We start from the raw sequence: 107552 nt of genomic DNA on the forward strand, positions 1-107552 counted from the left end.
GTGCTTGAAATAGCCAAAGAACTTAATTATCTATTGGGTAAAGAAAAGGGTTATAAGCCAGTACTGGTTCGTACTGGTGATTATTATGTTGGCCTCCAGCAGCGTCGCAATATTGCCCGTAAATCGCAGGCTGATTTGATGGTTTCAATTCATGCCGATGCGTTTAGTGATCACCGCGCTTATGGCTCCTCTGTTTATGCTTTGTCTCGCAGGGGTGCCTCTAGCGCCATGGCGCAAGTGTTAGCCAATGATGCGAATAACTCGGATTTGGTTGGGGGGGTTAGCCTCAGCGATAAAGATGATGTGTTGGCCGGTGTACTGGCCGATTTATCGATGTCGGCCAGTTTGGATGTGAGTACTCAGGTGGGTTTCCAGGTTGTGGGACAAATGGGTAAGATTTCTCGCTTGCATAGTAAAAAAGTGGAGCTGGCTAATTTCTCGGTATTACGCTCCCCGGATGTGCCGTCAATTTTAGTTGAGACCGGTTTTATCTCTAATCCTAATGAAGCTAAAAAACTCAGTACGAAAACCTATCAGCGGCAAATGGCCAGAGCCATTTTTAATGGTATTACCAGTCATTTTTCCACCAGCCCTCCGCATGATACTTACTTGGCCAGTAAAAAGCGTGACAGTAATTTGCATGTTGAATATGTGATTAGCCGAGGTGATACTCTGTCGGGAATTGCACTGCGCTATCAAGTCAGTGTGTCGTCTATCCGTGAAAAAAATGCTCTGGCTTCCAACACGATTAAAGTGGGGCAAAGAATATTAATACCTGCTTCCTGAGTGGTCGTTTGCCTGCAAATAAGAGTCGAAGATGTCCCGAATAAAACTCCTTACTCCCAGACTGGCTAACCAGATTGCCGCCGGTGAGGTTGTCGAGCGCCCTGCATCGGTAATAAAAGAATTAGTAGAAAATTGTCTGGACGCTGGTTCTAGTCGTATAGATGTCGACGTAGATGCCGGTGGCGTAAAGCTCATGCGAGTGCGGGATAACGGTGGCGGTATTCAGCAGGATGATATGCCGCTGGCGCTAAGTCGCCATGCGACCAGTAAAATTGTTGAGCTGGAAGATTTAGAAAGAGTGGGGACGCTGGGGTTCAGGGGGGAAGCGCTTGCTAGTATTAGTTCGGTATCCCGGTTGACCATTTTATCCAATACCGCAACCAAGGGTGCGGGTTGGAAGGCTGAAACGGAAGGCCGGGATATGGCTGTTGCAGTTAGCCCTGCGCCACATCCACAAGGGACTACCGTTGAAGTGCGGGATTTATTTTTTAATACGCCGGCACGACGTAAATTTCTACGTACGGAAAAAACCGAATTTGGGCACTTGGAAGAAGTTATTAAACGGCAATCCTTAAGCCGCTTTGATGTGGGCTTTTATTTAAATCACAATGGCAAGGCAATACATGCCCTTAAGCCCTGTGTCAGTCAGTTAGAAAAAGAACGACGGGTAGCCGCGGTCTGTGGTCCGGCATTTATGCAAAATGCTTTGCATATTGATACCGAAGCAGCGGGCTTGCGTTTATGGGGGTGGGTCGCCTTGCCGACCTTTTCGCGTAGCCAAGCGGACTTGCAGCATTTTTATGTGAATGGTCGAGTGATCCGCGATAAGTTAGTTACCCATGCTGTTCGACAAGCTTACCGTGATGTGTTGTTTCACGGTCGTCATCCAGCCTTTGTGCTGTATCTGGAAGTTGACCCATCGATAGTAGATGTCAATGTCCATCCTACTAAGCACGAAGTGCGATTTCGTGATGGTCGTACAGTGCATGATTTTTTATTCCGCAGCTTACATCGATTGTTAGCGGCGGTGCGGCCAGAAGACCAAATGCCCTCAGCCAGTATCGAGTCTGCGCAGTCATCCTTAACCGGTACTGCTGCGGGTGAATTTCAGCAGCAGGAGGTGATGCCGCTGCGACAAGATCAAAATACCAGTTATGCAGGTGTCAGCTATCCGGCTGCAGGAGAGGTGAGGGAGCATCTAAACCATTATGGTTCTTTGTATAGTGGCTCGTCGAGGCCTGGTGATCGTGGGGTAGTGCCTGCTGGGGCTACGGAGTCGGCCGATCAGGGGCAAATACTACCACTGGGTTATGCTTTAGCCCAACTTAAAGGAATTTATATTCTGGCAGAAAATGCTGCAGGTTTGGTGTTGGTAGATATGCATGCAGCGCATGAGCGAATTACCTATGAGCGGATGAAAAGTGCCCGTGAAGGTGAAGGTATTCAGGCGCAGCCATTGCTGGTGCCTGAGTCGATTGCCATAAGTCAGCGCGAAGGAGATTGTGCCGATCAGCATCAAGCAGTTTTTGAAAGTTTAGGTATTAGTTTGGAACGGGCGGGACCTGAAACGTTGCTGGTCAGGCAGCTACCGATAATATTGCAAGGCAGTGATGTTGAACAGTTGGTGCGAGATGTGGTTGCCGACTTATTAGAGCATGGTAGCAGTGATCGTATTCAGTCGCATATCAATGAAATATTATCGACTATGGCTTGTCATGGTTCGGTACGAGCTAATCGTCGTTTAACGATTCCGGAGATGAATTCACTGTTGCGGGATATGGAAGCTACTGAGCGTAGTGGTCAGTGTAATCATGGTCGACCAACCTGGACCCAGATGTCGATTGATCAATTGGATAAATTATTTTTACGAGGTCAGTAGTTACTAATTTTTACTTGAGCTGCCCGTGGATTCAGTTTTTAATGCTGGCTTATTATTTAGGTGATGGATTTCTTGAATAAACCAAAGGTTGTGCAAAGCACCGGTCGATCGCTGATAGGAAAACCCTTGCGTTGCGTGCTATTGGCGGTGTGCTTGTTGTGGTCTTTTCTTGCCGTAGCTGCTGAAAAAGCTAGCGCACCCATTCAGTCGTTGATTCCTACCCGTTTGGAACCCATTCGTTTTCAGCTGCGCTGGCATCATCAGTTTCAGTTTGCAGGTTACTATGCGGCTAAGGAAAAAGGTTTTTATCAGCAAGCTGGTTTTGATGTTACGTTGGTAGCCGGCTCACCTGAACGTCAGCCGGTTACCGAAGTTTTGGCTGGCCGCGCGCAATACGGCGAGGCTAATAGTGAAGTGTTACTCGAACGCTTGCGCGGTACACCCATTGTCGCTTTGGCGGCTATTTTTCAGCATTCCCCTTCGGTTTTGGTTACTTTAAAAAGTTCAGGTATTAAACAACCTGCTGATTTAGTAGGTAAGCGGGTGATGAGTGTAGGGGATGATGCTGACGCTGGTTTTTTAGCAATGTTTCTGGCGCAGAAAATTGACCCCAAGCAGGTTGATATGATTCCCAGCTCTTATCAAATTCAGGATTTGGTTGATGGCAAGGCGGACGCATTTAATTCGTATTTGACTAATGAGCCATTTTATTTAGAAGAGCGCGGCATTGAATATAATCTTATAAATCCTCGTGATTACGGTATCGATTTTTACAGTGACATTTTATTTACTACTGAACAGGAAGTGCAGCGTAATCCAGAGCGTGCAGCTCGATTTAAGCAGGCCACAATTCAGGGTTGGAATTATGCGTTAGCGCACCCCGAAGAAATTATTCAGATAATTCGTAGTAAATATAACAGCAAAAAATCGTTAAACCATATGCGATTTGAGGCTTTGTCTGTACAAGAATTAATAATGCCGCAGTTTGTTGAAGTGGGTTACATGAATCCGCAGCGCTTTGAGCAGATGGCCAATGTTTTTTTGCAGCAGTCAATGGTTGACAATATAGATAAGTTGGCGGGGTTTGTTTTCACTGAAAATAAAAAAATGTCTGATGATGTCATGTCATTGCTGATAACAATATGTATTTTTTTGGTGGCGCTATTTTTGGTGGCGATGCTGCTGGCTTTATTTAATCACCGTTTACAGAATGAAGTGAAGGAAAGGAAGGGGGCTGAGGAAAAGTTAAAAAAATTAGCGGATACCGATCCTCTCACTCAGTTGTTAAATCGTCGGGCTTTTGCTCAGCGTTATAACGAAGAGCTGGCACGAGCGCAGCGTTACAATGACACGTTTAGTATTATTTTAATTGATTTGGACTTTTTCAAAAAAGTAAATGATCGCTATGGGCATGAGGCTGGCGATCGAGTGTTGGCATCGCTTGCGGAACTGTTGCGAAACGATAAACGTGAGACGGATAGTTGTGGGCGTTTTGGTGGTGAGGAGTTTATTTTATTGTTGCCAAAAACCCCTTTGGAAGAAGCGACAGTTTATGCATACCGGCTGTGTGAAAGTATTCGTAATAATTTCGTTAGTTTGCGCGAAGGTGAAGAAATTAATGTGACTGCTTCTGTTGGGGTGGTGGAGTGGCTTCCTGAAGAGCAGGATGAGGCGACAATTATTCGGGCAGACAATTTATTGTATCAAGCCAAGTCGCAAGGGCGTGATCAGGTTGTTGTTTGTACAGGCGATATTTAAGTTGTGAATAGTAAATCACTCCCACCGGCAATTTTTTTAATGGGGCCTACTGCTTCGGGTAAAACCGATTTAGCAATTCAGTTATGTCAACATTTACCCTGTGACATTATCAGTGTTGACTCGGCGTTGATTTATCGAGGTATGGATATTGGCTCAGCCAAACCGTCTGCAGCAGAATTGTTGCAAGCCCCTCATCGTTTGATTGATTTTGTTGACCCGGCCGAAAGTTATTCGGCGGCGGAGTTTCGTGAGGACGCGCTAGCAGCAATGGCAGATATTACTGCGGCGGGTAAAATCCCGCTGCTGGTGGGCGGCACCATGTTGTACTTTAAGGCTTTGTTGGAAGGTTTTGCCGATATGCCAGCAGCCAATGCTGAAATACGCTTGAAAATTGAAGCTGATGCCAAGCACCATGGCTGGCCCTATGTGCATGCCCAGTTAGCGGCAGTTGATCCTGATGCCGCCGCGCGCATCCACCCCAATCACTCACAACGTATCGAGCGGGCATTGGAAGTTTACCGCGCTTCGGGTAAAACTATGACCGCGCTGCATCAGCAGCAATCCAGGGTTGCCTTCCCTTATGACGTCATTCAATTAGCGATTGCCCCTCTTGATCGAACGGTGCTGCACCGCCGTATTGAAAAAAGATTTCGACTAATGATGGAACAGGGCTTGATCGACGAGGTCAGAGTTTTGCGCGCCCGCGGTGATTTGCATTTGGACTTACCGTCTATGCGAGCCGTAGGTTACCGACAGGTCTGGCAGTATTTAGACGGTGAGTTTGATGTTGAGACGATGGTGGAGCGAGGTATTATCGCCACGCGACAATTAGCCAAGCGTCAATTTACCTGGCTAAATGGATGGGCTGATGTGTGTTGGTTGCATACGGATGAACAAGGTTTATTGCTGGCCAGTGATGCTTCCAGGGCGGTGATATCCGATTTGGAAGGGCAGCCACCATTAGCCTTGGCGTTAAAATATGTTAATCGCTTTGTCGCAATCTAACTACCTAAGTTTTTGATATGCGTTATACTGGGGTGGCTTGAAGACTGTAATTGACATTTTCTGTGGTTGTGCTGCGAATCTGCGGGGGATCTAAGGAAGTAGCCGGAGAGGGTTGCGATGTTAATGGCGGTGTTAGCAAAGTTATAAAAAATTAGGTCTCACTATTATTTATTATTGGCTCTATTTGGAGCATTAAGGAGTTTACCATGTCAAAGGGGCATACCTTACAAGACCCTTACTTAAATGTATTACGTAAGGAGCGGGTTCCCGTTTCTATCTATCTCGTCAATGGTATTAAGCTGCAAGGTCAAATTGAGTCCTTCGATCAATTTGTAGTGCTGTTGAAAAATACTGTCAGCCAGATGGTGTATAAGCATGCTATTTCTACCGTGGTTCCATCACGAGTAGTACGGATGCCGATGCCTGATCAGGACGGTGAAGAGTAAGCTCTTTTATTCTTCCGTTATTGCGCTGAGTCTTTCAGGCCTGATGGTATTGGCTACTGGCTGTCGTCGCTTATTGAGGTTTTTCATTGTTTTTTGAGCGTCCCGATGCGGGTGAACGTGCTGTGCTCGTCCATCTTGATATCTATCGTGAAGATGAGCGTGAAAACTCTCGCGAGTTTGAGGAGCTGGCCTTGTCGGCGGGGGCTGATCCCGTGTCGTTTGTCGGCGGTACCCGCAATTCCCCTTCAGCGCGTTATTTTGTGGGCAGTGGTAAGCTGGATGAAATCCGTCAACAAGTACGGTTGTACGAAGCGGAATTAGTGTTATTCAATCACGCGCTGTCCCTAGTCAGGAACGTAACCTGGAAAAAGAGCTGGAGTGCCGGGTATTGGATCGTACCGGTCTAATATTGGATATTTTTGCCCAGCGCGCTCGTACCCATGAAGGAAAGTTACAAGTAGAGTTGGCGCAATTGCAGCATATGTCAACGCGTCTGGTTCGAGGTTGGACGCACTTGGAGCGGCAAAAGGGGTGGTATTGGTCTGCGCGGCCCGGGTGAAACCCAGCTAGAAACCGATCGCCGTTTATTGCGCTTGAGAATCAAAGCAATCACTCAGCGGTTGGATAAAGTCCGTAAACAGCGTGAGCAAAGTCGGCGAGCAAGAGACCGTGCAGATATACCTACGGTTTCCTTGGTGGGTTATACCAATGCCGGGAAATCAACGCTATTTAATGCCCTGACTAATGCTGAGGTCTATGCGGCTGATCAATTATTCGCTACTTTAGACCCGACCTTACGCAAGCTTTCAATTCCGGATTTTGGCCCCATTGTGTTAGTGGATACCGTCGGGTTTATTCGCCATCTACCCCATAAGCTAGTAGACGCCTTTCGAGCGACACTGGAGGAAGCTGCGCAGTCGGACTTGTTGGTGCATGTGATTGATTGTGCCAGTGATGAGCGTGCAGATAATATTGCGCAGGTGGAGGCCGTGCTTAAGGAAATTGGCGCTGAAGATATTCCGTGCCTAGAGGTCTACAACAAAATTGACCTGTTAGGTGCGCAGCCACGTATTGACTATGATCAGGCGGGCAAGCCATTGCGGGTTTGGTTGTCGGCACAAAAGGCTGAAGGTTTTGAGTTGTTATTGGAAAGCTTGGCTCAATGTCTGGGAGATGATTATATCCATGGCGAGCTGACACTTGATGCCGGTCAGGGCGCTTGCGCTCTGCGCTGTATCGGCAGTCGGTGGTAATCAGTGAGAATTACAATGAGCAAGGGTTGCCGGTACTGGAAATTCGTTTACCTAAAGTCGATTTTTACCGCTTGCTAAGCCCTGAAAAGCTGGATCCGGAACAGGTTTTAGCCGGGATGAAGTTGAGATAAGCCCTAACAAAAGTTAACGCGGCGTAGCGGCTAGAAATTTGTTAGACTGCGCGCAGATGTAAAGTGGTTGGCGGCACTACGGTCGCCAACTTATATTCAGTAACAGGAGAATACGATGGCCTGGAATGAACCGGGTGGAGGCAATAACGGCAAGGATCCTTGGGGTAGTGGCGATCAAGGCCCACCAGATCTGGACGAAGCCTTCAAAAAACTACAGCAAAAACTTAACAGCATGTTCGGTGGGGGTGGCTCTAAAGGTACTGGCGGTGGTTCTGCCGGCGCTGATATTAGTGGCAGCTTTATCGTACTGATTCTATTGGTGCTGGGATTAATTTGGGCGGCGATGGGCATTTATCAGATCGATGAAAAAGATCGTGCCGTGGTGCTCCGCTTTGGTAAGTATTTAGATACCTATGGCCCGGGGCTGCACTGGAATCCGCCTTTAGTTGATAACAAAACCATTGTTAGTGTAACTGAGGAGCGCCAGTATTCTTCTCGCGGTTTGATGCTGACTAAAGATGAGAATATTGTTGAGTCGCCATTAACTGTGCAATACAACGTTGCTGACCCGAAGGCTTTTGCCCTTAATGTGCGCACTCCCGAATTAAGTCTTGAACAGGCAACAGACAGCGCTTTGCGTCATGTGGTTGGCAGCAGCACTTTGGATGACGTTGTTTCTATCGGCCGAGAGCAAATCAGTGTCGATGTACAGGTCCGATTGCAAGAATACCTTGATAATTACGGTACCGGTATACAGATTGTTAAAGTCAATATTCAAGAAGCCAAGCCACCTGCTGAGGTCAAAGAAGCATACGATGACGTTATCAAGGCACGAGAAGATCAGGAGCGTGTGATCAATGAGGCGCAGGCCTACTCTAACGGTGTCATCCCCGAGGCCCGTGGTAGAGCGCAGCGCATCATTGAAGAAGCTAACGGTTATAAAGCCAAGGTGATTGTCGAGGCAAAGGGTGAAGCGAACCGTTTCGAAAATTTGTTGACCGAATATAGAAAGGCGCCAGAAGTCACTCGAGAGCGTTTATATCTTGATGCTGTGCAGGCGTCATGAGTAATAGCTCGAAAGTGTTAGTGGATATTGAAGGCGGTAATAATATGTTGTATTTGCCACTAGATAAAATCACTCAACAACGTGCTGCCAGCTCAGCAACCAACAATGCTATGTCTAGCGCCAATATCAGTGATATTGCTGACGAGGTGATTAAAAAAATACGTCGTGAACAAGCTGCTAACCGCGGCAGGGAGGCTCGCTAATGAATAAATTAATCCCTGTAGTGATTGCGTTGTTTTTATTGGTCATTATTGCTGACAGCACTTTGTATGTAGTGATGGAAACCGAGCGGGCAGTTAAGCTGCGGTTCGGTCGTTTAGTTGAAACCGACGTACAGCCTGGCCTGCATATTAAAATGCCGCTGGCGGATGATGTTCGTAAGTTTGATAGTCGGGTAATAACACTGGACGCGCAGCCGGAAAGTTTCCTTACAGCAGAGAAGAAGCGCTTGATCGTTGATTCCTATGTTAAGTGGAAAATTGCTGATGTGGATACTTACTACAAGGCCACGGGTGGTAATGAATCACAGGCGATGAACCGTTTAGCCAAGCGAGTTAATGATGGCCTGCGTAATCAGTTTGGTACTCGCACCTTGCACGAAGTGGTGTCAGGACAGCGCGATGAGTTAATGAAGGCCATCAAAGATGACCTGAATGCGCGTGTTGGTAGCAGCCTGGGTGTGGAAGTTGTTGATGTGCGGGTCAAGCGTATTGACCTACCTTCTGAAGTCAGTGGCGCGTATTTCGCCGGATGCAGGCTGAGCGGGAAAAAGAAGCTCGTGAATTACGTTCGCAGGGTTTGGAGCAGGCTGAGAAGATTCGTTCATCCGCCGAGCGTGAAAAAACCATCATTGAAGCTACCGCTTTTAGTGAGTCTGAGCAATTACGAGGTCAGGGCGATGCGGAGGCAGCGGCAACTTATGCGGCTGCCTATAACAAAGATCCTGAGTTTTATGCTTTTGTACGCAGTCTGAATGCCTATCGCACAGCCTTCAGTGACAAGAGCGATATTATGTTAGTGGACCCGCAGAGCGACTTCTTCAAGTACCTGAACGATAGCAAGGCGGGGCGTTAATATTTACGACTACTTTTTAGCCTTGCGGGGCGCCTCAGAGGTTACCCCGCAGTAAATTGTGGTATCATACGATAACCGGGCAGTTTCATGGATTCGATCGAGAAATCATGAGGTTGCGCGGTTTTTTTGTGTTTGGCCTACTTCTATTGCTACCAGCAGGTGCGCTCAATGTGGCACGACTTAATTACGGCTCTCAGTTTAGTGTTGGTAATTGAGGGGTAATGCCGTTTTTAAGCCCTGATACTGCGCGTAAAACGGCGTGGAATATTACCCGGCTCGATAATCGCACATTGCGAATTATAGGGTTGTTCAGCATGCTGGCCGGAGTCGGTATACTGCATTTTTTGAATGGATAAGCTCTGTTAACGGTGTGCCATGTGGCCCCACTACAATCTAGTTTGGATCTATTATGACCATAGCTGACCGCTGGTTATTACCTGATGGTGTTGAGGAATTGTTGCCTGCGCAAGCAGCGCAAGCTGAATCGTTGCGGCGTAAATTATTAGACCTGTATCGCAGCTGGGGATACGAGTTAGTGATTCCCCATTAATTGAATACACCGAATCGTTACTGGTTGGTTTGGGTCATGATGTGGATATTCAAACCTTTAAAGTTATTGATCAGCTCAGTGGCCGCACTATGGGGATTCGCGCTGATATTACCGCCCAGACAGCTCGGATCGATGCTCACAGCCTAAATCGTGAAGGCCCGGTACGCTTGTGCTATGCCGGTAGTGTGTTGCATACCAAGCCCAAAACCTTAATGGGCTCACGCTCACCGATACAATTAGGCGCAGAGCTGTATGGTGACGATAGTCTGAGTAGTGATATCGAAGTGATCTGTTTAATGTTGGAAACCCTGAAAGTCAGTGGTGTTACCAACATTACTTTGGACTTGGGCATGTCGGTATTTATCGTGCATTAATCGAGCAGGCGGGTTTGGAGGGTGAGGCGGCGCAGGACTTATTTGATGCCTTGCAACGTAAAGCCAGTGCTGAAATTGAGACGGCAATCAACAATAGTGTGAGTGATAGCACGGTAGCTAATCGGTTGCGCGCATTGAGCCAGCTCAATGGTGGCGCTGAAGTGTTGGCTGTTGCAAGTCAGCAGTTAGCGGGAGCGCCGGCAGCAGTTGCTCAGGCGATTGCTGCGCTGCAGCAGGCGGCTGAGCAAATCAGTGCACGTATGCCTGAAGTGAATTTATATTTCGATTTAAGTGAATTGCGCGGTTATCACTACCACACCGGTTTGGTTTTCGCAGCGCTTGCGCCCGGGCATGGTCAGGCAGTTGCCAATGGTGGGCGTTACGATGATATTGGCGAGGTGTTTGGACGAGCGCGTCCGGCCACAGGTTTTAATACGGATTTAAAAGCCTTGCTGAATTATATGCCCGCCGCTGCAAGTCAGGAGGAGGACGGTATTTTTGCGCCGGATGCTGGTGACTTGAGCGCGCAAGAAAGTTTGTCATTGTGGAAGGCGGTGCAGGCGTTGCGTGCAGATGGTGAGCGGGTAGTGGCGGGTTTGTCCGGTCAAGTCGCCACCGCTGACTGTCGTCGTCAATTAATCTTACAGCAGGGCCAATGGACTGTTGAATCCATCTAGTGTCCGCTAAAACGGGCGCTGAATATTAATATTCTTAGAATTATTCGAGTAATGTAATGAGTAAAAATGTAGTGATTTTAGGCACCCAGTGGGGTGATGAAGGCAAAGGCAAGATTGTTGATTTGCTAACTGATCAGGCGGATATTGTCGCTCGTTTTCAAGGTGGACATAACGCTGGCCACACCCTTGTAATCGACGGAGAAAAAACCGTATTGCATTTAATTCCCTCTGGAATTTTGCGTGCTGATGTGAGTTGTGTCATTGGCAACGGTGTGGTGTTGTCACCCGAAGCATTGTTAAAAGAAATTGCCGAGCTGGAAGAAAAAAATGTCCCTGTACGCGAACGCTTATTGTTAAGCCCTGCATGTCCGCTAATTTTGCCTTACCATATTGCCTTGGATCAGGCGCGTGAGCAGGCCAAAGGTGAAGCAAAAATTGGCACTACTGGTCGTGGCATTGGCCCGGCCTATGAAGATAAAGTAGCTCGACGTGGCGTGCGCTTGGGTGATTTATTACATCCCGAACGTTTCGCGAGCAAGTTAAAAGAAGTGATGGAGTTACATAACTTCCAGCTGACCCAATATTACAAAGTCGATGCAATAGACTACCAAACCGTTTTAGATGAAGCGCTAACCATGGCGGAGCAAATAAAACCGATGATCGCGGATGTGACCGGGATGCTGCACGATTATCGTGAAGCGGGTAAAAATATATTATTTGAGGGGGCCCAAGGTTCTCTGCTGGATATCGATCACGGTACTTACCCTTTTGTAACGTCTTCAAATACTACAGCTGGCGGTACTGCAACCGGTAGCGGTTTTGGTCCGCTGTATTTGGATTATGTATTAGGCATTACCAAAGCGTATACCACCCGAGTCGGATCAGGTCCTTTCCCCACCGAATTGTTTGATGATGTCGGTAAGCACTTGGCGTCCAAAGGACATGAGTTCGGTGCAACGACCGGCCGTCCGCGTCGCTGTGGTTGGTTTGATGCTGTGGCGCTGCGTCAGGCCGTGCGGATCAATAGTATTTCCGGAATCTGCCTGACTAAGCTGGATGTGTTAGATGGGCTGAATACGATTAAAGTCTGTGTGGCCTATCATGATAAAGAGGGTAATGTTGCGCCAACGCCGGTAGATGCCGATGACTATGAGCGTCTGGTGCCAGTTTACGAAGAGGTTTCAGGTTGGTCTGAGTCCACTATCGGTGCCAAAACTCTGGAGCAATTACCTGTTGCAGCACGTGCCTACATACAGCGTTTGGAAGAATTGGTTGGAGCGCCAATTGATATTGTTTCGACTGGCCCTGATCGCGTAGAAACTATTGTGTTGCGTCACCCTTTCGATTGAAGTCAGTTTTAGATCGGAATAAAAAAACCAGCCTTGAGCTGGTTTTTTTATTGTAAAAATCAGGGCTCTCCTATGACTCTGTCTTTACCCTGGTTTTTAGCCTGATACATATACTTATCCACCCGGTCAAAAAACGCATCGGCAGTTTCGTCAGTACGAAGACAAGAAACACCAATAGATACTGTTAGTCGGCCTATAATTTTTCCACTGGAGCCGGTGGTTAGTTGTCTGGCAGAAACGGCCTGTCGCAAGTTCTCAGCTACTTTTTGTGCGCCTTCAAAGGAAGTGTTAGGTAGTACTATTGCAAACTCTTCTCCGCCATAACGAGCGATAATATCGTTTCCACGAATTGATTTACTAAAAGTCGAGGCGGCGAACTTTAATATTTTATCACCGACCTGATGGCCAAAGTTATCGTTGACAAGTTTGAAGTCATCAAGATCTAAAACTATGAGTGCACAACTAATATTATCGGATTGCGCTTGTTGCATAGCTTCGTTAATCGCGACATCAAATCCGCGGCGGTTTAGTACCTGAGTGAGTGCATCGGTCGAGGCTTCACTGCCTAGACGATTTACGTCTTCTCGTAGCGATGAAACTTCATCCGTTAGATCATGCAATGTACTGGCAATGCTGGTACTGGTATCGCGCACTCGTTTAGCTTCTTCGGTGATCCGAGAGACGATTGCTTTAACTTCTTTGATATCAGGGTTGTGTTCTAGCCTATCCATACATTGAGCCAGTGTATCGCACATTTGCGTGGATGATTGATCCCATACTTTTAAATTGTCGACCATTACCGTTAACATTCGGCTGATGGCGATGCTGGTGTCATCGACACTGCGTTGGTCTTCGGTGGCGATATGCTGCAGAAATAATTTTTTACAAAGCGCTTCAGTAATGGTTTGCTGTTGGCAAATTAGGTTGTCTATATCTTGATTCAGATTAGCGATGGTGCCCGTTGCATACTCGAACCATAAGCGGTAGTTATCAGGGGTAGCCAGTAATTTATGATTATCGATATTCTCAAGTGCTGAGTTCTTAAGTAGCTTGGCTTGAATTTTGTTATGCATAGTCAGCGGTTGTTCCTTACTGATGCTAGATTACTGGCGGTGGCATGGTGTTGGTTGACAGTATAGTTGCTAGCACGAAGTAAATGATCATCAAGGCACCCGCTAAAGTGTAGTCCTCAGCGACTACCCGTCGACATTCTACCTAGGCTTTGCTGTGCTTGCACTAACGGATATGCAAAATTTGAATCAAGCTTGGGCAGCTACGGCTACGGTCTAATGTATTCATATGAAGTATTAATAACCGGTCTAATCGCCAAATCTAATAATAACTACCAGCTGCAGGCAATTATCCGGATATAGTGATCTTCGTTTATTGGTCAGGTATCCCGACCGCTGGCACGCTCATAAGTCATCTATTACTTCTATCCTGACTTTAGCTTAGGTCGCAGTTGCGGCATACATTGACAGCTATACTTGCTGGATTGCCCTTATTTTGAACCCTTTCGTTGCGTAATACGACAAAACCATAACAAAGCGATACAGCCAATTCTTAAAGAGATTGAGGCGCAGTGTTAGAGCGCGATCGCTGATTGCCCATAGAAAGAATAGTCATTTAGGATGTAACGAATGCAGATTAATTCACTAGAAAAAAGGGTTACCTATAACTCATGTTCAATCGTATTATGCATTTTATTGATGTGTAGCAGCGTGGTTTCGATCGCTGATAGCTTGATGATAAACACTGTGGCACTGGAATTTGATGATAACAATAATATAGTGATGGCAGGACTGAATGAGAACTTACAGGCAAAACTAACTGTAGTGTATAGCGGGGTGGGTTTACTTGAAGGACGCTGGTTAGTGGCAGAGCCAGGCAGTACCGAAGCTCAACCTATTTACCGGACATTAAAGCTGGTTCGTCAAAATTTAAATACTAAGCAGCGCAGTTTTATTGAAAGTCCGGAATTGCCCACAAATCGAGCAGGTAAGTATTTACTGCAGTTCTGTGTAACCAATCGTCTATTGGATGAAAGTCGCACCGAACAGCACAGATTGTGCCCTAACGAAAAATTGGTAGCGCAAGCGTATTATCAGGTGGGTGGGGTTGAGATTGACGCGCTGCCAGAAGTAGAAGCGAATAAAAATTAATATTATTTCGGAGTGAACCGATTTACCCATTTCAACGACTCATCATCGGAATCGAGGCCAAAGCCTAATAATAAGTGTTGCTGCGAGTAAAGACTGAGAATCGATTGCAGCTATATTGCAGCTATAATTGCTACGACGAGGAAGAGGAATGCCCCTAAGTACACTAAAAAAATACCTGACAGTTGGCTTGTTCAGTCTTGGGTCAAGCGTTGTGTTGGCACAAGGGGGGATGGCGGTCAGAGCTGATCAGCAAAATCTGGCCATCGAGTTATCGCAAGTTGTGCCCGCTGAGGGACAGCGAACAATTGCAGTTGAGCTGGATGGTTATGATATTTCAGCCTTCAGCCAAGTTGATGGTAATAGCCTCAATATCCAGTTACAGACACCTTTGGCACCGGGTGAACACTCTTTAGTAGTACTGATGTTTTTAGCCAATGGTGATATTGAGCAATTATTGGATCAGCGATTATCGGTTTCTTCCGCTGGGGGAGTCAGCAGTGAGTGGCAAGCTAACGCTAGCTTAAGTAGCAGTTACCGCATGGATCAAAAGGAAAATATAGATTATGCCGGCGTGAAGCACTTTTCCAGCAATGGTGGTTTGAGTGTAAGAGGCAGAGAGCAGCGCGGTAAATGGCAGTTGGAAACGGAAGTCGATGCGCTCTATGACTCGGTCAGCGAAAATAACCCGGATAGCGATGAGTGGGCCTTGCCGCATTATCGTTTAGCGGCAACGTATCAAGGTGATGCTACTTCCTCGCAGCTGAATTTGGGTAATATCGCGATTGCCAGAGAGGATTTATTATTCTCGGCATTTCAGCGGCGTGGCGCTACAGCCAGCATTGCCGGAGCTGAAGGTAATTATAAAATCGGTGTTTTTGGTATTCAGTCTGAAGTTACTACACGCTATGACGGTGATTTATTGCTGCCGGAAAATAGCAGTAGCGGAATTACTGGCATTACTACCACAGTTGCGGTGTTAGACGAATATTTGCAAGTGAGTGCAGCATACATTGATGGCGAAACCAGTTTGGGCGGCGCCGGCTATCTTAGCTTTGACGATCCCACCATCTATGGGGGCGATAGCTGGAATGTGGCAGTCGACTCCCGTTGGCTGAACCGCAGTGTGGCCTTGCATTTGGAATATGCTGAATCAGAATTTGATAGCGATGGTATCGATATAGGCCTTAAAGCAAAAGCTGATGATGCCACGCAAGCGATGTTACAGCTAAACTCTGATGGTGATTTAGGTGCGGGCTGGTTTGATTACTGGTCGGGATATTTACAATACCAATCAGTGGGCGCCGATTATTACAGTTTGGGTAATCTGTCTATTCCCGGCGACTTGGAAATGACGCGGATTTTTTTCCAGGGTGGTTTCTATGGTATCGCTATTGATATGGAGTGGTCGCAGGAAAAAAATAATTTAGATGATGAGGTGTTTCTAGCTACTCAAACGTTAGAACGCAAAGGTTTAGCGCTAACCTACTCCCCGATGAATATTAATCCGGATGGGTGGCTGTGGGGAGCCATTGGTAGTCCTTCGGTAATGGCCAGTTTTTATCGTGCAGACCATAGCCAGCCTGATCAGGAAGCGTCGATAGTGGGTTATGATTTAGATAATCGCAACGATGAAACGGGTATTACGTTAATGTTCGCTCGCCCGACCTGGAACTGGAGTGTGCAGCATCAATTAATTGAGCAGGAAGATTACTCGGTAGAAGTGATTCAGTTTGGTTACCTGATGTATCAGCCACCTTCTGATACGCGTAATGAATTAACGGCATTGCAATTAGGGTGGGTGCCAAATGAACGAGCCTCCATTAATTTGTTAATGCAGTGGAGTAAGCAGTCTGAAACAGATTTTAATAATGATTATCGTAACCGGAATTACGGTGTTGATGCTTTCTTGCAAATTATTCCCGAAAAATTGACCTTAATGCTTAATTATAATCAAGGTATAGACAGTAGCCGCTTAAGTCAGGTGGGCTTTATTGAGGATGATTTTAAATCGCAATTTGGAAATGCGCAGCTAAGTTGGCATGCGTTACAAGCTTATGGATCAAACCCGGGCATAGATTTCTATGTGAGGGGTAGTTACGGTAAGCAAGATAATCGGGCTTTCGAGCAAGTGAATGAACAGTGGTCAGCGCATTTTGGCGTGGAATTACAATGGGCCGCAGGAGGCCAATAATGAAAATAGTATCCTTCAGAATTTTATTATCGATGGCCTTGTTATTGGCCGTAGGCAATGCGTTTGCAGCCATGACTGGTGCCAGTGTGTCGCCCTCCCAAAGGACATTGTCGGATACAGGCAATAATATATTTTCGGTGAGTTGGACTGTCGCTACAGATGGACGGACTGCGGTTAATGTTATGTCACCAAATGCGAGTTTAACTCGTGGTGCAACCCCTTTGGGTACGACTGGCAGCCTGTTTTCTAATACCGGTGTCGGGCCTTTTGTGTTCAATGAAATATTTCAATCAGTGCTAGTCTAGTGAGTAGTTGGCAGGCTCAGGGTTTTAGTAGTGTGCAGTTAAGTCGAGTGTTTACTGACGCGGCAACGGGGGCACAAGTAACAGCAAGCATGAACTTATTGGTGCCAGCTGTTGTTACTCCACCACCCGTATCAGTGTCCGCAATTATTAGCGCTAGCCCAACACCTGCTCAGTTTTCATTGGTAGCAACCACTAATAATACTTTGCGTTTAACCTGGAGGGTTACTGCAGATCCTGCTCATCAAGGTGGCGTGTTTTTCTACTAGTGCGAGTTTGATTAATAGTAATGGCGGTGCGTTACTAGGTAATGCGGGTGTGTCGCTTAATGCCGGTGGTTCCGGACCATTCACCTTGAGTGAAACTATTAACATCAGTTCCAGCCAGATAAGTAGCTGGCAAAATCAGGGGGTTCAGCGGGTGCTGTTACGCAGAGTTTTTGATGCGCCTGGCGCCACCTCTACTGCTAGCGCCCAAGTACAGTTGGTAGTACCGGTGCGAGCCAATTTTCAGGGCGCGCGCGTTTCTCCCACGCAGCGCCAACTGTTTGCAACACAGGATAATTTCTTTAATGCCAACTGGCAGATCGTGGCAGGAAACGGCTATAACAACGTGTGGTTTCCAATTTTGCTCGGGTGATTAATCCTGCCAATGGTTCGGAGTTGACTAGAATTAGTCAAAATCTTTCTGCCACCGGTGGTGGGCCTTTCCTCTTTTCTGAGTCGATCAGTCTTGATGCCTCTGGTGCAAACATGGGTTAGCCAAAGGGCTTAGCCGGGTGGTATTGGAGCGTACTTTTAATGATCCGATTGGTGGAGCCAGTACTCAAACAACGATGGTATTAATGTTGAGTCGTAGTAACTTAAAAGCGGTACGTAATTCGGTCACAGGCGGTTTATCTATTCTGGGGTTGCGACTTGAGTTTGAATCCGGCAATAATCTTGCTGTTACCATGATCGATTCTCCCTTGAAGGCCAGGCTAACGGTTATCCATAGTGGCTCCGGTTTACTGGAAGGGCGCTGGCAGATTGCCGAGCCTGGCAGCTCGGAGGGCAACCCGATGTATCGCACGCTGTCCTTGGTGCGTCAAAATTTAGTGGCCAATCAGCGCAGTGTTGTGCAAAGTCCTGAGTTGCCTGCACTGAGGGCGGGGAAATATCTGATGCGTTTTTGTGTCAGTAATCGTGAGTTAATTGAAGACGACGCTGTAATCACCGATAGCCAGTGCCCAATGGAAAGTTTAATTGTCACCGCTGCGTATCAAGTACAGGAAGCCGCAGCAGGCTCGATGCCGGTAGGGGCAAGTATTCAAGGTTTGAGCCCTAACCAGCAAGCGGTTGATGCCACCACTCCTTTTAGCTGGCCGGCGGTAGCGGGAGCCAGCAGCTATCAGTTACAGTTATTCGCATTGGCGAGTACCGAAGCGGCACTACCCAGCTCAAAGCTGGAGAATAAAAAGGTCGAACCCAGGTTTGTTACCGGCATGGTGATCCCAGCCACCAGCACCAGTACTACTTTATCGAAGTTGGTAAAAATCAGGCTACAGGTTAATCAGCGCTACTTATGGCGTATCACTGCCCACGATACCAAGGGTAAAATGATTGCTATCAGTGCCGAGCCAACGTTTATCTATCGGCCAGAAAAAGAATAAAGAAATACTAAAGGGTTAAGTGTAATGACGGTACCGAGTGATGAAGATTTACTGGCTGATATGGCCAATGGTAAAGAACAGGCGATGGAGCAGTTTTATCAACGCTACTCCAGCGTAGTCTATCAGTTTGCCTTGAAGACCTTACACAATGGCGCTGATGCCGCCGAAGTTATGAATGAAGTGATGCTGGAGGTTTGGCGCAAGGCCGATAGTTTCTCAGGCAAATCCAAAGTAAAAACCTGGCTATTTAGTATTACGCATCACAAAGCAGTAGATGCGGTGCGACGCAAATCCCGCCATGATGGTCAGGAAGAGTTTCAGGAAGAAACCCATGACCTGCCGGTGTGCTCCTTACAGGATGCCAGCAGCGGTGTTGAGGATGCGAGCAAGGTCGAGAGTTGTATGAATCAGTTAAAAAATGCCCATCGACAGGTGGTGTATTTAACCTTTTTTGAAGGGCTGGCTTACCCCGAAATCGCTAATATTTTAGATATTCCCGCCGGTACCGTGAAAACCCGCATGATGCATGCTAAAAAGCTGCTGATGAACTGTTTGTCACGGTTGGCAGGCGGCGGCGATATGGAAATGGCTTGATATAAACCCAGTGCTCTGGATAGGGGTAATTACTTATCGATTAGCCTGAACCGAATCACCACTCGTTACGACTACGTTAGTAGAAGAGGTTAAAACCTCACCCAGCCATTAAAGAAGTATAGAGAGTTAAAATGCCTGATGAAGAGATTATAAACCTGCTGCCCTGGTACGTGAATGACACCTTGTCTGAGGATGAGCGGAAACAGGTAGAGCAGCTTTTAACTCGATCCGAGGAGGCCCGCGAAGAGGAGGCCTTTTTGCGGTCGCTGTCCCAGCATGTGCAGTCAGAGGCTGCGGCGCCAGTTTCGGAGCTGGGCTGGAAGCGTCTGCAGCGCGATATTAGAGCTGAGGAAAAGGCACCTGTTCGCGATTGGTGGAAGCCGGGTATCGCGGCAGCGGCAACGGTGATGCTGGCGTTGCAAGTGGGCTTGTGGGTACAGCAACCCGCGGTTGATAATAACAGCCGTTTATTGAGCCAGGCGTTGCAGGGTGTGCAGGAGAGGCATTGGTTGTTGCAGGTGGAGTTCAAAGATGAAAGTTCCTGGCAGGCTGTTGCTGAATTGATCAATAATATTGATGGCCGGGTGGTAGACGGCCCTTCCAGTATAGGTTTAGTGCGTATTGCGTTACCGATAGACAACAAGCGTTTTACTTCAGCACAGCAACTTTTGGATTGGCTACAACAGCAACCGCAGATACTACATGCCGCGGTGGAAGGTGAGTAATGTGTCGCTACCTGTGCTTGTTGGTTATGTGTTGCAGCCAGGCTGTATTTGCACAAACCGGGACCAGTATTGATCGGCAAGAAAGTACCCGGCCAATAGATGGATCAAGCTCGACGGCGACTAGACCTGCGGCGAGCACAGACACGCGAGATGCAACACGAACAGTACCTCTACGCACAGGCACTGCCCCGGGTTCAAGCAGTTCCACCTACCCGGGTGCAGCTGTGCCAGCGAGACCTATTCCAGCAACTGCCACTATGCCAGCGAAACCTGTTGTGACAGCACCGGTTCTTCCTGCGGAGCAAATCCCCCCGCTTCCTCTTCAAGTAGTGCTTCAAGGCCGACGCCGCCTGCCGCTGCAACGACCGGACAATTGAGTCAGCCTGGTTCTGTTTCGGTAGATCCTTCCTCGAGAGCAGCCCGGGTCCCCATTGATACCAAGCCCGCCGCTGTAGTCACGCCCCCGCAGCAATCATCAGCAGCAACAGCGAATGTCGAAAATGCGACGCCAACGCCGTCAATTATTATGCAAGAAGAACAGGCAGCGGATAGCGCGGTGATCGGCAGCCCCAGGTTGTCGGCTCCGATATTATCCGAGGGCAATAAACTTCAGCGTGGCGGCAGTTTATTGAATCAGTCGCCACCAATGGTCCCCGTATTAATCAACCGGAAGACAACCTTGGCGCCGTTGCGGCAAATTTTAATTACTGCGACAACGTCAAAAATGGCAGAACAGCAGCGGAAGCAGTTAGCACAATATCAGCTGCGGATAGCGTCTCGAAAAAGCCTCGATGGCTTGGGGTTGGTGTTAAGTGCTTATAGAGTACCGGACGATAGTGATATTGATGAATTGGTTGAGACCGTAAAAAAACTATTCCCGGATTCGATCATTGAAAAAAATAAGCGTTACAGGTTGCTGTCTAGCAAACAGTCATACGGCCAAAAGATGGTGGGTTTAGGCGTACCTTCAAGATGCCGAAAACCCTTGCAGATAGCGATGCTGGATAGTGCTATTAACACGGATCTCTCGCTTTTTTCCAGCGACAGGGTGAGGTTTTATGATGTAACCGGCACCAGTGATTTACCTCAGGATCATGGTAGTGCAGTAGCTAGTTTATTAATCTCTGACGTAGAAAAATTTCCAGGGTTGTTGCCCGCAGCACATTTACAGGCAATCAATGTATTTGCGTATGATAGTGAGCATGAGCCAGAAACTCGAACAGATTGGATTTTAAAAGGTTTGGACTTATTGTCAGGTTTATCGCCAACACCGCAAGCGGTTAACCTCAGTTTTGGGGGTGAGCACAGTCAGTTGGTTGAATATGCCACCAACAAATTATCTAACAATATGCTGTTTGTTGCAGCGGCTGGTAATGACGGCAGTGAGCAGCTGGTTTACCCTGCTGCTTATGCGCATGTGTATGCCGTTGGTGCAGTTAATGCGCGTGGTGAAAAAACCCGACAATCTAATTATGGGAAGCATATTAAACTCCTGGCGCCAGGGGAAGATATCTGGACGCGCAACGGCAAAGGGGCTGGTTCCTATATGAATGGCACCTCCTTTTCAGCGCCATTTGCAACGGCGGCGTTGGCGGTGGTCAAATCAGAACATCATTCAGTTGATGATTACGTAAAATCGCTGGGTGAAACCCCCCTGTTGGATTTTACCAGCCTTTGTAAGGCGCACTAGGGCCTTAATTTTTTTCAGCTAACTGTTCTTACTTAAAAGGTTTATACCCTTATTATGGCTGAATAAGCTGCGGTTATATCGGCTGTCGTAACACAGCTTTCGTTGCACTGTTACCCAGTTATACCTTACTGAATTTAAAAATAAAATAATCATCCCTCTCGCTTGTGATTTTGAAAAACGAATAGAAATGGGAGTGGTCTGGAGTAAGGGCTTGCTGGTTTTAAAAGTTATTTTTCATCGATATTCAGCAAATTTATATGCCTCTGCCCCAAAGAAAGAGGCAGGGTTAGGAAAATGAAAGCCAGTTGCTACTGGGTTGCAATAAGCGATTAGTGTCGATTCGGGGTGCATCTAACTAACAGACTAGATAAATAAGGTGGTGAATACTGGCTGCCTAGGCTGAAACTACCGCTGATATCGAGTGTGCAATTTGCGCTGTTTTTCTCATAAAAAGCAGGCAGCGTGATCAGTTGATCTTTCTGGTCTTTGGTACCGGTTAATGCGATTGAGCCAGAATACTGGGCATTAGGAAATGCATCTGACCAGTGAATAGTTTCCCCAAGGTAACTGTTCATGGTTTTAATAGCGTCTTTAATATTAGGCGTTAAAGTTGAGGTCGCAGCACAATCAAGGTCAAATCCTAGTTGGCTAAAAAGATGTTGAGCTTCAATGAGGGATGCGTAGCACCACCCTTGAAGTTCGCCGCCGGGTTGGCAGAGCTGGCGCACTTGAGCATAACTTTTACCTGCTGTTGCCCTGAGATTTAACCAATCTAAGCTATTTTTTTTATCTCGGATAATCGTGCTATTACCAGGTACATTATCTTCTAGAATCGATAGGTGATATACAGCTACATCAATACTTGATTGGTGAGAATAGCTGCTATGAATAGGGTTATTGCTCCATAGATTTTTCAACTCGGTATCCCCTGTTATGTTGATTTATTAATTTGTCGTTTGAGCTGTGGTTATGGTTCAAAAATCGTCGTCAAAGTAAGCTGCACATAAGTGGGTAATGGGAAAAAATTATTTATAGCGGAGAGGGGATAAGTACCTGCATAATTGAACCGTTTAGGGCAGGCTTACGACAGATTATTAACCGGCGAGTTATTATGAACCTATCTTGCTGACCATCCAGTCTCGTGGCTTTACTTAATCCCGCAATATTGCGGGATTTTTTTGTCTTCAACTTTTGGTCAAGATATAAGTCGTAAAAATGTGGTTTTACATAAATAGATGTATTTGAATAAAGACTATTAAAGTCTGTGCTTTCGCTTGTTAGATCGCTAATAAAACGCAAATAAAATTGATCTAATCCAGTGGGGTAAAGTTTCAACCAGGTTAATTCAGTGTTTGAATGTGATGGCAGAAAATTGAGCAGTAATGGCTGTATGAAAATTGTATTCTGCTTATTTAGAGGGCTGGTCTTTTATGGGGAGGCACTGACTTGCGTAGAGATTATCGCTGGGATAGGTAGAGAGTCAGCCGTCAGAGAGACGATAGGTGCTTGTTTAATGATGAGCGGGTGATGGTGGGACTCCAACAGTTTACCCAGCGTTAAGTAAAAGAAAACGCGCTGACGGTGTATGCCGTGAGAAAGTTCGTGCTTTTGCTCGCCAAGCTTACAGTAGGGCATATTCGTGCATGTGAGCGTTGATGCCTATTTGCCTTTAACTACGCCGCCATTGCTGGTAGTCCTGCCAAAATTTTTAACCTGCACACCCAAGCTATAGGGTTTACCGTCAACAGCTGAAACAGAAAGAATGGTTAGGTCAGGCTTTGATGATGTTATCGTCGATAACCGAGTTGTGCTGAAAATAGACTGTTTTGTCCGGCGCAGAGCGGAAATACTGATCGAAGCGATTAGGGTTAAGGTGAAAGCAATCATTATTGTTGCAAGTGCTTGATGCTTCATGATGTTGTTCTGTAAGTTTGGGTGCGATTCGTTTTGTTGGGTTTATAATTTTGAGCTAGGCGGACTAAAAGCGGTTAACTTTTTTAGTGATTATTTTTGTCAGTCATCAGTCAGTAATGACTGCCACTTAGTGCCAAAGTGACAGCCATAAATACCGGTCCTTACTTTGTTAAGATCTGGGGCGGGGTGCCTTGGCTGGCGTTGCGTCTGGGCTAGGTCGAGGTGTCATGCCGCCGCCGCAACTATCTGGGACGGTTACGGTAATTTTAAAGATGTTGTTGTTTTCATTGCTTTCATCTATTGCCTTGCTATCGTCAATCGAGGCGGTGATTGGATATTTTCCTGCAGGTAATAAGATCTGCCCGCTGATATTTTTGGATTGGTTTTTATTGAGATCCATGGTTTTTTGCAGATGCAGCTGTTTACCACTGAGGCGCATTCGGCTGTTAAATCCTGAAGCATCTGCTTTACCAATGTTGACAGCATCGTAACTGAAGCGCGCTAGGCAGCCACGCGGTGTTGTGTCCGTAAAGTCAGACTGTTTTAGCGTGATTTGGCCGCCCCAGTTAGACGATTTTTGGCCGATTTTGATACCTTGGCGAGACGTCATGTCGGGCATTAGTTCAGGGCCTGCGCCACCTACATCTGGAAGCAATTGAGCGACCTTAAGCTGCTGGCAATTTAGTACATATTTATCTTCAGCCGTTCTTTTTTGATTGTTATGCCTCACTTCCAGTGTCACTTTTTCTGTAGGCGCCATACCCAGAGGTTGCTGCGCTTGCATGCCACCCTGGTTCATCTTGATGTCTGTGTTTTTTGGGGTTTTGCCTTGTTGTGGTGATGTGTTGTCGGCATCCAGCGATTGCGTTACCGAAACGTGGGTAATAACTTGCCCTGCAGCAATAGTTTTACTCTTAAATCCCGTGATCGCTTTGCCATTGCTTAGGAATCGATAGTGTATTTCTCCTCCAGGGCCTTCTGTGTTAATAGTGCCCTTAAAAGTCATATTTACTGGGCAAACACCCGAGTAATTTTTGGGGTTGGCAACCACTGCTAGATGTTTAATTTTCATCGGTAGCGCTTGTGTTGGTTTTAATTTCAGTGTTGCTTGAATCGGAGCCAGTTTTTCGCATTGCACCGCAATGGGGTGGGCGACGCTAAAATTTTTCACCTGATTTGGTGTCAAGCTGACTAACGTTGAGCATTCAAAACTAAATTGATGCATTACCTGATCCACCAATGCTGTTCCCTGAAATCTGCCTTGAGGAGGATTACCTGATTTGATTAAACTATCACGTTTGTCATTACATGATTTAACAGCGGCATCGCGAACCGTTTTATCGGGTGTCCAGCTAATGGAGATAGGTTTCATACTACTCGACCAGGTGCGATCTTTATTTTTATAGCCATCATGAATACTGACAATCACGTTTGACGCTAGAAAATCAGATGAATGTTGTGCTTGGTGATTAGGTTTACTTAATCTTTCAGCAACCGAAGAATAACGATTTGCCCAAGTGCAGCGGCCCTTAGCCTGTGCATGGAATGTGAGTTTGTTGGAGCTGGCGTTGGTATACGAATTACCCTGTCCAGTAACGACAATTACCGGGTTGGCTCCAGCTCTTTTCATGTCGGCATATTCTACTTGTTGCACAGCTTGGGCTGAGGTGGAGCCAAGCAGTGTCAGTAATACAATAGCTGATATAGTTGAACGGTGTTTTTTTGTTTCCATGGTGAAGCGCCCTGGTGGCTTAGTGATATTGATAACAATAGTGTTATATGGGTTAAAATTGATTATTATTGGAATAGTCGTGCATTGTCACAAATCAGTTCAGTATTATTCAAAAATAGTAATTTTTTCGTCAGATAAGTTCCGGTGGAAGCGATGCGTAACAAAAGAAGTGGGCTATATGAATCCGGTAGATAGATTTATATTTTTCACTGCGTGATAGCCATGTTGTGGGTGTTGGAACGATTGGTTAAAAAAGTCACTGCGTCATATCAGAGGGGTTTAAATTGACAGCCAGTGACTTCCATTAAAAATTTCTATTCTACTGGGACATAATTAAAACATTTATAAGATAGCTGGATCTTGGACTTTTTACTTTTCCCGTCTGATGGCAAGCTCACAATCTTGTCATTGACATCAGTGACTTGCGTATCGGCATTGCAGATGCGATTAATCGATTGCTCTGATACACACTGGTATTCATACCATTTCTTACCTTCATGTTGCTGAAGTTTTATGCCGATGGGAGTAAAGCCCTGTGCACAGGTAGCGGGTTTTGCCGCCCCGGCCGCCTGGAAGCCTACTTTGGGAGATGCGGATTTTGCTTGCAGCTTCATGCCGTCAGCTTGCGATGCTGAAGCAAATAATAAAAAGCACATTGTTATTGCGGTAAAGTATTTCATGAAAATGTTCCTATTTTTCCTATGGTTAAATAATGAAATTTTGATGTTACGTATCTTGAGTCGTTAAAACGGGTAAGGCGGTTCATTTATTTTTCGTGGTAAAAATATAACAACGCTTTAGAATAACTAACATGCTGAGTCTTGAGAGTAGTTTGCAGTGCGGTACGGTTTGATCGGTGGATATGTAGATATATATCACCGTGTTCGAGTTGAAAAATAGAGTTATATCGTGGTGTGTTGGATGCTACTGCACAAACTTAGCCATTAGATAGGAGGCCATGCTTACGTGCATATTCGGCTAGTTCTACGGCGCTGCGGACACCGAGTTTTTTGAAAATATTGCTACGATGGTTGTCGACAGTTTTGGCCGAAATAAATAATTTTTTAGAAATATCCGTATTGCTCAAGCCTTTAACGACGCATTCCATTACTTCAAATTCTCGTGAGGTCAATACACCATTGACCATTTCTATCTGTTCTTGAACCGTGGCTGAAACGACGGTTTCGCCATTTATGATGCGCTCGAGACCTTCTAGTATTTCGTCCATGGAACCTTCTTTCAAAAATATGCCATCGACAGGGATGTTGAGCAGTTGTCTATAAAGCGAGCCCGATACTACGCCAGTGAGAATAATCACCTTGGTGGCAGGAGTGTGCTGTTTGATATCCCGTACTACGCTAATAATATCGCCGGTAGGCATATTGTAGTCACTAATGACAACGTCTGGCGTATTCGCGTGCACGGCCTCAAGTAACGATTGAGTATTATTGGCTTCTGCAACGACTTTGTACCCAGGGGTAGTCTCTAGCAGAATCTTGAGTCCTTCTCTAAGTAGATGGTGATCATCAGCAATAATTACTTCAGTGAGAGGTTTCATGTTAATACTCGCATGATTATATAGTCTTATTTTTCGCAATAGTCAGCAGTGTAATGTCAAATCATTGCCGTTGTGGTTTGTATTAGTGTTTAGTAGTTATTATGGTGCTTGAGGTAATAAAAGAACAAGTATTTTTTATGCTAAGCCTTAATGGGTGTTAACTTGCTCATCGGATAATGATAGATGGGATAAATTATTGTGGCGCTTATCTGTTTTCTATTCCTGACAATAACTGTAATGTGTGTAGTAAATTTAGGCTGCAATGATAACTATAGTCATGAAAACGTTATCATCTTTCCATGGTTTGATCGGCTGAATTATTAAGTATTTTAAGTAAGTGTGCTTTGGCATGCATCATCCGTGTCTTAACCGTGCCTACCGGTATATTTAATACGGTAGCGATTTCGGGATAGCTGCAACCCTCAAAAAATACCATGTGGATAACTTGACGATGGATAGTAGGCAGTTGCTGGATAGCTTGCCGAAGTAGCATAGCATCACAATTCATAGTCAATGCGGTGGCGGGATTAGGTTGATGCTCCTCAGTAAACTCCTGGTCAAGGACCTCGTTATTGTCATGCCGTGATTTTTTTCTGATTAAATCTACAGATTTATGGTGGGTGATACTGAGTAGCCAGGTAGTAACTTTAGAGCGTCCGCTATAACGTTTTGATGTCTTCCATACTTCAAGCATAACTTCATTAAGTACTTCAGCAGCATCATGGTGATTCAATACTGTCTTCATCGCAAATTGATGAACGCCGTGGCTGTGCCGCTTATAGAAAACTTCCATCGCTGTTTCGTCGCCGGCACTAATGGCGTTGAGTAATTTTTTATCAGTATCGTCATTTAATACGTTTGCTTTATTACTAAATTCATTCGTGGCAGATGACTTTTGAATTTTAATATTATTAGTGGCTAGTTGAAGTCTCATTTTTCTATCCTTAAGAATGACGCTGGTATAGGGTTATAATTTTCATTGGTATAAACGCTGCTGTGTACTTTCCTTTTTGAGGGCGCTTAAAATTTCGTCCATAGAGCTTTCTTTTAATAAAATCTTTGCGACTGACATGTCAATAAGTTGCTGGTATAAATGTTCAGAGCCAAGGCCGTCGGTTAGAATAACCACCCTCATGGAATCCATCGTTCTCGTTATGGTAGGCAAAATATCGGTAATCGTCCCATCCGGAAAATGGTAGTCACTGATCAGTAAGTCCGGTTTTTCTGTCATCATTATTGTTAATAGGGAGCGAGCATCAGCGGCTTCAGCAATCACTTTATAATCTGGTGAGCTTTCTACCAGCATTTTGACACTCTCCCTAAACAGGCGGTGATCATCAGCAATAATGACTTTCAGTGGTGCTTCCATAGTGACGACTTATATTTCTCAGGTTGTATTCAGTATGTGCTAATTAAAGACCTGAATTGGGTTGACGAAAATAGGGCCGGCACCTCATATTGATTGTTATTTAGGGTAGAAATAGGGTGTATACCCTAGTGATTACTGGTTTGGGCTTAACTTATTCAGGAAAAGGCTATCAGCAAGTTTGTTTGACGTACTCAGGTGCTGCGAGTGTGGTTGGTAGTAGAGTTTTTATATAGCTGAATGGAACTGAACGTAGGGTCGCAGTAGCGCTAGATTTTTACTGCTGTAACGCGGTAAGGATAGCCTGTTTTAAATCATTGGGATTGATAGGTTTATGTAAGGGGGTAAGTCCGGCGCTGCGTATACTTAATAATGATTCAGGAGCGGTGTCACCGGTTATCAGCACGGCTTTGATACTATGGTCTAGCAGTGTTGAGACGTGGTTGATTATATCAATGCCTGATTGATTTCCTCTTAATCTAAAGTCAGTGATTAACAGGTCTGGGATAAAGCCCCGTTGATGGCATTCTCTGCTTCTTTTATATCGCTGACAGCGATAGCCTGTTGGCAACCCCAGGACTCCAACAACATGGGCATTGCTTCACGGATATCTTTTTCATCATCAACAATCATGATAGAAACATTGCCTATCCAGAATTCTTCATCCACTGAGGCGTCATCATAGGCGATTTTTTCAGTGTTATTAGCAAGTGATAGCTTAATGGAAAATGTAGATCCTTGACCTTCTTGTGAGCTAACGGTTATATCAGTTTCCAGTAACTGCGCTAGCCGTTTGCAAATAGCTAGACCAAGTCCCAGCCCTTTATTGCGGTCGCGTTCCGGATTATGCAATTGACTGAACTCATCGAATATATGTGTAATGTTTTTAGCTGCAATACCTTTTCCTGTATCTGTAATGCTGATAGTGACCCATTGGTCAGTTGTTTTTGCCTTCACAGCAATGCTGCCTTGATCGGTGTGGTTAATGGCATTGGTCAGTAAGTTTGACAGTATTCTAAGCAGTAAAACCGGGTCCGTTATTATATTCACATCATCCGTGTCAGCTCGTAATTGCAATCCTTTCTTTTCGGCTTCAGGCGTATTCAGTGCTATTAGGTCAGCAATGAGGGTAGCAATATTAGTGGCTTTGTTATTAACCTCGATAGTGCCAGCATCAAGACTTGAAATATCCAACAGACTATTAAATAACCCTTGTAAACTGGTGGCACTAACGGCAATTCGATCGATAAGCAATGTAGCGTCACTGGGCAGTGTCTTTTTCTTTAGCATCTCAATGAATAAATTCATCGCATGCACTGGCTGTCTTAAATCATGGCTGGCAGATGCCAAAAATGTCGATTTGCTTTGATTGGCGCGATCAGCCTTTTCTTTTTCCTGTTGTAGTTGCTGCATCAAATCAGCATATTCCAGTTTTAATTTGATCACTTCTACTATTGAGCGGTGGTTCTTTTGCAATGAACTAATGCAAAACAATACCAGCATTAACAAATATAAAGCCCATAGGTTTGAATCAGCGGCATCATGCAGCAATAACATGGTAATCATTGATCCGGTTGCGGGTAACGCATAGGCAAACCACATGGGTTTGTAGGATGAATAGGTAACCGCCTGACCAATCATAATAAAGGCGGTAAAAAAGTAGGCGACGATAATTTTGGCCGTATCGTCCTTAGCAAGATCAACAAAAAAAACTGGCATCATCCCCCACATAAATCCGTACACCAGCAGCTGCAACAAGGCCAGCCAGGCCCATTTTGTTAAGGGTTGTAGTGGCTCATGTTGGGTCATGTTGAAGGCTCGATATGACCAGTAGCGCAAGCCGATGCTAATGGCGCCGGCAATAAGCCAGAGTGTTAGTCCCAGGCTGTTTTCCTGTGACCATACAGCCCAGGCTACTAGCAATGAAACCGATCCTGAGGTAAACAGATGGATGGGGATCGTTTGATAGATGATTTCTATTTGAGCATTATAAATTTTTTGCTCATTAGCCGGTTTAGCGGTCATAAGATGGATCGCGCTCATTAATATAAGGGCCTACGAAAATCATCTCAGGGTTTATTCTCCATATTTTGGCAGTAAGTAATCACCGACTTATAGCAATGCATGGTTAATGGCTTCTTTTAATTGATTCGAAATAATAGGCTTGTGTAATGCAATTAATCCAGCCTCGCGTATTCTTAATAAAGATTCTGGGGCGGTATCGCCGGTGATTAAAATGGCCCGCACTTTATAGCCTAGTAGCGCCGATACATGATCAATAACTTCAAGCCCGGAAATATTATTTCTTAAGCGAAAGTCAGAAATAATTAAATCCGGAATGAAGCCGTTTTCGATAGTTTCTTTGGTTTCGTGCAGATCACTCACTGCCCTTATGTTTTGGCAGCCCCAGGAATCCAGCAGCATAGGCATGGCCTCACGAATGTCTTTCTCATCGTCAACAATCAGAATTGAGTATTGGTCGAGGAGGATATTGGTAGTCGCCGTTTTGTGTGTGGCGACATATTGCTCGTTAATATCTCCCAGATTTAGTGTCAATGAGAATGTTGAACCTTGTTCTGGTACTGAAGTTACGTTTATTTTAGTATCTAGTAATGTGGCCAGGCGGCTACAGATGGCCAGTCCTAGCCCCAGGCCTTTGTTGCGATCACGCTCCGGGTTGTGTAGTTGTTTAAACTCGTCAAAAATATTGGCTATATTTTCAGCCGCTATGCCTTTGCCGGTATCTTTGACAGAAACGACAACCGATTGACCCTGTTCCTTCGCTGAGACAGTGATCTTCCCATGTCCGGTATGATTAATCGCATTGGACAATAGGTTTGATAGTATTCTTGTTAATAGTACCGGGTCAGTTAATACACAGACATTATCGACATCAACTTCTATTTGTAAGCCTATTTCTTCAATTTCAGGCGTGTGCAAAGCGACTAGATCTTTAATATAGTTTGCGATATTGACATTTTTGATATTCACATCGACTGTGCCGGCGTCCAGGCTGGAGATATCTAAAAGGCTATTAAATAAACTTTGCAGGCTGGCTGCGCTGGTAGCAATTCTATCAATAAGCAAGCTTGCATCATCGGGTAGTGATTTGTTTTGCAACATTTCAATAAATAAATTCATAGCATGAACCGGCTGCCTCAAGTCATGGCTGGCGGCTGCTAAAAATGTAGATTTACTAATATTGGCGATATCTGATTTTTCTTTTTCTCGCTGCAAGCTCAGCATTAAATCTGCATATTCCAATTTAAGGAGAATAATTTCTCTGAAGGATTTATGGTTGCGCTGCATCATAAAAAAAAGAAAAAATACAAATAGAATGAGGTATAGCGCCATTAAGTTGGTGCCTGGATAGGAAGAAAAAAACAATAACGCAATCATTGAGCCTGCCGCTGGTATCACATAGGCAAACCACATTGGTTTAAATGATGAGTGTGAAACAGTAAGCCCGATCATGCCAGCAGTAGTGAAAAAATAAACGGCCAATAGGTTGATCGATTGATTGCTGTTGATATCGGTAAATAGTATTGGCATCAGCCCCCAAAGAATACCGTATGCCAATAACTGTATGAAAGCCAGTCTAGCCCAGCCATTCAGTGGTTGATTCTCTGCGGCTTTTCTGTTTTTGAATGAGAGATAGGAAAAGAAGCGTAAGCCGATGCTGGTGAAATTAGCTAATAACCAAAGTGTGAGGTGATAGCTATTTTCGGTAGACCATATTGTCCAGGAAAGAACTGATGTAATGACGATTGCCGGAAATAAGTTTGTTGGGATTTGCTCATAGATAATTTCTACTTGCGCATTATAGATTTGCTGTTCTTTTAGTGAATTGGCCGTCATACAAATTACACGCAATTATTATCTTGTCACTAATCTACCATAACGACCAGCATAGAGCTCTTTGGTGTTAGTGATTTTTGGGTGAATAGCGAACCAGTAGGCTGGATAAATAAGGCGGCACATATTGGCTGCCAATGCTGAAATTACCAGTGAGATCCAGGGTGAAATTATCACTGTGCTGCTGATAGAACGCAGGCAGGGTAATAAGTTGGTTTTTATGGTCTGATGTCCCTGTTAATACGATTGACCCAGAGTAGTGGATATGGGGAAAAGAGCCCGAAAAATGAATGGTTTCCCCAAGATAGTGGTTCATAGTCTCAATGCAGTCTTTAATCTGTGGCGTTAAATTTGATGATACACGGATGTCAGGGTCAAATCCAAATTGATCAAACAGTTGTTGTGCTTCAGTGAGGGAGGCGTACCACCATCCCTGAAGTTCGCCGCCTGGCTTGCATAGTTGGCGAACTTGTTCACTACTCTTGCCCATGGTTGCTCTTAGATTTAGCCACTCCAGGCCATTTTGCTTGTCGCGCACAATCGTTTGGTTACCCGGCACATTGGCCTCAATAATCGATAGGTGGTTTATAGCTGTTTCACTCATTGGGGGCTGAAAATAGCTACTTAAAATATTGGTGTTGCTAAATAGGCCTTTCATTATTAGATCCATCCGATTGCATTGATTTATTGCTTTGTCGTCAGGGTTGCCAATAGGGTTCATTCCCCTGGCGTTTATTTATTTATTATCTTGTGGGGATGTGCAGGTTATCTATTACAGCGACGGTGGGCGAAATGCTTTCTTGGAAAAATCGGTAACAAACTGGCAAAATAGCGGATTAAATTACCCCGCTGCTTGGCTAGGCTATTGGTCTTCCTAAGCTTGTTGATGTTTATTTAGTGAGAAGACTATGAGTAAAGAAAATGCTGTCGTAATTGTTGCCGCTACACGTACCCCAATGGGCGGTATGCAGGGCGATTTTGCCGATGTCAGTGCCCCTGAGCTGGGTTCGGTAGCTATTAAAGCCGCGCTGGAAGCTGCCTCTTTGGGCGGCAATGATATTGATGAATTGTATTTCGGTAGTGTGGTCTCTGCGGGATTAAAGCAGGCGCCGGCCAGACAAGCGTCATTGGCTGCCGGTGTTTCTGAAAGCGTGCCGACTACTACTATTAGCAAGGTCTGTGGTTCCGGCATGAAAGCGATCATGATCGGTCGCGATCAAATTGCAGCAGGCAATGCCGATATCGTGATGACCGGCGGTATGGAAAATATGAGTGCCACGCCTTATTTGCTGCCCAAAGTACGGACTGGCTTACGCCTGGGGCATGGTGCAGTGGTAGATAGTTTATTGAGCGATGGTTTGGAAGATGCTTACTCCGGCGGTTTGATGGGTGGCTTCGGGCAAGCGACGGCCGATGCTTTTAATGTCAGCCGGGAGGCAATGGATGAGTATGCCTTGCGCTCATTAGCGCGCGCTCAACATGCCATAACGTCGGGTTTTATGAAAAACGAAATTGCACCGGTTACAGTAAAAACCCGTAAAGGCGAAGTCGTGGTGGCGGATGATGAGCAGCCAGGCAAGGCTATGCCGGAGAAAATTCCACACTTAAAACCAGCGTTTAAAAAAGACGGTACGGTGACTGCGGCTAATTCCAGTTCAATGTCAGATGGCGCAGCTGCATTATTATTGATGCGTGAATCGACTGCCGCAGCAAAAGGTGTGAAGCCATTAGCAAGAATTGTTGCCCAAGCCAGTCACGCGCAAGCGCCTAAAGATTTTTGTTTGGCACCGATCGGCGCAGTAACTAAAGTGTTAGAGAAAGCTGGTTGGTCCAAGGATGACGTAGACCTGTTTGAAGTGAATGAAGCATTTGCTGTGGTTAGTATGTTGGCTATTGATCAATTGGGGCTTGATCCGGAAAAAGTGAATATCAATGGCGGCGCTTGTGCTTTAGGCCATCCATTAGGTGCATCCGGTGCGCGGATTATGGTGACGTTAATTCATGCATTAAAACGATTGGGTAAAACTAAAGGTGTCGCTACGTTGTGTATTGGTGGTGGTGAAGCAACTGCGATGGCGATTGAAATTTTATAATTATTTATTGTTTAAAAAAACGCAGCCATTGGCTGCGTTTTTTTTGTGTTATGAAAATGTTGTGGCCGTTGCAGCGTTGAAATCAGCTCGTCAAATGTTATTACTGTGGATCTGCGCCGTGAGTGCCCAGATAGTGTGTGCTTAAATTTAAGGTGTCAGTGATTGGGTCATTAAGTTCATATAGTCGCTCGTAAGCGGTTTCAGCAATAAACCATTGGCCATTTTCTTTTACATAACGATCCCAGTATAAGGCAGTGCCGTGGGTTTTTAGTTTGTGATTCATTATCCACATATTATCGTGCAAGTACCAAATACCGGTAGCTTCATGATCACTGAGCATTTGTATTTCAGGGTGGAAGCCGTTGTGTTGACCAATGGATTTTTTGGTGAATGCGTAGCTCATATTGGCAATATATTGGTCGCGATCATCAAGGTTCCATTCATAGTTGCCGCCCTTGAAACGTATTTTGACATCTTTATGCAATACAGTTTTCATCTCTTCCATATTGAAGGTATCAACGCAGCGGAAGTAGCGGTGCTTCAATTGCTTGATTGCTTCCATGTCCATTAACCGTTGAATATCCTGCCGTAGTTCTTCGATACCGCCCTCGGATGCCTGCAGGGGTAAGCCATCGGCAATACCCATCGTTTGCTTATTTAGAATGCGGCGCTGCTCGCTCATAATGTTTCTCCTTCAGGATCAAATACAGTGTTTACTGTTATACACGGGCGTGCTGGCTATGGATAGATTATGAACTGTTCAGGCGGGTGGAAGTTGAGATTGGTTTAACTATCTGAAACGTTGGTGGCTAATGTTGGCTGCTATACAGGTTTGGTGCACAACAATTTTTGGAGGGCCACAAAAAAGGGTTGGGAATTTTTCCCAACCCTTGGCTGTATAGAATGTAGGGCGAGCTACTTTACTTTATGCCAGTCGCTCGACGATTAAGGCAATGCCTTGGCCGCCACCGATACACATAGTAATTAAACCGTAGCGGCCGCCGATACGATCCAATTCGGCTAAAGTTTTTACTATCAAAATGGAGCCGGTGGCACCGACCGGGTGGCCCAGTCCCACAGCACCGCCGTTAGGGTTCACTTTATCGGCGTCAAAACCCAGATCGCGGCTAACCGCAATTGCTTGGGCAGCAAACGCTTCATTTGATTCAATGACATCCATATCAGCAACGGTTAAGCCAGCTTTGATCATCGCAGATTTAACGGCTGGTGTTGGGCCCAGCCCCATCACTTCAGGGTTAACGCCAGAAAAACCATAGCTGAGTATGCGGGCGCGAGGGTTCAGTCCGCGTTTTTCTGCTTCCGCAGCAGAAGTTAGCAGCAATGCTGCCGCACCATCGTTGATGCCAGAGGCATTGCCGGGTGTAACGATACCGTCTTTTTTAAAGGCGGGGCGTAATTTGGCTAAGCTTTCTACAGTGGTGTCTGCACGTACGTGTTCATCCTGCGAGAATACAAATTCCTTGCGGCCTTGTTTAACGGTGACAGGAACAATTTGGCCTTCAAAGTGGCCATTGGCGATGGCGGCAGCAGCGCGACGATGGCTCTCGGCAGAAAACTGATCGAGATCTTCCCGGCTCAGACCATATTGCGCGGCAATATTTTCAGCGGTAATACCCATATGACCATTACCAAATGGATCCGTCAGAATACCTACAGTCATATCAACAACATTTGAATCACCCATACGCAACCCGGTGCGGGCTTTAGGTAATAGGTATGCGCCCTGGCTCATGGATTCGGCGCCTCCGGCCAGCGCCATTTTGCTGTCACCCAAAGCAATCATTTGCGTTGCGGAGATAATCGATTGCACGGAGGAGCCACAGAGGCGGTTTACGTTCAGTGCGGCAGAGCTGGTTGGCATGCCAACATTCAGCGCGATATGGCGAGAGAGGTAGGCATCTTGTGGACAGGTGGTGATGATGTGGCCAAATACCGAGTGGTCTATTGTTGCTGCATCGACTCCGGCGCGTTTGATTACCTCCGCGGCGGCGGCGGTGCCCAATTCGGCAGGGGTAAGGCTGGATAAGCTGCCGCCAAAGCCGCCGATAGCGGTGCGTACACCATCGATAATAACAACGTCGCTAATACTCATAGTGGTTTCCTTACAAAATAGGGTGTTTAAAATAATGGCCGTGCCATAGTTGCTCGCAGCTATGGCGCGGTTAGAGGGTTTATTTACCCAGCATTGAGCGGGCTATGACATCCTTCATGATTTCTGAGGTGCCAGCATAAATAGTTTGAATCCGGGCATCCACATAAAAACGTGAAATAGGGTATTCAGTGGTATAGCCATAACCGCCGAACAACTGCAAACATTCATCGGTGACTTTGCACTGCATCTCCGTCAGCTTTAGTTTGATAATGGCTGCGTCAGTACTGGTCATCTCGCCGGCATTATACTTGTCGACGAGGTGATTGAGATAGGCCTGCGCCATTTCAATTTCCGCTTTGCATTCCGCCAGTTTAAAGCGGGTGTTCTGGAAGTCGGCGATCCGCTGACCAAAGGCCTTGCGTTCCTGTACATAGTCGATGGTCAAGTCCAATGCGCCGATTGAGGCGCCTAGCGCTTGGGCAGCAACACCTAAACGCTCCCTTGGCAGTTCCTGCATCAGGTACATAAAGCCCTTGTTCTCTTCACCTAGCAGAGCGTCGTGGGGAACCATCATATCGGTGAAAAACAATTCAGCGGTATCGCTGCTGTGCTGGCCTATCTTGTCAATACCCTTGCCAGTAGCAAAGCCCGGCAAGCTGGTGTCGACCAGGAATAGCGAAACCCCTTTAGCACCAGCCTCGGGATTGGTTTTGGCACAGACAATCACCAGTCCGGCATTGATGCCATTGGTGATGAAAATTTTCGCGCCATTGATAAGCCAGCCTTGATCGGTGCGTTTGGCGGTAGTGCGGATGGCGGCCAGGTCGCTGCCAGCACCGGGCTCGGTCATCGCGATGGCAGCAACACAATCACCGCTGATCATTTTGGGTAGCCACTGCTGACGCTGGTCCTCGGTGCCGATATGCAAAATATAAGGCATACAGATATTTGCATGGATGTTATAGCCGGTAGCTAGACCGGTGTAGTTCTGCCGGGCCATTTCCTGTACCGCCAGCTGGCAGATTTCCATTTTTGCGCCGGCACCACCGTATTCTTCAGGCATATCAATGCCTAACATCCCTGCTGCGCCCAGTGTTTGCCAGGTTGACTTAGGTACTATGTGCTCTTTTTCCCATTGTTCATAATGTGGGGCAACTTCCTGCTCCAGCACACGGTTGATCATGGACTTGAATAATTCAGTATCTTCGTCGTAGTTTGGCATGATGTGACTCCAGCTTGGTACAATGGTACGGGTGCGATATTAGATCGTTGTTGCCGGCCCGGTGGAATGGCTGTTCAAGACGGATTAATTAACCGAAATAACCACGACAATAATATCTTAATAAAGAATTCCGAGGCTTCTTTTCCTTCTATATGACCAGTAAAGCACATATCGCCAACCATTTTTTGCAAGCCAGTATTCGAGGCGCGGAGCGTCAGGGGTACAGTAGCGCGGAGCTATTACGTGCTGCTGATATTCCTCAAGAGTATTTGCATAATCCGCAGCGGCTATTGACTGAGCAACAATATACCCAACTGATTAAAACCGTATGGCGCAGCACCAGTGATGAATTTATGGGTATGGGGCCAGAACCCTGTCGCAACGGTGTGTTCGCGTTAATGACGGAGTTTTGTCTATCTGCTGCCACATTGGGGGCGGTATTAAGCCGCAGTGCCCGTTTTTATTCCGTAGTTTATCCAGCGATAAATATTGCTCTGGACAACCCGGATACTGGCAGCCGCTTGTATTTTTATCGATTGCAAATGGCTCACACTGATCAAGATGAGGATCATTTATTACAGGAGTTTTTGTTACTGATGTGGCAACGTTTGGCTTGCTGGTTGGTCGATCAACAAGTACCGATTGCCGCTACCCATTTTAATTATGCTGAGCCAGCGCATGCTGATGAATACCACGTAATGTATCCCGGTGAATTAGTATTTGATCAGGATTGTAGTGGTTTTTATCTGCATGAGCGTTATTTACAAATGCCGATCGTGAGAACGGAAACCGAGCTACAGGAGTTTTTACGCGAGTCGCCAGCGTATATTTTACACCGCCCCAGTCAGGACGATAGTCTCACTGCCAAGGTGCGGGCTACGCTTGGCCAGTATGACTACAATGCTATGCCGCAATTGGAAATATTGGCTAAAAGCTTACACGCGGCACCACGAACCATAGCGCGTAAGCTGAAAGATGAGGGCAGTTCTTACAGTACTATCAAAGCATCATTGCGGCGTGAGTACGCGATTAAACTATTGACGACTGAGCATTTGACGGTGGCGGAAGTGGGTGAGCGATTGGGGTTTACTGAGACGGCTTCGTTCTGTCGGGCTTTTAAGCGGTGGACTGGTAAGGTACCTTCGGGGTGGAGAGGGAAGTAGGTTTGAAAGCGACCTAAAAGGGGTGTAAAAAGAGTTGTAATAAATTTTTTCCCACTGCTGTTTGCGATTGGTTATTTCTCTCCCGGAATTTATCTGGAGTAATAAAATTAGCATGATAAAAATATCGCTGTTTAAAGTCACCAGCATAACCCGGTTTATAGACAGTTTTATTCCTGTTGATCTAAGTTTAAACGAAGAATTACTCGTTCGCTCCCGAGTGCTAGTTAGTATTTTGTTGTTCAATATATTTTTTTCTGTTCCTGGGCAGGTAATACTCTATTTTACTCGCAGTGCACAGACTGAACACTTTAGTCGTGGCCATCTAACCTTTGCACTCATCACTTTGGCGACTGTTGTGGCCTTATGGGTATTTAAGAAATACAGTGCGATAAAATTTGTTAGCAATTGGTTCATGCTGAGTATTATTTATTCGGTCTTATACAGCTACGGCTACAGTGATGAAAACCAACAGCTGCGTGTGGTGCTGCATATTTTACTGTTGGCACCTGCATGTGCTTTTTTACTGTGCGGAACCGTCGCGGCGATAGTTTGGTCTTTGTTCGCTGTCGTCTGTCATATTGGGATCATCATTTTTGGCGACGCATTTAGTGATGTGCCAATCTTCTACGCCGCCGTATTTTTGATAGTACACCTGGTATTAATTTCCAGTTATGTCATTTTCAGCCTCATTAGCAGTGGAGTTCGTCGCAAGTTAATCGCCGATAAGAACTTGCTTGATTATCAGGCTCACCACGACGCGCTCACTGATCTGGCCAACCGCAGCGCATTTGACAAGTCTCTTAATTTATCGATACAGCAGGCTGAGATTACCCATGAAATTATTGGTTTGTTGTACATCGACTTGGATAAATTCAAGCCTATCAACGATCAATTGGGACATGCAGTTGGTGATGAAACTCTTGCTATTACAGCGCAGCGAATCAAGCACGCTGTTCGTAATAGCGATGTCGCTGCGAGAATGGGGGGTGATGAATTTGCTGTTATCCTGCGAGGTTTGCGCTCCCAGCAAGATGCTGTTGCAGCCGCGGCCAAGATATTAACAGCTATACGAGAGTCTATGATTATTCAGGACCACGAGCTGGGTATTGATGCCAGTATTGGGATCGCGATTTACCCGGATCACAGCAGTATCGCTACTAAACTGCAGCACTATGCAGATAAGGCCATGTATCATGCCAAGCAATCGGGGCTTGGCTACAATCTATTCGGTTACGATCAGGACGGTATGGAAAGTCATAAATAGTGCGGCTGTATTGTTAGTGCAGGACTCATTAATGTGAGATTGAGATCCGGTATACATAATTGCTTTTAGTTAAAACAGGGGTTGCGCGGAGTGTTTTTTAGTCAATGTTATTTCTATTGTATTTAATTTTTAAGAGTAGATTTTCTTATTTCTAGTATCCAAGCTCGGACTTTTGGCTAAACAATAATCAAAGTGGCCAATCCGTAAATTATTAAATAACAAGAATATTGACGAGTTTTTTTTGGTTTCGTGTCAGTAACCTTTAGGTATGCGCACTACAAATAAGTATAATGCTCGCGGTTAATCAATCTCTTCAAGAAATAATAAGAATGAAAGGAAAAAGTATGTTTTATCGTATTAGTAAAGTGTTAAGCCTGTTGTCAATTACTTTGTTTCTCGCTAGCGGCTGTACAATTTCCAAGCTGCAGCACGAGGGTTTACAGGCCGCAGAGAATAAGCGGCAAGGGAGTATATCTGTTGCAGATAAAGCCGAAGGCTTTACAGGTGGGAAGGTAGGCTGGGGTCGACTTACTCCATTTGCTATTCCTGTTGCTCCGGTCTATATCCATGGTGATGAGAGTAAGCAGCTCATGGAGAATGTTAGAGAAGCTCTTGAGATGGCAGGTTATACAGTAAGTGTCGAGCCGGCAGCGATTGATGAGCTTAAAGAAACCCTTGAAACATCTGGTTACACTGTGGTGAAAGAGATAGAGGTGAAAACTGAAAAAACACCAATATTAAAGTGTGTAGTTGATGATATTAGTTTTAGTAATTACACCTGGTTGGCTCCTATCGTTCCTACTTGGGGGGGCTTGGATGTGACGCTTCAGCTGGTAAGTGCAAACGGTGTCGTGCTGTGGAGTGAGAAGTTTGAAGGTGGTGGTTTTACCTTTAACTTTTTTGATGGCTATAATATTGCTTCGCAGGAAAGTATGAGTGAGTTGCTGGGGAAGATGGTCCAATCATTTTCGGGCGATAAATTCTATCAGGCACTATCAGGTGACCTTGTAACTAGTGGGATTTAATCCATTTTTTTAACATCTTGTATGTGCGCTGCTGAAATTGCGGCGCAACAACCCCCTCACTTATTCTCGATAGACACCAATCCAATTATAGTTAATAAATATTCCTTCATTTGTCCCTTCGTTAAGAAGTCATGTGCTGCAGTGCTACCTCTGCTGTTTAGTGAATCGTTCTGACGTTGCTAACGACTCACCATTAGAAGTATGTTTTTAATAATGCTAAATCGGGTGATAAAAATGCGTAACTATATGATTAACCTTTGCGGGATTTCCTTACCTTCATTTGCTGGTAATCTTGTTTTTGAAGTAGAGGAGATTATTGTTGAAGAAAGTGCGCAATGGACCGACTGCTGCTGGGCAGAAAATAATGAATAACGTTAATACGGCAAAACCTGCAAATAATGCAGAGCTAGATAAAGAAATTAATTAATACAAAAAGAGCAGGAGCTAGCGACTAATCTTCCCGCATGGGCAAACCGCTGCGGTCTCATTACGCCATCCCTGTCACTCATTGCCTGATAAATAGAATTTTCATGCTGAATTACGGCACGTTCATGCTCATAAGGATACAAAATACTATTCATTCCACCCTGCGCAATAAATTGTTTGGTTTCTAACAGTGCCGCTTTGGCGTGGAGTAATTCATGCAGTAATGCGTCAGCGGGTGAAGCGATGCAGGCATTGGCTTGGGTTTTACAGGCTTTATGTGAACGCAGTTGGGCAGCGGCGCGACTATCGAAGCGGATATTAACGGCTTGTACCTGAAAGGGGGTACCGCGCACTTCTGTTTCAAAGGTATTTTCGGCGTAGCTGAGTCGCCAAGGGTATTCGGCAAGTGCTTGGATGAGCTCAACGGCTTCCGGGTATTGGCTGAGGTAACGCGCCATTTGGGTTAGATCGTATTGAATATGATCGGGGTCCTGTGCGGAGGCGGTGTAGTGTTGTTGCAGAATATCTTCTAACTGTTCAGCCTCGGGGGAGGCGGGTATTTCAAATTCAAAGTGTTCGTGTTGGCCGCCACTTTCCAACAGGCTCTCGCCTTGGTGGTCATGCAAGCGGTCAGTCGTGTGTTCGCCATCGGCACTGGGGTGGAGTAGTGCGAGTACTGATTGGCTTTGGCTATAGTGCACTGCGCTGCTGTGCGTATCGTTTCTATCGCTGGCGGCTACCGCGGTGTTGAGGCCTAGTGATAGCACCATGACGGGGAGCCAGGCTTTACGGCGACCGCTTTGGTCGAGTTTATCCTGGCTACGGCGATCGGCAACCAGCGTGTAGTGATTTTGCGCGGCGTAGTGTTGTAGTTGTTGATAAAAGGCCGGGTCGCGATGCTGTAAGTCGTTAGCGTGTACCAGAGTGTCTTTGCCATCGATCACACAAGGGTGCAGAAAGTTGCCCTTAATCGCATGTTGCGAGGACATCAGTCGCTTTAAGCACACTTGGGCATTATAGAGTGCAGTTTGTGTTCGTGATGGCAGCACGCGAGGGAGCCTCAAAAATTAAAAACATGAATGACAGCTCATAACATAGAGTGCCAGGCGGGCTGATTCAAGTTGTGGCGGAGGTAATTGTACCAATTCGTGACGGGGTCGATATTTTTAGCAGTGAATAGATAAGGATTGATATAAGCCCTGAAAAAATAGCTGCTTGAAGGTATAAGCAAGCCATTTTTAGCGAGGGCTTTGGCAGCAGTTTTGCTGGCTTAATTTATGACTGGTGATACCCAACACACGCTTTAACTTCGTTGGCGGCGCCTAGAATGACGGGTACCCGCTGATGAATATGCTCTGGCTGGATATCCAGAATGGGGCCTTGATCGGTGTAGGCTGCGCCCCCGGCTTGTTCAACTAGCCAGCCCATGGGGTTGGCCTCATACATAAGCCGCAGCTTGCCGGGTTTATCGGGTTCGCGATTATCCCAAGGGTAGGTGAATAAGCCGCCGCGACACAGAATGCGATGCACATCAGCGACCATGGCGGCAACCCAGCGCATATTGTAGTTTTTGGCGCGGGGGCCTTGATCACCCGCTAACAGGTCTGCAATGTAGCGTTGCATGGGTTCGGCCCAGAATCGCTGATTGGACATATTAATGGCAAATTCTTTGGTGTCAGCGGGATTGCTACTTTTTCCACGGTTAATACAAATTCACCGATGCTCTGGTCGAGGGTATACATTTGTACGCCGTTACCGGTGGTGAGGACTAGCATCACTGATGGGCCGTAAAGCACATAGCCGGCAGCGGTTTGTTGCCGACCGGGCTGTAAAAAGTCCTGTTCACTGGCCGCTCCTGACCGGGGTGCTGTGAAAATGGAGAAAATGGTGCCTACCATGCTATTGATGTCGATATTAGAGGAACCGTCCAAAGGGTCAAAGGCCACCAGGTAATTACCATCAAGGCTGCCGCTGACAATACTTTCTTCTTCTTCCGAGGCGATGGCCCGAACAGTACCTGAACTCAGCAGATAGTCTTTTAATAAGTCGTTGGAGATAACATCCAGCTTTTTTTGCGTCTCCCCCTGCACATTTTCTTCACCGGCAGAGCCGAGTACGCCGGACATGGCGCCCTGTTGCAGGCGAAAGGCGATATCTTTACCCGCGGTGGCAATAGTGGCAATCAGGTTTATCAAGTCAGTGGCAAGGTGGTCAGCTTGTAATTGTTGGTTAAGTCGCTGCATGAAAAGTCCTTGGTAGCGGTTGGTTTATGGTGTTATTTGCTGAGCATTATGCCACAGCCATAAGCCGTGTCTGTAGTCGAAATCGAGAGTCTCTAGCCTATTTGAGCGCGTTGATGATGTGATCAATTCGATATTTATAGAGTGGCAGCTTAATTTTAAGGTAAATTCTTAGACTTTTTTTTTCTATTTTGGTCAAAAAAAAAGTATCTGCGTTATTAAAATGTGAGCGATTGCCGCGCCAAAAAATCGATGATCGCATTACTGTTTAGCTAGTACATTGGCTAAGTGATTGATCAGTTTAACAATCCTGATTTCAGCAGCTAAGCGGTTGTTGCCTATTTAATGCTTTTACAGATACGGGGGTGTGACATATGTCACACTTTTTTGTGCTTAGTCATATTGGAAATATTTTAATGCGTCATTTTTTTGATGATGCGCGATTGAAAAAATATAAAGTATCGAGAATAGAAAATTTAATGACGCTGTTATTGTAAGTATTACTACTTATTTTATGAAGTGACAAAAAAATCACACCTGATTTTTATAAGAATTGTAATATTTTTTATACTCTTGGATTTTTATTCGGGATGAAAATTTTTTGAAACAAAGTCTGTGAACTTTTAACGGTTGTAGCTTTGCTTTTGCTGTTCTAACCTGAACTCGAACTTAAGAAATGTCCGGCGCGGATGGATAGCCGTTAGTCGGGTTAAGAAAGCAGAGGAAAGTAAAAATGAAAAGTCTAAAAGCAACAGCGTTAATATTTTTTGCTTCTTCCATTGGATTCTCATTAACAAGCCATGCAGTTGATTCTTCAATTGCGTCGTCGGCCGATATGGATTATTGCAAAGTGAGTTACGTCGATAAGACAGATGGTCGTGAAGGCGTATATCGTGGTCAGTGTCAAAACAACAAGCCGCACGGTTCAGGTTCGGTTGATTTTAATAATGGTGCGAAATTAACCGGTACTTTTGAAAAAGGTCGTTTCTCCGGTGATGGCACTTATCGCACAGCTGCTGGTGATGTTTATCAGGGTGATTGGTCTCAAGGTAAGCGTCATGGTCAAGGTACTTATACCTGGGCTCAGGGCAGCCACTATGAAGGTGAGTGGATTGATGACAAGCGCGAAGGTCAGGGTGTTTTTACCTGGGCTAATGGCAATCGTTTTGAAGGAGAGTTTAGAGATAATAAGCGTTACAACGGTAAGTACTACACCAGTACTGGTCGGATTTATAAATGTCGTTTAGGTCAGTGTCGGTAGTCGTCACCTCTGTAAAGAGTCTTTAGGTCAATAGTAGTAAGTTCTACAGTTTGTTATTGATACTTGTGTACAGTGATACTGGTTTGTCTCCCCTGTCCCCCTGATGTTTGTTGTAGGGGGATTTTTTTTGCCTGCAGATACTGATTTCAATACTGGATGTGTGCAGTTTTATTTTTTAACGATCAATTTTTTTAAAGATTCTAAATAATTAAGCCGCAATGAATGCGGCTTTGTAGTTTTTGATACCTATAAAAATCACCTTGAAGGCATTAAGAAAACATTCTGTTATTTAGTCAGCTGATCGTTAGGGATTATCCTCTGCAAACTCAATCAGTAATGCTCTTTCTGTTGCATCGATGGTGTAATTTCTAGGTGCCATATCGACAGCATCGCAATCATTTAAAGAGCCATCGTTGATTAAGCAGGCTGCTTTAGCGCGGCTGGTGGTGAATGTGTGGCAGGCACCATCACATGTCTGCGCGTATTCGCCTATTGGCTGTGAGAAGAATGTCTGCGCAGCAATATCGGTCAACGTGACATCGGTGTCGGCTGAGCGGCCAGGAGTAGAGTCTTCCGAGGAAAGACTGTTAGCGGTAGCACGCACTGTGATGTTGCTGTAGGTGGTGTTTGAGTTCAAGCCGCTAATCGTTGCCGATGTTGCATCTACCGCGGTATTACTGCCCTGCGCAGTGCCATTGAAGTACACGCGATAGGTAGCACTGCCGTCGTTATTTGCGCTCCAGTTTATGGTTAAGGAGTTGGCGCCGGTTTCCGTTTCCGTGAGGGCGCTCACTGAAGGTGCCTCGGGATAGGTGGCGGCACTGTCGGCTAAAGAATCATAGGATTCCAGATCCGGTGTTGGTGAGGTCAATACAGCCCTGACGATATAGCTATAGTTGATGCCACCGGTCAGCCCGGAATCTTCAAAGCTGGTGCCTACCACTGGCGTCCCTCCGTTGATTTTACTGCCATTGCGGTAGATGTTGTAACCATCGGCGCCGACAACACTGCCCCAGCTAATATCGGTTCTGGTTGTTTTGTTAAGTGTGGTATCGCCGGGAGCTTTGCTGCTAGCTACTACAGCGCTGGGGGCAGAAGGTCTGGTCAGCTCTGAATCGGTATTGGAAATGGCAGACTCAACGCCGTCGTACACCGCTTTGATGGTGTAGTCGTAACTGTTGCCTGGCGTGCGGCCGGTGTCAGCATAGACTAAGGGATCAGTGCTGAGGACATTGGCGATGGCGCTACCGCTGCCATCACTGCTGCGGTAGATGTTGTAACTATCTACACTGCCTGAAGCGGGCGCGCTCCATGCCAAGTCGATTTGGGTATCGCCATTCGCGCCATTCAATGTTGCCGTTAAACTCTGAGGCACATTGGGTGCTGTGCTTAAGCTGGCGGTGGCTACACCGGAGTCGGCACCCTGGTTGGCAGTGATTTGATAGATGTACGTAGTCGCGGCGCTTAAGCTGTCAGTATCTACAGCAAACTCATTAGTGGTGCTGCTCTCTACGGAAACAGTAAAGCTGCTACCGCCATCATTACTCCGTTCTACCAGATAGTCATCTTCGTTCGCGATTGGACTGGTCCAGGTGAAGCGAATTTGGCTATTGCTGGTGTTAGCCAAGTCGATGGCTATTGACGTGGCCTCAAGTGAATTTGTCGTTGCCGTAGCTAGCGCTACATTTTCTGCGGTTTGGCTCTGTTCGTCGCCATTGAAAATGGCGGCGATTTTATATTCATACTTGGTGCTATTTGCCACCGCGGGATAACCCCGTGATGCAGCATTGCTGGCATTGTCACTATAGCTTGTCGCCAAGGCAGTGACCGTAGGTTGTGCGCCTAAGAGGGTGTACGCACCGTCGTTAGTGCTGCGGTAGATATTGTAGCCCTCGTCGGTGAAAGCTGCAGGTACATCCCACGATAAAACAACATGGGTGGCGTCCTCGGTGCCGTCGAGTGCGGCGGCTAGATTGGTCGCTTCATCGGCTCCTGCGGGTAAGGTGGTTTGGTCCAGTCCTGGGTCATCGGACGGCAGCGATTCTTGTTCCAGCAAGCCGCCGCTGTTTACCAGTGCAGTGACATGGTAAGTGTATGTCATATTCGGTGTCAGGCCCGAGTCAGTAAATTGGCTTGAAGCCACTTCAGTTATTTTGGCACCGTTGCGGTACACGCCATACACATCGACATTACCGCCGGGGTTATCCCAATCCAGGTCAATATCGCTGCGCCCGTCCGTGCCAGCCGACAAGTTCAGATTAATCGGCGCTAGCGGCGTAGTGCTTTCGTTAGCGGTATTTGAAAGCGGCGATTCTTGTATACCATCAAAGGCTGTGACTCTGTAGCTATAGCTGGTGCCTGGCGTAAGGTCAGCAGTGTCTTTACCGTCCGCTAGCGTGGTGCTGTCATCGGTAATCGTTTGAATAAGAGCGGTGTCGCGATACACACGGTATTCATCAATGGTTGCCGCGCCAGCTGCAGGTGCTGTCCAGCTGATATTGATATCAGTGGTATTGTCGTCTGTGCCGCTGTTATCTGCGGTGACTGCTGTCGGTGTTAATGACGCAGTAGCAGCTGAGGCGTTAGTGGGGTTAGAGTTAACACCACCAACTACAGTAGTCACACTATAGTTATAAGTTGTTCCAGCGGTTAAACCGGCACCATTGTTATCATCACTGAAATTAGTGCCGGTGATCAGGCTGCTGTTAAGCGGTGCGCCTGTGGCACTGGCATTGCGATAGACATTGTAGCCGTCAATAGTAATCGCGGTAACGGCTACCCAACTGAGGTCAATTTCAGTGGTGTTATTTACCGCATCAACTGTTGCCGTGGCGCTTTGTGTAGCGGTGGTGCCAGCAGGGGTTGAGTCTATAGTGATGGTGGCAAAACCGGCCCGAGGAGAGGTGTTACAGGCGCTGGATGTTGTTGATAGACTGCCATCAATATCGCTGAGCTGGTATTCAATAACATCGACACCGCGGTTAAATGGATTGTCGAGTTGATAAGCAAACGTTTGGCCGTCGTTATTGATAGTAGCCGTGCCAAAGCTGCCGCTGTCGATACTGCTGATGCGAATGCCACCATCACCTCGTGCGGTAATATTGGCGGTGGTCGCAATAGTATTGAGTACTGTCGAGCTGGCTAATGCTGCAGTATTGACGTTAAAGCATTCTGCTACCGGTGTACGATTCTGGATGACAATATCCTTGCTGATCGAAGCTTGTTGGCCAAGTGTGTTGAGTGCGGTGAGAGTAACGCTGTAGGTGCCGCCAGGAATATCGGCACTGAATAAATTATTCAGGCCGGTGCTGTTACTCAGGCTGGCAGTCGAACCGTTGGGGGTGGTGAGTGACCAGCTGAAGCTGTTACTAAAAATGCTATTAGTTGCGTCGAGTATTATGGTGTCATCAATGCTTGGCTCAGCAGGACTGAAACTGAAATCTGGCACGGGTAAGCCTGGTGTCTGCTGAACGGTTTCACCAATACTGACTAAGTGAGCGCGTAACAGGTCAGCAGAAGACGTGCCGCTACCGTTGAAATCGACCCAAAAACGGTCCATCGATAAACGCGCCGCAGGCATGATGCCCTGACTATAAACGTAATCAATAATACGGTCTTTTTTATCTAAAAACTTTTCATAGCTATCAAAATTATTGGGCTTGTTAGCCAGCTGCGTGTGGCAGATACGGCAGGTTCTTGAAACAACATTGCGATACAAATCTTCCTGACCAACCCAGCCTGCAGGTACATAGTCACCGTCAAATGCCTGATTGGGAAGTTCATCAATGGGTAGTTCAACATCGGGGTCACCATACCAACCGTGGATCAGTTCAATGGATGCTTCGTAGCGTTCCGGATTATCTATATAGGTAGCCAAGGCGCCAAGATTAAGTTTTCTCAACTCGGCTTCCTGACTTTCTTTACTGAATTGATCTATTTTTGCTGCGGAGAATAAGCTTGCGTTTAAACTCGGCTCAATAATTTTAGGGTCTAGTGCATGGCTGTATAGAAAAGAATCCAAATCCCAAGGCAGAAATGTCGCATTTAGGTCGGCATCTGCAACTTCACTATAGTCCCGATTCCCTGGGTTGCTTTGATGACAGATGGTACAGACGCCAGGCACAAATTTTTCGCCACTACCGTCAAAGTTGAGGCTACCTACACGAATAAAGTCGCCGCTTCTTTCATCAAAGACATAAACAAAAAACTTAACAATTTTTGCATTGGCGCCATCAGGGTCAGGGTTTTCACTGTATTCCATAGCAACCGCGGCAAATTCTCCGTTTTGTTCCATGCCGGCTTCAATGGTTGGGTAGTTAACAACATAAGAATAAACATTGCCGTTTGGGGCTTTGCGTAAATACATGTCGCGACCAAAGCCTAAGTCATAATTGTTAACATAGAGTGCCTTGGAAATTTCATCGCTGCGGATAATGGCACCACTGGCATCAATAAATCCGGCATTTTTTTGCCAGTTACTGAGGGTGGTTAATTGGCCGTCTGGATCGATAAGGTTGTAATAAGCATTGGCCGAAATAGTACTTTCCAAACCCAGTTGCTTGAGAATATTAGTGGTTAGTAAACTTGCAGTTGGAGTGACCTGCCAGCTTTGAAGCAGTGCGCCGTTTGCAGCGGCAAAACTATTGACCGGGCTTTGTAATTTGTTAATTGATATTAATTGTTTTTCCTGTGCGGCTAGCTGCTTTTTGTTGCTGGAATCACTGTTACCAATGGCTGGGGAGTTGGTTTGCGTTTCGACAGTATCTGAGTCAATAAGATCGCCACCGCGCGTTAATGCATACATCTCGAAGTCAACGCTGCTGCTATTAATAGTTAGTTGTATTTCTAAATACGCCGTTGGAATATTGTAGGTTTCCAGGCGGCGATCGCGCTCGCTGGTCTCAAAGTTTTGATTAATATCGTCAGCATTTAATCGTAATAGCTCTATGGTTAAAAGTGGGTTGCGGGGCTCCGATAGCGGTGCATAGTTCACTGCAGGGCTGAAATTTTTTGGAAAGCTACCATCAATAGTACGGGTGTCGATGCGTAGTTGTTCTGCTTCGCCGAGTCGATTTACCCAGTGAACGATAGTGGCAACTTCAATGCTGAATAATTGTTCGGCGTTACCGGTTGATTCGCCCCCGCGCAGTGCGGCCAGTAGTGTCAATTCACTGGGTGGGGTGTTAGGGTCCGAAAGAAAACGATCTTGATCAGAGACTGGAATGACAGTAATGGATAAGGAATCGGTATCGGATTTGCCATTGGCGTCGGTGACAGTTAATTCGAAGGTGAAGGTTTCTTCACTGGCGACATCAGGTGTATTAAAGGCTACTGAGTTGGCAGTACGTTCAATAAGCGTCGTCGTTTGGCCGTCCGTTTGCTTCCATTCAAATTTTAAAATAGGGGCGACGTCGCTATCGCTGTCTTTTCCGGTAAGTGTAGCCTGGCTATTAGCTCTGGCTACAAACATTTTCTCTGTGGTAGAAACACTAGCCCCTAGCCCGAGCACACCAGCGATAGCTTCAGGCGGCGTGTCGTCATCCTGATAACCTGCATCGCTGCCGCCTCCGCCGCCACACGCGCTGAGTAGGCTGAGGCTGGCTGCGAAAATAAGGCTACTAAATGTAAGGCGTGAAAAAGCCATGGTGTTCTCCGGTTTTAAAATTCGTAGCGTAAACCGCCAGCAATAATCTTTTGACGATAGTCGCCAATATCTTTGATTTCGCGATAGTTGAGGTAGATTTGAATGCCGCCACTAGCTGCAGAGCCAAAAGTATCCTGACTTGCGCCACGGATTACAGAAGACATTCCTATCGTGTAAATTTTATAATCAGTATCAGTGCCGTCGGTAGGTAAAGAAAATTGAGAGTCTTTACTTAAGACCGCCGAGGCATCGCCGTAGGTGGCGGTAATAATTTCTGGATCAGCATGATGCTGGGTATAGAAGCCAATATCGGCATAGGGGATAAATACACCAAAGCGGCTACTGATGACGTACTGTAATTTTAAGTTGGCAACTGTTTCGAGTGATTCAATTTTTTGCTCGCTGACATTAAAATTAAAACCGTCGTTTTTAATATCTTCTTCGCTATATTCTTCGATAGTAATATTTTGATAGTTAACAGTGATTGATGGGTCAAAAGTGAGGCTTTGCGTAAGAAAAAAACTGTAGCCAGCGGTAAGGCTGGATGAAATAATATCGGCACTATTGGAGCTGGTGGCGACAGTGTCGGTGCTTTCAGTGTTAGGGTTTAGTGATGGATAACGGATGCTGCGGTCGGTATCGAAATCAGCTCGCTGTAATCCCAGCGAGGCACTGTAGTACCACTGATCAGATTGATAAAGTGCAAAAGGCATAAACGAATAAGCCCGCATATCGACGGTGCCGTCTACAATACTTTGTGAAGAGTCAAAATCAATTTCCTGCTGTTGATAAGCGATCAGTGCGCCTACAACCCAGTTATTATCAATTCGAAAATCGATGCCAGCATTTATCTCATTGCCATCAAAATCAAAAGCATCTTCCAGTTCGCTAGCTTCTTGATTGCCGTAGGTATAGCTACCGTTTAAAAAGCCGCCCCAACGTGACCATGCATCGATAGTGTTATCGTCGCCAGCGTTGCTGCCGCTAGTGGTGTTGCCCTCGAGGTGTTCGATACCTGACAGGTTAAAACCGCTGGCGCCACTACGCAATGCGCTAATACGCGAGCTTAATCCGGATAATTGCCCGTTAACAAAACCGTTAGACATGGATTCTTGTGACGAAAATTCTTCGCCGGCAGTCCAGCGCAGTGCGAATCCCAAGCCAAAAAGAGGAACATCCAAAGAGTATTGGGTAGGGCCACCGTTATTGGATAGCTCGTTAGCGGTATGCACTAATTCACGTACATTATTCCAGACAATAAAAGTTGTGCCGCTACAATTAGCGGTCGCAATGCGATCCGAATCCTGACAGCCCTGGGCTTTTAGTTCTTCATAGGCTTGCTGGTTGGAGATAGCGGCGCGCTCTTCCAGTTCGCTGGCGTAGCTGCCTTGAAAATCTAATAAGCTGGCATGACTGATACTAGAGACCAGTAGTGTACTGCTGATAGTAAGCAGCTTAATGGCATCGTTAGAAAGCGCTCTCACAGATTTCCCCTCGGCAGAGTTAATTGGTGATGATCAATTTTTATCATGATTTAGATTTGGGTATAAAGAAAAAGTCGCCTACTTCATGCCCTGCGCCTTTAATCGTTTTGTACACTGGGTTTTGATCAAAATCGACTTCCTTGGCGGAGGTGACAACTTTTTGTCGAACCTGCATATACAATTGTGGGCCCGACAAAATAGCTTGGTTACCTTTTAAAACGTCGATAAAGGCTTGGGTGAAAACCGAGTGATTACCACCCACGCCATCAAGTACCGGTTTGTCACCGCCTGAAGCTAATAATAAACGCGAACGTTTACCGGCTTTGTATTTGATGTATTCATCGGTCATGGTGCCATCTTTCCCCATCATCAAAAAGCCTGGTGCGCTGGATAGCAGCCCTGCATAACAGGAGTCGGCAACAACTAGTACCCGTTTGGCGTTGAAACGGGTTAGGTGGCGGGTGACAAATTCATTGGAAACCCAAAAGGTATCGCGGGGCGGGGCATCGGCGTTAGAGGGTAGCCAGTAGCCGGATTCCAGTTCGCCTGTTTGTAAGCGCGCGCCATGACCAGCATAGAAAATCAGTAAGTTATCGTTTTCGGTTAATTTTTCATTAATGTTATTGATCGCTTCCATAATGCTGACGTCGTCAGCATTAATGACTTTTTGTACTTGGAAACCGTAATCATTTGTGAGAATTTCGGCAATGGTGTTAATGTCGTTGACGGGGGTGTCCAGATTATTAATGGCAGAATATTTTTCGATGCCAATAACCAAAGCATAATATTTTCCAAAATTGATATCGCCCACGGATACATCTTTGCCCGTGTTAGTGAATGTTAGCGTTTGCGCGACAACAGTAGGAGTCCGTAACTTTAATCCTTCATTGTTTTTCTCGAGAGTGGCTTTTTTACTTTTAATCGCCTTGTTTTCTTGCTCGAGTTCGTTCACTAGAGCTTGCAGTTCGCCGACTTGTTCTTTGAGGTCATTATCTTTTTGCTTGCTCAGGGTTTTGCTCAGTGCCGCGATTTGTTGTTTCATGACCGATATTTGCAAATCTTTCTTGCGAATATCTTTGTTAATTGTGGTGAGTAATTCTTTTTGTTGTTCGTCTACTGCAGATTGAAATACCAAGCTGTCTTCTGGCAGTCCCCAGGCTTTTCGATACCAGCTTAAAGCCATTACCGAATCTTTTTCTACACCCAGGCCCTGCTCATACAAAGTACCAATGTTAAATTGCGCACGTTTATTATTTTGTGCAGCCGCTTTCTGGTACCAGATTAGGGCGGCTTCGTAGTTTGGCGTGCCGCCAACTCCTTTTTCAAAAATCTCACCAACATTGACTTGTGCGTCAGCATCGCCCTGCTCGGCAGTAGGCATCCATACATTGAGCGAGGTTTTAAAGTCGGCGCGATCATATGCGACATACTCGCCACCACGAATTTGGCATTCGGCAGCGGTCAGGGTGGCGGGGCGACGGGGTGTCATATAACTGCGATTACCGAGCATGCGCATTTGACCCGGTAGTAAACAGTCGACCACTTGCAGCTCTGCGATGCGGGTTTCCCGGGCAGTTAGGCTGGCAGCATTACTCGTCAAGGCACTCAGTAACAGCGTGCTTAACAAAGAGTGTCGAATTACCGTGTAGCTAAGTGTTTTTTTGAACATGGTCGCTCCATATTGTTAAAGGCGATTTCAACTTGATTGCTGTTGATTTGTTAGGTAGTGGACGCGTGCTTAGTTAATATTAACGCTTAGCTAAAGTGTCTAACTATACCGCTCTTTAACGATAATAGCGTATCAGCGTGCTAGCGGGTTTCCTGCTGTAAATCTTTGTACTTATCGTTATTAGAGATAAACGAATATTCTCCAATGGTGCCAAGCTGCTCAATTAAAAATTTTTTCTCGTCACTTGACGGTGCTTTTTTTAATTGCTGGGAAAAAAACTTCAGGATTTGATCGCTACGGTCTTCTACATCATCATTACTGTTATGAATTTTATAGGCTCTGTCGAGATAGACCAGGGCACCGTTGTAATCTTGAAATTTAAGCGCGGTATCTGCTTCGGCAATATAGGTTAACACTTTTTGTTGCTGTTCGATGGGGAGCTCCGATAATGGAATGTCGTCATCTACGGCCTCTATCAAAAAGGTGTTGGCAATGATCAGTACTAATACTAGTGTGCCGCCAATCAATACCCGTCGTGGTCCATTTACGGCCCACTGCAAGCTGGATAAAAATTGGCTGGCGCTCTGGGTGCGTTGTTCTCTTTTTACCGCAATGGCATTAGTAATTAGACGGCGATAGAGCCACTTAATGGGTTGCTTGAAAGTGGGTTTAAGTTTTAACTCGAGAACATCGGTGGCAAAGGTATTTTCGTAGGGATGAACGCCAGCCATTAATTCACCGGCTATTATGCCGAGAGCATAAATATCATCGCGAGGGTCGGGTCTAGCCCCTTAAACATTTCTAAACTGGCGTACTTGGGAGTGAGAGCATTTAAGTCGCCGGCATCGTAAGTGTCTTTGTACAGTTCGGTGTTAAGCGCGCGAGCAATACCGAAATCTAACACTTTAGTTTGGCCAGTGTTGGTGTAGAAAATATTGCCCGGCTTTAAATCGGAATGGATAATACCTTTCGAGTGGGCATATTCCAGCGCCTGCGCGATCTCTTTTACGATTTTGAGAGCAGTTTTGAAGTCTACAACTATATCGGTTTTACCCTTGATGATGGCGTCGAGCGGATGACCGTCCAGCTCTTCCATGGTCATAAAGACGGTTTCACCATCACGGTCGAAGTCGTACACAGTAATAATGTTAGGGTGAGCAAGCGCCTGGGTTTTTTTCGCTTCTCGCTGCAGCGAGATAAAAGCGTTAGGGTGTTGCTGGAAGTCGCCGGTCAGAAGCTTGATGGCGATATTAGGTTGATCGTCATCGGCTTCCACTTTTCGTAAATCGACCGCTTGGCAAACCATGCCCATGCCACCTTGGCCCAAAATTCTTTTAATAATGAAGCGGTCTTTGATGGCGTCGCCACCAACCGCGTAGGGCTTGTGCAATGTATTGGTAAGTGGGTTTCTGGTCTCGGTATAGTTAGTGGTGTTGGCGAATTGTTTACTGGCGGATGCTACTTGAGGGTTTGCACGGTTGGGTGACGGTGAATCGCCGGTGATAGTGTTGTCATCTGCGAGCATGCCGGTGTTGGCAATAGAAATTGTGGAGCCAGGCCGGTCGGTGATGGTGGCATCGTCAATGGGTTTGGCGTCAGTGAATGGCACTGGAATAATAATGGTGCCATCCTCGTCGCCACGGACTGCCGTTGCGTCGTTGTCCCGCAGCTGGGTTTCTTCTTCGTTATGGTCTAACGATCCGTAAGGGTCGCATCGGGGTCGGTTATATTTTTATCGGTCATAAGTGACTATTACTGCGGAGGAAAAATAAAGCGTTGTATGGCTAGCAGTATAGGCGAAATGAGGTGATTAGTTGGGATTTATTTAGAACAAAAATGGGGGGGCTTGGTTTTGTGCCAAGTCCCCGTGCTTGATGATTAAAAACCCTAGCAATTGAGTCGATGTTCAATCAATTGGTCAACCACTGAAGGATCAGCCAGTGTCGATGTGTCACCCATGTTATCTAGCTCATTGGCGGCAATTTTGCGCAGGATTCGGCGCATGATTTTTGCAGAGCGTGTTTTTGGCAAGCCTGGCGCCCATTGAATCAAATCCGGTTTCGCTATGGGGCCAATTTCTTTTACGCACAAGGCAATGAGCTGAGCTTTTAATTCATCACTGGGCTGCTGGCCGTCCATTAAGGTGACATAGGCATAGATGCCTTGACCTTTGATATCGTGAGGGTATCCCACCACGGCAGCTTCGGCGACTGCATGGTGTAATACCAGCGCGCTTTCCACTTCGGCGGTACCCATGCGGTGGCCAGACACATTCAGCACATCATCGACCCGACCGGTAATCCAGTAGTAGCCATCGGCGTCCCTGCGCGCGCCATCACCGGTAAAATAATAGCCGGGATAAGTGCTGAAATAGGTATCGATGCAGCGCTGATGGTCACCAAATACAGTGCGGATCTGGCTGGGCCATGAGGCTTTGATAACTAGATTGCCTTCGCCTGCGCCTTCAATTTCGTTGCCATCGTTATCCAGTAGTGCGGGCTGTACGCCGAACATGGGCTGACAGGCCGAGCCTGGTTTGAGTGCGGTGGCGCCAGGTAAGGGGTTAGCATTTGGGCGCCGGTTTCGGTTTGCCACCAGGTATCGACGATGGGCAGTTTGGAGTTACCGACCTTTGTAGTACCACTCCCAGGCTTCCGGGTTGATGGGTTCGCCGACGGTACCTAACAATTTTAGTGAGCTTCGAGAGCTGCCGCTAACAAATTCATCGCCGACCGCCATTAATGCCCGGATGGCAGTGGGTGCGGTATAAAAGATAGCGACTTTATGTTTATCACAAACTTGCCAGCAGCGTGATGCATCCGGGTAGGTGGGTACGCCTTCAAATAATAAGGTGATGGCGCCATTGGCTAGCGGACCATAAAGGCAGTAGCTGTGGCCAGTTATCCAGCCGACATCGGCAGTACACCAGAACACATCGCCGTCTTTATAATCGAAGGTGTATTTAAAGGTCATGGCCGCTTGTAATAAGTAACCGCCAGTGGTGTGCAGCACCCCCTTCGGTTTGCCGGTGGAGCCGGAAGTATAGAGAATGAAGAGCGGGTCTTCGCTGTCCATTGATTCGGGCTCGCATTGTGCGTCAGCATTAGCTGTTGCCTGGTGATACCAAACATCGCGACCTTCGGTCCAGCCAATATCACTGCCGGTGCGTTGGACGGTAATAACGGTATGGACATTGGGGCAGCCCGCCACCGCCTTATCTGCATTGGCTTTGAGAGGGATCGCTTTACCGGCGCGTACCCCTTCATCTGCGGTAATGAGCACCTGGCAGTCGGAGTCGAGGATGCGGTCTTTTAGTGCTTCCGGTGAGAAACCGCCGAATACTACTGAGTGAACAGCGCCAATTCTGGCGCAGGCCAGCATTGCATAGGCGGCTTCAGCAATCATTGGCATATAGATACAGACGCGGTCGCCTTTGTTAACGCCGCGTTGCCGAAGCACATTGGCGAGTTTACAAACGTGTGAGTGGAGTTCGTTATAGCTGATGGTTTTGCTGTCATCGGGGTTGTCGCCCTCCCAGATAATAGCGGTTTGCTCTCCGCGGCTGGCTAAGTGGCGGTCGATACAGTTAGTGGTGACATTAAGTTTGCCGTCGACAAACCAGGCGGCTTCGGCTTTGCGAAAATCATATTGGCTAACAGCCGACCAGGGTTGGTCCCAGCTAAGGAATTGCTCTGCTTGCTCAGCCCAAAACTGTTGCGGGTTGCTGATCGAAGCCTGATACATGGTTTGGTATTGTTGCTGGTTGATATGGGCGTTGGCGGCAAAGTCCGCGGGCACGGGGTAAATCTTGGAGTCACTCATGGGTCATCTCTTATCTATAAAGGTGATCGTTATTGTTGCTGCAGGCGACAGAGAATAACGGAATTAATCCGGAGGTAAAAGTGAGGCTGGTAAATAAGCGTTGAGTAGCTAAGCGGGGGGCAGAAAGGTTTGTTCTGGCGGCGGAGAGTCGTGTTATGGCAGTGGTTTAAAAACGCACTGCCGGATTTTTTGATTAATGGGTGGCTAACATGCCCCAGTCCTGACTGGGGTTTAAGGTCAGGGTGACGTTGTCGATCAATCGGGGTTTGCCAAGTTTGGCGGCAGCAAGAATCACAATCTGCTCGGTATCGAGTGTCACTTCGCGCAGTGTTTCGGCATCGCGTACTGAAAAATAGTCAGGCTCAAAGCCGGCGTTTTTCAAGGCATCGGTACAGTACTGTTCAAGATCCTGATAGCTGTCGAAACCGCAAGCGATGGCTTCGCGGCACTCAAGCAGGGTTTGATGCAGCGCCGGGGCAATTGAGCGTTGCTCATCAGTGAGGTAGCCATTGCGAGAACTCAGGGCTAAGCCGTCGAGGTCGCGAGCGGTTTCAACGCCAATCAGTTCAATCGGCATGCACAGATCTTTGACCATTTTTTCAATAATGGCTAATTGCTGAAAATCTTTTTTGCCGAAAATCGCCACATCAGGCTGCACGATCTGGAACAATTTATTAACGACTGTGGCTACCCCGGCGAAATGGCCCGGGCGGCTAGCGCCACACAATGTTTCTGATAAGTCCGGTACGACCACCAGAGTTTGTTTGTCCATACCCTCCGGGTAGATTTCTTCTACGTTGGGGTAGAGCAAATAGTTAGTGCCTTCGGCAAACAATTTTTCTTTATCAGCAGCCAGTGTACGCGGGTAATTATCTAAATCTTCGCCAGCGCCGAACTGCAAGGGATTGACAAAAATACTGACAACTACAATGTCGGCGACTTGTTTGGCTTTACGCACTAGCTGAATATGGCCTTCATGCAGATTGCCCATGGTGGGCACAAAGGCGATACGCTTACCGTTGCTTTTATCACGGATAATTGCGTTACGCAGTTGCTTGCTTGTATTGAATGTCTTCATATCACTCAACTTCCTGGCTTATATCTCGATTGATGCGATCAATGTTCCGGCATCAATCATCAATTAAATTGATGATCAGTGTTACCAGAGATTTTGGCTCACTGGTCCGAAAAGTGGTGGATAAATACGCTGGGCATTTACTGACCATTGATCGGAGGCGGGCAAGTATGCCCCAATCAGAATGATGGATCAATGATCTGAAAGGTAAAAATGCTACAAATTTGTTACTAAAGGAAGCGCGTGCGAAAAGTAACAAAATGGGTGTCTTGGCACCATTTGAGGGAAAAGGCGCGTACCGTGGGGCTAACGGAAGCCGTGCTCTTGACCGGGGAATTCCCCGCTTTAACGGCACTGTGGTAGGCGCTGAGCGCGCTTTGCACATTATTGGTTTCTGCTAAAAAGTTGCGCACAAACTTCGGGCTGTGGGCGCTCAGGCCTAGCATATCGTGCAGCACCAGCACCTGGGCATCAGTATCTACCCCCCCCAATACCTATGACTGGAATCGTCAGCGCTTGGCTGATGGTGCCAGCAAGAGCGGTGGGTACACATTCCAGTACCAACAGGCTGGCACCGGCTTGTTCTACTTTTTTAGCATCTGCCAGTATCGCCTTGGCTTGTGCAGAGTCGCGGCCTTGTACCTTGAAGCCACCAAACGCGTTAACTGACTGTGGCGTTAGCCCTAGATGGGCGCAGACGGGAATACCTTGCTCTGTGATGGCTTTAATGCTCTCTAACAGCCATTCTCCGCCCTCTAGTTTCACCATATGTGCTCCAGCTCTCATAAGGGCTGCAGCGTTAGTAAGCGCCTGCTCTTTAGTGCTGTAGCTGGCAAAGGGCATATCACCAATAATCAGTGGTTTGCTACAGCCGCGGCTCACGCATTGGGTGTGGTAGGCCATATCGTCAATGGTGACTGGCAGGGTGCTATCGTGCCCTTGTAGCACCATGCCCAGCGAATCCCCGACCAAAATCACTTCAATCCCTGCCTGTTCGATCAAGCGGGCAAAGCTGGCATCGTAGGCAGCGACTACAGCAAATTTTTCACCGGCGGCTTTATGGGCTTGTAAGCTGGTGATCGTGACCTTGCGCAATTCTGCGGGAGCATGAGTAGACATAGGGAGCCTCGGGGCCGTTTGAGCGGCTAGAAAAACGTCGGATTAAAATAGTGGCGGCCGCCGCGGATATTAAGCAGGTAGTCGACCAATTGCTCGTAGTCGCGTTGGCGGTTTACCACATCCAGTTCATCGGCATTAACAATCAGCAGTGGCGCATCATCGTAGTAAAGGAAAAATTCGCTATAAGCTTCGTTGATGGTTTCGAGGTAATCCCTCGAAATACGCTGTTCAATGTTGACGCCGCGGTTCTCGATGCGTGAGAGTAGTACGTCTACGGATGCCTGTAAATAGATAACCAGGTCGGGTTTGGGGCATCAATGGTGAGTTGTTGGTAGACTTTTTCGTACAGTTGATACTCGTCTTTGTCGAGGTTGATTTGGGCAAACAAGCGGTCTTTATTAATCAGGAAATCTGCCACACGGACTGGTTCAAAAATGTCACCCTGACGCATATCCTGAATTTGTTGGCTGCGCTGAAACAGAAAAAATAACTGGGTTGCCAGTGCGGCGTTTTTTTGGTTTTGATAAAAGCGTTCCAAAAAAGGATTTTGTTCAGCATGCTCTAACAGCATTTGATAATTAAAGGTTTCCCCCAGCTTTTTAGCCAGCGTGGTTTTGCCAACACCAATAGCACCTTCAACAGCAATAAACGGTGGTGGTTTACGGTTTTGTAAATCGATTACAGGCTGGATGGCATCCTGATTCACTGCTGGTCTCCGTTATATTATGTCGTGACGGTGCTATTTCCCGACTGTATTAAGACTTGAATAGGTCAGTGAATAAACTATCAAGCCAATAGTGGGCGCTATTGTAGAGTAAGAAACTTAATCAACCAAACTCAAGCCGTCCTTTGCGCAGTACAAGAGCTGCTGTTGAACAGTGCGCTGGTTGTGTAGTCGCCAATCCGGTGCAATGTCGGCCAAGGGGTAGAGTACAAAATTGCGTTCCAGAATGCGTGGGTGGGGAACGGTTAAGCGCGGCTCGTTGATAACAGCACTACCATAATAGAGTAAATCCAGATCAAGCGTGCGTGGGCCCCAGCGCTCCAACCGTTTGCGGTTATGGTTATTTTCAATCGCTTGCAAAGCATCCAGCAACTCTAACGGTTGCAGTTGGCTGCGAAGTTCAACAACGGCATTAATATAATCCGGCTGTTCACCGGGGCCTATGGCAGTACTCTGGTAGAAGTACGAAGTGGCGACAAGGGTGGTGCCAGCAAGTGTTGATAATTCGTTTATGGCGCTTGCAACTTGTTGTCTCGGCTGATCCAGGTTACTACCTAGTGCAATAAAGCAGCGGGTCATAATGGTAGCGTTAGTGAATATTTTTGGGCGCGGCAGGCTTGCGGCGCGAGCGGCGTTTACCGGACGGGTTTTGCACGGCTTTACTCATTGCTTCCCGTTGATCGGGGCTACGGTTTTGGTAGTCGGTCCACCACTGAACCACATCGCCAGTATCTTCACCGGCCTGCTCGCGCAGTATCATAAAGTCATAGGCGGCGCGAAAACGTCGATTTTCAAATAACTGCTCAGCTTTGCGGCCGCCGCGATTAGGTAGGCGCAATTGCAGCTCCCATATTTCCCGCATGGGCATACCAAATCGCTTAGGTACGGCAGTCAGTTGTTGTTGTCGAGAGGCAACTTCCTGAGCGGCCTGATGCATGGCGGGTACTGCTGGCATCCCTTCGCTTATCAGCTGTTGCTGGCGTTGTTTGACCGGTGGCCATAACAGGGCGGCAAAGATAAAAGCGGGGGTGACGGGTTTCCCTTGTTGGATACGCTTATCAGTATTTTGTAAGGCTTGCATGATCAAGGTATGCGCGGATGGGTCTTTGAGGCTAGCTTGAGTTTGTGGAAACAATGGCTCGAATAAACCGTGTTGCTGCATCAGTTCATAAGTAGCAACCGCCTGACCGGACATAAATAATTTAAGTACTTCGTCAAACATTCTTGCGGCAGAAATGTCTGCTAACGATGAAGCGAGTTGTTTCAGTGGCGCAGCGGTATCAGTTTCAATATCAAAATTGAGTTTGCCGGCAAAACGCACGGCTCTAAGCATCCGTACCGGATCTTCCCGGTAGCGAGTGGCGGCGTCGCCAATGATGCGGATTACTCTGTCATGTAAGTCTTGTACGCCGTTGGTGTAGTCGTAAACCGCAAAATCGGCATTTGAATAATAAAGTGCATTGATGGTGAAGTCGCGGCGAATGGCATCTTCTTCGACGGTGCCGAAGACATTGTCGCGTAACAACATGCCGTCTTTGGAGCGAGCAGATTGTTGGTTGCCCGGCCGTTTACCTTTAGTGTTTTCTTCGGGTGCCTGATGAGAGCCGCGAAAGGTAGTGACTTCAATCACCTCGCGGCCGAAGCGGACATGAACGATTTTAAAACGCCGCCCAATAATTCTTGCACCACGGAAAAGGTTTCTGACTTGTTCGGGGGTTGCATCAGTGGCGACATCAAAGTCTTTGGGACGTTGCCCAAGCAGCAGGTCGCGCACCCCGCCGCCTACCAGAAATCCAGCAAATCCCGCTTTGTGTAAGGTAGTCATTACTTTCAGCGCAGCATCACTGATGTGCTTGCGTGAAATATTATGTTTATCTCTTGGAATAATATGCGGGTCTAGCGATTTTGGGTCGAGGTTGCTGGCGTCATTCCCCAGCGCGGTTTTTACGCGCTTGATGGCTTGGGAAAAAATATTAGTCATAACGGGCTATGCTCGATCCAGAAGTTTACGGTTGGGTCTTTTTTAATTGGCGCGGATAGTAGCACAGATACGTTTTTAGCTTTAGTTAGAGTGTGGCTGGTGAGGAAATATTGGAAGAGCGATTTCAGGCAGTATTTAAAGGGAGGTATATGATGAAGGGAAAACAGATGTTTTCCCCCATCCAGGTCTCAGTTATTGTTTTTATTATGCATTTTTTATTATTATTCCTTAATACATAGCAGGTTCTGTGCCAAGAAATTAAACCCTTACTCTTCAATGACTTATAAATAATACTAATAACTAGTAGTTGTTTTTATGGTGGTGATGTTACCAATCCTCCCGAGCTTCGTTACGATCTTGGTAAACTAGTAACAGTTAGTTGACGAATATACAGCTTTAACAACTGGTAGCGATGAATAGGAGATTGGTTATAAATTAATCGCAATAAGCTGTTAAATTAAGAAATAGGGGTTTATTAATTAATTTTGGCTGATTTATCTGTTTGGCGGCTGAATTATTCTGGGATATAGAAAATCAGGATGGCATTAGAAGAGAGTTAAGTATTAGGGTTTTAGGTAGGAAATTGATGAGGGAAGATCGCTCTTCCCCATCCAGGTCTCATTGTTTTTATTATTTTATAACTATTATTTTTATGTATTATTTTTATTATGCTTAAAACTATTGCATACCCCGTGCCAATATTAAAAGTTCTTATTTATCAATATGTTATAAACTCTAATCACGAGTAAATCTTCATTTAGTCAAGTCGTTGTTACCATCTTACTCGGTGTTTGTTACATATGTAATCGTCTGGTAACGAAGTTGTCGGCGAGTAATGTCTCGTTATCGCGCTTTGTTCTTACCAGCTTTGTTATATAGTGATTAAAAGTTGATCGCGCCGGTAAACCGTCATTTTTTGTGACTTTATTACACTTTGCATCATGGGAGCGGGCGGGTGAGGCTTTCGCTGGCGGGGAGTTACGACGACGCGGATTTAGCCCCTTTTTTGCGCGGAATGCTTAGTCGCTGGCGACGTTCCCATAAGCATTTACGGCTCACACCTAATTTACGCGCGAGCTCCGTTTCACTCATAGAGTCCTGATGCTCAAGTACAAATCGCTGGAAATAATCTTCCAGTGACAGGTCTTCTTGAGATTCGTCGTCTGATATAGAGGCTGCGTTGCTGGTGTTCTGGGGGTTGCTGTGGGCTCGCTACCTAATCGCTTGCTGCGAATCTGGGTGACATTAACTAATTCAAGATCAATATTCAGCTGCTCATTGGTAATGGTATCACCGTCTTCCAATATGACGGCCCTTTCAATCACATTCTCCAGCTCGCGTACATTGCCCGGCCATGTGTAGGTAGTAATGGCCTGGATGGCTTTGGGGGAGAACGTTTTCATGGGCTTGTTGAATTGAGCGCAGCGCCGTTCAAGGATCGTTTCAGCCAGTTCCAGAATATCTTTGCCGCGTTCTCTTAGTGGTGGCAGTACCAGTTGCATGACATTGATGCGGTAGTACAAATCGGGGCGAAATTGCCCTTCATGGGCCAGTGTTTTCAGATCACGGTGGGTGGCACAGATTAGGCGTACATCGACTTTGCGTGATTCAACCGCACCAATGCGGCGGATTTCATCTTCCTGAATAAATCTCAGCAGTCGCGCTTGGGCCTCTAAAGGTAATTCGCCGATTTCATCCAGAAACAGGGTGCCACCATCAGCGGCTTCAATTAAGCCCATTCGGTTGGTATTGGCGCCGGTAAATGCGCCTTTTTCATAGCCGAATAGCTCGGATTCGATCAATGTTTCTGGAATCGCCGCACAGTTTACGCTGATAAACGGTTGCTCGGTGCGATGACTGTAGGCGTGGATGGCTTTGGCGACGAGTTCTTTGCCAGTCCCGGTTTCGCCGTGGACAAGAACGGTAGTGTCAGTAGGTGCGACTTTGTCGATATATTCATAGAGTTTGACCATTGGCTGGCAGTTACCAATCATTTGGCCCAGATTGGGATGACCTCGCTTAACACTGGCGGCGGTGCGCTGTTCTTGAGGGATGCTCTGGGGAGAGTGGTTGGCGATGATAGCGGCAACGGCATCCAGCATTTCATCGTGATCAAATGGTTTGGCAATATAATCTACAGCACCACTTTTCATGGAATCGACAGCTGAGCGCAGGCTGGCATAGCTGGTCATAATTAGTACCGGCACATCCCCCGCTTGTTTGATGAGGTCGGTACCGGGGGCGCCTGGCAGGCGCAAGTCACTGATAATCAGGTCAAAGCGGCTGAGGTCAAATTTATCCAGCGCTTCTTTAACTGCTCCGGCTTCGCTAACTTGGTATTCATGGCGTTCTAATAGTTTACGCAGGGCGCTACGAATGACTGTTTCGTCTTCAACTATTAGGATGTGTTCCATTGAATAAACCTTGATTTTGGCGATTAACTGAAAGAATTTGAGTATGACGGTAACATACCCCGTCTTTCGTGTTTATGCCAGTACAAAAAGTGACAAACCATCGTGCATGGTAACAGTTGAAAGTTTCCTGGCATTTATGTTTGGGGCCACTGGCTCAGCCATGATGGCGCATTAATCTGATGGTAAAGCGGGTGCCGCCATGCACTTTATCGGCGGGGCTTTCAACGTTAATGGTGCCGCCTAAATCATCCACAATGCTATACACTAACGAGAGACCTAAGCCTGTGCCTTCGCCGGCTTCTTTGGTGGTAAAGAAGGGGTCAAAGATTTGCTCTTGCAGTTTCTGGTTGATACCTGTGCCACGGTCAGTGACATGGATGTGTAACTGGCTGGTGGTGGCTTCCGCGCTTACTGTTATAAGACCATTGGGCTGACTGGCATCTCGGGCATTGCTAAGGAGATTGACAAAGACTTGCAGCAATCGTTGGCTGTCGCCGATAGCGTAATATTCATTGTCACAATGATTTTCAAACTGTACTTCTTTAGCGCCTTTGTTTAAACCCAGTAAGTGGATAGCTTCATCAGCGCAGATTTTAATGTGCACAGGCGCTAATTCCCGGTTGGCACCTTCCGAGCCGGCGTGAGCAAAATTTACTAATGTCTGTACAATTTTTGAAACGCGTTCAGTTTGTACCAGAATTTCTTGTGCGGTTTCGAGGCTCTCCGGATTGTCTGTGTCATAGCGTAAATTTTGTGCCAGACAGGCTATGCCGGTGACAGGGTTGCCAATTTCGTGTGCTACCCCGGCCGCCAAACGGCCAATAGACGCTAGTCGTTCGCTGTGAAGTAGCTCATCTTCCAATAGCTGCACATCGGTAGTGTCCTCTAGCACAATCACTCTGCCGTCATTGCTCAGTGTGTTGATCGGATCAACTATGGTTTTGTGTAAGTTGAACCAACGATGGCTGCCATCAATATCCAGTTGCTGCTTGTATAAGCGCGGGTTGGGTTTATTGATAAAATCGCTGAGTAATTTGCCCCATGGTGTGGGTAAGTTGTGCAGGTTTGAGCCGATCACATCATGAGTTGCGACACCAGTAAAGTTGGCAATGGCATCATTCCACATCAGAATTTCGTTATCCCTTCCTAAGGAGCAAACACCTACTGGTAGGTTTTGTAAGGTTTGACGATGGTAGCGGCGAAGATTATCAAGGTCGGCAGCAAGACCGGTGAGGTGTATTTTGTAGTTTTCCAATTGCACTTCAATTAAGTTGATATCTTCACTGCGACCTCTTTCGCCATCAGCTTCGTAAGGCAGTAATTGATTAACCATATCGTGAGCGACGGAGGGACCCATTAAGCCTGAAAGATTGGCTTCCAGTCGATAACGCAAACGGCGCAAGGCGAAAGGGCGTGTTTCACTGGGGGGGATTTGCATTTCTTTCAAGGCCCTGTCGACTTCGCGTTGAGCTGTGCGAGTGCCCAGTGCAGAGGCTAATTGCTCTTTCATTTGGGAGGGGTTTTTTACGCTGAGCAAGCGTCTGCTGGGGCGACTAAGATCGTCAGTGGAGCAAACTTCTGCGGCCAGTTTTTCTTCTTCAGATGTTTTGGTTAGCAGTGAGACCAGTCCGAAAACAAGCATGTTCATGCCGAGTGCCAGCATGGTGGCTGAGCTCCATAAATCATCGGTAGGCAAGTTGAAAAAAAGTTTACCGATTAGTTCGGGGTCAAAGTTACTAAAAATGGGTAGCAACAGGGTGATGAACCAAACACTAAAGCCGGTTATTAAGCCGGCAATAAAACCATTGCGGTTTGCACCTTGCCAGTAGAGGGCAGCTAGGATTCCAGGTAAAAATTGCAGGGTAGCGATAAAAGAAGCCAGGCCTAAATTGGAAAGCGTCTCGCGGCCTGCAATAAAGCGGTAAAACGTATAGCCAGTGAGAATAATAAATACAATAAGTACCCGGCGTATCCACAATAGCCAGCGATAAATATCGCGATGATTGCCAGGTCTATAAATCGGTAATACCAAATGTTTTAGACACATGGAGGCTAGTGCAATAGTGGTAACAATGACGGTGCCACTGGCGGCGGATAAGCCGGCAATATAAACCAATATCGACAGCGTTCTAGATTCGAGTTCTATGCCAATGGCGAGGGTAAAATACTCAGGCGATAATGGTGTGCCAAGTTTAAAGCCTGCCCATAAAATGGGAAGCACGGGTAAGCTCATCAGCATTAGTAGTAGTGGCACTCCCCAGCTGGCGGTTTGCATCGCTTTGATATTAGGGTTTTCGGCAAAAATCATATGGAATAAATGTGGCATCGCAACGGCTGATGAGAAAAAAATCAACAGCAAGGCGCGAGAAGAATCTTCGCGCATGGGATAGTTCAGTAGTGACACAATTTCCGGGTTTTGGTTTAGCCATAAATCCAAACCGTCAAAACCACCAAAAACATGGAAAATCACAACGCCGCCAACGCTGAGTATAGCTATGAGTTTTACTACTGATTCAAATGCTATGGCGGCAACTAAACCATTGTGGCGCTCGTGGGCCGTTAAATGTTTAGAGCCAAAAGAAATGGTGAACAAACAAATCACCAAGCAGAAAATAAAGGCCAATGTATTGTGGCGGGTATTGTTGTCAAAGGAGGCATTACTATTGGCCGTTAATAAATATAGGCTGTCTGTTACCGCTTGAATTTGTAGTGCTAGTAGTGGCCATATGGCTAACACCATAAAAATGGTGATTAAGGAGCCGGCCCATTGGCTACGAAATCTAAAGGTTAAAACGTCCGCTAGCGAACTATGCAAATAGGAACGGGAAATTCGTAAAATAGGGCCTAGTAGTAGTGGGGCAAAAATAAATGTTGCCGCAATGCCCAGATAGTACGATAAAAAGCCGTAGCCGTATTCGTGGGCCAGACCAACGATGCCGTAGATAGCCCATGCGCCAGTAAAAACGCCTAACGATAAAACGTAGGTAAGAGGATGGCGGATAAATTTTTCAGGGATGCGGCCTCGGTCGGCCAAGTGAGCAATGCCAAATAGCAGAAATAAATATCCCAGGCCAATAATAAATAATTGATAAAGTTCAAATTTCATTAATTATTATTTTCCGTTTCTTTGCGCGCTTGATTTTGTTTGCGCTCAATACGCTTGACGCTCCACCATACGAAAATAATAGTGCTTAACCATAATTGATAAGGGCGGTACCAGGCAGTGCCGCCTTGTGTTACCCACTCCTGAATGGAGGGGGCGAAAACAAAAATGACAAGCATAAGTAGTAACAGGGTAGGATTTATACGCATGGCTGATCCAGTGGAGTCGCGTCTTAATGGTTGGGATACTACGCAAGCTATTGCTAAGTTGCAAAAGCTCACATTGGCTAAATTTATTGGGCCATTGCTAGTGTTTTACTGATGCGGTTCAAGCTCCAGTTTGCCACTGCCCAGTCTAAAATATCTGCTGGCTTTTTGCTTTGCTCTATGGGGGGCTCAGGTTGTGCTAAAAAGGCTAGCGTTAGCAATAAATTCTCGCAGACTTGATCGCTCAACGGTTTGGCAAAGGTTTGTTTGCTGAGCTTTTGCCCCTGTTGATTGGTGATAACGGGAAAGTGGGCATACTGGGGGGGGTCAAACCCCAGTATTTGTTGCAGCCAGATTTGTCGGGGGTGGAGTCGAGTAAATCGGAGCCGCGCACAATGTGGCTGATTTGCTGCTGTTGATCATCGACTACCACAGCCAGTTGATAGGCAAATAAACCATCCTTGCGTTGCAGCACGAAATCCCCGACCTCTTGTTTCAATTGCTGTGCGTAATAGCCCTGAATGGCGTCGTCAAAACCAATAGATTGATCAGGAACAACAAGGCGAATGGCGGCGGCATTTTTTGGGGGGTGTTGTTGATGGCGGCAGCGGCCGGGGTAAATGCCTTTATTGGCTTTTAAGTTGCTGCGGGAGCAGCTGCAATAAAAGATATGGTTGCTGCTCTGTAGCTGCTCTATGGTGTGTTGATAGGCTTGGTGACGTTGGCTTTGCCACATGACTGAATCATCCCAATGCAGGCCGTGTTGTTCGAGGCTATGCAAAATAGCATCAGCGGCACCGGTTATTTCGCGGGGAGGGTCAAGATCTTCAATACGAACCAGCCATTTACCCTGATGCGCTTTGGCGTCAACATAGCTGGCGACTGCACCGATCAATGAGCCTATATGTAATAAGCCGGTAGGCGATGGGGCGAAGCGACCAATATAAGGCGGTGGTTCGGGCTTAGTCATGGCAAAAAGGTGGCTTCATGAGAGCATAATAAAGTGAGTTATTGAAATGGGCTCTAATAAAAAACGGGAGAATCCAGTAGAGACTCTCCCGTTTAATTGCAAACTACAGTTGCTGCTGCTCTGGTCAATAATTAACCCATCTGATGTCTTTCTTTGATCTCATCTAATGTTTTGCAGTCAATGCACTGGGTCGCGGTAGGGCGTGCTTCCAGGCGCTGGATGCCTATTTCAACACCGCAGGCTTCGCAAAAGCCATAGTCATCGGCATCAATCAGGTTGATTGTCTTTTCAATTTTCTTGATCAGTTTACGCTCGCGGTCACGGGTGCGAAGCTCCAGACTGAACTCTTCTTCCTGGGTAGCGCGATCGGCTGGGTCGGGGAAATTGGCTGCTTCGTCTTTCATATGGCTGACTGTGCGGTCGACTTCTTCCATTAACTCAGACTTCCATGACAGCAGGATGCCGCGGAAATGCTCGCGCTGTTTCTCGTTCATATACTCTTCACCTTTTTTAGCTTTATAAGGGGTGAAGTTATTAAAATTGCTTTGAGCTGCGGTCTTTTTGGGCATTGCTACGTCTCACTTGTGGCTAGCTACTAAAATTTATACTGTATTCTGCCTTGTGCGTTCGTTGATCCTATCGGTAAATCTATGAGTAATATGAGATCGGCTAATTTGGATCGGCAGAGCAATCATTTGCAAACCGCCAAAAGTACCAGATTTCAACAGCCAGTGCTACCAGATAATTGCGCGAAATAGCTACTCTGGGGGTTGGGTAAATATTTGATTCAAATTCGCCAATCGCACTTTCATTTTAATGGCGTTATGGCGGTCATTCTGGCGGCGTTAAAAAGTGTGATTAAAGTTTTGTTCAGTTAGCTAAAAGACCAACTAAGACTGTTAACATATCGTTTTGTTTTCAGACCATCTATCAGGAATCTCTTACGTGGCTACTACGTCTAAAATTACCCGGCCTTTTGCTGTTCGTTTGCAAGACATCGAGCCTTTTCGGGTTGTGGAGGTGCTGGATCGTGCCAAACAACTCGCTGCGGAAGGGCGAGACATTGTTCATCTGGAGGCGGGGAGCCAGATTTTGGTACGGCGGCCCCCATAATCAAGGCCGGCCAAGCCTCTCTGGGCAGGGGTGAAACTTCCTATAGTCAGGCAGCAGGTATTCCCGAGCTACGACAAGCGCTAGCCGCCTTTTATCTACAGGAGTATGGAGTGGAAATAGCGCCACGGCGAATAATGATCACTCCAGGAGCATCCGGTGCGCTGCTATTGATTGCGGCGTTATTGATTAATCCCGGTGATGGCATGCTAATGACTGATCCGGGTTACCCCTGCAATCGTCATTTTTTACGCTTAGTTGAAGGAGAGGGTCAGTTAGTGCCGGTGGGGCCGGAAGATCGTTTTCAATTGACTGCTAACAAAGCCGCAGAACATTGGCAGGGCAATACCATCGGCGCGATGGTGGCTTCACCGGCAAACCCTAGTGGCGAGATATTAGCGCGGCAAGAGTTGAGTGATTTATTCGATTTATGTTGTGCTAATAATGGGCATTTAGTAGTCGATGAAATTTATCACGGTTTAAGTTATGACGAGCCTGCACCGTCGATTTTAGAAATTACAGATCAGGCCTTTGTCATTAATAGCTTCTCAAAATATTTCGGTATGACCGGCTGGCGATTGGGGTGGTTGGTGGCGCCGGAACATGCGGTGGCCGATTTGGAAAAGCTGGCGCAAAACTTATTTATTTCTATGTCAACGATGAGTCAATATGCCGCCTTGGCCGCATTTGAGCCTGCCACTAGAACTATATTAGATGCACGTCGGGAAGAGTTTGCTCGCCGTCGTGATTATTTATTACCGGAGTTGAGACGCTTGGGTTTTGATATTCCCCATACGCCCGCAGGTGCTTTGTATATCTATGCTGGCATTAGTAAATTTTCTAATAATAGTAGTGAGTTTTGTCTGAACTTATTGGAGCAGCATGGAATAGCGATTACACCAGGGGCAGACTTTGGTAGTCACTTATCGCAGCAGCACGTGCGATTTGCTTACACCACCAGCATGGAGCAGCTGCAGGAAGTGGTACGGCGACTGGATGCAATTTTTGGTTGATATTTGATGCGTTGTCCGCCATTAATCCCGGCCACTTTGGTAAAGCGTTATAAGCGTTTTCTGGCTGATGTGATTCTTGACAGTGGTGACGCTATTACAGTGCACTGTCCAAATACAGGTGCTATGACTGGCTGCGCTGAGCCTGGTGCTAAAGTGTGGTTGTCTAGTTCCAATAATCCAAAACGTAAATACCCTAACACCTGGGAGTTGGTACAAACCTCCGCGGGTGATCGCGTGTGTATTCATTCAGCAAAAGCGAATGCATTGGTCAAAGAAGCGATTGAAAATAAAGTGGTCGCGGAATTGTTAGGTTATGAAAAAATACGTAGCGAAGTCAAATATGGCGCCGAGAATAGCCGCATTGATTTATTGTTGGAAAATTCAATAGAGCAGTGCTTCATCGAAGTGAAGTCGGTAACGCTATTAATGGATGCTGGTTTGGGTGTGTTTCCAGATGCAGTTAGCGCGCGTGGCACTAAGCATTTGCGGGAATTGATAGCAATGAAACAGCAGGGGCATCGAGCGGTATTATTTTTTTGTGTACAGCATACGGGGATAGAAAAAGTGGCTCCCGCTGATGTTATTGATCAACTGTATGCGGATACGTTCCGCGAAGCCGTAGCGGCAGGGGTAGAGGTTATAGCTTATGCCGCCAGTGTTACTCCGGAGGCGATTAGTTTAGAGCGTGCTTTGCCGGTAATTAGCCGGCAGGTGTAATGCATTATTTTTTGTTGTCTTCTTTTTATTTTTTTCCAGTTTGTAAATTTCATCGATATAACATTTTTGTGGTGTGCCGCCTGTTTGTCGAACAATGATGGCATCAAAGCGGGCTTGCATTGATGTGCCGGTTGACGTGGTGGCGATCACTTCTCTTGAAGAAAGTTCAGGACATCTAATTTGTAGTGTAACCAGATAACTCTGGCTGGGGCCAGAGTGGATGATCAGCGCTTTCGAGTTAATGTAATTCCAGCCATCGAGCCGGTAATTCATAATTCGGTCAACGGGTTCTGAGAGTGTATATCCCTTTTCGGTAGCGAGCTGTTCCGGTGTTGGTGCTGGCTTGGATTCAGTGGTGCTGCATGCAGATAGAAGTATCGAAACGAGAAAAATTATACTGGTGCTCAAGTGCATGATTGTCGTCCTGTGGTGTGATAGTGAATGGTGAAATTTGACTAAATGTTAATGCAAACATGTCATAAGTTTAATAAATTTAAGGCGTAATAGCTTGTTGCTATAAGTTTGAGGGGGTGATTCGGTTTTTATCGGTCTATAAAAATAAGTGCTTATGCATCCTCACAATATATGCCACTTCTATAACGCCTTTCTGCAAAGTATTACCGGAAACCTGATGTGGAAGAGTATTGGTTTCAGAGTAATATGCAACTAACAATTATAAATTAGTCAATAAGGATAGCAGCGTTAACCCCGCGCAGTTGGTAAAGCCGGAAAGGAATAGGGCAGGGAGTGGTAAATATATGCATTCAATATATGAAGCAAGCGCGGAATTTACTCATCTGCCAATGGTAGTTATTCAATATTTCAATTTTACCGAGTCTGAATCAATACTGTGTTTGCATTTGGTACAAGGCAAAACATTGGATGATGTTTTTGATGAGCTTCATCACCCTCGTGAGCAGCTAAGGGATCAGCTTGATAGTTTATTGAAAAAGACCGGCACCGATAACACAGCAAAATTAATTTCGGTAGTGCTATCCTGTGTGGGCTTTAAATGATCGGTTTTCAGCAACAGCCTCGAGGCTGTCTCCTTACCTCGAATAGGCGCTTTATGAGAATAGCAGTCTCATGCCTGGACGAGGTTTTCTTATTCATTGAACAGATGTTGGTAAATGTGTTTATCCGGAGTGACTGGAGCTAGTGGCCAGCTGCATTTGAAACCAACGATCATCGGCTTGGCGTAGCCGTCGACTGACTTCACGTGCCATATTCATTTGTATTAATAAAAATTGCTCGGGGTCAGTTTGGTAAAGCTGATGCAGGGCGGAGGATGGTATTTTAATCGCAGTGCAGTCGGCTTCGGCTCTGACTGACGCGCTTCTGGTAGTGAAGTCGATGAGTGCTAAATCGCCGAAACAATCACCATCACTCACGTAACGTAAAACGTATTCCTGTTGGTTAAACTCTTTGTAAATAACCGCTCGTCCATGCTCTAACAAAAATAATGAATCACCATTCGCGCCTTGCTTAAAAAAAATATCACCGGCTTTAGTGGTGAGTGTTAGCGATAGTTCCAGAATTAATGCGACACTGCTATCTTTTATGGCACCAAAAAAAGGCATAGCCTGCAGTAAGTGGATGCGGTCCTCTGTCTGCATGCAATTGCCTCTCTACTTGTGGTTAATTATTATGATTGCTGCTTAGTTTAGAATGCGCGTTAAGAGTTCGCCATGTTTATCTGCATTAAGGCGCGGCCCATAGTTGCTGACGACATTGGCAGCGGCAAGGCTTGCCAGTTCTCCAGCGGTTTGGTAGCTGTGTCCATGTGTTATGGCGAATAAAAAAGCACCAGCAAACATATCGCCGGCGCCATTGGTGTCGATGGCTTTCACTTTATTCGCGGCGATATTAATTAACCGTTCACCATCAAATATAAGCGCGCCCTTGGCGCCCATAGTGATAGCAAAAGTGTCAGCTATCAGTTTTAGTGCGGTAATCGCATCGTCGATATTATCAGAATCAGCCCAGCCCTTGGCCTCATCCTCATTACAAAACAATAAACTCACTTGGGTGCCGATCATTGCTTGTAAACCGTCTTTGAAAAACTCCACCATGCCTGGGTCAGACAAGCTGATGGCGGTTTTAACGCCGTTTTTTTCAGCGATTTCTCTGGCTTGAATAGCTGCTGCGCGGCCGGTATCAGATGTCACTAAATAGCCTTCCATATAGAGATATTCGGATTGGGCAATCGCCTCGGCATTAATTTGTGCGGCTGACAGACTTTCACTAATACCAAGGTGCGTATTCATGCTGCGCTCGGCGTCGGGTGTGATAAGCACCAGGCATTTACCGGTATTGCCGTCATCGCCGTGGTGCTGGCTATTGCAATCTACGCCAGCAGTCTTCAGGTCGTTTAGAAAAAAATTGCCATTGTCATCATTGGCTACTTTGCATGAATAGAAAGATTTTGCGCCGAAGCAGCTAGCAGCGTAGATGCTGTTACAGGCTGAACCGCCGCTGGCCAGTTTGGCGTGAACCATATGTCCAGTTAGTTGATCAGTTAAGCGTTGTTGTTGGTCTGCGTCGACTAGCGTCATTAAACCTTTTTCAACCCCCATATCTTGTAAATCCTGATCGCTCACTTCAATTTCAGTGTCGACAAGGGCTGCACCTATGCCGTAGAGGTGGTAGGTTTTCATGATGTGATCCTGATGTGTTTATCGAGTTTCGTAAAATTTGGTCGCTTATTATCCGGTTTCAAGCAGTGAATGCAATCATCAGTGACCTGCATGTTAGACTATTGCCTTTTTATTGTGTCGGAAGTCAGTGGTTGAAGCAGGGATGCGAAATTACGTACTAATTTAGTAAAGGTGAAGAAATGCTGGTGATGACTGGAATTATTAGTGAGTAAAGCATCCTCTAAGAAAAAAAGAAGTGCTGCTAGCCGGACGGCATCTACTGCAGCTAAATCAAACAAGCCTGCCAAGAGGAAGTTTCGCTTTCCATGGTTAAAGTTGACCGCTGCTATCAGTGTATTGGTATTAGCGGTAATTATTTATTTGGATGCGTCGGTTCGATACAGTCTTAATGAGCGTCAATGGCAGCTGCCTACGAGGGTTTATGGTCGCGCACTGTCGCTGTCGGTTAATCAGCCATTGACTGAGGCGGACTTGCTTTATGAATTGAAGTTACTAGGGTATCGCCAAGGGAGTGATTGGCGTGTACCAGGTAGCTTTAGCCGTGAGTCCAGTAAGTTTTCTATATCCAGTCGTGGCTTTCAAACCAGTGGTTCGATAGTTAAGCCGATGCGTTTTGAATTGCAAATAGGCAATAATAAAATTATCAGTTTGCAGCGTGCTGGCGGCGGCCTTTTAACTCAGGTGCAATTGGAGCCGCTGGAAATTGGCAGTATCTACCCACTGCATCATGAGGATCGTTTGCTGGTTAAGCTGGAGCAAGTGCCGCAGAGTCTGCAAGAGATATTATTAGCAATAGAAGATAGGGATTTTTATCAGCACTTTGGCTTGTCGCTAAAAGCGATTGGCCGCGCCTTGTTGATGAATATTCAGGCGGGGCAAACGGTTCAGGGTGGTAGTACTATCACCCAGCAATTGGTTAAAAATGTGTATCTTAGCGCGGATAAACGCTTATGGCGTAAAGCGGTAGAGGCATTAATGGCGCTAATGGTGGAGTGGCATTTTAGTAAAGAAAAATCCTCGAATCGTACATTAATGAAGTGTATTTAGGGCAGGCAGGAGCACGAGCCATCCATGGTTTTGCACTTGCAAGCCAACATTATTTTAATCGGCCACTACACGAGCTTGATGCCAGTCAAATTGCCTTATTGGTAGGTATCGTTAAAGGTCCTTCATACTATGATCCGTGGCGTCACCCGGAGCGAGCGATAAAGCGTCGCAATGTAGTGCTACAAGTGATGGCTGATAGACAGCTGATTACTGAGCGAGAGTTGTTATATTTACAGCCACTGCCGCTAGGTTTGGCTAAGACTAACGCTTTGGCTAATGTTTATCCTGCGTATTTGGATCTAGTAAAGCGACAGTTGCGCAGGGATTACAGCAGAGAAAATTTACAAACTGAAGGTATGAAAATATTTACCGCATTCGATCCCGTGGTGCAGCATCACGCAGAAGCCAGTTTGGCTGCAGTGTTATCAGCACAGGAAGAGGAAATTGAAGGTGCTGTAGTAGTCACTGCTGTTGAAAGTGGGGATGTGGTAGCAGTAGTGGGTGGAAGGCAAATGCGCTATGCCGGTTTTAATCGGGCGTTAGATGCGGTGCGTCCTATCGGATCGTTGATTAAACCTGCGGTGTATTTAGCGGCGTTACAGCAGTCACAGCGCTATACCCTGGCGTCGGTTATTAGCGATGCGGATGTTACCGTGACGGGGCGCGATGGTTCGGTTTGGGAACCGAAAAATTTTGGTCTTGAAAGTCATGGTGACGTATTACTGCATCGGGCGTTGGCGCACTCCTACAATCAAGCGACAGCGCGATTAGGGATGGAGGTCGGGCTAGAGAGTGTGCTGGATATTGTGCAGCGCTTGGGGGTGACCAGGCCATTGCCAGCACTGCCTTCATTATTATTAGGAAGTGCTGAGTTGTCACCCTTGGAGGTCACGGTGATGTATCAAACGATTGCTGCAGCTGGTGTTGCTATTCCATTGCGCTCGATTGTAGACATCGCCGATAATCAAGGCGCAGCGTTAGCGCGTTATCCGGTAAGGAAAAACCTGGCCGTTGAAAAGCCATTAATGCATTTATTGCATTACGCCATGTTGGAAGTGGTGCAAGAGGGTACCGGAAAGTCAGTAAATCAACAGCTACCAAAAGGGTATCAGGTGGCGGGTAAAACAGGCACGACTAATGATCATCGGGATTCATGGTTCGCTGGTTTTGCTGGTGATTATCTGGCGGTGGTCTGGTTGGGGCGTGATGATAATAAAAATGCCGGTTTGACCGGCAGTAGTGGTGCGCTAAAAGTCTGGGGTGAGCTTATCAGGCGCACCAGTAATAAACCGTTAGATTTTTCAGTGCCGGAAGGTATTGCTTACCACTGGATAGATAGCCGTACTGGTCTGCTGAGCCGGGAGGTCTGTGAATACTCCCGGTATTTACCTTTTCTGCAAGGGACAGCGCCGACTGAGCGTAGCAGTTGTGATACGACAATCCCAGGCGTTTTCCGCTGGTTTAAAAATCTTTTTTAGCAAAGATTTTTAAATGCTTGTGATTAGCTCATGATAAAAGCGTCAAAGTCTGGTGTGGCCATTACCTGTTCGAAACGCTCCAGATTCCACGGCCAGGTAGCAGGTATGCCCTCGCTATCCAGATACCAGCTATTACAGCCTGAGCCAAAAATAGTTTTCTTCGCCGCTGCAATACGTTTTTGATCAAAGGCATCCATCGCTTGTTGCGAGGCGCAGATATGTTGGTAGTCGTGGTTAGTTATTTGCTCAATAAGTTGTTCAATATAATGCCACTGTAATTCTGCAATATCGATTAGTGAGAAATTGCCGACGGGCCATTGGGTCCATTTAGCATAAATAGATTTGGGAATTCCGGTATTGATATTGATAAGTAGGCGCGTGGACTACTGGCCCAGACATCATTTAGTTTGATGCCATTGTTGCCAATAATATTCATCGGCCGCATAAATTGATCAGCATGAAAGCCGCTAGCTAAAGCGATTACATCAAGCTCGTGTAAGGTGCCATCCTTCAGTCGCACACCGTCCTTTTCTATATGGGAAATTGCTTGATCCTCTAAGTGTACGTTTTCTTTTTGAATAGCTTGATAGTAGTCAGGTGAAAAAATTAAACGTTTGCACGCCGCGCGATAATTGGGGCGTAATTTTTCTTTTAGGATTGGGTCAGTAATACTATTTTCCAGATTCGCCAATACAATATCTTCGATTTCTTGCATGGCAGCAGAGTCAGGGTTGGAAACTCCGTCGGTGAATCGATTAACGCTGGCGACATAATCCGGGTGCTTTTGCATTAATTTTAGTAGCGCCTGGTCATTGCGAAAGGCTTCTTTTTCTTGCTCGGTAAAAGCGGGGTTTTCGACGGGCATAATCCATTGGGCCGTGCGCTGGAAATGGATCAACTTGGCTGCTTGTGACGATAGTGCAGAAATAATTTGCACGCCGGTTGAGCCGTTACCAATGACGCCAATACGTTTATCTGCTAAAGGTACGCTGTGATCCCAGCGTGCGGTATGAAAAATAGCGCCGTCGAAATCATCAATACCGGCAATATCAGGCATCCGTGGATGGTGAAGTACCCCGGTTGCGGCGATCACGATATCGGCCTGATCTTTAGTGCCCGATTTTGTTTCGAGCTGCCAGCGGCCATCAATAAACTCGCAACGGCTAATTTCCTGATTAAATTGAATGTTTTTTTCCAGCTGGTACTTGGCGGTTATACCTTCAAAATATTGCTGTACTTCGGCGCCGGGAGGTAATTGATGACTCCATTCAGGATTGGGTTCAAATGAATAGGTGTATGCATGCGAGGGTACATCGCAGGTGAGCCCAGGGTAGGTATTTTCTCGCCAGGTGCCGCCAATTTTTTTGGCTTTTTCATAAATGGTGACGTTGCTATAACCCGCTTGTTGTAATTTTATGCCGCTGAGAATGCCAGCCATACCGGCGCCGATAATCACAAAACGCAAATTTCTGCTTGGTTTTTTGGTGTTCATAGTCATGCTCTCTGAATTGCTAACCCGGCTGCTGATTAAGTATCAGCCCGTGACAATGATTGCAGTGTAGTGATTTGCAGAGGATTGGATTCGTCCATTTGGACTAGAAGGGTTTGAATTCGGTAAGCGGTTTATGGTTACTCCTCATGCCAGCGAGCTTGAGCCAATAGTGTGGTCAGTTGCTGTAGGCCTTTACCTTTGTGGCTGATTTTCCACGCAATAAAACTTTCGAAATTAGTCACTGCATTGACAGCCAGTTTTACCAGGGTGCCATCGTTTAAATACGTTTCAATACGTCTTATAGGTAAGTGACCAATACCAATGCCTGCACGGATGGCTTCGACTTTTTGATCCATGGTTTGCACATAGAACTTCTGCCCGTCACTGCTTAGGCCTGCACTGCGGGTAATATCGGTTGAGGAGGTGTCGTGCGTAATGATACGGCGTAAGTTGGGCAGTGCTGCGTTGATATCGTGTTGATCGCTGGCCAGTTTGGCCTGTGGGTGGTGGGAGGCAATAACCGGTATTAACACAGCCTGACCAATGGGAATAGCGCGATAGCCTTTTTGTAGCGGCACCGGGCCAGGAGAGCCGACGATCAAGTCAACGCGATCTTGTTCCAGCGCTTCCCAGCCGCCATTGAGGACGCTTTCGCAAATATCAATTTCAACGGTGGGATGCTGCTGCAGAAATTGCTGAATGACCGCGAAAAAGACGGGGTACGACTGTAGTGATTCTATCGCGATATTGATTCTGGGTTCCCAGCCTGTGGCTACCTCCTTGGCTTTATTGGCTAGTTTGGTGGTGGTAGCAAGAATATCTCGCCCCTCAGCCAACATTAAATGACCGGCAGGCGTTAGCACTGAGCGGCGACCCTGACGCTGAAACAGGGTGATAGCCAGCTGTTCCTCCAGTTTTTGGATGGTGTAAGAAACGGCGGAAGTTGCTTTGTTCAGTTCTTCAGCTGCTTTTGCGAAGCTTCCGCGTCGGTCAATTGCATCCAGTGTTTCAAGTGCTTCGATACTGATCGGGTTTCTGCTGCTCATTGTCAGGTTCTCGCTAATCTTCATTGTTCTAAAATTTAGAACATATTAGTTCAATTTTGCCTCTTATTAGAAATTTTTGGGACGATACAATGAGTCCATCTTAATCAAATCAAGCCCAATTAAGGGGATAGGAGTAATAATATGACCGTTTTGCATATCAATAGCAGTGCTCGGCTACAGGGTTCTAATACCCGCATTTTGGGACAGTATTTAGTGGAAGGTTTGGCTGAGACAGTGATTGGCCGCGACCTTGCGATGCAGCCGTTGGCGCCAATCAGCGCGGAAGATTTGATTGCGGTGCATGGTTCTGCTGATAGCCAGCGGGCGAGTTTTCAGCAGCAGTTGGCGCTGTCAGAACAGTTGATTGCTGAACTCAGAGAGGCTGATACGCTGGTACTGGGTGCGCCTATGTACAACTTTGGAATTCCGGCGGTACTCAAACAGTGGATTGATGCCATCTGTCGTGCGGGGGTAAGTTTTAAATATACCGAGCAGGGGCCTGTGGGTTTGCTAGGCGTTAAACGGGCATACATTATTACTGCGTCAGGCGGTACGCCGGTGGGCAGTGAAATGGATTTTGCCAGTCGTTACTTAGAGCATATCTGTCGTTTTATTGGTATTGAGGACGTGTTTCATATTGATGCCAGTGGTTCCAAGCGCAAGCCTGAAGAGGTAATTGCACAGGGTAAATCACAAATTGATGCGTTGTTGTCGGTGGCCGCTTAGTGAGGTAAGTGGGTGCGAAAATATTGTTAACGTCAGCAGAAAAGGAGCGAAGTGATGGGTTTATTACAAAATGGCCAGTGGGTTGATCAGTGGTACGACACCAGCGGTAGCGGCGGTGAATTTCGGCGTCAGGATAGCCGTTTTAGAAGTTGGGTTACGGCTGATGGTGAAGCTGTGGCTGGCGCGAAATCGGGCTTTAAAGCGGAGTCAGGGCGCTATCACTTATATGTTTCGCTGGCTTGCCCGTGGGCACACCGCACGCTTATTTTTCGACAACTGAAACAGCTGCAAGAGTATATTGATGTCACAGTGGTTGACCCTGTAATGCTTGAAAATGGTTGGGAGTTGACGGATCCGCTTTATGGTTTTAACTATCTCTATCAATTGTATTTGAAAGCAGATACTCAATATGAAGGGCGTGTAACCGTGCCTGTGTTATGGGATAAAAAAACCAAGACTATTGTCAGCAATGAATCAGCAGAAATCATTCGTATGTTCAATAGCGCGTTTAATCACTTGACCGGCAACACGGCGGATTATTATCCGGCGGCACTGTGCGAAGAAATAGATCAGGTTAACGAACGGATTTATAACGCTATTAATAATGGTGTTTATCGCGCGGGCTTCGCGACCACCCAAGCAGCCTATGAGGCGGCCTATCATACCTTATTTGATGCGTTAGATTGGGTGGAGCAGTTGTTGTCTCGACAGCGTTATTTAGTAGGTGAGCATTTAACAGAGGCCGATTGGCGTTTGTTTACTACCTTAATTCGATTTGATGCGGTGTACTTTGGCCATTTCAAAACTAATCGGCAGTTGCTGGCGGATTTCCCTGCAATAAGTGGTTATGTGAGGGAGTTATACCAGGTTCCCGGTGTGGCTGAAACGGTAAACTTGGAGCATATTAAAACCCATTACTACGTCAGCCATCAAACAATAAACCCAACCGGAGTGATTCCTCTAGGGCCCTTGCAAGATTTTACTGGCGAACATGATCGGAAACGGTTTACAGCAGTTTAACGACTGGCCTGAGAATTTAGTTTTTCTGTGACAGTGCTTTGGAGAACAGAGATGAGAATAATACAGCAAGTGATAGCGGCGCGGCCAGCTCAGGATGGCGATGGGGTTAAAATTCATCGTCTGGCTGGTAAGCCGTTGCAGGTAATATTGAATCCTTTTTTAATGATTGATGAAATTAATAGTGAGGACGCCGTTGATTATATTGGCGGGTTTCCTGAACATCCTCACCGCGGTTTTGAGACGATTACTTATATGAAGGCGGGTCGAATGCGCCACCGTGATCACATGGGTAACGAGGGTGTTGTTGGTGCTGGTGATGTACAGTGGATGACAGCGGGAGCCGGTGTACTTCATTCCGAAATGCCTGAGCAAGAACAGGGATTGCTCCACGGTTTTCAGCTGTGGCTAAATTTGCCGGCGGCAGAAAAAATGAAGCCGGCAGCATATCAGGAGATTAGTTCTACCAGTATTCCTGAACAACAATTGCCTGCTGGTGGTTTGGTGCGGGTGATTGCCGGTGATATAACTATCGGTCAGAGTGAGTTAAAAGGTGTTTTATCAGCGCGCACAACTCAGCCAATTTTAGCTGATGTGAGTTTGACTGCTAACGAAAAAGTTGAGTTACACTTCAGTGCGGACCAAGCGGCACTGGTTTATCTCTATCAAGGGGCAACGGATGTGCTGAAGCTTCGTCAATTAGGGGTTTACTCCACGGGAGATACGCTTGCATTGGCTGCTGGGTTAGAAGGCGCAGAGCTATTGGTCCTTAGTGGCAAGCCGCTGTCAGACCCCGTCGCCCAATATGGGCCCTTTGTGATGAACACAATGGAGCAGATTGAGCAGGCGATTGCTGACTTTAATAACCAGCAGCTGGTTAGTGAGTCTTGAGTCTTATTGGTGGGAGAAAAAAAGGCTCCAGAGGAGCCTTAGTGGTTATAACCTCGAGGTGGGCTATTGACCTCCAGCGGGTAAAGGCTGTTATCTCCCAAGGGGGGGAAGGAGACATTGAGGTCAAATCCAGTGCCCTATCGCTCATATAAATGAATGATAAGCCCTGAATTGAAATCATGATAATAGATCAATATGACAGTTGAAAGAAGGCTATATGCTATTAGTCGTTATTTGTTAAATATTACCAAATATATCTTCTGTAGCGTCTTGGAGGTATGCGAGTGCTAACTAACTTTAGCAGTAAAGCCTCCATCCGGGTGGGGTTGCAGCAATAGTTGCTGGTTAATGCAGCTGGGCATTTCGTTGGCGCTATGACTCACATACAGAATATGGCATTCGCCTCGGTCGGCAATTTTATCAATAAGTGCCAGGATGAGTTGCCGATGCTCTTCGTCTAAACCAATGCAGGGTTCATCCAGTACCAGCACCAGTGGTGACTTCACCATCGCCCTGGCTAGCATCGCCAGTCGTTGCTGGCCAAAGGACAGTCGATTAAAAAATTGTGTGGCAATATCTTCCAGTCCCATGACTTTGAGCCAATCCAGAGCAATCTTTCGATCTTTGCCGCTGCATTGGTGATAAAGCCCTACGCTGTCATATAAACCTGAGGCAATGACTTCAGCGACCCGGGTGCGGCCAACATGATTAAGCTGCAATTGAGTATTGACTACCCCGAATTTTTCTTTGAGCTCCCAAATACTTTCACCGCTGCCACGGGTGTTTCCAAATAGCTGGATATCTTGTCCGTAAGCTTTGTGGTTATCGCCGCTAAGCAGGCTTAGTAGTGTCGACTTGCCGGCGCCGTTAGGGCCGGCGATACAGCAGTGCTGGCCCCAATTTAGTGTCCAATTGATATCCGTTAATATGGCTTGTTCTTTATAGCTGACGTTGACGTGATTGAGGGCGATTAGCGGTTGCGCTTTATCAACCGCGTAGCGCCGCTCCATGGCAACCGGCAGATCGGCAATGACTAGTTGGTGCTGTTGTTGCGATGCTGCGGCTAATACAGTTTGTCGTTCACCTAGCGCCATAATGTTGCCTTGCTGTAAATGCATAACATGACTTATGTTGTCGGGAATTTCATCGCTTTGCTTAATCAGCAGTAATACTTTGATGGGGCTGAGTAATAATGTGTCGATTAAATTGTGTAATTCTTGTTGGGATTGTTTGTCTAAACCCTCGAATGGATTATCGAGAATCAACACTTTAGGTGGATTGAGCAAAGCTCTGGCCAGTAGTGCTTTGCGGCTTTCACCTGTTGAGACAAAACGAATGCCACGATCAAGAATATGTTCGATATGACACTGTTTGGCTATTTCAGTAAAGCGGGAGGTTTCAATCTGTTTCTGCAAGACGATTTGTTTAACCGTTGTGCCTACATCAAACGCATCGTCACGTGTTTCGCTGTCATCAAAGCGGATATCATGTTCGATTAATTTTTGCTGTAATTCAAAACTTAAATGCAGAATATCATGTTCGGGATCGATTGTTGGTTGGCGCAGTATTTCGCCGCGCTGCGGTCGCAACTGATCGGTCATTAAGTGGGCAATGGCGCTTTTGCCGGCGCCATTGCCACCAAGAATTGCCCATTGCTGGTCATCTTGCCATTTCCAGTTGATGTCTCTGAGGATGGGGTCGGTGCGGTAAGCTGCCCAGACTTGTTGAAAGTGTATAATCATGCGAATCGTTCAGTTAATGGCTAGTGTGGTGAAATAGGTAGTCACAAAGATCGACAATTTTACTATTAACGACTTTGTTGTGCAGAATTTATTTGAGAAATTTTTATGCTGATTAAGACTACTACTCAGGTGCGGCACCGTTTGGAGGGTTTTCGTCCGAAAAAAAAATGGTATCGGCGTTTTGTTAATCGTTCGGCCGTCGCGCTGATTCTTCGTCAGGTAGACACTGGAATCGAGGTACTAATGATTAAGCGGTCAGAGCGTGAGGGGGATCGTTGGTCTGGTCATATGGCGTTTCCTGGTGGTCGTACAGAACAGGATGATGATCATACGTTGCATACTGCCCATCGCGAAACCTGGGAGGAGATTGGCCTGGATATGAAGCAGCACACGAAATTTCTTGGGCGGTTGTCTGATTTGAGGACGCACGCGCTACGTGGGCGACAGCGGATGGTTATCACTCCCTATGTGTTTAGTATTGATAAAGTCCCTGAGCTGAATATTAATTATGAGGTGGCAGAAGTTATTTGGCTGCCGCTTAATTTTTTAGCGGCTAAAGAAAACCGCCAGTCGATGAAGTGGCAATTAAAAATGATGTCGGTGAATCTGCCTTGCTACCATTATCGGGAGCGGTTGATTTGGGGTTTGTCGTTGTCAATGCTGGATGAACTGGTGGATTTATTGGTGTCAGCGCACAAGTAGGTGTTGCGATTAGTGAATTACGCTACACCGTATAAAACGGCAAAGAGCCTGCTTTTCAAGGCATTATTGAGTATGCAAAAACCGCTTGGTTTCTTCCATTAGTTTTTTTGTTTCTGTCAGCGGTTTAGCTGCTTCGGTTAATGCTTGCTCGGGGATAATATTGTTGATGTAAGCGTCGATTAATTCCAGTAGGACGGGATTCATTGTTTTATTTTCCCATTCCCAACGGCGGCCCTTAACAAGGTTTCCGGTGACCATCCCTTCCTCCAGTTTTAGCCAATAGGCACCGCAGCTCGAAATATAATAATCATTGATACGGCCATAACTTATGTTGGGGGTGTTGGGGTTAAAGCCATCTTCAGGTAGTTCAGCAATTTTTTTTAAGGCTAATACCCATTGGGTATTGGTTGGAAATACTGAAATCTCCGGTCGGCATAATTTATTGTTGTTAGTGTTGCCCCAGAAGCGAATGACAGAGAGAAATTCTTTATTGCTAATGCCTCGGTCAAACAAGGTTTGATCGATAAAAAAGTCAGCAGAATTTCCTTTGCTGGCGACGACCGTTCCGCTGACGATAAGATCAGCATGGTTATATGCTTTGCTAAAAGAGCCTTGCCAAAGACAATCGCATTCGGCATGTGCATAATAGTTGCTAAATGTTAGCGCTAGGAACAAAGACAGCTGGCGGAGCATGAAAATTTTAGACCTGTTTATAAAGTGACGGATATGTACGCGAGGGTGTGGCAGGTTTGGTTGTAGATGTTTTAGCGATAAAATTCCACATAAAAACGTACACTACCCAATGGTTCGACTTGATGGCGTATGGCCGGTTCCACGGTGCCTGGGTTTTCGCTGTTTAATATCATGATTTCAGTTTCCGGTTCGTTAATAGTGTAGCGCAGCTCTCCTTCAAGAATAACAATTTTACCCCACACACCCTCTTTGGTGTTATGGGTGTTGAGCAGCCCTGCGGGTATGGTGTGCTCATTAAATTCTGGGGTACGTTTATAGGCTGATACGTTGGCGGGAATAGTTTTCATAGATATTATTCTACTATGGATTGGGTTTAAAGGCGGCAGTGTTTCATGGGCGGCAGATACTGAATAATCAATTTAGGGTCTGGTCGGGATTAGAGCAAGTTCGGGCTCCAGCCAGAATAGCTTGAGCCTATTAAAAGCAGATGCAGCGTATTCGATAATTTACTTGGATTATGCGTGTGACTTGGCCCTGCCATTTTAGCCTGGGACTGTTGAAAATAATAAGGGAGCCAAAAAGCTCCCTTATTATTTAATTTAGCTGGTCATTAAAAATGATAAAACAAACCAATATAGCTACCATCAATTGTGATGTCGGCTACTTCGTCGTCATCGTCGTAGTCAATGTCGAAACTGCGAAAGCCAGCTTCAACGCCCAAGCCTAATTCAGTCTCATAACCAAGGTTGATGCTGTAGTCAGTAACACTGCTACCATCGTATGAAATAAAGTTTCCGTTAGCGCCTGCGTATAAGCCGGTTAGCGGTAATTCAACTTTGACTGCCAGGTACACCATCGGCAAGGTCTCGTCCAAATCAAAGTCTGAGGATGTACTGTTGCTGCTGACTTCAAAGCCCTCGCTAAATACCCGTGCGGTCAGTCCAAGGTCTAATGATATCCAGTTATCCAGTACTTCGTAGTAGAGGGTGGCATCGGTGTGGCTCAGGTCGCTGGTCGAGGTGATGGGTTCATTGACCGCATAGCTCGTTCCTTCAAAGCTAATGGCGCGATTAAATTGGGTGGCTTCATCGACTTCAATTTCTGTTTGAGCTAAACGGATATTGGGGAGAATGGGAATAGGGTGTTCGAAGGCGATGTAAAAGTTGGTGGAGTTTTCATCGCCATAGTCCAGGTCATCTTCCAGATCGATAGTATTTGATTCGTCACTGGACGATAAAACTGTGCCTTCAAAGGATTGCTGCCAGACATTGGCGCCAATGCTAAAGCCTAGAGCGTCAGCGTGACTTACCGAGGCGGCTGCCAGCAGCGGGATGGCTGCAAGTGGAATGATTTTGTAGTTCATATATGTCCCCTGTTACATAATTTAATAATGCTAAATAGTGTAGCAGGGGAATGGCGATTAGCCCTTAGCGGTTCAAGAGAATTGCGGCGTCTTTGGCAAAATAAGTGAGAATACCATCGGCCCCCGCACGTTTGATGGCGGTCAGCGATTCCATCATAACCTGCTCTTTGTCTAGCCAGCCTTTTTCAAAGGCCGCCATATGCATCGCATATTCGCCGCTGACTTGATAGACAAAGGTAGGCGCGGCTAGCTCATCTTTAATGCGGCGGACGATATCCAGATAGGGCATGCCGGGTTTGACCATTAGCATATCGGCCCCTTCTTGCAGGTCCAGCGCACACTCATGCAAGGCTTCATCACTATTCGCTGGATCCATTTGGTAGCTGTATTTATCTGCCCTTTAAGATTGCCGGCCGAACCCACGGCATCACGGAATGGGCCGTAATAAGCCGATGCGTATTTGGCGGAATAGGCGAGAATTTTGGTATTCACAAAGTTGGCCTGTTCCAGTGCTTGCCGAATGCTACCGATCCGTCCATCCATCATATCGGAAGGGGCAACAATATCGACGCCGGCTTCGGCATGAGAGAGAGCTTGTTTGATTAACGTTTCAACGGTGCGGTCATTGAGTACGTAGCCACTGTTGTCGAGTATACCGTCCTGACCATGAACCGTGAATGGATCCAGCGCAACGTCGGTGATGACACCTAAATCGGGAACCGCATCCTTAAGTGCTTTTACGGCTCGTTGAGCTAAACCATCAGGATCGTATGCTGCTTCAGCAAATTCGGTTTTGGCCGACTGCGGGGTAACTGGAAATAACGCCAGTGCCGGCACGCCAAGGCTGTGCAATAATTTTGCTTCTTCTACTAACAAATCTATGCTGAGGCGTTCGACGCCGGGCATGGAATGAATAGCCTCTCGCTGCTTGCTGCCTTCCAGCACAAACACCGGAAAAATTAAATCATTGACGGTTAAAACCGTTTCGCGCATTAATCGACGGGAAAAGTCATTGCTGCGCATTCTACGCATGCGGGTATTGGGAAACGGTCCGCGTTGTAGTTGAGTCATGTGATGTTCCTTTTCGCTGGCAGGCTTAAAGTTGGGAGAAAGCTTTTTTTGCCGCTTCTAACGTATATTGTATGTCGTTGTCGGTATGGGCGGCAGACATGAAGCCCGCTTCATACGACGCTGGCGCTAAATAGATTCCAGCGGCTAATAAACCGTGAAAGAATTGATTGAAGCGTTCGTTGTTGCAATTCATGACTTGCTGATAATTGGTTACGGTAGTTTCGTCAGTAAAAAATCCACCGAACATAGTGCCAACATGATTGGTAGTGAATGGAATACCGGCGCTTTGTGCCGCTTTTTCCAGGCCTTTAGCTAAGCTAGTCGTTTTATCAAATAGTGGTTGATAAAACCCCTCTTTTTGAAGTTCCGCCAATTGCGCGAGACCTGCAGCCATTGCCATGGGATTGCCGGATAAGGTACCTGCTTGATAGACCGGACCTAGTGGCGCAATTTGTTCCATGATTTCACGCTTGCCGCCGAAGGCGCCTACTGGCATACCGCCACCGATGACTTTACCCAGCGTGGTTAAGTCTGCTTCAATATTGTAATAACCCTGAGCGCCAGTTAATCCCAGACGAAACCCGGTCATCACTTCGTCGATAATAAACACACTGCCGTATTGGGTGCATTGCTCGCGAATCATTTCCAAAAAACCTGGGACAGGTGGCACGCAATTCATATTACCGGCGACAGGCTCAACGATAACGCAGGCGACTTGTTCTCCGATTTCAGCAAAGGCCTGTTTTACGCCTTCAATATCGTTATAAGTCAACGTGATCGTGTGATCGGCCAGAGCCGCAGGTACGCCGGGTGAACTGGGTACACCCATAGTCAGTGCGCCAGAGCCTGCTTTAATAAGCAGTGAGTCGGAATGGCCGTGATAGCAGCCTTCGAATTTAATAATTTTATCGCGTCCGGTATAGCCTCGGGCTAAACGGATGGCGCTCATGGTGGCTTCGGTGCCGGAGTTGACCATCCGCACTAAATCCATATTAGGCATGATGCGGCACAGTTCTTTGGCGAGCTCGGTTTCAATTTCTGTAGGTGCGCCAAAGCTTAGTCCCTTGGCCAGTTTTGCTTGTACTGCTTGCATAATCGCTGGGTGGGCGTGGCCTAAAATCATCGGTCCCCAAGACAGTACGTAATCGATATAGCGTTTGCCTTCGCAGTCATAAATATAAGCACCTTGAGCGCGATCGATAAACACTGGTGTGCCACCCACTGCGCGGAAGGCGCGTACTGGTGAGTTAACACCGCCAGGGATGTACAGCTTGGCTTGTTCGAATAGTTGTTCAGATGAGGTCATGGTGTATAGCTAAAAGTTGTTAAAAGAGAATTATCAGGTTATTAGTGAATAAAAACCAGCCTAGATGCTGATTCTATGGAAGTATATTGGTCTAGACTAGAGCAATATTTTGCGGAGTAAGTGTTTTTGCGTATAAAGCTCTTAGCAAAAGAGTACTATATTGGTTGACGGTTTCTTAACTCGAAAGGCCCTGCCTATGACTTTGTTGTTTGTTGCTAGCTATAACCGATTGGACTAATCCATGTTTAAAAAGAAGGGGTTTAGCTTAATAGAATTGATGTTGGCACTAGCAATTGTTGGCGTCATTTATTCAATTGCATTTCCATCATACGCCAAGTATCAGGATCGTGCCGACGTGGTTCGGGCGGTATCAGATCTATCTGCTATATCCCAAGCTCTGGAACGGCACTTTGCATCGGAAAATAATTACCCTAATACGCTAGCTGAATTTGGCTGGCAATTAAATGATCCTTGGGGCAATCCTTATTACTATACAAATATAGCGGCGACAAAGGGCAAAGGTGCATTACGGAAAGATAAAAATCTGGTGCCGATCAATGCTGATTTTGATTTATATAGTGCGGGTAAGGACGGTGAAACGGTAGGCCCGTTAACGGCTAAAAGTAGTCGTGATGATGTGATTCGAGCGGGCAACGGTGCTTTCTTCGGATTGGCAGAAGATTATTGATCGAATCTAATACTTTCCTTAAATCAAAATTAGCTCGACGCACGTTGCTGCTGTTTGTGTTGTCGGCGTTAACGCCAATGGTAGTTCTGTTTTTGGTGACTACGCAGCGAGTTAATGTTTTATACCAGCATCAGCAAACCCAAGAATTATCTAGAACGGCTAAAACTTTTGGTCTGTTAATCTATGAGCGAATAGAGTTGCTTAGGCGTGAAAGCTTGATTGTTTTGGCGGAGCTTAAAAAATCTACGGATGTTGCGGCAACTATAAGCTTAGGGGCTGTTAGGCGGCCGGAGTTTTCTGAAATTATAGCTTTTAGTGTCGTAGATAGTACCGTAAATCAATCTACACCCTCTTGGGTTTCGCAATACAAAGCTGCTTATGATAATGCGCATCAAGAAATCGGTAATAAGGGTATGCTACTGGTAGATGGATCGACCACGGCGATTTGGTTGATTTTTAGGATGGGTGACAGTGGAGATGGCCGGTTACTTGCCTTCAGGGTATCTACGCAATATTTGTGGCAAGGTTTAGCTGAATTTGATTTGGCTAAAGAATTTAAGATTTACGACAAAAATAATCAACTGCTTTTTAACAGTTATGTGGATAATGGTTTAGGGCAAAATTCAATCCTACCGAAATCGAGCGCTTCATGGTTGTTGGTGTTTACAGGTTTTTCCAGTGACAGTGCGTGGAGAGTCGAGGTCCTGTCTCAAGAGGGGCGTTCATTTGTAGAGCAGGCGGAATTCCAGACCCTTGTAACGTTGATAACACTGCTCGCTATTTTGTTGGCCTTTTTTATTAGTGTGAATGTGATCCGGCGAAGCTTGCAGCCAATCGAAGCTCTGAGAAAGGGGATTGATGATATAGATGCCAATCAATTTAACTCGCCAGTCATTATCAAGAGCGGCGATGAATTTGAGTTGTTGGGTGACACGTTTAATAAAATGTCGGCTAAGATAGGCCGACATATTCAGGCTATTAATTCCCTTTCCGCTGTGGATCAGTTAATTCTAAATCGGCTGAAAATTGAAGATATTGTAGATGTTGTAGTAAATGAGGGAGCTCAATTACTTCAAGCTAAAGCTATTTATTTTTTGGTGGCTAATAACAGTTCGGAAGAGTATCTCGTTTTTTCCAGTCAGGGGAAAAATAACAATATTACTTTGGATCGAACGTTACTGGATGCTATTCATCGGCCGTTGGAGTTTAACCATGCCTCTACACTTTCGTTGAATGCAGAGTTAGCTGCGCTGTGGGCGGCTGAGGCGGTGCTGTATACCTCTGTCATGTGGCATGATCAGCGCGCCAAGGCGGTGCTGATTGCAGAGTTTGACCACCAGCCAGAGGATGATTTATGCGGGATTGCTAATTCATTTGTTGATCATATTACAGTTGCTCTGAGCAATGCTGATTGGGAGGAGCGTTTATTTAAACAGGCTCACTATGATGTGTTGACCGGTCTGCCCAATCGTTATTTGTTTAATGAGCAACTGTCTCACGGTATTGATCAGGCCAAAAAAAGCGGTCAGAAATTAGGTGTCTTCTTTGTCGATATTGATGGATTTAAAGGGGTTAATGACACCTATGGACATGATGCGGGTGATCAGCTTTTGGGTATCATGGCGTCAAGATTGACTGCCCAAATAGACTCAGGTGTGGTGTATCGGTTAGGTGGGGATGAGTTCGTGATTATCTATAACTGCGGATCTTATGATAAGTCGAAAGTTGTAGAGGAAACGGGTCTGGTTGCAGAAAGTATCAGGGTGGCAGCAGTTAAACCAATCATCCTAGACAATAAAAGACTCACGTGTTCAATAAGTATTGGTATTGCTGCTTATCCTGATGATAGTGAGGCAGCTGAGGAATTATTGAGATTTTCAGATAAAGCGATGTATCAGGCTAAGAGCGAAGGCCGAAATTGCTATCGTTATTATTCCGAGGTTTATAATCGGTCTTCGCTGGAGCGTGAAGAGATTATTGCAGAGTTTCATCGGGCGCTGGAGTGTGATGAGTTCGAGTTATTTTTTCAGCCCAAGGTCGATTTGTCTACGGCTTTGATGGACGGGTGTGAGGCGTTGATTCGCTGGAATCATCCGGAGCGAGGTTTAGTCTCGCCGGATAAATTTATTCCCTTAGCTGAAACTCATGGGTTGATTTCAGATATAGGTCGTTGGGTTATTCATAGTGCAGCCAAACAGCAAGTAGAATGGATCGATAGTGGCATTAATATTGGACGAGTCGCAATTAATGTTTCGGTTAGTCAGTTAATGAGTGAAAATTTCTACAGTGATGTAATCAATATTTTACAAGAGGTGAATTGTGGTGGTGAGGCGCTGGAGTTTGAGATTACGGAGACCGCTTATTCTGAAGATTTAACAAAATTTACGGACGCAGTTGTTGCCTTGAAAAAAATAGGGATTGTTTTCTCTGTTGATGATTACGGTACCGGCTACAGCTCCCTGTCCTTGTTGCTTAATTTACCTGTCGAAAAAATAAAAATTGATAAATCATTCATTGATCTTATAGAAACAGACAGGGTCAGTTACACAATTGTTGATTCGACCATTAAATTGGCTAAGGAGATGGGGCTGCTGGTGGTTGCCGAAGGGGTGGAGCATCAAGGTCAGTTATCGCTTTTAATAGATTCGCACTGTGATTCTATTCAGGGTTATTTATTTTCTCGGCCGCTGCCTGCAAAGCAATTTGAAACATTTTTTGAAAAAACATTTTTTGTTAGGTAATGCTGATAGTAGCTTAAAATTTCCTGAGTACTTATTTTTTGCTCCAGTGCATGCGGTCGGGGAGTAATTCCCCCATGCCTACTCGGCGGCCTTTTTGTAACGCTTGAAAAGTAAACTGTTGCGCTTGCTGAATCGATTCGGCCATGCTGAAGCCGTGAGCCAGATAGGCGGCAGCGGCGGCGGATAAGGTATCGGCGGCACCCAGAAAAGTATTCGGTAAACGCTGCCATTGATAGCATTGGTTATTGCTGTGGGCAGAAAACCAATAGTTGTATATTTCGTTGCTGCCGTTATTGCTGTCGCAAATAAGAATGTTTTTACAACCGTATTCTAAGATTTCCTGTGCGCAGGCCGCCAGAGTATCGGCACCGGGTGCGAGTGCAAGTGCATCTTGTTTGTTCAGGATGAGTAAATCAGTTTGGCCGAATAATAAGTTGCTGAGCGCCTGATCCATACCGATTTTTTTATTGAGAGAGTTTAGTTTTAAATGGAGCAGTACTGGAATGTTTGGGTAATCATTAAGAATGGTGTGCATCGCTTCGGTATTGCTGATGCTGGCGAGCTCGCCAATATTGAATAAGTGGATAGGGATGTCTTCAAGTATGGCGCGAATTTGTTCAATTAATAAATGACTGTCGGTGATCTGGCTGTCAATTTCTTTGCTGGTGTCGCGAGCGGACAGCTGGCTAATGATGGGGTGCAGTGGCAGCCTAGACTGGTGAGCGTTTCGATGTCAGCAGAAATACCGCCACCGCCGCTGGGGTCGAGGTTGTTAATACTAAGGACAACGGGAGTGCTGGCGAGTAAATCTTGCATGACGAGAACCTTACGATTGGGTAGTGGCGACTAGTTAAAATGGCTTTACTACGACTAAAATCACCACGGCAAATAAAACCAATACAGGTACTTCATTAAACCAGCGATAGAATACATGGCTGCGCTGACAGCGATCTTGTTGCAATTGTTGCACAAAGTGGCCACACACGCCGTGATAAATAATTAGTATGACTACTAATACTGATTTAGCGATAAACCATTTTGATTGCCAATAATACGCCCAGTTGTAGCTGGCTAGCCAGCCGCCAAATACGAGGGTGAATACGGCAAACGGTGACATAAACCGGTAGAGCTTACGCTCCATGATTTTTAAGTGTTCGCGTGTGGCTTGGTCTTCGGCCATGGCGTGATAGACGAACAGGCGTGGCAAATAGAAAATGCCGGCAAACCAGCAGACGATGGCGATGATGTGAAAGGCTTTTATCCAGAGCATAATAGTTTCAGTCGATTGATGTTAGGTGTTGATGGCGGTTCGGTAATAGGCTTCAACAGCCTTGCGGGTAACGATACCATGTCTTTGCAGCCGGTCTTTGCTGGAAATATACACAGCATTTACTTCATGTTTGTTCATTGTAGATAGCGCTTCCCATAGGGTGGCCTGAATATACAATTCAGTCAGGGGCTGGGTTTGTATATCCAACGTATTGATATCGATGAATTTGAGTGCGGTTTCGTGGTCCATTTCTTCAAGCGCTGTATTGACAGCTTGAATTAAATCGCGACGATGGGCTAGCCGTAATGTGTCGCCATCAATAACAAAGTAATTGCTTTTGCTGGTGTCTAATCTTTTTGCTGCATCCGCTGATAACTCAGCCGTTATTTTGCTGACCTCGGTGTGCATTATGGATGCGACGCCGGTACGTTGTAGTGCCAGACTGACGGGGTCTGTTGGCAGCGTTTGATCCATCATATTGAGTGCAGTTTGGTGTGCCGAGCGCTGTTTGAATATCTCGCTTGTCGTCAGGGTGGCAATAGTGATGGCCAGCATGCCAGGGAAAATAATAGTCGTGGTATTACTCAACTCCATAAGTGCCATGAGTGCAGCAAGTGGTGCATTCAGTACCGCACCCATCATTGCCCCCATGCCTAATAGCACATAAAAGCTGTGATGGTCAGCGGCAGCGGGATAGAAAACCGCGCCCAATGTGCCCATAGCGCTTCCTACGCAGGCGCCGATTAGTAAGTTGGGACCAATAAGTCCCACGGGTAGCCCCAGGCTAATACTAAAACTCGTGGTAAGTAATTTGGTCAAGATCAAGGCGATAAGTAACGGTAATGCCAATTCGCCCGCGAGTGCTGCATTGAGGCTGTCGTAACCTAGCCCCAATACTTCAGGTACCATGAGTGCACAAATGCCAGTGATGAGCCCTGCGATGGTAAAGCGTTTAAGAACTGGCTGGTCCGCATAGCGCATACCTATTTTCATAGAGGCGGTAAAAAATGCTGCAAGCGCGCCGATGACAAGGCCCATCATGGCGATATAGGCAGCTCCCATAGTGGTGTGGTGTCGAGTGGAGGAATCGAAAACAGTACCTCGTTGCCATAAAAAGCATGAGTTAGTGCAGTAGCAGTAACGGTCGCCAGCATTACCGGGATAAAACTGCCGACGGTGTACTCCAACATGATCACCTCCATTGCAAAAATAACCCCTGCGATAGGTGTGTCAAAGGAGGCGGCAATAGCAGCAGAGGTACCGCAGCCTACTAGCATGCGCATACTGTTGTTGGGGAGTAGTAAGCTGCGGCCTAGAAAGCTATTAGCTGCTGCACCTAGGTGGATGGCAGGCCCCTCGCGACCACCTGACTGACCGGTGAAAATAGCAAAGGCGCCACCAAAAAATTGGATCAGGGCGTTCTTAACCGGGAAGTGACCTTGGTGTCCGTGTACCCGAGTGATGACATGAACAATGCCGACTTTAATGTCAGCTGGATTCATGCGTCGCATGACCAGGCCCATGATCACGGCACCTGCAACAGGTAAAGCAAAGTGTAACCAGCTTGGCAGGGCTTCAAAATTTTCTGGATTGTCGCCTGGCAGTAGCAGTTGTGATGACGAATCAATCAGTAGCCGAAATAATAAAATAACCAGGGCGCTACTAAAGCCAGATATAACACCCAGCGCCGAGAGGTGGATGAGTGAGTTGGCATCAGCCAGGCGGTGGCGAAAAGTGCTTAACCAGGAATGCTGCATTGATGGTTCGGGTTCCGGTGAATTATTTGATCTAAGCGTCATGCGACGCGCCTGGCGTTTACGTTGCTGCCCGTTTTGTTATCTGTTTATTACCGTTAACTGCAGAATGGAGGGCGCTTTCGGCAGCAATAGCTTACGTAACTTGTTAGATTGATTTATTATAACTCATCTTGTCAGTTTTCTTGTAACCAGCTCAGCTTCGTTGTTGAGCGTTGAGTGGAATCAATGTCGTGGTTAAAGTAGGTATTGTTGGTGGCACAGGTTATACCGGTGTCGAGCTATTACGGATGTTGATTACTCATCCGCAGGCAGAAATTGTTGCAATTACATCGCGGGCTGAGGCCGGTTTGCGAGTGGATGAGTTGTATCCCAGTCTGCGTGGTCACTTGGATATTCGTTTTTCACATCCTGATCCAAAAGTATTATCGCAATGTGATGTGGTGTTTTTTGCAACACCGCACAATGTAGCGATGAATATGATGCCAGAATTACTGGCCTTGGATACTCGGGTGGTGGATTTGTCGGCCGATTTTAGGATTCGGGATCATCAGCTCTGGTCTCAATGGTATGGCGAGCCCCATGCCTGTCCTGATTTATTAGCAGAGGCGGTTTATGGTTTGCCGGAATTCAATCGGGCGGCTATTAAAGAAGCGCAGTTAGTTGCCTGTCCGGGTTGTTATCCCACCTCCGTGCAGTTGGGTTTATTACCGTTATTGGAAAATAATTTAGTGGATGAGGAGCGGTTGATTGCTAATGCTGTGTCTGGTGTCAGTGGTGCTGGACGGCAGGCGAAAATTGATAATTTATTCGCTGAGGTTGGTGATAGTTTTAAAGCGTATGGGGTTCAAGGTCACCGTCACCTGCCTGAAATTGAACAGGGCTTGAGGGATATTGGTGGCCGAGAGGTGAATTTAACGTTCATTCCTCATCTGGTGCCGATGGTGCGCGGGATGCATTCGACCTTATATGCTGAACTGACTGACAGTGCGGTAGCGCTGGATGAAATCCAGCACTTATTTGAGCAGCGTTATGCGCAAGAGCCTTTTGTTGATGTGATGCCATTGGGGAGTCACCCGCAAACACGGAGTGTGCGGGGGGCAAATTTTTGCCGGTTAGCCATCCACCGGCCGCAAAACCGGGATACGCTGGTAGTGTTATCGGTAATTGACAATCTGGTCAAGGGAGCTTCGGGTCAAGCAATTCAAAATATGAATATTATGCTTGGGCTGGAAGAAACTGCCGGCTTGGAAACTGTCGCATTGATGCCTTAAAAAAGATGAAAATAGCTTATGTCTGAAGTTAAAGGCAGTAAACAAATTCGTTCAGTGGTGGTGCAGGATCGCCCTGAGCGGCGTGTTTTGATTGTCTCTGTGTTGCTAGTGGTGCTAATTGTTGCAGTGGCTATTGCTTATTGGCAGGGTGGTCGCGTTTTACATGAGCAATTTGGCCAATTAAAAATTGTGCACCAGCAAACCTTGTTGCAGCTTCAGCAAACTGAGCAGCAATTACAACAGGCAAGCCAGCAGCTGGTTAATAGCCGTGTTGGTGCTGAAGTGGACCGTGAAGCGGTCGACGATGTGCGGGCGACTATTAGAGAGCAAAAGCAAACAATTAATGAGCTCACTGAGGAGATCAGTTTCTATAAGGGGTTGATGGCGCCTACTGATAGAGAGAGTGGTTTAGGGATTCGTAGTTGGGAGGTTTATGCGGAGGGGGATGCAAGGCGCTTGCAGTTTAAATTGGTGCTACAACAGCTGGCACTAAAGCATACTGTATTAAACGGAAATGTGTCGGTGTTATTGGTGGGTAAGCAGGCCGATGCAGCGGGTATTGAGCAGGAGCAAAGTTATACTTTGGATCGTTTGTCCGAGCAGGTGAGTGAGAAGCCGATCAAGCTACGTTTTAAATATTTTCAATATGTGGAAGGCGAATTACAGCTACCGGAGGGGTTTTATCCTGAGCGAGTTGAAATTATTGCCAAAGCAACTAAGCCAAAGAGGGCGAAGTCCGAGAAAATTTATGGTTGGGTGGTGCAGGGTGAAAGTACTTAACGATCAATTAAAAACACTGAATAGGGTATAACAATGGCATTTCAAAGTGGTAATTCCACGACCTTGATTTCCAAAGATTCTGAAATCGTTGGTGATGTTCACTTTTCTGGTGATTTGGAAATTCAAGGTTTGGTGCGCGGCAATATTAAGGCCAAAACTGACAGCGGCGCCACGGTACGGGTGGTTGAGGGGGTCGAGTCGAGGGCGAAATTCACGCGCCTAAAGTGATTATTAACGGCGAAGTGTTAGGGGACGTGCACTGTGACCAGCATGTTGAGCTGGCAGCCAAGGCCAGCGTTGAAGGTAATGTTCATTATAATTTAATCGAAATGGTCAAAGGTGCTCAACTCAACGGTAACCTGGTCTACGCGGGGGCGACAAAAAAAACAGCTAAGCCTAAGCCGGAAGTAGAGAAACAGCCTGCGGCCTAGCATTCAGGTTGTGGTATAGTTGACTAAATCGCTCGGGATTAAGCATAATTTGAGCGTTGTTAGTCACAGATTGAGATGAGGTTGTAGTATGTCGGCAGTGGAGCAGTTTACTCCCCAAGCCCTATTCCTGACGGATAATGCCGTTGCCAAGGTCAAGAGCCTGGTTGACGCGGAGGCAAATGATGCATTAAAACTACGGGTGTTTGTCACCGGTGGTGGTTGTTCGGGGTTTTCGTATGGTTTTACCTTCGATGAAATTGTAGCTGAAGATGATACCTGCGTTGAAAAAGAGGGTTACTGCTTTGTTAGACCCGATGAGCTATCAATATTTAGTCGGAGCGGAAGTGGATTATCAAGAGGGTTTGGAAGGTTCCCGTTTCGTGGTCAATAATCCCAACGCTGAAACTACCTGTGGTTGTGGAGCGTCATTCTCCATTTGAGCCATAATAAAAATAGAAGGATTGGGAATGGCTACGCGGCTTGTTGTTTGTTGTATGTTGTTATTCTCCATCGCTGCGAAGGGGCAAAATTTCTCTGCGCAGCTGATTCCCATTCAGGAAAACTCTCCTCGTTATATTTCCCATCTTGAAGTGCATACGGCTGCAGAATTAAATCAGCTGTTGTTACGCGCAGAAAAATTATTTGATTCCGGTGAGTTTATGGCGGGAGTTGATACACCGGTGGCTTTTGTTCTGCATGGGCCAGAGGTGCTGTCTTTATTAAAAGTGAATTATGCCGCGCATAAGTCCTTGGTGGATCTGGCCGCGCGGCTAAGTGCATTCAGGGTGGTAGATATTAAAGTTTGCCGCACTTGGATGGGGGTTCATAATGTGGATGATAGTCAATTGCCACCGTTTATTTCTACGGTACCGTTTGGTCCAGATGAAACAACGCGATTAATGGAAAAAGAAAAGTATGTTTATTTTTAATGCTGCGGTGGGTTAGAAATAAATTGCACCTAGAATAGTGTGCCGTGTTGCGCCGGTTACCGTTGGTTCATTGTTGTTAATCCCTGCGAGTGTTTGTTTGGCTAGCCAGGCAAAACCGCAAGCCTCAACCCATTTGGGCGCGATGCCGAGGCTTTGTGTATTCGCGATAATTCTGGGGTGTAATCGGGCTTCCAGTGCTTGCATCAAGGTGTTGTTGTAAGCCCGCCGCCGCAGATATAAATGTCGTTAGTGTCTTTTAGTTGCTCGACTTCGATAGCGATCGATTCAGTCGTGAATGCAAGTAGTGTGGCTTGAACGTCTTCTGGCGAATACTTTTGCTGGGCAATTTTTTCTGTTAACCATTGGTCGTTAAATAATTCTCTGCCGGTGCTTTTGGGTGTGGGTAAGGAAAAAAAATCTTCTGAGAGGAATTTTTCGAGTAATTCGGGAATAATTTTGCCAGTAGCTGCCCAGCAGCCATCTTTGTCGTAAGCCTGTCCCTGGTGTCTGTGTATCCACAGATCCATTAGCCCGTTACCCGGTCCTGTATCATAACCTCGTGTGCTGCCATCACTACTTAAAATAGAAATATTGCTGATGCCACCTATGTTAATAATGGCGCGGCTTTTGTTACTGCTGCCAAATAATGCTCTATGGAAAATGGGAGCAAGTGGTGCACCTTGACCACCAGCGGCGACATCTTTACGACGGAAATCAGCCACAGTAGTGATGTCAGTTGTAAGTGCAATGGTGTTGGGGTCGCCAATTTGCAGGGTGAAGCCGTGTTCGCCATTAGGATGGTGGCGAATAGTTTGGCCATGACTACCGATAGCGGTAATGTCAAAATGATTAACTTTGCAGTGGGTTAATAATGTTTTGACCGCATCAGCAAAAGCTTTGCCGAGTGCTCTGTCAGCAGTCCCCATGTGATTAATTTCATTGCTGCTTGGTTGGCATAGGTCAGTCAGTTGTTGTTTCAGTGATGCAGGAATAGGATGTTCAATGGCTGCAATTAGTTTGGGTTTATCGGTACTGAAATCGACAAGAGCAGCATCGACGGCATCGATGCTGGTGCCCGACATCAGGCCGATATATAGAGAGGAGTCTTGGTCAGTGGCCATTAAAGCGTGGAGCTAGCATTCGCTTGAGTGGCTTTTGCCAAACTGCGTTGGTTATTGTAACTCGCCAGCTGCATTTGAAAGCCGGTAATTTGCGCAAGAAAGCGATCCTTGTTGCCGTCATCAATGCTTTTGGCTTTAGGTAAAGACTTCAGTACAGTTCTTGGGTTGCGGTGTACGCCATTCACCAAAAACTCATAATGCAAATGTGGGCCGGTCGCATAGCCGGTGGAACCTACCCAGCCGATAGTCTGTTGTTGTTTTACTTTTTGGCCTTTGCGTACCGCACGCTTATGCAGGTGCAGGTATTTAGTTGTGTAGCTAGAGCCGTGGTTGATAAATACATAGTTACCATTGGCTTTGGTGTATCCGGCTTCTACTACACGGCCATCGCCGGCGGCATAAACGGGTGTGCCTTGGGAGGCTGCATAATCAATACCCCGGTGCGGGCGTGTGGTTTTAAATACTGGGTGAAGTCGTTTTAAGTTAAAGCCTGAGCTGATTCTACTGAAATCAAGAGGGGCGCGTAAAAAGGCTTTACGCATACTGATGCCTTCTTCGTTGTAATAACCGATGCTGCCATCGGCATAAGTATAGCGATAAGCGGTATACGTTTCTCCGCGATTGGTAAATTGCGCTGCGAGTATCGGGCCGTTCCCGGTTTTCTCGTCATCAAGGAATTGTTCTTCGTACATAATGGTGAAGCTGTCACCGGCCCGGACATCATAGACAAAGTCGATAACGCCCCAAAAATATTGGCAAGCTCCATAATGAGGTTTTGTGAAAGCCCTGAGTTTTGAGCGGCAATATATAAAGATGACGATATCACTGCGCTGCTGTAATTTTGACGGATCTCTGGTTCTCGTTGAATGTGGGTGGTGAGAAAGTGGTCGTCGTCTCGCTCAAATAATGTGCTGGTAAATTTGTTTTGAATATATTTGAGTGCTTGTAATTTGCCGTCATCGTCAATCTGAAGGGCCAGTGTCTGGCCTGGGTGTAATCGTAACAGCCCATTAGAATCCTTGCTGTTGCTGACTATGTTATAGACGTCACTGGCGGGGAGGGATGCTCGTTGGAAAATTTTGGATAGGTTATCTCCTTGACGAACCTTAACTTCCGTCCAGGGGATGCCGGGTTTGCTCTCAGGCTCGCTGCTGCTGGTGTGTTTGGCCTCAAGTTGGATATCCAGTGGCAGGCTAATGCGATTGGCCTCAGCATTTTGTCCTGGTGTTAATAGAAGGACGACGAAAACCACAGCAATGACGACACTGGCCAGTACCAGATGTTTGCGTGGGTAGTCTGCAGCTAGTTGGCTTAGACGGGGTTTTGGTGCGCTTGTTTGTTCCATAACACTTTCAATAATTTCTAGTAATCGACCCTAACTATAGGAAGTATAACAAAAATTTCAAAAACCCCTAGAATTCTTCAAGTCGAGCTAGCGTCAAGGGGGGCTTGGCTCGTTGCTGTGGCTTGCATTTACCGATGGTTGCGGTATCGTGCGCGCTCTTTCGCGGGCGGCATATTGATGGTTTTAATGTGATTAATCAATCAGGGTTTGCCGCATTCTGATAGGTAGAATTAAATAGTTTGTATAGGGTGAAAAAATGTCGATAGAGGGCAAGGAGTTGTTAGCTGATTTGCGGGCCAGAGGCTTGGTGGCGCAAACTACGGCGGATGAAGAGCTGGAGCAGCATCTGACTAATGCCTCCCGCAGCCTCTATTGCGGCTTTGATCCTACAGCTGATAGTTTGCATATTGGCAGTTTGGTGCCGTTGTTAACGTTAAGGCGCTTTCAGTTGGCGGGGCATAAGCCTTTGGCACTGGTCGGTGGTGCAACGGGGCTTATTGGTGACCCTTCATTTAAGGCGGAGGAGCGCAAGCTCAATACTCCCGATGTGGTGGCTAGCTGGGTTGATAAGCTTAGGGCGCAGGTAAGCCGATTTATTGATTTCGACTGCGGGGAGAATGCTGCCAAGGTCGTCAACAATCTGGATTGGATTGGTGATATGGATGTGCTGACTTTCCTGCGTGATATAGGAAAGCACTTCCCCGTTAATCAGATGATCAAAAAAGAGTCGGTAAAACAGCGTATTGAGCGTGAAGGTGAGGGTATCTCCTTTACCGAGTTCACCTATATGATATTGCAGTCTCTGGATTTTGCTGAGCTTTATAAGGCGAATAACTGCACTCTGCAGATTGGTGGTTCGGATCAGTGGGGCAATATTACTGGTGGGGTAGAGTTGACCCGGCGCCGTTATAGTGGGCAGGTCTATGGTCTGACGTTGCCGTTGGTGACTAAGGCTGATGGTACCAAGTTTGGAAAAACAGAAAGTGGCACTATCTGGTTGGATCCAGCAAAAACCTCCCCTTATGCGTTTTATCAATTTTGGTTAAATACCGCTGATGCTGATGTGTATAAATTTCTTCGTTATTTTACTTTTCTGTCGGTAGCAGAAATTGATGCAATGGAGGCGGCTTTTACAGAAGGTGGTGGAGATATTCGAATTCACAAAGTTGCTTTAGCTGTTGGAGTCACCAGATTAGTACATGGTGTCGAATTGGTTGAGTCTGCTCAGCGGATTTCTAGGGCTTTGTTTGAGGGTATTCCCCAGGATTTGTCAGAGGCTGAGTTGGAGCAGTTAATGCTCGATGGTATGCCATCAAGTAAATTGCCAGAAGATGTTTACGAAAAACCGCTGACAGGCCTTTTGACTGAGTGTGGAATGGCAAAGGCGGGGCGTGAAGTTAAAGATGCGTTGGTTCGTCGTGCGGTTTTGATTAATGGTGTGGCTAAAGGGATTGATGAGAATAATCGCTCTGCTGAAGCCTTTGCTCAAAGTGCGGCGCTTTATGAGCGTTTTTTTATCGTTAAGTTAGGCAAGAAGAAATACCATCTCTTTGAGCTGTAACGTGGGTAAAAGGTGTCTTTTTAAGCGTTTTGATGGTTTGTTGAGCGGCGCTGAAATAATTTTCAACTAGTCGTTGACAGCGGCTTCCGCATCCCTATAATGCGCGCCTCTCCTGTCGAGTAAGACCGACTTTAAGGGAGTGGCAAGCTAAGCAAAATCTTCAAATAATTCTTTTGAAATTAGTTGAAAATAACAGTTGCCAAGGTGAGTATACTCTGTATAATTCGCCTCCCTTGTCAGAGCAAGCGTAGCGCTTCGCTGGCAAGATACGGTAAAACCCGAGCGGTTTACCAAGCTCTTTAACAGATTGGATCAAGTAATTCGTGTGGGCGCTTACGTGTTGATGATGATGTAAATTATTATCAGGAACATAAGTGGCTCATCGAATCATGCAAATGAAAAGATAGAAACTAATTCCTGAGCCGAGATTTTGGATCATGAAGCGAGGTAATCGCGTAATGGTCTCCTCTTACCGAAAGGTAGAGGTAAAAGATTAAACTGAAGAGTTTGATCATGGCTCAGATTGAACGCTGGCGGCAGGCCTAACACATGCAAGTCGAACGTGAAAGCACTTCGGTGTGAGTAGAGTGGCGGACGGGTGAGTAACGCGTAGGAATCTACCTAGTAGTGGGGATAACATGGTGAAAACCATGCTAATACCGCATACGCCCTAAGGGGGAAAGCGGGGGATCTTCGGACCTCGCGCTATTGGATGAGCCTGCGTAAGATTAGCTAGTTGGTGGGGTAAAGGCCCACCAAGGCGACGATCTTTAGCTGGTCTGAGAGGATGATCAGCCACACTGGGACTGAGACACGGCCCAGACTCCTACGGGAGGCAGCAGTGGGGAATATTGCGCAATGGGGGAAACCCTGACGCAGCCATGCCGCGTGTGTGAAGAAGGCCTTCGGGTTGTAAAGCACTTTCAGCAAGGAGGAAAGGTTAGTAGTTAATAACTGCTAGCTGTGACGTTACTTGCAGAAGAAGCACCGGCTAATTCAGTGCCAGCAGCCGCGGTAATACTGAAGGTGCAAGCGTTAATCGGAATTACTGGGCGTAAAGCGCGCGTAGGCGGCTATTTAAGTCGGATGTGAAAGCCCCGGGCTCAACCTGGGAATTGCATTCGATACTGGGTAGCTAGAGTATGGGAGAGGGCTGTGGAATTTCTAGTGTAGCGGTGAAATGCGTAGATATTAGAAGGAACATCAGTGGCGAAGGCGGCAGCCTGGCCCAATACTGACGCTGAGGTGCGAAAGCGTGGGGAGCAAACAGGATTAGATACCCTGGTAGTCCACGCCGTAAACGATGTCAACTAGCCGTTGGGAGACTTGATCTCTTAGTGGCGCAGCTAACGCACTAAGTTGACCGCCTGGGGAGTACGGCCGCAAGGTTAAAACTCAAATGAATTGACGGGGGCCCGCACAAGCGGTGGAGCATGTGGTTTAATTCGATGCAACGCGAAGAACCTTACCAGGTCTTGACATCCTGAGAATCCTGTAGAGATACGGGAGTGCCTTCGGGAATTCAGTGACAGGTGCTGCATGGCTGTCGTCAGCTCGTGTCGTGAGATGTTGGGTTAAGTCCCGTAACGAGCGCAACCCTTGTCCTTAGTTGCTAGCAGGTAATGCTGAGAACTCTAAGGAGACTGCCGGTGACAAACCGGAGGAAGGTGGGGACGACGTCAAGTCATCATGGCCCTTACGACCTGGGCTACACACGTGCTACAATGGCCGGTACAAAGGGCTGCTAACCCGCGAGGGGGCGCTAATCCATAAAACCGGTCGTAGTCCGGATCGGAGTCTGCAACTCGACTCCGTGAAGTCGGAATCGCTAGTAATCGTGAATCAGAATGTCACGGTGAATACGTTCCCGGGCCTTGTACACACCGCCCGTCACACCATGGGAGTGGGTTGCTCCAGAAGTGGCTAGTCTAACCTTCGGGGGACGGTCACCACGGAGTGGTTCATGACTGGGGTGAAGTCGTAACAAGGTAGCCCTTGGGGAACCAGGGGCTGGATCACCTCCTTAACTTATACGTCGATTTGATGTGTAAGCGTTCACACGAATTACTTGATCTGAACTGGTAGTAATAGCGATACCCAATAGGGTCAACAGGCCCGTAGGGTTTTAACGCCGGATTTTTTGTGATTGGCAAGGCGTGCAATGAGCGAGCGAGTGAGCATACCAGCGTATGTGATCGAGTGAGTGAAGCGGCACAGCGCAGTCCAAGCGCAAAAAAGACAAGTTAAAATAGGCCTGTAGCTCAGCTGGTTAGAGCGCACCCCTGATAAGGGTGAGGTCGGCAGTTCAAGTCTGCCCAGGCCTACCATTTTTGCGCTGCTCTTCGTTCGAAAGTCTCTCATGTGCTATTCGCACACATCGGATCTTCCCGTCTCGATCAGCACAAAAATCACCGCCTTATATTGTTCGGTTTTAACGCCGGATTTTTTGTGATTGGCAAGGCGCGCAATGAGCAAGTGAGTGAGCATGCATCAGTATGTGATCGAGCGAGTGAAGCGGCGCAACGCAGTCCAAACGCAAAAAAGACAGGTTAAAGGGGCTATAGCTCAGCTGGGAGAGCGCCTGGTTTGCATCCAGGAGGTCTGCGGTTCGATCCCGCATAGCTCCACCATTTATTGTAAATGGTTGACGTCAATATTCATGATCGTGCTATTACTAAGTAAAGATGCCAGAAAGGTATTTTTTAGAACACTCAATTCGATGAGTCTAAAAAATAGGTTTCTGGTTTTTTAACGACCAGATGTTCTTTAACAAGGTAGATAAGCTGATTAAACCGTTGAATATGTAATTCAATTCTACATATTCAACACGTTGAGTAGTCATCCTAGCCGATGACTATTTGACACTGATGTAATTGAACGTGGTTGTGATGACTGCGATTGATTAGATCAACTGTAATTTCTCAAGTGTAAAAACTGTATGATCCGGCGATCATAAAACATGAGTAGCGGAATTAAGTCCCTGCTATTCATGCTCAGTTTCTTAGATTCATAGATGAAGATGGTTGTTAAAGACTATTTGATTATATGGTCAAGTGACTAAGCGCATACGGTGGATGCCTTGGCAGTTAGAGGCGATGAAGGACGTTGGAGCCTGCGAAAAGCTCTGGGGAGGTGGCAACCGACCGTTATATCCAGAGATGTCCGAATGGGGAAACCCACCCAACATAAGTTGGGTATCTCACACTGAATACATAGGTGTGTAGAAGCGAACCCGGAGAACTGAAACATCTAAGTACCCGGAGGAAAAGAAATCAACCGAGATTCCCCTAGTAGCGGCGAGCGAACGGGGACTAGCCGAGCAATATGAGTTAGTGGAACAGTCTGGAAAGTCTGGCGATACAGGGTGATAGCCCCGTACACGAAAACGATTATTGACGTATTAAGTAGGGCGACACACGTGTTATGTTGTCTGAAGATGGGGGGACCATCCTCCAAGGCTAAATACTCCTAACTGACCGATAGTGAACCAGTACCGTGAGGGAAAGGCGAAAAGAACCCCGGAGAGGGGAGTGAAATAGAACCTGAAACCGTATGCGTACAAGCAGTGGGAGCACCTTCGTGGTGTGACTGCGTACCTTTTGTATAATGGGTCAGCGACTTAAGGTCTGTAGCAAGGTTAACCGTTTAGGGGAGCCGTAGGGAAACCGAGTCTTAATAGGGCGTCATAGTTGCAGGCTTTAGACCCGAAACCGGCGATCTAGCCATGGGCAGGTTGAAGGTGCCGTAACAGGCACTGGAGACCGAACCGACTTATGTTGAAAAATGAGCGGATGACCTGTGGCTCGGAGTGAAAGGCTAATCAAGCCGGGAGATAGCTGGTTCTCCTCGAATCTATTTAGGTAGAGCGTCATGTCTTACCCTGGGGGTAGAGCACTGTTTCGGCTAGGGGGTCATCCCGACTTACCAACCCGATGCAAACTCCGAATACCCAGGAGTACAATCATGGCAGACACACGGCGGGTGCTAACGTCCGTCGTGGAGAGGGAAACAACCCAGACCGCCAGCTAAGGTCCCAAATAGCAATTAAGTGGGAAACGATGTGGGAAGGCCCAGACAGCTAGGAGGTTGGCTTAGAAGCAGCCATCCTTTAAAGAAAGCGTAATAGCTCACTAGTCGAGTCGGCCTGCGCGGAAGATGTAACGGGGCTAAATTGCTAACCGAAGCTGCGGATGCATATTTATATGCATGGTAGAGGAGCGTTCTGTAAGCCGTTGAAGGCAGATTGAGAAGTCTGCTGGAGGTATCAGAAGTGCGAATGCTGACATAAGTAACGATAATGGGGGTGAAAAACCCCCACGCCGGAAGACCAAGGTTTCCTGTCCCATGCTAATCAGGGCAGGGTTAGTCGGCCCTAAGCGAGGCAGAAATGCGTAGTCGATGGGAAACAGATTAATATTTCTGTACTTCTGCATATTGCGATGGAGGGACGGAGTAGGCTAGGCCAGCGCGGCGTTGGTTGT

General features: G+C 46.5%; 90 protein-coding genes, 2 tRNA genes, 2 rRNA genes and 12 pseudogenes (1 of these 106 cut by a window edge). 53 read left to right on the forward strand and 53 right to left on the reverse strand.

The genetic code is table 11. From position 1 onward, the window contains the following. The 14 genes and pseudogenes from UNITIG_RS14955 to UNITIG_RS15005 form a co-directional block, all read left to right on the forward strand. Positions 1-786, forward strand: partial view of an N-acetylmuramoyl-L-alanine amidase gene (locus UNITIG_RS14955; protein WP_235015408.1) — the 3' portion only. It extends 522 nt beyond the left edge of the window; 786 of the gene's 1308 nt are visible here — the last part of the coding sequence; the start codon falls outside the window, past its left edge; its stop codon occupies positions 784-786. Between the two features lie 31 nt (positions 787-817). Next, entirely contained in the window at positions 818-2665 is a 1848-nt protein-coding gene (gene mutL, locus UNITIG_RS14960; protein WP_101759108.1) for a DNA mismatch repair endonuclease MutL, read from the forward strand. A gap of 72 nt (positions 2666-2737) precedes the next feature. Further along, positions 2738-4423 carry a GGDEF domain-containing protein gene (locus tag UNITIG_RS14965; protein WP_159931169.1) on the forward strand — a complete coding sequence of 562 codons (1686 nt, stop codon included), beginning with the start codon at positions 2738-2740 and terminating at the stop codon, positions 4421-4423. 39 nt (positions 4424-4462) lie between these two features. Next, on the forward strand, positions 4463-5428 hold the full coding sequence (gene miaA / locus UNITIG_RS14970) for a tRNA (adenosine(37)-N6)-dimethylallyltransferase MiaA (protein ID WP_101759299.1): 966 nt from the start codon (positions 4463-4465) through the stop codon (positions 5426-5428). Between the two features lie 206 nt (positions 5429-5634). Next, positions 5635-5874, forward strand: coding sequence for an RNA chaperone Hfq (hfq, locus tag UNITIG_RS14975; protein ID WP_101759110.1), 240 nt, complete (start codon positions 5635-5637; stop codon positions 5872-5874). 212 nt (positions 5875-6086) lie between these two features. Further along, positions 6087-6238 (forward strand): annotated as a pseudogene (locus UNITIG_RS25655) (GTPase HflX); the annotation flags it as partial. Positions 6239-6262: 24 nt separating this feature from the next. Next, positions 6263-6433: a hypothetical protein gene (locus UNITIG_RS25660; protein ID WP_369809204.1), complete on the forward strand. Its 171-nt coding sequence runs from the start codon at positions 6263-6265 to the stop codon at positions 6431-6433. Beyond that, entirely contained in the window at positions 6417-7127 is a 711-nt protein-coding gene (hflX, locus tag UNITIG_RS25665; protein WP_369809205.1) for a GTPase HflX, read from the forward strand. Before UNITIG_RS25660 ends, hflX begins: the two co-directional genes overlap by 17 nt. Beyond that, on the forward strand, positions 7094-7258 hold the full coding sequence (locus tag UNITIG_RS25670) for a hypothetical protein (protein ID WP_235015410.1): 165 nt from the start codon (positions 7094-7096) through the stop codon (positions 7256-7258). Before hflX ends, UNITIG_RS25670 begins: the two co-directional genes overlap by 34 nt. 115 nt (positions 7259-7373) lie before the next feature. Next, positions 7374-8527 (forward strand): annotated as a pseudogene (gene hflK, locus UNITIG_RS14985) (FtsH protease activity modulator HflK). Further along, positions 8527-9398 (forward strand): annotated as a pseudogene (hflC, locus tag UNITIG_RS14990) (protease modulator HflC). Before hflK ends, hflC begins: the two co-directional pseudogenes overlap by 1 nt. Positions 9399-9619: 221 nt before the next feature. Further along, positions 9620-9754 carry a DUF2065 domain-containing protein gene (locus tag UNITIG_RS14995; protein ID WP_235015411.1) on the forward strand — a complete coding sequence of 45 codons (135 nt, stop codon included), beginning with the start codon at positions 9620-9622 and terminating at the stop codon, positions 9752-9754. A gap of 53 nt (positions 9755-9807) precedes the next feature. Next, positions 9808-10999, forward strand: a pseudogene (locus UNITIG_RS15000) (ATP phosphoribosyltransferase regulatory subunit). Positions 11000-11055: 56 nt separating this feature from the next. After that, positions 11056-12348 carry an adenylosuccinate synthase gene (locus UNITIG_RS15005; protein ID WP_101759111.1) on the forward strand — a complete coding sequence of 431 codons (1293 nt, stop codon included), beginning with the start codon at positions 11056-11058 and terminating at the stop codon, positions 12346-12348. 59 nt (positions 12349-12407) lie between these two features. Here UNITIG_RS15005 and UNITIG_RS15010 read toward each other — a convergent pair whose 3' ends face one another. Then, on the reverse strand, positions 12408-13421 hold the full coding sequence (locus UNITIG_RS15010) for a GGDEF domain-containing protein (protein ID WP_101759112.1): 1014 nt from the start codon (positions 13419-13421) through the stop codon (positions 12408-12410). A 672-nt stretch (positions 13422-14093) separates the two neighbouring features. On the opposite strand from UNITIG_RS15010, the gene UNITIG_RS15015 reads away from it, so the two are divergent. The 9 genes from UNITIG_RS15015 (at position 14094) to UNITIG_RS15060 (ending at position 21663) form a co-directional block, all read left to right on the forward strand. Then, positions 14094-14510 (forward strand): hypothetical protein, encoded by a 417-nt coding sequence (locus UNITIG_RS15015; RefSeq protein ID WP_145999183.1) that lies wholly within the window; start codon positions 14094-14096, stop codon positions 14508-14510. A 148-nt stretch (positions 14511-14658) separates the two neighbouring features. Continuing rightward, positions 14659-16701 carry a hypothetical protein gene (locus UNITIG_RS15020; protein WP_145999184.1) on the forward strand — a complete coding sequence of 681 codons (2043 nt, stop codon included), beginning with the start codon at positions 14659-14661 and terminating at the stop codon, positions 16699-16701. Beyond that, entirely contained in the window at positions 16701-17006 is a 306-nt protein-coding gene (locus tag UNITIG_RS15025) for a hypothetical protein (RefSeq protein ID WP_101759115.1), read from the forward strand. The genes UNITIG_RS15020 and UNITIG_RS15025 overlap by 1 nt, the downstream gene beginning before the upstream one ends. Next, the gene (locus tag UNITIG_RS15030; protein WP_101759116.1) at positions 17006-17272 is read left to right on the forward strand and encodes a hypothetical protein; all 267 of its coding nucleotides are present in this window, start codon (positions 17006-17008) and stop codon (positions 17270-17272) included. The genes UNITIG_RS15025 and UNITIG_RS15030 overlap by 1 nt, the downstream gene beginning before the upstream one ends. A 7-nt stretch (positions 17273-17279) precedes the next feature. Continuing rightward, complete coding sequence (locus UNITIG_RS15035) at positions 17280-17642, forward strand: hypothetical protein (protein WP_101759117.1); 363 nt, start codon at positions 17280-17282, stop codon at positions 17640-17642. Between the two features lie 145 nt (positions 17643-17787). Then, positions 17788-18654, forward strand: a complete 867-nt coding sequence (locus tag UNITIG_RS15040; RefSeq protein WP_101759118.1) for a hypothetical protein — start codon at positions 17788-17790, stop codon at positions 18652-18654. Positions 18655-18678: 24 nt separating this feature from the next. Beyond that, positions 18679-19248, forward strand: a complete 570-nt coding sequence (locus UNITIG_RS15045) for an RNA polymerase sigma factor (RefSeq protein ID WP_101759119.1) — start codon at positions 18679-18681, stop codon at positions 19246-19248. 131 nt (positions 19249-19379) lie between these two features. After that, complete coding sequence (locus UNITIG_RS15050; protein ID WP_101759120.1) at positions 19380-19973, forward strand: hypothetical protein; 594 nt, start codon at positions 19380-19382, stop codon at positions 19971-19973. A gap of 373 nt (positions 19974-20346) precedes the next feature. Continuing rightward, on the forward strand, positions 20347-21663 hold the full coding sequence (locus tag UNITIG_RS15060; protein ID WP_101759122.1) for a S8 family serine peptidase: 1317 nt from the start codon (positions 20347-20349) through the stop codon (positions 21661-21663). Between the two features lie 329 nt (positions 21664-21992). Here UNITIG_RS15060 and UNITIG_RS15065 read toward each other — a convergent pair whose 3' ends face one another. From UNITIG_RS15065 to UNITIG_RS15110, 10 genes are all read right to left on the reverse strand, one after another. Next, positions 21993-22580: a hypothetical protein gene (locus UNITIG_RS15065; RefSeq protein WP_101759123.1), complete on the reverse strand. Its 588-nt coding sequence runs from the start codon at positions 22578-22580 to the stop codon at positions 21993-21995. 742 nt (positions 22581-23322) lie between these two features. After that, complete coding sequence (locus tag UNITIG_RS15070) at positions 23323-23577, reverse strand: hypothetical protein (protein ID WP_145999185.1); 255 nt, start codon at positions 23575-23577, stop codon at positions 23323-23325. A gap of 169 nt (positions 23578-23746) precedes the next feature. After that, entirely contained in the window at positions 23747-25309 is a 1563-nt protein-coding gene (locus UNITIG_RS15075) for a CARDB domain-containing protein (RefSeq protein WP_101759125.1), read from the reverse strand. Positions 25310-25623: 314 nt separating this feature from the next. Then, positions 25624-25989: a hypothetical protein gene (locus UNITIG_RS15080; RefSeq protein ID WP_101759126.1), complete on the reverse strand. Its 366-nt coding sequence runs from the start codon at positions 25987-25989 to the stop codon at positions 25624-25626. A gap of 257 nt (positions 25990-26246) precedes the next feature. Continuing rightward, positions 26247-26867 (reverse strand): response regulator transcription factor, encoded by a 621-nt coding sequence (locus UNITIG_RS15085; protein WP_101759127.1) that lies wholly within the window; start codon positions 26865-26867, stop codon positions 26247-26249. Positions 26868-27156: 289 nt separating this feature from the next. Further along, positions 27157-27801, reverse strand: a complete 645-nt coding sequence (locus tag UNITIG_RS15090) for an RNA polymerase sigma factor (protein WP_101759128.1) — start codon at positions 27799-27801, stop codon at positions 27157-27159. Between the two features lie 42 nt (positions 27802-27843). Next, the gene (locus UNITIG_RS15095; protein ID WP_101759129.1) at positions 27844-28236 is read right to left on the reverse strand and encodes a response regulator transcription factor; all 393 of its coding nucleotides are present in this window, start codon (positions 28234-28236) and stop codon (positions 27844-27846) included. 489 nt (positions 28237-28725) lie between these two features. Further along, entirely contained in the window at positions 28726-30276 is a 1551-nt protein-coding gene (locus UNITIG_RS15100) for a hybrid sensor histidine kinase/response regulator (RefSeq protein WP_101759130.1), read from the reverse strand. A gap of 69 nt (positions 30277-30345) precedes the next feature. After that, positions 30346-32091 carry a hybrid sensor histidine kinase/response regulator gene (locus tag UNITIG_RS15105; protein ID WP_101759131.1) on the reverse strand — a complete coding sequence of 582 codons (1746 nt, stop codon included), beginning with the start codon at positions 32089-32091 and terminating at the stop codon, positions 30346-30348. Between the two features lie 67 nt (positions 32092-32158). Next, positions 32159-32746, reverse strand: a complete 588-nt coding sequence (locus UNITIG_RS15110) for a hypothetical protein (RefSeq protein WP_145999186.1) — start codon at positions 32744-32746, stop codon at positions 32159-32161. A 250-nt stretch (positions 32747-32996) separates the two neighbouring features. Here UNITIG_RS15110 and UNITIG_RS15115 point away from each other — a divergent pair, with 250 nt between their 5' ends. Beyond that, complete coding sequence (locus UNITIG_RS15115) at positions 32997-34181, forward strand: thiolase family protein (protein WP_101759133.1); 1185 nt, start codon at positions 32997-32999, stop codon at positions 34179-34181. Between the two features lie 100 nt (positions 34182-34281). Here the strand turns inward: UNITIG_RS15115 and UNITIG_RS15120 are convergent, their stop codons facing one another. The 3 genes from UNITIG_RS15120 to UNITIG_RS15130 form a co-directional block, all read right to left on the reverse strand. After that, entirely contained in the window at positions 34282-34863 is a 582-nt protein-coding gene (locus tag UNITIG_RS15120) for a nuclear transport factor 2 family protein (protein ID WP_101759134.1), read from the reverse strand. Positions 34864-35106: 243 nt separating this feature from the next. After that, on the reverse strand, positions 35107-36294 hold the full coding sequence (gene bktB, locus UNITIG_RS15125; RefSeq protein ID WP_101759135.1) for a beta-ketothiolase BktB: 1188 nt from the start codon (positions 36292-36294) through the stop codon (positions 35107-35109). A gap of 79 nt (positions 36295-36373) precedes the next feature. Then, complete coding sequence (locus UNITIG_RS15130; protein ID WP_101759136.1) at positions 36374-37516, reverse strand: acyl-CoA dehydrogenase family protein; 1143 nt, start codon at positions 37514-37516, stop codon at positions 36374-36376. A 152-nt stretch (positions 37517-37668) separates the two neighbouring features. Here UNITIG_RS15130 and UNITIG_RS15135 point away from each other — a divergent pair, with 152 nt between their 5' ends. From UNITIG_RS15135 to UNITIG_RS23125, 4 genes are all read left to right on the forward strand, one after another. Next, complete coding sequence (locus tag UNITIG_RS15135) at positions 37669-38679, forward strand: AraC family transcriptional regulator (protein ID WP_101759137.1); 1011 nt, start codon at positions 37669-37671, stop codon at positions 38677-38679. Between the two features lie 67 nt (positions 38680-38746). Further along, a complete protein-coding gene (locus UNITIG_RS15140) occupies positions 38747-39943 on the forward strand; it encodes a GGDEF domain-containing protein (RefSeq protein WP_145999187.1) in 1197 nt (398 codons plus the stop codon). Positions 39944-40272: 329 nt separating this feature from the next. Then, positions 40273-40968 carry a hypothetical protein gene (locus tag UNITIG_RS15145; protein ID WP_145999188.1) on the forward strand — a complete coding sequence of 232 codons (696 nt, stop codon included), beginning with the start codon at positions 40273-40275 and terminating at the stop codon, positions 40966-40968. Between the two features lie 234 nt (positions 40969-41202). Continuing rightward, on the forward strand, positions 41203-41340 hold the full coding sequence (locus tag UNITIG_RS23125; protein ID WP_159931170.1) for a hypothetical protein: 138 nt from the start codon (positions 41203-41205) through the stop codon (positions 41338-41340). A 47-nt stretch (positions 41341-41387) separates the two neighbouring features. Here the strand turns inward: UNITIG_RS23125 and UNITIG_RS15150 are convergent, their stop codons facing one another. The 3 genes from UNITIG_RS15150 to UNITIG_RS15155 form a co-directional block, all read right to left on the reverse strand. Next, the gene (locus UNITIG_RS15150) at positions 41388-42383 is read right to left on the reverse strand and encodes a hypothetical protein (protein WP_101759140.1); all 996 of its coding nucleotides are present in this window, start codon (positions 42381-42383) and stop codon (positions 41388-41390) included. Positions 42384-42669: 286 nt separating this feature from the next. Continuing rightward, complete coding sequence (locus UNITIG_RS25675) at positions 42670-43017, reverse strand: hypothetical protein (RefSeq protein ID WP_369809170.1); 348 nt, start codon at positions 43015-43017, stop codon at positions 42670-42672. Further along, positions 42990-43637 carry a hypothetical protein gene (locus tag UNITIG_RS15155; protein ID WP_369809171.1) on the reverse strand — a complete coding sequence of 216 codons (648 nt, stop codon included), beginning with the start codon at positions 43635-43637 and terminating at the stop codon, positions 42990-42992. Before UNITIG_RS15155 ends, UNITIG_RS25675 begins: the two co-directional genes overlap by 28 nt. A 371-nt stretch (positions 43638-44008) precedes the next feature. Here UNITIG_RS15155 and UNITIG_RS25125 point away from each other — a divergent pair, with 371 nt between their 5' ends. Continuing rightward, positions 44009-44131: a hypothetical protein gene (locus tag UNITIG_RS25125; RefSeq protein ID WP_255399575.1), complete on the forward strand. Its 123-nt coding sequence runs from the start codon at positions 44009-44011 to the stop codon at positions 44129-44131. 236 nt (positions 44132-44367) lie between these two features. After that, a complete protein-coding gene (locus UNITIG_RS15160; protein WP_101759141.1) occupies positions 44368-44895 on the forward strand; it encodes an MORN repeat-containing protein in 528 nt (175 codons plus the stop codon). Between the two features lie 304 nt (positions 44896-45199). On the opposite strand, the gene UNITIG_RS15165 is transcribed toward UNITIG_RS15160, so the two are convergent. From UNITIG_RS15165 to dksA, 16 genes and pseudogenes are all read right to left on the reverse strand, one after another. Continuing rightward, complete coding sequence (locus UNITIG_RS15165) at positions 45200-50539, reverse strand: fibronectin type III domain-containing protein (protein WP_101759142.1); 5340 nt, start codon at positions 50537-50539, stop codon at positions 45200-45202. Positions 50540-50553: 14 nt separating this feature from the next. Next, entirely contained in the window at positions 50554-52023 is a 1470-nt protein-coding gene (locus tag UNITIG_RS15170) for an autotransporter outer membrane beta-barrel domain-containing protein (RefSeq protein ID WP_101759143.1), read from the reverse strand. A 43-nt stretch (positions 52024-52066) separates the two neighbouring features. Continuing rightward, positions 52067-53692, reverse strand: coding sequence for a caspase family protein (locus UNITIG_RS15175; RefSeq protein ID WP_235015412.1), 1626 nt, complete (start codon positions 53690-53692; stop codon positions 52067-52069). Positions 53693-53832: 140 nt separating this feature from the next. After that, entirely contained in the window at positions 53833-54423 is a 591-nt protein-coding gene (locus UNITIG_RS15180) for a hypothetical protein (RefSeq protein WP_101759144.1), read from the reverse strand. 14 nt (positions 54424-54437) lie between these two features. Further along, positions 54438-55301 carry a serine/threonine-protein kinase gene (locus tag UNITIG_RS15185; protein WP_101759145.1) on the reverse strand — a complete coding sequence of 288 codons (864 nt, stop codon included), beginning with the start codon at positions 55299-55301 and terminating at the stop codon, positions 54438-54440. Positions 55302-55579: 278 nt separating this feature from the next. After that, positions 55580-57514 (reverse strand): annotated as a pseudogene (gene acs / locus UNITIG_RS15190) (acetate--CoA ligase). A 193-nt stretch (positions 57515-57707) separates the two neighbouring features. Further along, complete coding sequence (gene panC / locus UNITIG_RS15195) at positions 57708-58592, reverse strand: pantoate--beta-alanine ligase (protein WP_101759146.1); 885 nt, start codon at positions 58590-58592, stop codon at positions 57708-57710. A 227-nt stretch (positions 58593-58819) separates the two neighbouring features. Beyond that, positions 58820-59708 (reverse strand): annotated as a pseudogene (gene panB, locus UNITIG_RS15205) (3-methyl-2-oxobutanoate hydroxymethyltransferase). 26 nt (positions 59709-59734) lie between these two features. After that, positions 59735-60414 (reverse strand): annotated as a pseudogene (locus UNITIG_RS15210) (deoxynucleoside kinase). Positions 60415-60531: 117 nt separating this feature from the next. Continuing rightward, a complete protein-coding gene (gene folK / locus UNITIG_RS15215; RefSeq protein WP_101759149.1) occupies positions 60532-61011 on the reverse strand; it encodes a 2-amino-4-hydroxy-6-hydroxymethyldihydropteridine diphosphokinase in 480 nt (159 codons plus the stop codon). 10 nt (positions 61012-61021) lie between these two features. Then, entirely contained in the window at positions 61022-62413 is a 1392-nt protein-coding gene (gene pcnB, locus UNITIG_RS15220) for a polynucleotide adenylyltransferase PcnB (protein ID WP_101759150.1), read from the reverse strand. A 1088-nt stretch (positions 62414-63501) separates the two neighbouring features. Then, a complete protein-coding gene (locus UNITIG_RS15225; protein ID WP_369809172.1) occupies positions 63502-64827 on the reverse strand; it encodes a sigma-54-dependent transcriptional regulator in 1326 nt (441 codons plus the stop codon). 154 nt (positions 64828-64981) lie between these two features. After that, positions 64982-67933 (reverse strand): sensor histidine kinase, encoded by a 2952-nt coding sequence (locus UNITIG_RS15230; RefSeq protein ID WP_101759151.1) that lies wholly within the window; start codon positions 67931-67933, stop codon positions 64982-64984. Next, complete coding sequence (locus UNITIG_RS15235; RefSeq protein ID WP_101759152.1) at positions 67933-68139, reverse strand: hypothetical protein; 207 nt, start codon at positions 68137-68139, stop codon at positions 67933-67935. Before UNITIG_RS15235 ends, UNITIG_RS15230 begins: the two co-directional genes overlap by 1 nt. A 241-nt stretch (positions 68140-68380) precedes the next feature. Then, a complete protein-coding gene (gene gluQRS, locus UNITIG_RS15240) occupies positions 68381-69106 on the reverse strand; it encodes a tRNA glutamyl-Q(34) synthetase GluQRS (RefSeq protein WP_235015413.1) in 726 nt (241 codons plus the stop codon). Positions 69107-69237: 131 nt separating this feature from the next. Beyond that, positions 69238-69675, reverse strand: a complete 438-nt coding sequence (gene dksA, locus UNITIG_RS15245; protein ID WP_101759153.1) for an RNA polymerase-binding protein DksA — start codon at positions 69673-69675, stop codon at positions 69238-69240. Between the two features lie 376 nt (positions 69676-70051). On the opposite strand from dksA, the gene UNITIG_RS24460 reads away from it, so the two are divergent. Genes UNITIG_RS24460 through sfsA form a run of 3 tightly spaced genes read left to right on the forward strand, consistent with a single transcriptional unit; the run spans position 70052 to position 71946 of the window. Continuing rightward, entirely contained in the window at positions 70052-70219 is a 168-nt protein-coding gene (locus UNITIG_RS24460) for a hypothetical protein (RefSeq protein ID WP_235015414.1), read from the forward strand. Between the two features lie 20 nt (positions 70220-70239). Beyond that, positions 70240-71229, forward strand: a complete 990-nt coding sequence (locus tag UNITIG_RS15250) for an aminotransferase class I/II-fold pyridoxal phosphate-dependent enzyme (protein WP_235015447.1) — start codon at positions 70240-70242, stop codon at positions 71227-71229. A gap of 6 nt (positions 71230-71235) precedes the next feature. Next, entirely contained in the window at positions 71236-71946 is a 711-nt protein-coding gene (gene sfsA, locus UNITIG_RS15255; protein WP_101759154.1) for a DNA/RNA nuclease SfsA, read from the forward strand. Here the strand turns inward: sfsA and UNITIG_RS22885 are convergent. Further along, a complete protein-coding gene (locus tag UNITIG_RS22885; protein WP_145999189.1) occupies positions 71908-72354 on the reverse strand; it encodes a DUF6491 family protein in 447 nt (148 codons plus the stop codon). The two genes, sfsA and UNITIG_RS22885, sit on opposite strands and share 39 nt — an antisense overlap. Before the next feature lie 350 nt (positions 72355-72704). Here UNITIG_RS22885 and UNITIG_RS15260 point away from each other — a divergent pair, with 350 nt between their 5' ends. Continuing rightward, the gene (locus tag UNITIG_RS15260; RefSeq protein ID WP_101759155.1) at positions 72705-72962 is read left to right on the forward strand and encodes a hypothetical protein; all 258 of its coding nucleotides are present in this window, start codon (positions 72705-72707) and stop codon (positions 72960-72962) included. 120 nt (positions 72963-73082) lie between these two features. Here UNITIG_RS15260 and UNITIG_RS15265 read toward each other — a convergent pair whose 3' ends face one another. After that, positions 73083-73562: a Crp/Fnr family transcriptional regulator gene (locus tag UNITIG_RS15265; RefSeq protein WP_101759156.1), complete on the reverse strand. Its 480-nt coding sequence runs from the start codon at positions 73560-73562 to the stop codon at positions 73083-73085. Positions 73563-73604: 42 nt separating this feature from the next. Then, positions 73605-74603: an adenosine kinase gene (locus tag UNITIG_RS15270; RefSeq protein WP_101759157.1), complete on the reverse strand. Its 999-nt coding sequence runs from the start codon at positions 74601-74603 to the stop codon at positions 73605-73607. A 482-nt stretch (positions 74604-75085) separates the two neighbouring features. On the opposite strand from UNITIG_RS15270, the pseudogene UNITIG_RS25680 reads away from it, so the two are divergent. After that, positions 75086-77125 (forward strand): annotated as a pseudogene (locus tag UNITIG_RS25680) (transglycosylase domain-containing protein); the annotation flags it as partial. A 26-nt stretch (positions 77126-77151) separates the two neighbouring features. On the opposite strand, the gene UNITIG_RS24465 reads toward UNITIG_RS25680, so the two are convergent. The 3 genes from UNITIG_RS24465 to UNITIG_RS15285 form a co-directional block, all read right to left on the reverse strand. Then, a complete protein-coding gene (locus UNITIG_RS24465; protein WP_235015415.1) occupies positions 77152-77325 on the reverse strand; it encodes a hypothetical protein in 174 nt (57 codons plus the stop codon). 95 nt (positions 77326-77420) lie between these two features. Further along, positions 77421-78620 carry an NAD(P)/FAD-dependent oxidoreductase gene (locus UNITIG_RS15280; protein ID WP_235015416.1) on the reverse strand — a complete coding sequence of 400 codons (1200 nt, stop codon included), beginning with the start codon at positions 78618-78620 and terminating at the stop codon, positions 77421-77423. Positions 78621-78757: 137 nt separating this feature from the next. Beyond that, complete coding sequence (locus tag UNITIG_RS15285; RefSeq protein WP_101759158.1) at positions 78758-79666, reverse strand: LysR family transcriptional regulator; 909 nt, start codon at positions 79664-79666, stop codon at positions 78758-78760. 141 nt (positions 79667-79807) lie between these two features. On the opposite strand from UNITIG_RS15285, the gene UNITIG_RS15290 reads away from it, so the two are divergent. The 3 genes from UNITIG_RS15290 to UNITIG_RS15300 are packed head-to-tail and all read left to right on the forward strand — an operon-like array spanning position 79808 to position 82300. Beyond that, complete coding sequence (locus UNITIG_RS15290; protein ID WP_101759159.1) at positions 79808-80392, forward strand: FMN-dependent NADH-azoreductase; 585 nt, start codon at positions 79808-79810, stop codon at positions 80390-80392. Positions 80393-80446: 54 nt separating this feature from the next. Further along, positions 80447-81412 (forward strand): glutathione S-transferase family protein, encoded by a 966-nt coding sequence (locus tag UNITIG_RS15295; RefSeq protein ID WP_101759160.1) that lies wholly within the window; start codon positions 80447-80449, stop codon positions 81410-81412. Positions 81413-81463: 51 nt separating this feature from the next. Beyond that, positions 81464-82300, forward strand: coding sequence for a pirin family protein (locus UNITIG_RS15300; protein ID WP_101759161.1), 837 nt, complete (start codon positions 81464-81466; stop codon positions 82298-82300). A 287-nt stretch (positions 82301-82587) separates the two neighbouring features. Here the strand turns inward: UNITIG_RS15300 and UNITIG_RS15305 are convergent, their stop codons facing one another. Then, positions 82588-84042, reverse strand: a complete 1455-nt coding sequence (locus tag UNITIG_RS15305; protein ID WP_101759162.1) for an ATP-binding cassette domain-containing protein — start codon at positions 84040-84042, stop codon at positions 82588-82590. A 105-nt stretch (positions 84043-84147) separates the two neighbouring features. Here UNITIG_RS15305 and UNITIG_RS15310 point away from each other — a divergent pair, with 105 nt between their 5' ends. Next, on the forward strand, positions 84148-84744 hold the full coding sequence (locus UNITIG_RS15310) for a CoA pyrophosphatase (RefSeq protein WP_101759163.1): 597 nt from the start codon (positions 84148-84150) through the stop codon (positions 84742-84744). 63 nt (positions 84745-84807) lie between these two features. Here UNITIG_RS15310 and UNITIG_RS15315 read toward each other — a convergent pair whose 3' ends face one another. From UNITIG_RS15315 to hemL, 5 genes and pseudogenes are all read right to left on the reverse strand, one after another. Then, entirely contained in the window at positions 84808-85437 is a 630-nt protein-coding gene (locus UNITIG_RS15315) for a hypothetical protein (protein ID WP_101759164.1), read from the reverse strand. Positions 85438-85508: 71 nt separating this feature from the next. After that, the gene (locus UNITIG_RS15320; protein ID WP_101759165.1) at positions 85509-85784 is read right to left on the reverse strand and encodes a DUF1971 domain-containing protein; all 276 of its coding nucleotides are present in this window, start codon (positions 85782-85784) and stop codon (positions 85509-85511) included. Positions 85785-86047: 263 nt separating this feature from the next. After that, positions 86048-86800, reverse strand: a complete 753-nt coding sequence (locus UNITIG_RS15325) for a TIGR04219 family outer membrane beta-barrel protein (RefSeq protein ID WP_101759166.1) — start codon at positions 86798-86800, stop codon at positions 86048-86050. Positions 86801-86864: 64 nt separating this feature from the next. Further along, positions 86865-87832 (reverse strand): annotated as a pseudogene (gene hemB / locus UNITIG_RS15330) (porphobilinogen synthase). 64 nt (positions 87833-87896) lie between these two features. Further along, positions 87897-89177: a glutamate-1-semialdehyde 2,1-aminomutase gene (gene hemL / locus UNITIG_RS15335; RefSeq protein ID WP_101759167.1), complete on the reverse strand. Its 1281-nt coding sequence runs from the start codon at positions 89175-89177 to the stop codon at positions 87897-87899. A gap of 241 nt (positions 89178-89418) precedes the next feature. Here hemL and UNITIG_RS15340 point away from each other — a divergent pair, with 241 nt between their 5' ends. Beyond that, positions 89419-89865, forward strand: coding sequence for a type IV pilin protein (locus UNITIG_RS15340; RefSeq protein ID WP_101759168.1), 447 nt, complete (start codon positions 89419-89421; stop codon positions 89863-89865). After that, positions 89862-92606, forward strand: a complete 2745-nt coding sequence (locus tag UNITIG_RS15345; protein ID WP_101759169.1) for an EAL domain-containing protein — start codon at positions 89862-89864, stop codon at positions 92604-92606. Before UNITIG_RS15340 ends, UNITIG_RS15345 begins: the two co-directional genes overlap by 4 nt. 31 nt (positions 92607-92637) lie before the next feature. On the opposite strand, the gene UNITIG_RS15350 is transcribed toward UNITIG_RS15345, so the two are convergent. Genes UNITIG_RS15350 through UNITIG_RS24475 form a run of 5 tightly spaced genes read right to left on the reverse strand, consistent with a single transcriptional unit; the run spans position 92638 to position 95675 of the window. Continuing rightward, entirely contained in the window at positions 92638-93315 is a 678-nt protein-coding gene (locus UNITIG_RS15350; protein ID WP_101759170.1) for a bifunctional hydroxymethylpyrimidine kinase/phosphomethylpyrimidine kinase, read from the reverse strand. Next, positions 93228-93422, reverse strand: a complete 195-nt coding sequence (locus UNITIG_RS22895; RefSeq protein WP_145999192.1) for a bifunctional hydroxymethylpyrimidine kinase/phosphomethylpyrimidine kinase — start codon at positions 93420-93422, stop codon at positions 93228-93230. Before UNITIG_RS22895 ends, UNITIG_RS15350 begins: the two co-directional genes overlap by 88 nt. 34 nt (positions 93423-93456) lie before the next feature. Continuing rightward, entirely contained in the window at positions 93457-93876 is a 420-nt protein-coding gene (gene hemJ, locus UNITIG_RS15360) for a protoporphyrinogen oxidase HemJ (protein ID WP_101759172.1), read from the reverse strand. Between the two features lie 21 nt (positions 93877-93897). Beyond that, complete coding sequence (locus UNITIG_RS24470) at positions 93898-94917, reverse strand: chloride channel protein (RefSeq protein WP_369809174.1); 1020 nt, start codon at positions 94915-94917, stop codon at positions 93898-93900. After that, positions 94914-95675, reverse strand: coding sequence for a chloride channel protein (locus UNITIG_RS24475; RefSeq protein ID WP_235015418.1), 762 nt, complete (start codon positions 95673-95675; stop codon positions 94914-94916). Before UNITIG_RS24475 ends, UNITIG_RS24470 begins: the two co-directional genes overlap by 4 nt. A 188-nt stretch (positions 95676-95863) precedes the next feature. Here UNITIG_RS24475 and argC point away from each other — a divergent pair, with 188 nt between their 5' ends. The 6 genes and pseudogenes from argC (at position 95864) to UNITIG_RS15390 (ending at position 99044) form a co-directional block, all read left to right on the forward strand. Next, on the forward strand, positions 95864-96904 hold the full coding sequence (argC, locus tag UNITIG_RS15370) for an N-acetyl-gamma-glutamyl-phosphate reductase (protein ID WP_101759173.1): 1041 nt from the start codon (positions 95864-95866) through the stop codon (positions 96902-96904). Positions 96905-96922: 18 nt separating this feature from the next. Next, positions 96923-97684, forward strand: coding sequence for a DUF6776 family protein (locus tag UNITIG_RS15375; RefSeq protein WP_101759174.1), 762 nt, complete (start codon positions 96923-96925; stop codon positions 97682-97684). Between the two features lie 33 nt (positions 97685-97717). Next, positions 97718-97912 (forward strand): hypothetical protein, encoded by a 195-nt coding sequence (locus UNITIG_RS25685; RefSeq protein ID WP_369809175.1) that lies wholly within the window; start codon positions 97718-97720, stop codon positions 97910-97912. Further along, positions 97909-98115, forward strand: coding sequence for a polymer-forming cytoskeletal protein (locus tag UNITIG_RS25690; protein WP_369809176.1), 207 nt, complete (start codon positions 97909-97911; stop codon positions 98113-98115). Before UNITIG_RS25685 ends, UNITIG_RS25690 begins: the two co-directional genes overlap by 4 nt. 88 nt (positions 98116-98203) lie before the next feature. After that, positions 98204-98555: pseudogene (gene erpA, locus UNITIG_RS15385) on the forward strand (iron-sulfur cluster insertion protein ErpA). Positions 98556-98582: 27 nt separating this feature from the next. Continuing rightward, positions 98583-99044: a DsrE family protein gene (locus UNITIG_RS15390; protein WP_101759175.1), complete on the forward strand. Its 462-nt coding sequence runs from the start codon at positions 98583-98585 to the stop codon at positions 99042-99044. A gap of 12 nt (positions 99045-99056) precedes the next feature. Here the strand turns inward: UNITIG_RS15390 and UNITIG_RS15395 are convergent. The 3 genes and pseudogenes from UNITIG_RS15395 to UNITIG_RS24485 all read right to left on the reverse strand — a co-directional run. Continuing rightward, positions 99057-100165, reverse strand: a pseudogene (locus UNITIG_RS15395) (anhydro-N-acetylmuramic acid kinase). Next, positions 100165-100857, reverse strand: a complete 693-nt coding sequence (locus tag UNITIG_RS24480) for a M23 family metallopeptidase (RefSeq protein WP_235015419.1) — start codon at positions 100855-100857, stop codon at positions 100165-100167. Before UNITIG_RS24480 ends, UNITIG_RS15395 begins: the two are co-directional and overlap by 1 nt. Before the next feature lie 254 nt (positions 100858-101111). After that, positions 101112-101291 (reverse strand): annotated as a pseudogene (locus UNITIG_RS24485) (LysM-like peptidoglycan-binding domain-containing protein); the annotation flags it as partial. Here UNITIG_RS24485 and UNITIG_RS25130 point away from each other — a divergent pair. The 6 genes from UNITIG_RS25130 to UNITIG_RS15425 all read left to right on the forward strand — a co-directional run. Beyond that, positions 101262-101396, forward strand: coding sequence for a hypothetical protein (locus UNITIG_RS25130; RefSeq protein WP_255399601.1), 135 nt, complete (start codon positions 101262-101264; stop codon positions 101394-101396). The pseudogene UNITIG_RS24485 and the gene UNITIG_RS25130 overlap by 30 nt on opposite strands. 370 nt (positions 101397-101766) lie before the next feature. Beyond that, positions 101767-103071 carry a tyrosine--tRNA ligase gene (gene tyrS / locus UNITIG_RS15405; protein WP_101759176.1) on the forward strand — a complete coding sequence of 435 codons (1305 nt, stop codon included), beginning with the start codon at positions 101767-101769 and terminating at the stop codon, positions 103069-103071. Between the two features lie 495 nt (positions 103072-103566). Beyond that, positions 103567-105097 (forward strand): 16S ribosomal RNA (locus tag UNITIG_RS15410). 224 nt (positions 105098-105321) lie between these two features. Further along, positions 105322-105398, forward strand: a tRNA-Ile gene (locus UNITIG_RS15415). Positions 105399-105625: 227 nt separating this feature from the next. After that, positions 105626-105701 (forward strand) — tRNA-Ala (locus UNITIG_RS15420). A gap of 417 nt (positions 105702-106118) precedes the next feature. Continuing rightward, positions 106119-107552 (forward strand): 23S ribosomal RNA (locus UNITIG_RS15425); the annotation flags it as partial.

It is taken from the genome of Oceanicoccus sp. KOV_DT_Chl (assembly GCF_900120175.1).
GTDB lineage: Bacteria > Pseudomonadota > Gammaproteobacteria > Pseudomonadales > Dasaniaceae > Oceanicoccus.

Excerpts from the sequence above, each read along its gene's own strand:
- UNITIG_RS15175 (WP_235015412.1), bottom strand. The coding sequence starts at position 53,692 with ATGTTCAAAAAAACACTTAGCTACACGGTAATTCGACACTCTTTGTTA.
- UNITIG_RS15025 (WP_101759115.1), top strand. The coding sequence starts at position 16,701 with ATGAAAATAGTATCCTTCAGAATTTTATTATCGATGGCCTTGTTATTG.
- miaA (WP_101759299.1), top strand. The coding sequence starts at position 4,463 with ATGGGGCCTACTGCTTCGGGTAAAACCGATTTAGCAATTCAGTTATGT.
- pcnB (WP_101759150.1), bottom strand. The coding sequence starts at position 62,413 with ATGACTAATATTTTTTCCCAAGCCATCAAGCGCGTAAAAACCGCGCTG.
- UNITIG_RS15265 (WP_101759156.1), bottom strand. The coding sequence starts at position 73,562 with ATGCAGACAGAGGACCGCATCCACTTACTGCAGGCTATGCCTTTTTTT.
- UNITIG_RS15095 (WP_101759129.1), bottom strand. The coding sequence starts at position 28,236 with ATGGAAGCACCACTGAAAGTCATTATTGCTGATGATCACCGCCTGTTT.
- UNITIG_RS15130 (WP_101759136.1), bottom strand. The coding sequence starts at position 37,516 with ATGCCAAACTACGACGAAGATACTGAATTATTCAAGTCCATGATCAAC.
- UNITIG_RS25125 (WP_255399575.1), top strand. The coding sequence starts at position 44,009 with ATGTCACACTTTTTTGTGCTTAGTCATATTGGAAATATTTTAATGCGT.
- sfsA (WP_101759154.1), top strand. The coding sequence starts at position 71,236 with ATGCGTTGTCCGCCATTAATCCCGGCCACTTTGGTAAAGCGTTATAAG.
- UNITIG_RS15020 (WP_145999184.1), top strand. The coding sequence starts at position 14,659 with ATGCCCCTAAGTACACTAAAAAAATACCTGACAGTTGGCTTGTTCAGT.
- hfq (WP_101759110.1), top strand. The coding sequence starts at position 5,635 with ATGTCAAAGGGGCATACCTTACAAGACCCTTACTTAAATGTATTACGT.
- UNITIG_RS25675 (WP_369809170.1), bottom strand. The coding sequence starts at position 43,017 with ATGCAACGCTACATTGCAGACCTGTTAGCGGGTGATCAAGGCCCCCGC.
- UNITIG_RS15070 (WP_145999185.1), bottom strand. The coding sequence starts at position 23,577 with ATGAAGCATCAAGCACTTGCAACAATAATGATTGCTTTCACCTTAACC.
- UNITIG_RS24470 (WP_369809174.1), bottom strand. The coding sequence starts at position 94,917 with ATGATGGGCCTTGTCATCGGCGCGCTTGCAGCATTTTTTACCGCCTCT.
- UNITIG_RS15145 (WP_145999188.1), top strand. The coding sequence starts at position 40,273 with ATGAAAGGAAAAAGTATGTTTTATCGTATTAGTAAAGTGTTAAGCCTG.
- UNITIG_RS15325 (WP_101759166.1), bottom strand. The coding sequence starts at position 86,800 with ATGAACTACAAAATCATTCCACTTGCAGCCATCCCGCTGCTGGCAGCC.
- UNITIG_RS15110 (WP_145999186.1), bottom strand. The coding sequence starts at position 32,746 with ATGAAAGGCCTATTTAGCAACACCAATATTTTAAGTAGCTATTTTCAG.
- UNITIG_RS22895 (WP_145999192.1), bottom strand. The coding sequence starts at position 93,422 with ATGCAAGATTTACTCGCCAGCACTCCCGTTGTCCTTAGTATTAACAAC.
- tyrS (WP_101759176.1), top strand. The coding sequence starts at position 101,767 with ATGTCGATAGAGGGCAAGGAGTTGTTAGCTGATTTGCGGGCCAGAGGC.
- UNITIG_RS15105 (WP_101759131.1), bottom strand. The coding sequence starts at position 32,091 with ATGACGGCCAATTCACTAAAAGAACAGCAAATCTATAATGCGCAAGTA.
- UNITIG_RS15085 (WP_101759127.1), bottom strand. The coding sequence starts at position 26,867 with ATGAAACCTCTCACTGAAGTAATTATTGCTGATGATCACCATCTACTT.
- UNITIG_RS25685 (WP_369809175.1), top strand. The coding sequence starts at position 97,718 with ATGGCATTTCAAAGTGGTAATTCCACGACCTTGATTTCCAAAGATTCT.
- UNITIG_RS24465 (WP_235015415.1), bottom strand. The coding sequence starts at position 77,325 with ATGGATGCCTTTGATCAAAAACGTATTGCAGCGGCGAAGAAAACTATT.
- UNITIG_RS15150 (WP_101759140.1), bottom strand. The coding sequence starts at position 42,383 with ATGTCCTCGCAACATGCGATTAAGGGCAACTTTCTGCACCCTTGTGTG.
- UNITIG_RS15310 (WP_101759163.1), top strand. The coding sequence starts at position 84,148 with ATGCTGATTAAGACTACTACTCAGGTGCGGCACCGTTTGGAGGGTTTT.
- mutL (WP_101759108.1), top strand. The coding sequence starts at position 818 with ATGTCCCGAATAAAACTCCTTACTCCCAGACTGGCTAACCAGATTGCC.
- hemL (WP_101759167.1), bottom strand. The coding sequence starts at position 89,177 with ATGACCTCATCTGAACAACTATTCGAACAAGCCAAGCTGTACATCCCT.
- UNITIG_RS15010 (WP_101759112.1), bottom strand. The coding sequence starts at position 13,421 with ATGCATAACAAAATTCAAGCCAAGCTACTTAAGAACTCAGCACTTGAG.
- UNITIG_RS15090 (WP_101759128.1), bottom strand. The coding sequence starts at position 27,801 with ATGAGACTTCAACTAGCCACTAATAATATTAAAATTCAAAAGTCATCT.
- UNITIG_RS15270 (WP_101759157.1), bottom strand. The coding sequence starts at position 74,603 with ATGAAAACCTACCACCTCTACGGCATAGGTGCAGCCCTTGTCGACACT.
- UNITIG_RS15280 (WP_235015416.1), bottom strand. The coding sequence starts at position 78,620 with ATGAACACCAAAAAACCAAGCAGAAATTTGCGTTTTGTGATTATCGGC.
- UNITIG_RS15080 (WP_101759126.1), bottom strand. The coding sequence starts at position 25,989 with ATGAAATACTTTACCGCAATAACAATGTGCTTTTTATTATTTGCTTCA.
- UNITIG_RS15320 (WP_101759165.1), bottom strand. The coding sequence starts at position 85,784 with ATGAAAACTATTCCCGCCAACGTATCAGCCTATAAACGTACCCCAGAA.
- UNITIG_RS15115 (WP_101759133.1), top strand. The coding sequence starts at position 32,997 with ATGAGTAAAGAAAATGCTGTCGTAATTGTTGCCGCTACACGTACCCCA.
- UNITIG_RS15235 (WP_101759152.1), bottom strand. The coding sequence starts at position 68,139 with ATGCGTATAAATCCTACCCTGTTACTACTTATGCTTGTCATTTTTGTT.
- UNITIG_RS15045 (WP_101759119.1), top strand. The coding sequence starts at position 18,679 with ATGACGGTACCGAGTGATGAAGATTTACTGGCTGATATGGCCAATGGT.
- UNITIG_RS15160 (WP_101759141.1), top strand. The coding sequence starts at position 44,368 with ATGAAAAGTCTAAAAGCAACAGCGTTAATATTTTTTGCTTCTTCCATT.
- UNITIG_RS23125 (WP_159931170.1), top strand. The coding sequence starts at position 41,203 with ATGCGTAACTATATGATTAACCTTTGCGGGATTTCCTTACCTTCATTT.
- UNITIG_RS15180 (WP_101759144.1), bottom strand. The coding sequence starts at position 54,423 with ATGGCTGGCGTTCATCCCTACGAAAATACCTTTGCCACCGATGTTCTC.
- UNITIG_RS15315 (WP_101759164.1), bottom strand. The coding sequence starts at position 85,437 with ATGCTCCGCCAGCTGTCTTTGTTCCTAGCGCTAACATTTAGCAACTAT.
- dksA (WP_101759153.1), bottom strand. The coding sequence starts at position 69,675 with ATGCCCAAAAAGACCGCAGCTCAAAGCAATTTTAATAACTTCACCCCT.
- UNITIG_RS15300 (WP_101759161.1), top strand. The coding sequence starts at position 81,464 with ATGAGAATAATACAGCAAGTGATAGCGGCGCGGCCAGCTCAGGATGGC.
- UNITIG_RS15305 (WP_101759162.1), bottom strand. The coding sequence starts at position 84,042 with ATGATTATACACTTTCAACAAGTCTGGGCAGCTTACCGCACCGACCCC.
- UNITIG_RS15135 (WP_101759137.1), top strand. The coding sequence starts at position 37,669 with ATGACCAGTAAAGCACATATCGCCAACCATTTTTTGCAAGCCAGTATT.
- UNITIG_RS24475 (WP_235015418.1), bottom strand. The coding sequence starts at position 95,675 with ATGACGCTTAGATCAAATAATTCACCGGAACCCGAACCATCAATGCAG.
- folK (WP_101759149.1), bottom strand. The coding sequence starts at position 61,011 with ATGACCCGCTGCTTTATTGCACTAGGTAGTAACCTGGATCAGCCGAGA.
- UNITIG_RS15165 (WP_101759142.1), bottom strand. The coding sequence starts at position 50,539 with ATGGCTTTTTCACGCCTTACATTTAGTAGCCTTATTTTCGCAGCCAGC.
- UNITIG_RS15050 (WP_101759120.1), top strand. The coding sequence starts at position 19,380 with ATGCCTGATGAAGAGATTATAAACCTGCTGCCCTGGTACGTGAATGAC.
- UNITIG_RS15340 (WP_101759168.1), top strand. The coding sequence starts at position 89,419 with ATGTTTAAAAAGAAGGGGTTTAGCTTAATAGAATTGATGTTGGCACTA.
- UNITIG_RS15260 (WP_101759155.1), top strand. The coding sequence starts at position 72,705 with ATGCATTCAATATATGAAGCAAGCGCGGAATTTACTCATCTGCCAATG.
- UNITIG_RS15230 (WP_101759151.1), bottom strand. The coding sequence starts at position 67,933 with ATGAAATTTGAACTTTATCAATTATTTATTATTGGCCTGGGATATTTA.
- UNITIG_RS24480 (WP_235015419.1), bottom strand. The coding sequence starts at position 100,857 with ATGTACGAAGAACAATTCCTTGATGACGAGAAAACCGGGAACGGCCCG.
- UNITIG_RS15290 (WP_101759159.1), top strand. The coding sequence starts at position 79,808 with ATGACCGTTTTGCATATCAATAGCAGTGCTCGGCTACAGGGTTCTAAT.
- UNITIG_RS15155 (WP_369809171.1), bottom strand. The coding sequence starts at position 43,637 with ATGCAGCGACTTAACCAACAATTACAAGCTGACCACCTTGCCACTGAC.
- UNITIG_RS15285 (WP_101759158.1), bottom strand. The coding sequence starts at position 79,666 with ATGAGCAGCAGAAACCCGATCAGTATCGAAGCACTTGAAACACTGGAT.
- UNITIG_RS15015 (WP_145999183.1), top strand. The coding sequence starts at position 14,094 with ATGATAAACACTGTGGCACTGGAATTTGATGATAACAATAATATAGTG.
- UNITIG_RS15390 (WP_101759175.1), top strand. The coding sequence starts at position 98,583 with ATGGCTACGCGGCTTGTTGTTTGTTGTATGTTGTTATTCTCCATCGCT.
- UNITIG_RS15225 (WP_369809172.1), bottom strand. The coding sequence starts at position 64,827 with ATGGAACACATCCTAATAGTTGAAGACGAAACAGTCATTCGTAGCGCC.
- UNITIG_RS15005 (WP_101759111.1), top strand. The coding sequence starts at position 11,056 with ATGAGTAAAAATGTAGTGATTTTAGGCACCCAGTGGGGTGATGAAGGC.
- UNITIG_RS14995 (WP_235015411.1), top strand. The coding sequence starts at position 9,620 with ATGCCGTTTTTAAGCCCTGATACTGCGCGTAAAACGGCGTGGAATATT.
- bktB (WP_101759135.1), bottom strand. The coding sequence starts at position 36,294 with ATGAGTATTAGCGACGTTGTTATTATCGATGGTGTACGCACCGCTATC.
- UNITIG_RS15075 (WP_101759125.1), bottom strand. The coding sequence starts at position 25,309 with ATGGAAACAAAAAAACACCGTTCAACTATATCAGCTATTGTATTACTG.
- UNITIG_RS15120 (WP_101759134.1), bottom strand. The coding sequence starts at position 34,863 with ATGAGCGAGCAGCGCCGCATTCTAAATAAGCAAACGATGGGTATTGCC.
- UNITIG_RS15295 (WP_101759160.1), top strand. The coding sequence starts at position 80,447 with ATGGGTTTATTACAAAATGGCCAGTGGGTTGATCAGTGGTACGACACC.
- panC (WP_101759146.1), bottom strand. The coding sequence starts at position 58,592 with ATGAAGACATTCAATACAAGCAAGCAACTGCGTAACGCAATTATCCGT.
- UNITIG_RS15375 (WP_101759174.1), top strand. The coding sequence starts at position 96,923 with ATGTCTGAAGTTAAAGGCAGTAAACAAATTCGTTCAGTGGTGGTGCAG.
- UNITIG_RS15100 (WP_101759130.1), bottom strand. The coding sequence starts at position 30,276 with ATGAGCGCGATCCATCTTATGACCGCTAAACCGGCTAATGAGCAAAAA.
- hemJ (WP_101759172.1), bottom strand. The coding sequence starts at position 93,876 with ATGCTCTGGATAAAAGCCTTTCACATCATCGCCATCGTCTGCTGGTTT.
- gluQRS (WP_235015413.1), bottom strand. The coding sequence starts at position 69,106 with ATGACTAAGCCCGAACCACCGCCTTATATTGGTCGCTTCGCCCCATCG.